This window comes from Sphingomonas sp. CROZ-RG-20F-R02-07, assembly GCF_022662335.1.
Classification (GTDB): Bacteria; Pseudomonadota; Alphaproteobacteria; order Sphingomonadales; family Sphingomonadaceae; genus Sphingomonas.
The window spans coordinates 1-115343 of the sequence record NZ_JAKNQJ010000005.1 but is presented as its reverse complement, the minus strand read 5'-3'; the positions used below and the strand labels follow the sequence as shown (position 1 = coordinate 115343).

Here is a 115343-nt window from a genome sequence, read left to right as displayed (position 1 = left end):
AAGCGAATCGCACCCGCGGCACCCCCGATCCGGCGGAGCAGCGCGCGTTCGTCGACATCGGCATCGCGGAACCGCGCGGTGCCCGTATCCGCCGCCGCCCAGCCCGCCCGGCCGTGCGCGGCGGTGGCCGGATCGCCCCAGGCGACGAAATGCCCGTCCTCGCGCAGCAGGTCGGTCGCGCCCAGCCCGGCCACCAGGGCACGCCATGCGGGTACCGCCTCCGCCATCAGCGTCTTCAGCGCATCGCGCCCCCCGGCGAAACGCGCCGGCGCGGCTGCGTGCGCCATGCGCAGCGCGAAGGGCAGCCACCACCCGATCTGCCGCGGCGGCAGCGCGAGCGCCCCGCCGCGCACGAACAGCCGGCCGGGCGCGGAGCGGATCATCGGCCAGGAGGCGAGCGGCGCGACCTGCTCGATCGCGATATGGCCCGCATTGCCCCAGGATGCCGCCGCGTCGTCGTCATGGCCCGCATCGACGATCCGGACGTTCCAGCGGTCGCGTGCCAGCGCCAGGCCGCTGCACAGCCCGACGACGCCCCCGCCGATGATGGTCACCCGTCCGGTCATGCACGATCCTCGATCGCGGCGGCTATCGTATACGATATGGACACGCAACCCTATGCGACTATTATGCTGCCAGGGAGTGTCGCGGCGCGGCGCGATACGCTAAACTGACGGGTCTACTCGGAGTATCGCCTGCCCATGAGCATCGTCGTTCGGACGCTTTCCGACCAGATCTTTACCATCGTTCGCGAGCGGATCGTATCGGGCAAATTGTTGACCGACCAGCCGATCCGACAGGATGCGCTGGCCAACGAACTGGGCGTCAGCAAGATTCCGCTGCGCGAGGCGCTGGGCCGGCTGGAGCATGAAGGGCTGCTCTTCAACCACGCCAATCGCGGCTATTTCGTCCGGCCGATGTCCGCGGAGGAAGCCGAGGAGATCTTCGCACTGCGGCTGTCGATCGAGCCCGAGGCGGTGGCGATGGCGGCGGTCGCGGCCACCGACGAGGAACGCCAGGCGGCGCGCGACGCGCTGACCGCGCTCGACATCGCCGCAGCCGACCATCTCGACCATGTCGCCGCGCGCAACCGCGATTTCCACATGGCGCTCGTCCGCCCCGGCCATCGTCTGCTCACCACGCAACTGATCGAGCGGCTGCAGGTGCTGTCCGAACGCTATGTCCAGAAGCATCTCGAGCCCGCCGGGCGCGAGCACCGCGCGCATGCGGAACATCAGGTGCTGCTCGATGCCTGGATCGCGGCGGACGGCGCGCGTGCCAAGCAGTTGGCCAGCGCACATATCCAGGCGACGCTGGAGGATCTGCGCCGCCAGCTCCGGGGCTAGCGCCCCGGAGCGAGCAGGCTGTGCCGGCGGCCATAGGCCAGATAGGCCACCAGCCCGATCGCGTTCCACAGCACGAAGCGCACCAAAGTCTTCTCGGGCAGGCTGACCAGCAGATAGAGGCAGCCGAGGATTGCGAGCGTGCCGACGACGAACGGCGCCGGGCAGCGGAACACGCGCTTCAGGTCCGGCGCTCGGCGGCGCAGGATCATCATGCAGGCGGCCACCGCGATGAACGCGATCAGCGTGCCGGCATTGGCGAGCTCGGCGATCTCGTCGAGGCGGAAGAACCCCGCGACCGCGGCGACGAACAGGCCGGTGATGCCGGTGATGAGCACCGGCGCGCCGGTCCGCGGCGACACTTTGGACAGCACGCGCGGCAGCAGCCCGTCGCGCGCCATCACGAAGAACACGCGGCTCTGCCCGTACATCATCACCAGGATGACCGAGGGCAGCGCCACCAGTGCGGCGCCCGCCACCAGATAGGAGGCGCCGGGATGACCGAGCGTGCGCAGCACCAGCGCCAGCGGCTCGGGCGATCCGCCGAGCGTGGTGTACGACATCGCGCCGATCGCGGCGACCGCGACGAGGATGTAGATGGTGGTGCAGAGCGCCATCGACCCGACGATGCCGATCGTCAGGTCGCGCCCCGGATTGCGCGCCTCCTCGGCCGAAGTCGCCACCGCATCGAAGCCGTAAAAGGCGAAGAACACGATCGCCGCCGCCGCCATCACGCCGCGCGTCTCGCCGCCGATCACATGGCTTCCGAAGCCGTAGGGCATGAACGGGTGGAGGTTGGCCGCGTGGAAGCCCGGCAGCGCGATGGCGACGAACGCGGCGAGCGCGACCAGCTTGATGACGACGAGCACGATGTTGAGCGTCGCGCTTTCGCGCGTGCCGAGCATCAGCATCCCCGCGATCGCGAGCGACACCAGCACGGCCGGCAGGTTGACGATGCCGCCGGCATGCGGGCCCGCAAGCAGCGCATGCGGCAGATCGAGCCCGGCCGATTGCAGCCAGCCGACCAGATAGCCCGACCAGCCGACCGCCACCGTCGAACAGGCGAGCGAATATTCGAGGATCAGGCTCCACCCGACCACCCAGGCGAGCGTCTCGCCGATCACGCTATAGGTATAGGTATAGGCGCTGCCCGCCGCTGGAATCGCGGTCGCGAGTTCGGCATAGGCGAGCGCCGCGCAGGCGCACACCGCGCCGGCGATGGCGAAGGCCAGGATCACCGCGGGCCCCGCGCGCTCGGCGCCTACCCCGGTCAGCGTGTAGATGCCGGTGCCGACGATCGCGCCGACGCCCAGCGCGATGAGGTGCGGCCAGCTCAGCGTCTGGCGCAACCGGTGCGCCGCATCGGGCGCCGCCGCCCCGCCGATCGGCTTGATCGGTCCCCACATCGCCATGGTCGTTCCCCCTGCAATCAGACGACGGTGAATCCCGCCCAGAAGGGATCCGCGCGATCGATCCAGATGGTGTTGAACCCCGTCGCGATCGCCGATCCCTCGATCGAGGGCACGATACCGGGAATGCCGCCCACGTCCACCGCCGCTTCGACGCGCCCGACGAAACGGCTGCCGATATAGCTTTCGTGCACGAAGGCGTCGCCCACCGCGAGCCGCCCTTGCGCCACGAGATGCGCGAGCCGCGCCGAAGTGCCCGTGCCGCACGGGCTGCGATCGATCGCGCGTTCGCCATAGAAGACCGCGTTGCGCCCGTCCGCCCCCTCGCCGCGCGGCACATCGGCCCACAGCACATGCGTAACGCCGCGGATCCGGTCGTCCAGCGGGTGGGCGGGTTCGTACGCCGCCTGCACCAGCGCGCGCACCGTGCGGCTCAACTCGACGATCCGCGAGGCGCCAAGCGTATCGAGCCCGGCATAGGCGCCCTGCGGCTCGACGATCGCGTAATAATTGCCGCCATAGGACACGTCGATCGTCAGCGGCCCGAAGCCCGGCACGTCGATCGCGATGCCGGTGGCCGCGACATAGGCGGGCACGTTGCGGATGCGCACCGCGCGCACGCGGTCGCCTTCGGTCTGGTAGGTGACGTCGATCACGCCCGCTGGCACCTCGATCCGCAGCCGGCCGGGTTCGCGCGGGGTGACGAGGCCGTTCTCCAGCGCGAAGGTCACCATGCCGATCGTGCCGTGTCCGCACATCGGCAGGCAACCGCTCGTCTCGATGAACAGGATGCCGCAATCGGCATCGTCGCGCGTCGGCGGATAGAGGAACCCGCCCGACATCATGTCATGCCCGCGCGGCTCGAAGCACAGGCCGGTGCGGATCCAGTCGAAGCGTTCGAGGAAATCCGCGCGGCGCTCGCCCATGTTCGCGCCGCGCAGCAGCGGCGCCCCGCCCGCGACGAGCCGCACCGGGTTTCCCGCGGTGTGGCCGTCGATGCAGAAGAAGCTGTGCCGCATCAGGCGTCGGCGAGCGCGCGCTTGCTGGGCTGCGTTTCGGCGCAACGCTCGACCCAGGCGATCACCTCGGCGCGGCGCGCCCCCGTCAGCGGCATGCGCGGCATGCGCACGCGCTCGGTGCCGCGGCCCATGATCGTCTCGGCCAGCTTGATCGACTGCACCAGATCATGTTCGGCATCGAGGTGGAGCAGCGGCATGAACCAGCGATAGATCGCGCGCGCCTCCTCCCATTTGCCCTCGGCCACCGCCGCCACCAGCCGCACCGACTCGACCGGAAAGGCGCTCGTCAGCCCCGAGACCCAGCCGCTGGCGCCCAGCAACAGGCCCTCGAGCGCGATATCGTCCAGCCCGGCCATCACGCTGAACCGGTCGCCATAGCGGTTTATCATGTCGGTGAAGCGGCGCGGATCGGGCGCGCTTTCCTTTACCGCGACGATGTTCGGCAGGTCGGCCAGCGCATCGAGCGTCGCATAGTCGATGTTGACGCGGTAGGCCGGCGGATTGTTGTAGAGCATGATCGGCAGCCCGGTGGCGCTGGCAATCGCGCGGAAATGCGCGGTCAGCTCCTCGGGCCGCGGCACATAGACCATCGCGGGCAGCACCATCAGCGCATCCACGCCGATCGCCTCGGCATCGCGGGCATAGGCGATCGCGCGCTCCGTCGTCATCTCGGAGACGCCCGCGACCAGCGGCACGCGGCCACCGACCGCCTCGACCGCGCCCTTCAGCACCGCGCGCTTCTCGTCGGGCTCCAGCGAGTTGTTCTCGCCGCAGGTGCCGAGCAGGATCAGCCCGGTGACACCGTCGTCGACCAAAGCGGTCTGCACGCGCTGCGTCGCGTCATGGTCGATCGCGCCGCTTTCCGCGAACTGCGTCGTCGCCGCAGGATAGACCCCGGTCCACAGCGCCGTCGTTGCCGTCATCATATCACCCCGTTATCGTTCGATTGGTATACGGTATTATACGGCGGCGAGGGATGCAAGCGCGCGGGCATCAATCGTCGGCGAGCATCGCGGCCAGCGCAGGGCTGAGATACTCGCGCGCCTCGCCGTCGTACATGGCCACGATCCGGCCCGCGATTTCGGCATTCCGCGCCAGCGCCAGCCCCGCCGCCGGACCCGCCACGCAGAGCGCGGTCGCCCAGGCGTCCGCCACCAGCGCGGAGGCGTGGACGACGCTGGCGGCGACCACGCCGTTCGCGATCGGACGCCCCGTGCGCGGATCGAGCGTGTGGGCGCCACGGACATAATCGCCCGAAGTCGCCACCGCGAGACCATGGAGCGCAATGCGCAAGGGCGCGATGTCGGTGCCCGGCGGCACCTCCAGATCGACCCACCAGGGCTGGCCGTCCGGGCGAACGCCGCGCCCCACCAGCTCGCCGCCGATCTCGACCAGCGCATCCGTCACGCCCATCGTCGCCAGCAGATCGGCCACCGCATCCACCGCATGGCCCTTGGCGATCCCCGACAGATCGAGCCCCAGCCCGCCGGGCTGGCGCAGCCATCCGTCCGCCAGCGTCAGCCGCCGCCAGCCCGACGAAGCGCGCGCCGCCGCGATCCTGTCACCGGCCGGCGGCCCAGCCACCGGCACCGGCCCGAAGCCCCAGAGATCGACCAGCTGCCCGATCGCCGGATCGAACGCGCCGTGCGTCGCCGCGGCGATCGCCAGCCCCTGCGTCATCACCCGCAGAAAGTCGGGCGGCAGCCGCGTCCAGCCGCCCGCCGCCTGCCGGTTGAACCGGCTCAGCAGCGAGCCCGGCTCCCAATGGCTCATCGCCGCGACGATCGCGTCCAGCCGTGCGACGATCGCCGCGCGTACCGCCGCCGGATCGCACCCGGCGGGCGCCACCAGCCGCACGTTCCACCGGGTGCCCATCGTCTCGCCGCCCAGCGCGGTCACCGCGGCGTCCGGATCGCACCCGACGAGCGCCGTGGGCGCGATCGTCGCGGGCAACGCGATCCTCACACGCGGCGGATCACGGCGTCATCACCTCCAGCGTCGTGGCATAGCTCATCCGCCGTTCGGTCGCGCGCGGGGCGCTGGTCTTCGCGTCATTCGCGGCGGCGTTCAGCCAGTACATGCCGGCGCCCGGCCAAATGACGCTCACCACGCCGTCGGCGCCCGTCGTCAGGTCCATCCCCCCCTCGGCATCGCGGTAGCGTTTGCCGCCGGGGATCACCGTCACCTTCAGCCCCGGCGCCGGCTTGCCGTCGATCAGGAAGCGGAACCGGGCCGGCTGACCCGCGACGAGTTCGTCGGGGTGTGTGACCGGCACGAATTCCAGCCCCTTGCCCGTCGGCGCGAACACGGTGGTGGTCGGCGCCCCAGCGGTGAGGAACACCTCGTTGCGCGCCGCCATCTCGAACAGCTTCACGTTCGTGGCGTTCGCCGGGATGTCGGCGACGGTCAGCGGCGCGGGCTGGCCCGGCCGCAGCGGACCGCCCCGGCTGCCGACGCGCTTTTCCACGCCGTCGACGGTGAAGCTGCCCATCACGCCCGTCATCTGCGTGCCGACCTTCCACGTGCCGGGCTTGTCGAGCTCCACGTCGAACACCGATCGGTAATGGCCGGTCATGGCGTTCTGCAACCTGCCCTCGGTGCCGTCGGGCTGCCACACCTTCATGGCGTCGAGGCGGAGCGGCTGGTGGTCGGCGAAGAACAGGTCGTTCGACACCGCGGCATCGATCGTCACCCAGCTATCCGTCCCCGAGAAGACGGTGGCCGATGGCAGCAGCCACATCCGGTGTGCCGACAGCATGGCGGGAACCGAGGCGAGCAGCGCGCCCAGCATCAGGCGTTTGGCGAAGGGCTTCATGGCGACGATCCTCAGCGCGCAGAGACGGTGACGGCGCCCAGCTCGGTCTTGCCCGCGCCATGCGCGGTGCCGGCGGGGACGGTGATCGGCAGCGTGACGAGCTCGCGCCCGCCCGTCTCGCGCGCGGCCTCGACGTTCAGCACATAGGCGCCGGGCTTCACATTGTCGGGCAGCTTCACGCTATATTGCCCGGGCGGGCGGGTGGCGCCGCTGATGCCGTCGGCGGGCACCGTCATCGAGCGGCCGCCCTGCCGCCACCAGGCGCGCAGCTCGGCCAGATATTTGGTGCCGGCGTCCTTGCCCGTCTTGTGAGTCTCGTACCACAAGGCGATCGTCCGCGCGGGCCCGCCGCCGGCGGGCGTCAGCCAGATCGCGACATAGGGCTTATGATATTCGGCGACGTCCAGCCGGGGCACGGTGACGGTAACGGTGCCGGCCGCGGCGGGCGCGGCGATCGCCCCGCCGATCAGCGCGAAGATGGGGGTTCGCATGGTTGGGCTCCTCAATGCATGAACAGGACGATGACGACGATCGGGATCACGAAGCCGGCCGCGACGATCGGCCAGGTCGCGCGGCGATTGCGGGCGTGGAGCTGCAGCAGCAACAGCCCAGTAAGCGTGAACAGGATGCACGCCACCGCGAAGATGTCGATGAACCAGCCCCAGCCGGGCCCGGCGTTGCGGCCCTTGTGCAGGTCGTTGAGATAGGCGATCCACCCACGCTGCGTGACTTCGGAGGTGATCCGGCCGCTCGCGCGATCGATGCTCACCCAGGCATCGCCGCCCGGCCGGGGCATCGCGACGGAGACGTCGGTGTCGGACCATTCGCCCGGCCGCCCCGCCGGATCGAGGCCCACCGCGCGTGCCACCGCCGCCGCGACGGACGCGGGCAGCGGCGCGTCCGACGCGGGTGGCTTTCCAAGCTGGCGGCGCAACGCAGGCGGCAGCGTCGCCGCGCGATCGGTGACGACCGGCGTCGCGCCGATCGTCGCGGCATGGTTGAGCGTGATCCCGGTGATCGCAAAGGCCAGCATGCCGATGAGCGAAACGCCCGCGCTCATCCAGTGCCAGGTGTGAAGCTGCTTCATCCACCAGCTCCGCCATTTGCGCCGGGCCTGGCGCGGCGGGGAGGCTGAGGGGGATCGGGCGTTCGTCACGAGTCGCCGCCTAGCCCGGCCCGCGGCGAAATTCAACATATTGCGAATGCCTCGCATAAGCGGTTGAACTCAGGGCATCGGCCCTGCCACCAGCAGCGGATCGAGCTTCGCCGCCTGCCAGCGCAGGCTCCAATGGAGATGCGGCCCCGTCACCCGGCCGGACCGGCCGACCAGCCCGACCGGCTGGCCCTGTCGGACATGGTCGCCCACCGCCACGTCGATGCGCGACAGATGGAGAAACGCGCTGTTCAGCCCCATGCCGTGATCGATCATCAACAGGTTGCCCTCCAGCGTGAAGGGATGATCCGCCGCCAGTATGACCACGCCATCGGCGGGCGCGACAACGACGGTGCCGATCTCGCGCGCGATGTCGATCCCGGAATGATAGCTGCCTGCCTCGCCATTCTGGTAGATGCGTTGCGATCCAAAGAGCGTCGAGATCCGCCCGGTCGTCGGCCAGCGTAGCGGCTGCCGCCAGCCCGCGGCATCGGTGGGGGTCGCCCGCGCCGCGGCGATCTGCGCGAGTTCGGCGGGGCGGAGCCGGTCGAACTCGGGCTCGGGCAGCGGGATCTTGGGCAAGCTGTCGAGCCGCGACACGTTCCAGGCGCGCGGGGCGATCGCGAGCGGCTGCGCCACGGTGCGGCCGTCCGCCATCGTCGCCACCAGCGTCGCGCTCGGCGGCGCGTCGCGGTCGAACCCGGCGATGAAACTTCCGTCCGACGCCAGCGGCACGGGCGTGCCGTCGAGCGCGAGCGACCGCGTTCCCACGGGCACCGTGCCGCGGATCAGCCCGCCCTGTTCGAGCGCGCCCGTCCAGCGGATCGCCTGCGCCTGCGCGACCGCGACGATCGGCCACGGCGCCGCGACCGCCACAGCGCCGAGCGCCAGCAGCCATGCCGCGCGCACGCTCACCGCGGCGGCGCCATCGCCTCGCTCGCGATCGCGGCGGTGGCATAGGGCTGCTGCCGCGCGACGCTCCAATAGCGCAGATCCTCTAGCACGATCCGCGCGCCCGACACGGCGCACACCACATGATCGCCGGTGGCCAGCACGCGGAAGCCATTGGCCATATAATGGAGGCGCGCGGGCCGATCGGTGTTCGACATCAACATGGGGTTCGCGTCCTGGCGGGGTTACAGCAGCGAGGGCTGTTCGGGCTTGGCACGACTATAGCCCTTGGCGGCCGGCTTCTCAACGCGCGCGTCGATGGCACCGTCGCGGAAGTGGAGCGTCACCGCGCCCGCCTCGCGCGTGGCTGCGGCGGTGGCGAGCGTGGCGCCGTCGCCGCGGACCGTCACCCGGGCATAGCCGCGCTCGAGCACGCGATCGGGATTGAGCGACACCGCGAGCCGCCACGCGCCGTCCAGCCGCGCGCGCGCCGCCTCCCACTGGCGGACGAGCACCGCGGGGCGCAGCGCCCCCGCCGAGCGATCGAGCCCGCCGCGCGCCGCCGCGATCCGCCGCTCCAGCGCGCGATCGAGCCGCGCCGCCGCATCGTCCGCGCGCTGCCGCTGGGGGCCGAGCAACTGGTCGCGCCGGGGCAGCAGCCGCGCGAGCGCCTCGGCCCGCTCGCGTCCGCGCGAAACGTACCGGCGCGCGCATCGCTCGGTGCGCTGCACCTGCGCCTCCAGCATCAGACGAAGGTCGGCGAGCACCGGCACCGCCATCTCGGCCGCCGCCGTGGGCGTCGGCGCGCGCAGATCGGCGGCATGGTCGCACAGTGTCGTATCCGTCTCATGGCCCACTGCCGAGATGATCGGGATCGAACAGGCCGCCACCGCGCGCACCACCTGCTCGTCGTTGAACGACCAGAGATCCTCGATCGAACCGCCGCCGCGCGCGACGATCACCAGATCGGGCCGCGGCACCGCGCCGTCCGCAGGCAGCGCGTCGAACCCGCGGATCGCGCCCGCGATCTCGGCCGCCGAGCCCTCTCCCTGCACCTTGACCGGCCAGACGAGCACATGGCTGGGGCAGCGATCCTCCAGCCGGTGGAGGATGTCGCGGATCACCGCGCCGGTCGGCGAGGTGACGACGCCGATCGTGCGCGGCAGGAACGGCAGCGGCTTCTTGCGCGCGCCGTCGAACAGCCCCTCGCCCGCCAGCGCCGCGCGCAGCTTCTCGAATAGCGCCATCAGCGCGCCCGCCCCCGCCAGCTCCATCCGCTCGATCACGATCTGGTATTTGGAACGGCCGGGATAGGTGGTTAGCCGCCCCGTCGCGATCACCTCGATCCCGTCCTGCGGCACGAAGGCGAGGCCGCTCGCCTGCCCCTTCCAGATCACGCCGTCGATCACGGCCTTGTCGTCCTTCAGCGCAAGATAGGCATGGCCCGACGCGACGCGCTTATAGCCCGATATCTCGCCACGCAGGCGGACGTGGCCGAACTCGCCCTCCACCATCCGCTTCAGCCGCCCAGCCAGATCGCTGACGGACACGGCGGCTGCGTTGTCGCCGGGCATGTCCTCGGCGATCAGGCGCGCGGGTTCGGGAAGAAGATCAGGCATATCCGTGCGATACGCGCTGCACCGGGCGGGACAAGCCCCCAGCGCCGCGCGCATGAAAAAGGGGCGAGCCTGACGGCCCACCCCTTATCGGTTGCGTCGAGACGAACGCGACTAGAACTTGAAGTTCGCACCGGCGCGGAAATAGCGACCGACGATCCCCCCCTGCGACCAGGTGGGATTGTAGTTGACCGCGGCATAATTGGCCGGATTCAGCGGCGGATGCGCGTCCAGGATGTTGAGCGCGTTGATGTAGAAGGTGAACTTCGCGTTCACCTTCACCTGTCCGACGAGATCAAGCTGGAAATAGCCCTTGGTGTGGCAGAAGCTGTTGCCGAGGCTCGGATCGTACAACTGATCGCTGCACGTCGTCGCGCCCGATCCGTTGTAATCCACCGCCACCGACTTGTAGCCGCTGGTGTAATAGCCCGTCGCGCTCAGCGAGTAAGGGCCGTATTCCGCCGTATTCTGCCAATTGGCGCGCCAACGCGGCGTGCCGGCGCCCGACGACGTCTGATACGGTGCCTGCGTTCCCACATAATTGTCGGTGGGCGAGTCATCCGAAGCCTGGAACTTATAGTCCAGGATTTCCGTGCCCTCGAAGCGGCTGGTGAAACGGAACCCGTTGTCCATGCGGAAATTGGCCTGGATCGAGGCGTCGATGCCCGACGTCTTCAGCGACGCCGCATTCTGGTAGAGCGAATTGACGATCAGCACCTTGCGGATGGCGTTGGGCGCCAGCGGATCGGCATCGTCGAGCGTCACCGTGTAACCGGCCGGCAGCGCCGTACCGGCATAATAGTTGGCGACGGCGGTCGCGGCGAGCGGACCGCCGGTAATGACCTGGGTCTTTTTGATGTTGTAGTAATCGGCCGTCATGCTGAGCCAGCTCAGCGGCTGGAGGATCACACCGCCCGTGAAGCTGCGCGACAGTTCGGGCTTCAGATTGGGATTGGATGCGGTGTTGTAGCCGAACGAATACTGGCTGACGTACGGATCGCCATTGTGTGCGGCGATGACCGAGGCCGGCGGCGTCGCGTTGACGTAGCCGATGACCGAACCACTCTGCGATTCAGCGAAGCTCGGTGCGCGGAACCCTTGCGAATAGGTGCCGCGGATCGCCAATTGCTTGAACGGCTGGAACTTGGCGCCGACCTTGGGCGAAAAGCGGCCATAGCCCTCCGAATAATGGTCGTAGCGGCCCGACCCGGTAAGCTCCAGCTGCGTGAGCACCGGCGCGTCGATTTCGAAATAGCCCGCCGTCACCGTCTGCGAGCCTCGCGCGGTTACCGCGTTCAGCCCGAGATACGCCAGATTGGCGTTCGCATTGGGGTTGTTGAGGCTTTCGTGACGGACCGCCCCGCCGATGCCGACCTGCAACGGACCACCCGGCAGCTGGAACAGCTCCTTGGTGATGTTGCCCTGGAGCATGTACAGCTCGGACGACGCCTTCGTCACGACGGGCTGCGAGATCGAATCCCGCAAGGCCTGGCTGTTCTGCGACGGATCGATGAAGTTGTAGGTGCCGTTGTTGATCGCCGCGGTCAGCCCCGCGATGTTCAGATAGCCGCGGTTGGTGCCGGTCAGATCGCTCTTGGCGTAGCTCGCATCGGCGGAATAGGACCATCCAGTGCCGAACTTCCCGCTGATCCCAGCGGCCGCGCGGTAGAGATCGTTGTCGGTCGTCGAAGACACGGGAATGTCGCCGAACGCATAGGAAATCTGCGCGCCGAGCCCTTCTGCGGCATAGGGATTCTGCGGGTTGAGCCGGCCGTTGGCGAGCAGCGCGGGCAACAGGATGTTGCTCGTCGAGATCGGATTGGTCTGCCGGATCGAGAACGGCGCTGCGGTGGAGAAGACGCTGCTGTGATAATAGGTGCCGTTGAAATACGCCTCGGCATTGTCACCGATCTTCACGGTGCCGTGCGCGGTGAAGCCATAGCGGGTCTGCTGCGGCTGGATCGTACCATAAAGCGTGGCATTCTGCTCGCAGAACGCGCCGCTCGAATCGTTCCGCGCGATCGTGCCGACCGCGCAGCCGCCGGGCGCGAGCACCTGCGTGGGCACGCCGACCACGGGCTGGCCCGAGAAGATGTTGCCGGGCACCGTCTGGATCGCGGGCTGGACGACCGCGCTGATCGAAGCCGTCCGGTTGCCGAACGCACCCAGCGCCGCGCTGTTGTTGTTGTCGCCCCCGATCGAGGTCAGATCGTTCGTGTTGTAGGGAAAGCCGCGGTCGGACACCTGGATCAGATTGTCGCGCTCATATTCGCCGTTGATATAGACGTTGAACCGCTGCTCGGTCAGGTCGCCATAACCGGCGGTCAGCGTCGCGCGGCGCTCGCCGCCGTCGCCCCGCTCCGAGATACCGCCCTCGACCGTGCCCTCGATGCCCTTGATCTCCTTGCGCGTGATGATGTTCACCACGCCGCCGATCGCGTCGGCGCCATAGGTGGAGGACGCGCCGTCCTTCAGCACCTCGATGCGGTCGATCGTGCTCTTGGGGATCGAGTTCAGATCGACGAAGGCGCGCTGGCCGTCGTCGGAGAAGGGATAGTTCGTCGTGCGCACGCCGTCGATCAGCACGAGCGTCGAGTTGACCGAGAGGCCGCGCAGCGACACCGCCGCCGAACCCGAACCAAAGCCGGCCGAAAACGCCGTCGGGATCGAGCCGCTGTTGTCGGCCGAGATCGAGCGGATCGCATCGGCCACGTTGGTGATGCCGGCGCGCTGCAGATTCTCGGTGGTCAGCACGGTGACGGGCGACGCCGTCTCGGTATCGGCGCGGCGGAACAGCGAACCGGTGACCACGATGTCGGCCGGCGTGCTGGTGCCCTGGCTGGTCGCGGTATCGGGATTGGTCTGGCTGTTGTTCAGCGTGGCCGCGCCGGTGACGGTGGAGGCCGGCGGGTTCTGCGTCGTGGCGTCCTGCGCCAGCGCGGGTGTGGCGAGCATGGCGCCGGCGCCGAACAGCGCGAGCGCGGGAAGCGCCGATCCGCCCTGGAGGATCGTGCGTGCGATACGAAACGATGTCGTCATGATGGAGCCCTTTGAACAGACCGCATCGACCGTTGCCCCCAAGCGGGCGACGCGGTGTCGTTGATCCGATCGACCCTGAATCGACCGGAGACGGCGTCTGAATGGATCGTGGCCCATCGGCTGTAAAGCGACCGGGCAGCATCGATGTCGTAATCGTAACGCGCTGTAGCAACCATGTCACATTAGGACGCCATCGGACGCATTTCCGCGCGTTGCCGCCGGCGTAGCCTCTCGCTAGGGACAGGATATTCCATCACACGAGGGTTTGCGCATGAACGTCCTGCTGCTCGGTTCGGGAGGGCGCGAGCATGCGCTGGCGTGGCGGCTGAGCCGCGCGCACGGGCTAGGCACGCTCTATGCCGCGCCGGGCAATCCGGGGATCGCCGCGCATGCCACGCTGGTGGCGCTCGACGTGCGCGATCACGCCGCCATCGTCGCGTTCGCGCGCGACCGGGCGATCGGGCTCGTGGTGATCGGACCCGAGGCGCCGCTGGTCGACGGGCTGGCCGACAGCGTGCGTGCGGCGGGCATCGCGGTGTTCGGCCCCGGCAAGGCGGCGGCCCGGCTCGAAGGGTCCAAGGGCTTCACCAAGGATCTGTGCGCGCGCGCCGGTATCCCGACCGCCGGCTATGCGCGGGTCCGCTCGCTGGCCGAGGCGCAGGCCGCGCTCGACCGGTTCGGCGCGCCCGTGGTGGTGAAGGCGGACGGGCTCGCCGCGGGCAAGGGCGTCACCGTCGCGATGACGCGGGGCGAGGCCGAGGCGGCGATCGCCGACCTGTTCGACGGCACGGCCGGCGCCGAGGCGGTGATCGAGCAATTCCTGGAGGGCGAGGAGGTCAGCCTGTTCGTGCTGACCGACGGCACCGCGCTGATGCCATTCGGATCGGCGCAGGATCACAAGCGGATCGGCGACGGCGACACCGGCCCCAACACCGGCGGGATGGGCGCCTACAGCCCCGCGCGCGTGCTCACCCCCGAACTGGAGGCGCAGGCGATCGGCGAAATCGTGATGCCGACGATCGCCACGCTGGCGCAGGAGGGAACGCCGTTCAGCGGCGTGCTCTATGCCGGGCTGATGCTCACCGCGACCGGGCCGCAGCTGATCGAATATAATGCGCGGTTCGGCGATCCCGAATGCCAGGTGCTGATGGCGCGCTTCGAAGGCGATCTGCTCGAGACAATGCTGGCGGTGGCGCAGGGGCGGCTCGCCGACTGCCCGGCCGCTGCCTTCGCCCCCGACACCGCGCTGACGGTGGTGATCGCGGCGCGCGGCTATCCGGGCACGCCCGTCGCGGGCGGCGCCATCGGCGGGATCGACGCGGCGGAAGCGACCGGCGCCATGGTGTTCCAGGCGGGCACGCGCGACGCGGGCGAGGGCCTCGTCGCGGCGGGCGGTCGCGTGATCGCGGTCACCGCGCTCGGCGCGGACACGGCGGCGGCGCAGGCGGCGGCGTATCGCGGCGTGGCGGCGATCGATTACGCCGATGCGCTCTGTCGGCGCGACATCGGCTGGCGCGACGTGGCACGCGCCGCCGGACCCTCGACTTCGCCCGGAACGAACGCGTAGGACAGGCGCTGATGCGACCACCCGCCACGGCCGCCCGGGAGACGAGACGATGATGACCACGGGTGCACAGACGTTCACGGCGATCCATCTGGTCGTCATCGCGATCCTCGCGCTCATCGTGATCGCAGGGATCGTCTGGGGTGCGCGCCTGCGCCGCGAACGCCGCACCGCGATCGATTATGTCGAAGAGCACCGCGCCGAAGCAGAGGCCATGCCCGCCCCCGTATTGCGCGAGGCGGAGCGCCCGGTCGCCACCCAGGCCCAGTGGCAGGCACAGACGCAGCGCCCGCCCGAACCGCAGAACGATCCGCTGCCCGAGACCAACCGGCTGGCGGACGAACCGATCGCCGCTTCCGCCCCGATGGAAGCGAGCCCTGCCACCGAAGCGGTGACCGCCGCTGCCGACGGGGCGCCGGCCGCTGACGATCAGCCGGTAACGATGCTGAAGGGCCTGGGCCCGAAGCTCGCCACACGCCTGGGCGAACTGGGGATCGTCACCGTCGGCGATATCGCTGCGCTGTCGCCCGCCCAGGCCGAGGCGCTCGACGCACAGCTCGGCGCCTTCACCGGCCGCATGGCGCGCGATCGCTGGATCGAACAGGCGCGCCTGCTGGCCGCCGGCGATCGCGCCGGGTTCGAGGCGGCCTTCGGGAAGTTGTGATGCGGGGCCGCAAGGGCGGGTTCGCGCTAAGACGCTAAGAAGTGGCGGCATCTGGGCCGGGACGACCGAGGTGTGATAGAGGTTCCTGACATCACCCCTCTCCGTTCGCCCGGAGCTTGTCGAAGGGCCTGCGGCCGCATGAAAACGCGCGCGTGCGCAGCGCATGCTTCGACAAGCTCAGCACGAACGAAGTGAGGAATGGGATCGCCTCACATCATCAAACGCCGGCGAAGCCCCGCAAATCCTGTACGTCGGAGCCAGGACTTCCGCTCCAAGCAGGGCATCTTCGCCTTAGCGTCGTAGCGCGAAACCAACGTCCCCACACCACCAAGGCCGAAGGTTCAGATTGCGCTGACGAGCAGCTTGTCGATCCGCCGCCCGTCGAGATCCACGATCTCGAACCGCCAGCCCTGCTCGACGAAGCTCTCGCCCTCGCCCGGCAGATGGCGGAACACCGCGAGCGCGAGGCCGGCGACGGTCGCATAGTCGCGGTCCTCGGGCAGCTCGATGCCCAGCCGCTCGGCGAGCATGTCCGCCGCCATCGTACCCGCCACCAGCAGCGAGCCGTCGTCGCGCACCACCACCGATGGCGCTTCGTCCGGATCGGTATCGGACACGAACTCGCCCGCGATCGCCGCCAGCAGGTCCGCCGGCGTCACGATCCCCTCGAAATGCCCATATTCGTCGTGGATCAGCGCCATCGGCACGTCCGCCTCGCGCAGCGCGATCAGCGCATCCATCGCGTCGATCTGGTCGATCACCACCGGCGCCTTGCGCATCAGCACGTTGAGGTCGAGCGCCTCGCCGCGGAACAGCGCACCGGCGATGTCGCGCGCCTGCACCACGCCCTTCACCGCATCGATCGATCCCTCCGCCACGGGCAGCCGGGTGTGCGGGGTGGCCAGCAGCTTGTCGCGGATCCGCGCCGCATCCCAGGTGCAGTCGAGCCAGTCGACATCGGTGCGCGGCGTCATCACCTCGCGCACCGGCCGGTCCGCCAGCCGCACCACGCCCGAGATGATCGAGCGCTCATGCTCCTCGATCACGCCCGATTTCGATGCCTCGGCCACGATCAGGTGCAGCTCCTCGGCGGTCACCTGCTCGTCCGATTCGCGCGTCAGGCCGATGATTCGAAAGATCGCGCCGCTGGTGTTGTCGAGCAGCCAGACGAGCGGTGCGGTGAGGATCGCGATCCAGCGCATCACCGGCGCCATCGTCGCCGCGATCGGCTCGGGCGCACGCAACGCGAACTGCTTGGGCACGAGTTCGCCGACGATCAGCGAGGCGAAGGTGGTGAGCCCGATCACCAGAGCGATCCCCATGCTGTGCGCGGTGGAGGGCGCGAGCCCCGCCGCCTCCAGCCGCGCCGCGGTCGGCTCGCCGAGACTCGCGCCCGAATAGGCGCCTGCGATCACGCCGATCAGCGTGATGCCGATCTGCACCGTGGAGAGGAACTTGCCCGGGTCGGAGGCGAGCAGGATCGCCGCCCGCGCGCCCTTGCGACCGGTGCGCGCCATCGCCTCCAGCCGAGCCTTGCGCGCCGAGACGATCGCGAGCTCGCTCATCGAGAACACCCCGTTCAGCGCGACGAGCGCCAGGATGATGAGGATGTCGATCCAGGGGAAGGGGGGAAGCTGAGCCATCGGCGCAGCCCCCTCTTGCCGCACATCGCCGCGCGCCACAACGATTCTGCGTCAGCGCGCGTTCAGTTTCGTTCGGGAAGACGAAACGCCGTCACTCCGGGGAGCCATCCATGATCCGTTCGAAGCCCATCGCCGCCGCCACGCTTGCCGCGTTGCTCGCCACTGGGGCCTGCACCACCGATCCCGAAACGGGCCAGCGCACTCTGTCGAAGACCGGGATCGGCGCGCTGGGCGGGGCGCTCGGCGGTGCGCTGATCGGCGACGTGGTGGGCGGTCGCCACGATCGCGGTGCCGCGCTGCTCGGCGCGGGCATCGGCGGCCTCGCCGGTGCCGGGATCGGCGCCTATATGGACAGCCAAGAGCGTGACCTGCGCGCGCGCACCGCGGGCACCGACGTGCAGGTGATCCGCCGCGGAGACGACCTGCTGCTCAACATCCCGTCGGGAATCACCTTCGCCACGGGCCGCGCCGATGTGGAGCCGCAGTTCCGCCGCACGCTCGACCAGGTGGCCGATACGCTGGCGCACTACAACCAGACCTATGTCGACGTATACGGCCACACCGATTCGGTCGGTGGCGACGCGTTCAACCAGCGCTTGTCGGAACAGCGCGCGACGGCAGTCGCGGATTATCTCGCCGGCCACGGCGTGACGCCCGCGCGGATCGGCACGCGCGGTTACGGCAAGACGATGCCGATCGCCTCCAACGACACCGAGGCGGGCCGCGCGGCGAACCGGCGCGTGGAGATCAAGATCGTGCCCGTCCAGCGCGACGATTCGCGCGGTTGAGCTTCGCCGCGCCGCCCCGTCATCGCCTTTCCCTGAAAAAGGCGCGGAGCAGGTCGGCGGCCTCGCCTTCGGCGATGCCGGCATAGATTTCGGGGCGGTGGTGGCAGGTCGGCTGCGCGAAGATCCGGCCGCCATGCTCCACCGCACCGCCCTTGGGATCGTCCGCCGCATAATAAAGCCGGGCGATCCGGGCGTGCGCGATGGCGCCTGCGCACATCGCGCAGGGCTCCAGCGTCACCCACAGGTCGCAATCCTCCAGCCGGTCGCGGCCGAGCACCGCGGCCGCGGCCCGGATCGCGCGGATCTCGGCATGCGCGGTGGGGTCGCACAGTGTACGCGGCGCGTTCGCCGCGACCGCCACGACGGCACCGCCCTGCATCACCACCGCGCCCACGGGCACCTCGCCCGCCTCGGCCGCCCCGCGTGCGGCATCGAGCGCCAGGCGCATCGCGGGGGGCACGGGGATCACCCCGCCCCCGTGCCCGCGCCGTGCCGATCGGTAAAGCCTATTGCGGCGCCTGCGTGTTGCCGGGCTTCTGCACGTTGATCGTCGGCACCGAGACCGTCTTGTTCTCCGTGCCGACCGACACGCGCGCCACGTCGGCGTGGAAGGTGGGCGCCTGGACGATGCCGGGGCGGGTCTGATCGATGTTGATGATGCCGAAATACATCAATGCGACGACGACCAGAGCGGCGATGCCGACGAGTACGAGCAAGGTGCGCATGTTTTCCCCTTTGGCGAAACCGGTTCGATCGCGTAACAACGCGGGGCCCGCAATGAGGTTGCACGTCCCCCGGGACTCGTGAATCGGTTGACGCCGGGCGCCTCCCGCGTTAGTCGCGCGGCCTTTCGGGGCTCATTCCCAAACTTTAAGGTACAAGCGATGTCGCGCATTTGCGAGCTGACCGGCAAGGGCCGGCAGGTGGGTCACAATGTTTCCCACGCCAACAACAAGACCAAGCGCACCTTCCTGCCCAACCTGCAGAACGTGACGCTGATGTCCGATTCGCTCGAGACGAGCGTCCGCCTGCGCGTGTCGACGCACGGCCTGCGTTCGGTCGAGCATAATGGCGGGCTGGACAATTGGCTGGTGAAGACCGCCGACGACAAGCTGTCGCTGAAGGCACGCCGCCTGAAGCGCGACGTCGTGAAGAAGCTGGCGACCGCCGCCGCCTGATTCGGCCGGATGGACGAACGACCGGGCCCGCCCTTCCACGGAAGGTGCGGGCCGCGGTCGTTTATGCCCCATCGGTTCGCGTGCGCAGGCTGAACCCGCGATAACGGACGCATTCAGCATCGGTTCGATGCGAATCACCCATAAGCCTCCCATCGACGGACGCACGGCATTTCGCCGGGCCCAGCCGAGACGGGAGACGAACGATGTTCAAGACGCTTTCACTCGCCGGTGCCGCCCTCCTCGTGAGCGCGACCGCGCTGGCCCCCGCCGCTGCCGACGCGCAGCGCTATGGCGGCTATGATCGTGGCTATTCTCAGGGCTACGACAATGGCTACGGCCGCGGCGGCTATTCCAATTACAACGGCTATGACGGCTATCGCGACAATGGCCGTGGCAGCTACCGGGGCGACGCGCGTGGCTATGCCCGGTGCAACAACGGCACTGGCGGCACGATTATCGGCGCGATCGCCGGCGGGCTGCTGGGCCGCACCATCGACACGCGCGGCGATCGCACGCTCGGCACGGTGCTCGGCGCCGGCGCCGGCGCGCTGGCGGGCAATGCGATCGGCCGCTCTGGAAATCCCGGATACTGCCGCCGGTGACGGCGCAGTTGCCCTCGCGTAGCGTATCGAGGGTGGAGCCGGCCTTCCCGCAAGGAAGGTCGGCTCCGTTGTTTTTGCCGATGTGCTTCAAATAACGGTGGTTAATCGCGGAACGGGTCAAATCGACCAGGTGTTGTGTGTCGCATGACCGTCATAAATCCCGTCGTCCTCATCGTGGAGGACGAGCCGTTGATCCTGATCCACTCGCGCCTTGCTCTCGAGGATGCGGGCTTCGACGTCATCGTTGCAGGCGATTCGGACGAGGCGCTGGCCGTGATCGGCCGCCGCCCAGACGTCACCACGCTGTTCACCGACGTGAACATTCCCGGTGCGCTCGACGGCCTCGCGCTGGCCGAGGCCGCGCGCCGGCACCATCCCGCCATGGCGATCTTCGTCACATCCGGCATCTACCGGCCGGAGAGCGGCGCCTTGCCTGCCGGCGCGCATTTCCTGCCAAAGCCCTATACCGGCGCGCAGGTCCTGCGCCTGATGCGTGCCGACGCTGGAACCGAAGACGGTGCGGATGGGCACGCCGTCAATACATATGCTGCCCGCCATTGATGCTGAGCGTCGATCCGGTGACGAAGCCGCCCTCCTCCGAACACAGAAACACCACGCCACGCGCGATCTCGTGCGCCTGGCCCAGCCGCCCGACCGGGATGCGCGCCACGATCTTGTCGAGCACGTCGGCCGGCACCGCCGCCACCATGTCGGTATCGATATAGCCGGGCGCGATCGCGTTCACGGTGACCCCGATCTTCGCGCCCTCCTGCGCCAGCGCCTTGGTGAAGCCGTGGATACCCGATTTCGCCGCCGCGTAGTTGACCTGGCCATATTGGCCCGCCTGCCCGTTGATCGAACCGATATTGACGATCCGCCCCCATCGGCGCGCACGCATGCCGGGGAAGGTCGCCTTGGCCATGTTGAAACAGCCGCCCAGATTGGTGTCGATCACCGCCTTCCACGCTTCGTAGCTGAGCTTCATCAGCGTGCCGTCGCGGGTGATACCGGCATTGTTGACGACGATGTCGATCGGGCCCAGCGCCGCCTCCACCTCGGCGCAGCCCTGCTGGCAGGCCGCGTGATCGGCCACGTCCCAGCAAAACGCGCGAATGCCGGTGCGTTCGGTGAAGTCGGCGGCGCGTGCCGCATTGCCGGCATAGGTGGCCGCGACGGCCACCCCCGCATCCTGCAACGCCAGGCAGATAGCCTCGCCGATTCCGCGCGTTCCGCCCGTGACGATCGCCGTGCGTGCCATATCGCTCTCCCGTATCTTGGACGGGAAGTCTAGAATCCGGCGATCCAACCTTCAAGCTCGCGTGCAAGAATGCTGCGCAGCATTTCGATGCCGACGGGGACGTCGTTGAGGCAGGGCAGATAGGCGAAATCAGTGCCGCCGGCGCCGATGAAGCTCTCGCGCCCGCGGATCGAAAGCTCCTCCAAAGTCTCGAGGCAATCCGCCGAGAAGCCGGGCGCGAGGATCGCGACGCGGGTGATGCCACGGCCGGGCAGCGCCTCCAGCGTCGTGTCGGTCGCCGGTGTCAGCCACTTGGCGCGCCCGAAACGCGACTGGAACGCGACGATCAGCTCGCGGCCGCCGAGCGTGTCGGCCAGCGCCTCGCCGAGCAGCCGCGCGGTCTTGCGGCAATGGCAATGATAGGGATCGCCCAGCTCCAGCGTACGCTGCGGCATGCCGTGGAAGCTCGCGACGATCGCCTGCGGTTCGAACGGCAGCGCCGCCAGCCCCGCCTCGACCGACGCCTTGAGCGCGCCGATATAGGCGGCATCGTCGTAATAGGGCGGCAGCGTCCGGATCGCGGGCTGCCAGCGCATCCCGGCCAGATGCGCGAACGCCTTGTCGTTCGCGGTCGCCGTCGTTGCTGCGCAATATTGCGGGTAGAGCGGTGCGAGCAGGATCCGCTCGCAACCCGCCGCCTTCATCGCGGCGAGCCGCTCCGCGATCGACGGATTGCCGTAACGCATCGCCCAATCGACCAGCACCTCCGGCCCGAATGCGCCCTGTAACGCCTGCGACTGGAGCCGGGTGATCGCGGCAAGCGGCGAACCGTCCTCGCGCCACACCAAGCCGTACGCATGCGCGGATTTCTTCGGCCGGGTGTTCAGGATGATCCCGCGCAGGATCGGCTGCCAGGCGATCGCCGGCAGCTCCACCACCCGCCGATCCGACAGGAACTCGCCCAGATAGCGTTTCACCGAACGCGCATCGGGGCCCTCGGGCGTACCCAGGTTCATGAGCAGCACGCCGATTTTCGGCGCGGGGATCGGGGGATGGCCGGCGGGGATCATGGCCCCGGCCTTAGCGGAAGCGTACGGCAGCGATAGCCCGTCGCCGAAAACAACGCGTTGGCGATCGCCGGCGCTACCGCGGGCACGCCCAACTCGCCGACGCCGCCCGGCGCCTCGTCGCTGCGGATCACCTCCACGGTGATGTCGGGCGTGTCGGCCAGCGCGGGGATTTCGATCCGATCGAAGCCGCGCGCATCGGCCAGGTTGGCGGTATAGCCCGTCGTCGCGCCCAGGGCAGCCGCCATGCCGAAGACGAGCCCGCCCTCGATCTGCTGGCGCACCAGATCGGGGTTTACCTGCCGCCCGCAATCGACCGCGGCGACGATCCGGTCGACGCTGATACGCCGGTCCGCGGCGACATGCGCCTCCACCAGCACGGCGATGAAGCTGTCGCGGAACGCATGGCACGCGATTCCCTGCCCGCTGCCGCTCACGCCGCCGTCCCAGCCGCCCAGCGCCGCGACCGTCGACAGGCACCGCGCGAGCCGCGGAGTGCCGCCCAGCATGCCGATGCGGAACGACAGCGGCTCGTTGCCGCCAGCGCGCGCGATCTCGTCGACGAAGGATTCGGTGAAGAAGGCGGTATAACCATGCGCGCCGCCGCGGACATGGCCGGTGGGCACGCCGATCGCGGCGGGGTGATGGTCCACCGCCAGATCGGGAATGCGATAGGGCGGCACCGCCCCCGCGACGGCATAGGCATCGCCGCGGTGAAGCGCGAGCGCCGCCTCGGTCGCTACCCCCGGCACCAGGCGGCGTGCCAGTTCGTGGCCGGTGGCGGGCGCCGCGATCCGCGCGCTCCAGCCGAGGATCGCGCCGTTGGCCGCGATCCGCGCGGTCATCGCCGCCCGCGCGGGCGGCCGCACCCGGTCGTGCAGCGCATCCTCGCCGCGCGACCAGACGAGGCAGACGGGCCGCCGCAGCTTGACCGCCAGCACCGCGACCTGCGCCACCGCATCATTTTCCAGGTTCGCCCCGAACGATCCGCCGATCGGCATCGGATGGACGATCACCCGGTCGACGCTCATTCCGGCGGCGGCGGCGGCCACGTCGCGTGCGCGCGCGGGCATCTGGGTCGGCAGCCAGAGTTCGAGCTGACCGTCGGCCAGTTGCGCGGTCGCGCTGCGCGTCTCGATCGCGGCATGAAGGCCGGGCGCCACGCGGTAATCCGCCTGCAGCCGCCGCGCGCCCGCGAACGCGCCTTCGGGATCGCCGGCCTTGGCGACGCGGTACCCCGGTGCCGCCAGCGCTTGCGTCAGCGCGTGGTCGATCGACGCATCGTCGATCCGCGGCGGCGGCGTTTCGAACACCGGCGCCAGTGCGTCCAGCGCCGCTTGCGCCGCCCACCAGGTCGTGGCCGCCGCGGCGATCCAGCGTGGGTTCTCGATCACCGCCACCACGCCGCGCACCCGGTTCGCCGCATCGTGGTCGGCGCTCACCAGCCGGCCGGCGCCGATCGGCGCCTGGCGGATCGCGGCGTGGACCATGTCCGCCAGCCGCACGTCGCCCGCAAAATTGGCCGATCCGTCCGCCTTGGCCGGCGCGTCGATCCGCGGCACGCTGCGCCCCATCAGCGAACCCGCGCCCTGCACGCCGATCGCGACACGCGCGGGCAGTGTGCCGCGCGCGGCGTCGGCGGCGAGCTCGGCAAAGCGGAGGCGCCGGCCGCCATGGACGACGAAGCCGGCCTGCGTCGAGCAGGCGTGCCAGTCCGCATCCCAGCGCGCCGCCGCCGCCATGCACAGCAACGTCCGCGCCGCCGCCCCCGCGCGCCGGCACGGCTCTTCGAACTGGCGCACGCTGCTGGAGCCGCCGGTGAGCATCGGCGGCGGCGCGAGCCGCGCGGGCACCGCATCGAGCATCCCCTCGAACAGCGCGCTCAGGCCCAGCGGATTGGCGTAGAGGGGATTGAGCGGCGCGGGCTCCACGCCCACCGTCCGCCAGTCCGCGCCGAGCTCGTCCGCGACGATCTGCGCGATGGCGGTATAGGCGCCCTGGCCATGCTCGGCCTGCGGCACGGCGACGCTCACATGGCCGTCGGTACCGATCTTCAGCCACGCGCCGAACCCAGTCTCGCCGGGCGCCGTGACGAGGTTCGCCGCGTAACGACGCGGCCAGAACGCCCAGGCCACCACCAGACCCACGCCTGCGCCGCCGCCGACCAGCAGCTCGCGCCTGTTCACCATCGCCGCCCGTCCGTCATGGCGACCGCCCTATCCGGCGGGCGTCGCCGCCGCCAGCGCGCGATAGGTGGCGCGGATGCTCACCTTGTCGATCTTCTCGGTGCCGAGCCGGGGCAGCGGCGCGTGCGAGATCCAGATCCGCGCGGGCACCTTGAAGGCGGCGATATGCTCGTGGAGGAACGCCTGCAGCGTGCCTGCGTCGAGCACAGCGCCGTCGCGGGGCACGACGACCGCGCCCGGCACCTCGCCGAAGCGTTCGTCGGCCAGCGCGAAGACCGCGCATTCGGCAACCTGCGGATGCCCGTAGAACGCCGCCTCCACCTCCTGGCAGCTGATGTTTTCGCCGCCGCGGATGATGATGTCCTTGCTGCGATCGACGATGAAGACATAGCCGTCCTCGTCCAGATAGCCGATATCGCCGGTGCGGAAATATCCGTCCGCGGTGATCGCCTTCGCGGTCGCCTCGGGCCGGCCCCAATATTCGCGGAAATTGCAGATCGATCGGATGCCGATCTCACCGCGCTCGCCCTGCGGCACGGGGGCGCCCGCCTCGTCCAGGATGGCGATCTCGACCAGCGGCGCGCTCGCCCGGCCGGTGGAATTGGGCTTGGCGAGATAGTTGCTCCGCCAATTGCCCGCGCCCACCGCGTTCGTCTCGGTGAGGCCGTAACCGATCAGCGGTGCGCCGCCGCCCATCTCGGCATCGATCCGGCGGACGTGATCCACCGGGCGCGGCGCGCCGCCCGCGGCGAAGTCGGTGACGCTCGACAGATCGTAATCGCCCCGCCGCGGGTGGGTGAGCATCTCGAAGCTCATCAGCGGCACGCCGACGAAATAGCTGATCGATTCGCGCTCGATCAGCCGCATCGCCGTCTCGGCATCCCATTTGGGCATGATGACGAGCTTGCGGCCCATCGCGAAGCTCTGGAGAAACACCGGCACCTCGGCGGTGACGTGGAACAGCGGCACCGTCAGCAGCGTCGAGGGCTGGCCGGCCGGCGGACGGCCGTCTTCGGTGGCGATGCCCATGATCGTCAGCGCCTGGCCGAGAAAGCTGTACACCGCCTGCAGGATCGCGCGGTGATCGGACAGCGCGCCCTTCGACTGGCCGGTCGACCCCGAAGTGAACAGGATCGTGGCGGGATCGTCGCTGTCGATCGCGGGAATCGCGCCCTCCGCCCCGCCGCGGGCCACGATCGCGGCCATCGCCTCGGCGAGCGGCAGCGTATCGTCCACCACCACCATGCCCGTCGCCGCATCGGAAATCGCGGCCAGCCGCTTGGCGCGCGGCGGATCGGCGAAGATCAGCACCGGGCCCACCTCGCGGATCGCAGCCTCCATCTCCTCGGCCTGCCACCAGCCGTTCAGCAGCGTGGCGATCCCGCCCGCCATCACGATGCCCATATAGAGCACGATCCACGACGGCGAATTGCGCATCGCGATGCCAACCCGATCGCCGCGCGCGATGCCGAACCCGCCCGCGAGCGCCCGCGCCACGCCTTGCGCCTGCGCATACACTTCGGCGAACGTCAGCCGCTCCTCGCCCGAGACGAGAAAGGTCGCCGCGGCATGTTCGGCGGCATAATGCGCGAAATATTGGGGGAGCGTCTGCGGCACCGCCGCGAACAGCGGCAGATGGTGGCCGAACCGCGCGATCTCGCCCAGCCGCAGCGGACCGCCCTCGCCCGTCAGCGCCGCGATTCCGGCATCCAGTCGCAGGTCCAGTTGGCTCGGCATCATTCTCTCCGCTTGGTCTTGTCGCCTCGTCCCCTTATGCAGGCGCGAACGCAGAGGGAAAAGCCTTGATCCTGCCACTTCTCGCCTCCGCTTCGGGGCCCATCCGGTTCGACGACCTGGGATTGCATCCCGACGTCTTCTCGATCGGCTTCTTCACGCTGCGCTGGTATTCGATCGCCTATATCGCCGGCATCGTCGTCGGCTGGTGGTATCTGCTGAAGCTGCTGGCTCAGCCGGGCGCGCCGATGGCGCGGCGTCACGCCGACGATCTGGTCTTCTACGCCACGCTCGGGATCATCCTGGGCGGGCGGATCGGCTATGTGATCTTCTACGCGCCCGAGATGATCCTGCACCCGGTGCGGATCCTGCGCCTGTGGGACGGCGGCATGTCGTTCCATGGCGGGGTGATCGGCACCTCGATTGGGATCATCCTGTTCGCGCGCAAGCACGGGCTCAACTGGCTGCGCATCCACGATTACATCGCCTGCTGCGTGCCCTTCGGCCTGGGCTTCGGGCGGATCGCGAACTTCGTGAACGGCGAACTCTGGGGCAAGCCGACCAACGCCGCCTGGGGCATCGTCTTCGATCACACCGTGCCGTTCGGCATGATCGAGCCCGCGCGGCATCCGAGCCAGCTCTACGAAGCGGGGCTGGAGGGCGTCGTGCTGTTCGCGCTGCTGTGGTTGGCCTTCTGGCGGACGAAGGCGCGCTACGATCCGGGCAAGCTCGTCGGGCTGTTCCTGATCGGTTATGGCCTCGCGCGCTTCACGGTCGAATTCTTCCGCGAGCCCGACCAGCAGCTGCGCGCCTTCGCCGAGGCGACGGGGCTCCACATGGGCCAGTGGCTGTGCGTGCCGATGCTGATCGGTGGCGCCTATCTGGTCGCCACCGCCGCCGGCCGCCGCCACCGCATCGAGCCGATCGCGGGTAGCGAGAGCGTCGCCTGACCACCTCCCCCATCGCTGGCACGACCGTGACCGACACCGCCCTTCCCGAACGCCTGGCCCGCGCGATCGCGCTCGCGGGGCCGATGTCGGTCGCGCAATATATGGCAGCGGCGAACGCGCATTATTACGCCACACGCGATCCGCTCGGCGCGGGCGGCGACTTCACCACCGCGCCGGAGATCAGCCAGATGTTCGGCGAACTGATCGGCCTGTGGTGCGCCGACCTGTGGGACCGCGCGGGCCGCCCGGATGTCGCCTGGGTCGAGCTGGGCCCCGGCCGCGGCACGCTCGCCGCCGATGCGCTGCGCGCCATGGCGAAGGCGGGGCTCGCGCCGCCGGTGCATTTCGTCGAGACGAGCCCCGTGCTGCGCGAGGCCCAGGCGATGCGCGTGCCGGAGGCGCAGTGGCATGATTCGATCGACACGCTGCCGGCCCATCGCGCGCTGATCGTCGTGGCCAACGAGTTCTTCGACGCGCTTCCTATCCGCCAGCTCGTCAAGCGGCAGGGCTGGCACGAGCGGCTGGTCGCCGCGCAAGACACGCTGTTCCTGCCGATCGCAGGCAAGCCGCTGCCCGACGCCGTGATCCCCGAGGCGCTGCGCGACGCCGCGCCGGGGTCGATCATCGAGACCTCGCCCACTTCGGTCGCGGTCATGCGCGGGCTCGCCGGGCGGATCGCACGCGGCGGCGGCGCGCTGCTCGCGATCGATTACGGCTATGAGGGGCCCGCGATCGGCGACACGCTGCAGGCGGTGCGTGGCCATGCGCATGCCAATCCGTTCGCGTCGCCGGGCGAACAGGATCTCACCGCGCATGTCGATTTCGCCACGCTCTCCGCCGCGGCGCAGGGCGCGGGCGCGGTGGCCTGGGGGCCGATCGCGCAGCGCGACCTGCTGGGTGGCCTCGGCATCGACCAGCGCACGGCCACACTCGCCCGCGGCGCGCCCGAACGGGCCGAAGCGCTGCTGGCGGACCGCGCCCGGCTGATGGAGGCGATGGGCGATCTGTTCCGCGCGCTCGCGGTCACCGCGCCTGGGTGGCCCGTGCCGGCAACCTTCGCATGATCGCCTGTCGCGACGCCGTTCCCGCCGATGCCGCGTGCCTCGCCGATCTCAGCACGCGCGCCTTCACCGAGACATTCGGGCATCTCTATAGCCCCGAGAACCTCGCCGCCTTCCTCGAGAAGCTGAGCGTAGCGCGCTGGGCCGACGAACTGGCCGACCCGGCGCTGCGCGTGCGGCTGGCGGAGGATGACGGCATCGCCGCCGGCTTCGCCAAGATCGGGCCGCCGTCGCTACCCTTCACAACGCGGGGCCCGTCGGCCGAGCTGCGCCAGCTCTACGTCCTCACGCCATGGCAGGGTGCCGGCGTGGCGTATCAGTTGATGGACTGGGCGATCGACGCCACCCGGTCGCTTGGCGCCGCCGATCTTTATCTGTCGGTCTTCGTCGACAATGCGCGCGCGCGGCGCTTCTACCAGCGCTATGGCTTCGAGCGGGTCGGCACCTATGATTTCATGGTGGGCACGCACCGCGACGAGGATGATGTGATGAGGCTCGCGTTATGACCGACCCGATCCGCGCGCGTGCACTGGGGGCTTTGCCGCACGGCTTTTTCGGCCGGCGCGGCGGCGTCTCGACGGGTGCCTATGCCAGCCTGAATGTCGGCATCGGCTCGGACGACGATCCCCAGGCGGTGGCGCAGAACCGGCTGATCGCCACCCGCGCGGTGCGGCCGGGCGCCGCTCTCGTCACGCCCTATCAGGTCCATTCGGCGGATGCGGTCACGATCCTGGTGCCGCCCGCCGATGGCCACCGCCCGCAGGGCGATGCGCTGGTGACCGATCGGTCGGGCCTCGCGCTGGGCATCCTGACCGCGGACTGCGCGCCGGTGCTGCTGGCCGATGCGCAGGCGGGCGTGGTCGCCGCCGCCCATGCCGGGTGGAAGGGCGCGATCGGCGGGATCACCGACACGACGATCCTGGCGATGGAGGCGATCGGCGCCGATCGCGGCCGGATCGTCGCCGCGATCGGCCCCTGCATCGCACGCGCCTCCTACGAGGTCGATGCCGCGTTTCTGCGCCGCTTCGCCGCGGACGATCCCGAAAACGAGCGTTTCTTCGCCGATGGCCGCCGCGCCGACCATTACCAGTTCGATCTCGAGGCCTATGTCGCGCACCGGCTGGCCGGGGCGGGGGTCGGCCGGATCGAGGCGCTGGGGATCGACACCTATGCCGATGCGGACGGCTTCTTCAGCTATCGGCGCGCCACGCACCACGGCGAAGGCGACAATGGCCGCCAGATCGCGATCATCGCGGTGGAATAGTTTCGCCCGACACCATCTCCGGGCCTATGCGTTCTGCAACCGAGGAGAATGGCGATGCCCGAATTCGACGAGACCGAAGCCGACCTGACCGGCGTTGCGCCGCGAATCGCGCCCAAGCCGACGGTCGAGCAAATCGGCGGCCGCAAGCTGAAGCCCTCCACGCTGATGATGGGCCACGGCTATGATCCGATGCTGTCGGAAGGGTCGCTGAAGCCGCCGATCTTCCTCACCTCCACCTTCGTCTTCCCCAATGCCGCGGCGGGCAAGCGCCATTTCGAGGGCGTGACCGGCAAGCGCCCGGGCGGCGCGGAGGGGCTGGTCTATTCGCGCTTCAACGGCCCGAACCAGGAAATCCTGGAGGATCGCCTGGGCGTCTGGGAAGAGGCGGAGGATGCGCTCGCCTTTTCGAGCGGCATGTCGGCGATCGCCACGCTGTTCCTGGCGATGGTGAAGCCGGGCGACACGATCGTCCATTCGGGCCCGCTCTATGCCGCCACCGAAACGCTGATCGGCCGTATCCTAGGCAAGTTCGGCGTGAAATGGCTCGATTTCCCCGCCGGCGCCACGCGCGAGGAGATCGACGCGGTGCTGGGCGAGGCGGCCAGAGGCCATGTCGCGCTGATTTATCTGGAAAGCCCGGCGAATCCCACCAACGCGCTGGTCGACGTGGAGGCGGTCGCCGCCAGCCGCGACGCGATCTTCGGTGACGAGAAGCCGCCGATCGCGATCGACAACACGTTTCTCGGGCCGCTATGGCACCAGCCGCTGAAGCACGGCGCCGATATCGTGGTCTACAGCCTGACCAAATATGCCGGCGGGCACAGCGACCTGGTGGCGGGCGGCGTGCTGGGGTCGAAGGCGCATATCGACGTGATCCGATCGATGCGCAACACGATCGGCACGATCACCGATCCCAACACCGCATGGATGCTGCTCCGCAGCCTCGAGACGCTCGAGCTGCGGATGAGCCGCGCCGGCGAGAATGCGGTGAAGGTCTGCGCCTTCCTGCGCGACCATCCCAAGGTGGAGCGCGTCGGCTATCTGGGTTTCCTGGCGGACACGCCGGGCATGGAGCGGCAGGCCGATATCTATCGGCGCCACTGCACCGGTGCCGGCTCCACCTTCTCGCTCCTCGTCAAGGGCGGCGAGACCGAAGCCTTCGCGTTTCTCGACGCACTCAAGATCGCCAAGCTCGCGGTCAGCCTGGGGGGCACCGAGACGCTGGCCAGCCACCCCGCCGCGATGACTCATCTGTCGGTGCCCGAGGCGCGCAAACAGGCGCTCGGCATCACCGACAATCTGGTGCGCATCTCGATCGGCGTCGAGGATGCCGATGATCTGATCGCGGACTTCGACCAAGCGCTGGCGGCGGTGTAGGCTCGCGCCCTTGCCTCGATGCTGCATCGCGGCGATGATGCGGGCATGACCATGCCCGACTTCATCGCCGGCCTGCCCAAGGCCGAACTTCATCTCCATATCGAGGGAAGCCTCGAGCCCGAGCTGATGTTCGCGCTGGCACGACGCAACGGCGTGGACATTCCGTTCGCCGATGTCGAGGCGGTGCGCGCCGCCTACAGCTTCTCGCGGCTGCAGGATTTTCTCGACATTTATTACAAGGGCGCGGACGTGCTGCGCGAGGAGCGCGACTTCCACGATCTCGCAATCGCCTATTTCGATCGCGCCGTGGCGGACGGCGTGGTCCATACCGAGATCATGTTCGATCCGCAGACCCACACCGCGCGCGGGATCGCGTTCGACACGGTGATCCGCGGCCTGCTCTCGGGCATGGCGGAGGCGGAGGCGCGCCACGGGCTCACCTCGGCGCTGATCCTGTGCTTCCTGCGCCATCTCGACGAGGCGGATGCGTTCGCGACGCTGGAGATGGCGAAGCCCTGGCTGGACCGCATCGCCGCAGTGGGCCTCGATTCCTCCGAGCTCGGCCATCCCCCCGCCAAGTTCGCGCGCGTCTTCGCCGCCGCCGCCGCGCTCGGCCTGCGCCGCGTGGCGCATGCCGGCGAGGAGGGACCACCGGAATATGTCCACGAAGCGCTCGACCTGCTGCACATCGATCGGCTCGACCATGGCAATCGCAGCCTGGAGGATCCCGTGCTCGTGGCCCGCCTCGCACGCGAGGGGATGACGCTGACCGTGTGCCCGCTGTCCAACCTGAAGCTCTGCGTGGTCGACACGATGGATGCGCATCCGATCGACCGGATGCTGCGCGAGGGGCTGCGCGCGACGATCAATTCGGACGATCCCGCCTATTTCGGCGGCTATATCGCCGACAATTACCGTGCGGCCGCCGACGCGCGCGGGCTCGACCGGCGCGATCTCGCGACGCTCGCGCGCAACAGCTTCCTTGGCAGCTTTCTGCCCGACGCGGCGGTGGCAAAGCACCTCGCCGCGCTCGACGCCTATGTCGCCGCCGCCTGATGCCGGTCTTCACGCACGTCCCGCAGGACGAGTTCGTCGCCAGCGTGAAGACGCTGGCCGCGGCCCTCGCCGCCGATCCGGCATGGACGCCCGATTTCCTGATCGGCGTCGGCCGCGGCGGGCTGGTGCCCGCGGTGTTCCTCAGCCATGCGAGCGGCCTGCCGATGCTGTCGGTCGATTATTCGAGCCAGGTGGAAGAATTTGCCGAAGCCCCGCTCGCTAGGCTTGCCGATCGCACCCGCGCGGGCGCGCGGCTGTTGTTCCTCGACGACATCAACGATTCGGGGCGGACCATCGCCCGGCTCCGCGCGGCGCTCGCCGCCGGGGATGCGGCGCCGGGCGCGGTGCGCTTCGCGGTGCTGATCGACAATCGCAGCTCGACCGAAGGCGTCGACTACCGCGCGCGGACGATCGACCGCGCCGTCACCAAGGACTGGTTCGTCTTTCCCTGGGAGGCGGTGGCGCCGCAGGCCGCGCTCGACGGCGATGCCGCCGCGGTGCCCGAACGCATCGCCTGACCGCCGGCAGCGCGCGTCAGCCGTCGCTGGCGCGCTCGATATCGGCGCCCACCGCGGACAGCTTCTCCTCCAGCCGTTCATAGCCGCGATCGAGGTGATAGACGCGACTGACCTGCGTCTCGCCCTCGGCCGCGAGCCCCGCCAGGATCAGGCTCATCGACGCACGCAGATCGGTCGCCATTACCGGGGCGCCGGTCAGCGTCGGCACGCCGCGCACTACCGCGGTGCGCCCGCTGACATGGATGTCGGCGCCCATCCGCGCGAGTTCGGGCACGTGCATGTAGCGGTTCTCGAAGATCGTCTCGGTCAGCACGCTGGCGCCGTCCGCCTTGCACAGCATCGCCATGAACTGCGCCTGCATGTCGGTCGCGAAGCCCGGATAGGGCGCGGTCGACAGCGTCAGGGGCCTTAGCGGCCCGTCCGCGGAGACGCGCAGGCCGTCGTTCAGCGGCTCGACCGACACGCCCGCCTCGACCAGCGCGGTGATCGTCGCGCCCATGTCCTCGGCCGCCACGCCGATCAGGTCGAGGCTGCCGCCGGTGATCGCGGCGGCACAGGCATAGCTGCCCGCCTCGATCCGGTCGGGCATCACGCGGTAGGTGGCGCCGTGCAGCCGATCCACGCCCTCGATCTCCAGCGTCTCGGTGCCGATGCCCGCGATCCGCGCGCCCATGGCGACGAGGCAGTTGCACAGATCGACGATCTCGGGCTCGCGCGCGGCATTCTCGATCCGGCTCGATCCGCGCGCCGTCACCGCCGCCATCACCACATTCTCGGTCGCGCCGACCGACACCACGGGAAAGCTGTAGCGCCCGCCCGCAAGACGCCCGCCGGGCGCGGTCGCCTTGACGTAACCCGCCGCCAGCTCGATCTGCGCGCCGATCGCCTCCAGCGCCTTCAGGTGCAGGTCGATGGGGCGATTGCCGATCGCGCAGCCGCCGGGCAGCGACACCGTCGCCTCGCCCGCGCGCGCCAGGATCGGCCCCAGCACCAGGATCGACGCGCGCATCTTGCGCACGATGTCGTAGGGCGCCTCGGTCGAGGTGAGCCGCCCGGTGCGGATCGTCATCACCCGGCCGAAATCCTCGGGCCGCGAACCCTCGATCTTGGTCGAGGCGCCGAGCTGGTTGAGCAGATGCCCGAACCCGTCGACATCGGCCAGCCGCGGCAGGTTGCGCAACGTCATCGGTTCGTCGGTAAGCAGCGCGCAGGGCATCAGCGTGAGCGCGGCGTTCTTCGCGCCGGAGATCGGCAGGCGGCCATTCAGGCGGTTGCCGCCACGGATGAGGATACGGTCCATCACCCCCGTCTATCGCGCCCTGCCGATCGTGCAAGCCGCGCCGCACCCGGCCGGCGCTTGATATATTTTAATGCGCGGGCTTCGGCGCTTTGCTTTCAGCCGGGTACATGGGGGGAACATCTGAGTGCCCGAACGTTACTTCGCCGAGCGGCTTGGCGATCTTATCGAACTCACGCCGGACGAACGCGTCGCGATCGACCAGCTGACCGAACGCGAGCGCATGGTGCGCCGCGGGCAGATTCTTCTGCGCGAACACGACCCGGTCACCGAGCTGTTCGTACTGAAAAGCGGCATGATGATGAGCTATGTGCTGCTCCACGACGGCAGCCGGCAGATCCTGCGTTTTCTGTTCCCCGGCGACCTGCTCGCGCTGTCGGCGCTCCCCTATCGCCAGTCGCCCGAGACGCTGACCGCGCTCACCGATTGCACCGTGTGCCCCTTCGAGCGCGCCGCCTTCACGCGTGTGCTCGGCGAGCATCCCCGGCTCGCCACTGCGGTGATCGTGCTGAACCAGATCGAGCGCGTCGCCCTCACCGACCGGCTGGCAGGCCTGGGGCGGACGTCGGCCAAGGCCCGCATCGCCGCGCTGCTGCTCGAGATCCGCGATCGCCTCGCCCGCACCAACCGCGCGATCGGCAAGACCTTCGTGCTGGGGCTGACTCAGGAGGAGATCGGCGACGCGACGGGGCTCACCTCGGTCCATGTCAACCGCATGCTGCGCGAACTGGAAGACGAGGGGCTGATCGCACGCGACGGCGGCCGGGTCACGCTGCTCGACGAACGAACGCTCGCGCGCGCCGCGCATTATGCCGATCGCACCACCAAGCGCGATTTCGGCTGGCTGGCCGCCGATACCTGACCGATCCGCGGGGGCGCCGCGCCGTTACGCCTTTTCCAGCGTGCATTGCAGCGGATGCTGATTCTGCCGGGCGAAATCCATCACCTGGCCCACCTTGGTCTCGGCGACTTCGTAGCTGAAGACGCCGCAGACCCCCACGCCCTTCTGGTGGACGTGGAGCATCACGCGCGTGGCGGCTTCCATGTCCATCCGGAAGAAGCGCTGGAGGCACAGCACGACGAATTCCATCGGGGTGTAATCGTCGTTGAGCATCAGGACGCGGTAGGGCGTCGGCTGCTTGGTCCGGCTGCGCGTCTTGGTCGCGATCCCGATCCCGGTGCCGTCGTCCTGATCGTCGCGGCGTTCGGCCATATGAATGATTGGGGCTTGCATGATATGCCCTGAAATATGGCACGCCCCGCCCTCAGGGCAAGGGCCGATGACGTGGAAAAGGGCGGCCGTCCGTTCCGACGACCGCCCTTTTCCGACGTCCAGGCAATCGGCGCTCAGGCGGCGATCTTCATCTTCTCGGCGGCGAGCGCGACGCGGTTCGAAATCGGCTGCGCGACCTCGCCGGCCAGCTTCAGCATCGTCTCGGTGTTCTTCGACGTCTCGGCGACCATCGAGTCGAACATCTGGCGCATGAAATCGCTCTGGAGCTTCAGGAACTCGGTCGGCGACTTCACGCTGGCCATGGTCCGCGCAGCGGCGGCGACGCCCTCGAACGACTTGCGGCCGTAATCCGCGGCGTCCTGGCCGATCGTCTCGAAACCGCGCGCCGCGATCTTCGACGATTCGACGATCGCCTCGACATTGCCCTTGCCGAAGGCGTTCAGCTCTTCGATCATCTTCGCGCCCTTTTCCATTGCGCCCTTGGCACGATCGTTCAGATCGCCGAACACGGCCTGGGCCTTGTCCTGAACGTCGGCGGTGGTGTCGGCGGCGGCGGTGAACGTGCTGCTGTCCATGATGCTATCCTCGTGCGTGGGGGCCGCGGGGATCGCGGCAGCTGTGGTTTCGGTCTGGGAAACGGGCAACGCCCTGGGCTTGGCCCGGCTCCGCTTGGGATTGGCGAAGGGCACGCCGCTGTCGACGGGGCCCGCATGCGCGATCGTCTCGACGATCGCCGCCTGGGCGGCGTCGGCATCAGCCTCGGGGGTGATCGGCGTCTCGGCGTTCACGGTCCTGCTCCAATCCTCTGCTGCAGTGCACAATAAACGTTCGGCGATTTGGTTGCAAGCCGTTTATGTTGCAGCGCACCATTTTCTCACCGCATCCGAACATAGTCGCCGGGCGCGTCGGCGAGCGGCGGATAGGCGCCCTCTCCCGGGATCCGCGCACCGTCCGCCGCGACGCTGTCCGCGCCGTGGCCGCGCAGCCAGGCGAGCCAGTGCGGCCACCAGCTCCCCTTCGTCTCGGTCGCGCCCGCCAGGAATTCACCGACCGTCCCGGTGCGATCCGGGTTGGTCCAAAATTGGTATTTGCCCGCGGCGGGCGGGTTCACGACGCCTGCGATATGGCCCGATCCCGCGAGCACGAACGTGACCGGCCCCGACAGGGCATGGGTCAGCTTGAACACGCTGGCGGCAGGCGCGATGTGATCCTCGCGCCCCGCCTGGACATAGGCGGGCGTCGTCACGCGCCGCAGATCGATCGCCACCCCGCCCACCGACAGCGCGTCCGGCTCGATCAGCCGGTTGTCGCGGTAGAGATCGGCGAGATAGCTGCGGTGCCAGGTGCCCGGCAGATTGGTGGTGTCGCCGTTCCAGTGGAGCAGGTCGAAGGCCGCATAGTCGTTGCCGAGCAGATAATTGTTGGTGACGTAGTTCCAGATCAGATCCTGGCCGCGGAGCGCGTTGAACGTCATCGCCATGAACCGCCCGTCGAGGAACCCGTCGGGCGACAATTGCTCGGTCAGCGCGATCAGCGCATCGTCCACCAGCAGTTTCAGCTCGCCGGCCTCGGAGAAATCGACTTGCGCGGTGAAGAAGGTGGCGCTCGCCACCCGGTCGGCTTCGCCGCACGCCGCCTGCACCGCGAGCGTGGCGGCAAGGGTGGTGCCCGCCACGCAATAGCCGATGGCATGGACCGCGGGCACCGCCAGCAGCGCGCGCACCGCATCGATCGCCCCGCGCTGCGCCGCGACATAATCGTCCCAGGCGACATCGGCCATGCTCGCATCCGCCGATTTCCACGAGACCATGAAGACGGAGAGCCCCTCGCCCACCGCCCAGCGGATGAAACTTTTCTCGGGCGTCAGATCGAGGATGTAGAATCGGTTGATCCAGGGCGGAAAGATCACGAGCGGGATCGCCAGCACCGAGGGCGTCGTCGGTGCGTAATGGATGAGCTCGTAGAGCGGTGTGCGCAGGATCACCTTGCCGGGCGTGGTGGCCAGGTTGCGACCCAGCTCGAACGCGCCGGGGGCGACGTGCGTCATCTGTCCGCGCGACAGGTCGCCGAGCAGATTGGCGAGCCCCTTCAGCAGATTCTCGCCGCCGGTCTCGATCGTCTTCGCGATCACTTCGGGGTTGGTCGCGGCGAAGTTGCTCGGGCTCATCGCATCGATCCAGCCGCGCACCCCAAAGCGCAGCCGATCGCGCTGCGCCGGATCGATCCCCTCCAGCGCATCGATGCTGGCGAACACCTGTTCCGCGATCAGGCCATAGCTGCGGCGGATGGTCGCGAAGAGCGGATCGTCGCGCCACGCATCCGCCTTGAAGCGCCGGTCGCGCTCGGGTGCCGCCGGTGTCGCGGATGCCGGCTCGGCGGGGAGCAGCATGCGCTGCCACAGCGTGATTCCCTCGATCCAGCCGTCGCGCAGGCGTTCCAGCGTGGCGGGATCGGTGAAGCCCGGGATCCCCGGCAGGCCGGCGGGCACCGCGAACCGCTCTTGCAGCATCCGCTGCGCATCGCCGATCACGGCGGCCCAATGGCGCGGATCGGCCGGGTTCGGCGGTTCGGGCGCATCGACCATGGGCATCCTCTCGCGTTGGATTCGCAGTCTAGCGACAAGAACGCGCGACGTCATGCGTCGGCCGCAGCGACGGCACGAGACGCCCCCTCCGCCTTTCGCGCCCGCACCGGCTGGGTTAGGAAGCCCATTCACGAAAGGCCCATCCATGTCCGACGACGAGTTCTACCGCATCAAGCGCCTGCCCCCCTATGTCATCGCCGAGGTGAACGGCATGCGGGCGGCGGCGCGCGCGGGCGGCGAGGACATCATCGATCTGGGCATGGGCAATCCCGATCTGCCGCCGCCGCCGCACGTGATCGAAAAGCTGATCGAGGTGGCGAGCAAGCCCGACGCGCACGGCTATTCGCAATCGAAGGGCATTCCGGGCCTGCGCCGCGCCCAGGCCAATTATTACGGTCGCCGCTTCGGCGTGGACATCGATCCCGAGACCGAGGTCGTCGTCACCATGGGTTCGAAGGAAGGGCTGGCGAGCCTCGCCACCGCGATCACCGCACCGGGCGACGTGGTGCTGGCGCCCAACCCCAGCTATCCCATTCACACCTTCGGCTTCATCATCGCCGGCGCCACGATCCGCGCGGTGCCGACGACGCCCGACGACGCCTATTTCGCAAGCCTGGAGCGCGCGATGGCGTTCACCGTGCCGCGCCCCAGCGTGTTGGTGGTCAACTATCCGTCCAACCCCACCGCCGAGACGGTCGATCTCGCCTTCTACGAACGGCTCGTCGCCTGGGCGCGCGAGAACCAGGTGTGGATCGTCTCCGACCTCGCCTATTCCGAACTGTATTTCGACGGCAAGCCGACCGTGTCGATCCTGCAGGTGAAGGACGCCAAGGACGTCGCGATCGAATTCACCTCGCTCAGCAAGACCTATTCGATGGCCGGCTGGCGGATGGGCTTCGCGGTCGGCAACAAGAAGCTGATCGCGGCGATGACGCGGGTGAAATCCTATCTCGATTACGGCGCGTTCACCCCGATCCAGGCAGCGGCCTGCGCCGCGCTCAACGGCCCGCAGGACATCGTCGAGAAGAACCGCCAGCTCTATCACAAGCGCCGCGACGTGCTGGTCGAGAGCTTCGCGCGCGCCGGCTGGGACATTCCCTCGCCCGCGGCGTCGATGTTCGCCTGGGCGCCGCTGCCGCCGGCGCTCGCGCACCTAGGCAGCCTTGAGTTCTCCAAACAATTACTCACCCGCGCACACGTCGCGGTCGCGCCGGGCGTCGGCTATGGCGAGAACGGCGAAGGCTTCGTAAGGATCGCGATGGTGGAGAACGAACAACGGCTGCGGCAGGCCGCGCGCAACGTGCGCCGCTATCTCGCCAGCATGGGCGTCAACACGCCTACGCAGACGCCGGGCTGAGCGTCCTGCACATCAATCCCTATTATTCGATCGCCGGCGTCGTCGTCGGGCTGCTCGTCGGGCTGACGGGCGTCGGCGGCGGATCGCTGATGACGCCGCTGCTCGTGCTGGTGTTCGGCTTCCACCCGGCGACTGCGGTCGGCACCGATCTTCTCTATGCGTCGGCCACCAAGACGGTGGGCACGACGGTGCATGGCTGGCGCGGCACGGTCGACTGGCGCGTCGTGCGGCGGCTCGCCACCGGCAGCATCCCGGCGACGCTCGTCACCTTGCTCCTGCTCGGCCATGCGGGCGAGCGGTCGGCGGCGGTCGACCACGTCATCACGGTGGTGCTCGGCACCACCCTGGTCGTCACCGCGATCGCCACCCTGTTCCGCGCGCGTCTGGTCGGATGGCTGACGCCGCGCATCGGTACGGTGGAAGGGCCGAACCGCGCCGCGCTCACCATCCTGCTCGGCGCGCTGCTGGGCGTGCTGGTGTCGCTCACCTCGGTCGGCGCGGGCGCATTGGGGATGACGGCGCTGCTCGTGCTCTATCCGCAATTGCCGATCAACCGGCTGGTGGGATCCGACATCGCCCATGCGGTGCCCCTGACGCTCGTCGCCGGGCTCGGTCATTGGGCCCTCGGCGCGGTCGATCTCGCGCTGCTCGGATCGCTGCTGACGGGATCGATCCCGGGTATCGTCGCGGGCAGCCTGCTGGCCTCGCGCGTGCCCGATCGCGTGCTCGGGCCGATCCTCGCGGCGACTCTCGCGGTGGTGGGCGCCAAGCTGCTGCTCTGAATGAAGACGGCGCTTGAGAGGGATGGCGTTATCTCGCTCCGTTCGTGCCGGGCCTGCCCAAGCACGTTTTCCGCAGGCGAGCCTTCGCAATGCGGGACAGGCTCAAACGGCGCTGTGTGACTACACCCGCACCGCGCCCGCCGCGCGGACGTCCGCGATGGTCGGATAGCCGTTCACCGCCATCAGCAGATCCGCCTCCGCCAGCAGGCAGCGCAGCACATGCGCGCAGCCCGCCGCGCCGTCGAGCGCAAGGCCATAGGCATAGGGCCGCCCCACCCCGACGGCCCGCGCGCCCATCGCCAGCGCCTTCACGATATCGGTGCCCGATCGCACGCCCGAATCGAACAGCACGGGCACGTCGCCCGCCGCCTCGACCACGGCGGGCAGCAGGTCGATCGCAGCGATCCCGCCATTTGCCTGGCGCCCGCCATGGTTGGAGCAATAGATCCCGTCCGCGCCCTCGCCCACCGCGCGGCGGGCATCGTCGCGATGGCAGATCCCCTTCAGGACGATCGGCAGCGTGGTCAGCGAGCGCAGCCACGGCATGTCAGCCCAGGTGAGCACCTTGCCGAAGGTCTGCGCCCACGCCTGGATCGCGGCGGCGGGGTCCTGCTCGGGCGGCTTGGCAAGCCGGGCGCGAAAGACCGGGTCGGTGAAATAATTGCGCAGCACCGCGCCGCGCAATTGCGGGAAGTTCGCGACGTTCAGGTCGCGTGGCCGCCAGCCCGTCACCCAGGTGTCGAGCGTCACCACGATGCCCTTGTACCCCGCCGCCTCCGCGCGCGACACGAGGCTGGCGGCGAGGTCCTTGTCCTTGGGGGTGTAGAGCTGGAACAGGCCGGGCGTGTCGCCGCATGCCGCGGCCACGTCCTCGAGCGGATCGTTGGAGAGCGTGGAGGCGATCAGCGGCACCCCCGTCTCGGCGGCGGCGCGCGCGGCGGCCAGGTCGCCATGCCCGTCCTGCGTGCAGATCCCGATCACCCCCACCGGCGCCATGAACAAGGGCGACGGCAGCGCCATGCCGAACAGATCGACCGACAGATCGCGCCGCGTCGCGTCCACCATCATCCGCGGCACCATGCCCCAATGGCCGAACGCGTCCGCGTTGCGGCGCTGCGTTTGTTCGTCGCCGCAGCCGCCCTGGACATAGGTGAGCACCTGGGGCGGCATCGCCGCGGTGGCGCGCGCCTCCAGCAGCGCGAAATCGACGGGCACGCGCGGCACGATGCCGGCAAGCCCCGCGCCGTAGATCGCGTTCTGGTAGTCACCATAATGGGGCATGATCCGGATCCTCTGCGCCCCGTCTCGCCGCGGGGTCTGCGCCAGCCTGCCCCCGCGCGCCCGCTACTGCAAGCCGTGCCGCACCAGCATCGCCGCCGGATCCGGATCGCGGCCCATGAACGCGCGGAAGCTGTCGATCGCCGGGCGGCTCGCCCCGCGCGACAGGATCTCTGCACGCAGCCGATCGCCCGTCTTGCGGTCGACCAGCCCCGCCGCCACGAACGCGCCAAACGCGTCGGCGGCGAGCAGTTCGGCCCAGAGATAGCTGTAATAGCCCGCCGCATAACCGCCCGCAAAGATATGGCTGAAGCCATGCGCGAAACGGTGCCACTCGGGCGGCCGCGTCACCGCCACCTCGTTGCGCACCGCATCGTGCACCGCGATCGGATCGTCGCCGAGCGTGCCCAGATGCAGCAGCAGGTCAAACATCGCGAATTCCACCTGGCGCAGCAGCCCCAGCCCCGCCTGGAAGCGCCGCGCGCCGAGCATCCGTTCGAACAGATCGGCCGGCAGCGGCTCGCCCGTCCGATAATGGCCCGACATCCCCGTCAGCACCTTCGGATCCCAGGCAAAGTCTTCCATCAACTGGCTCGGCAGCTCGACCGCATCCCATTCGAAGCCGGTGATACCGCCGATGATCGGCCGCTCGATCAGGCCGAACAGATGGTGGAGGCAGTGGCCGGTCTCGTGCAGCAGCGTGCCGACGTCGTTGTGGCTCAGCAGCGAGGGCGTCGTCTCGCCCGCCGGCGCGAAGTTGCAGGTGAGATAGGCGACCGGCACGCCCGATCGCTCGCCGTCCGCGATGCGCGATCGCGCCTGCGCCATCCATGCGCCGCCCCGCTTGCCGGTGCGTGCGTGGAGATCGACGTACAGCCCGGCGAATACGCTGCCATCCGCATCGCGCAGATCGTAGAAATGCGCATCGGCATGCCACAATGCCACGTCGGTGCGCTCCACCAGCGTGATCCCGAACAGGTCGGTCAGCAGCGTCTTCCACCCTGCGACGACGCGCTCGACCGGGAAATAGGCGCGCACCGCCTGCTCGTCGATCGCGTAGCGCGCCTGGCGCAGGCGATTGGAGGCGAAGCCCATGTCCCAGGGCTGGAGATCGGCGATGCCCAGATGCTCGGCGGCATAAGCGCGCACTTCGGCCAGCTCGGCCTCGGCAAACGGCCGCGCGCGCCGTGCGAGGTCGCGCAGGAAGGCGAGGATCTCGTCGGCATCCTCGGCCATCTTGGTCGATAGCGACAGGGCGACGGGATCGGCATAGCCGAGCAGCGCGGCGCTCTCGCGGCGCAGCTCGAGGATGCGCGCGATCCGCGGGCCGTTGTCGTATGCGCCGGCGTTCGGCCCCTGATCGGACGCGCGCGTGCCATAGGCACGGTAGACGCGCGCGCACAGATCGCGGTTTTCGCAGAAGCTGAGGATCGCGCTGACGCTCGGCTGCTGGAGCGTCACGAGCCAGCCCTCCAGCCCCTTGGCCCGCGCCGCCGCGGCGAACATGTCCTTGTCCGCATCCGACAGGCCGGCGAGCAGCGCGGGGTCGGTGACGTGCTCGCTCCACGCCTCGGTCGCGTCCAGCACGGCGCTCGAAAAGGCGTTGGCCAATGCCGACAGCTCGACCTGCACCGCGCCGAAGCGTTCGCGCGCCGCCGCGTCCAAACCGACGCCCAACTGTTCGAAACCGCGGATCGCGCGGATCACCGCGGCCTGGTCCACCCCCGACAGATCGGCGAAGCCCGACGAATCACGCAGCGCGGTCAGCACTTCGAACAGCTCGCGATTCTGCCCCATCCGCATGCTGGTCTCGACGAGCCGCTGCTGCCCCTCGGCATGCGCGGCGCGCAGCGCGGGCGTGTCCGCCACGCCGTGCAGGTGCGACACGGTGGACCATAGCGCGTCGAGATCGGTGTCGATCCGCTCCAGCGGCAGCCAGGCGGCGGCGAAATCCGTAGGCCGCGCGGCGACCAGGCCGTCGACCGCGGCGTCCTGCCGCGCGATCAGTGCGTCGAGCGCGGGAGCGATCAGCTCCGGCGCGAATTCGGTGAAACGGGGCAGGGAAACGGTGTCGAGCAGCGGATTCATGCGGGTTCCTCGTGGATCGCCACTATCTGGCCGCCGGCACCACGTCCCACAAGGGGTCGCTCACTGGGGGCCGCTCACCGGGGTTCGGCTGCCGGCCGGACGAAGCGCCGGTCGCGCCGCAGCCACGCGACCGCGATGGTGCCCTCGCGCGGGGTGGCGAACACCGGCCGGTAATCGCGGGCGAGCGCGGCGGCGACGATGGCGTGCGTATCGGGGTTCCACGGCGCGAGCGGCACGGCGAGCGTCACGACGACGGGCGGGCGCTTGGCCATGATCCGGCGCACCTCGGCCGCCTCGTCCACCCCGCTCGCGCCCTGTTCGGGGGCATAGGCGAGCATCGAGGGAAAGGCATAGGCGGTGGGCGTGCACGCATGGGCGAGCAGATAGGTGACCGAATCGCCAGCGAAGACATAGGGGCAGCCGCCGGCGTCGTTCGCCGCCACCACGCGGCCCAGCGCCCGCGCGCCCGCGGCGTCGTTCGGCCGCAGCACCGCCTTGGCCACCAGCACCGCCATGCCGGCGGCGATCACCGCCGCCATCACGCGCGGCCGGCGGGCGAAGGCGGGCGCCGCCAGGATCGCGAGCGGCGCCACCAGGGGCAGCGCGTAATGATCGAAGAACGCGCCGATCATGACGTAACCCACCAGCCCCGCCGCGAGCCAGCCGAGCGCGATCCGCATTTCGGGCGTGCGCACGCGCTGCGTGGTGACCGCAGCGCACAGCACCAGCGGCGCGAGCTGCGCCCAGGTGCCCGACAGCCGCCCGACGATCTTGGCGGCGGGATAACCGCGGCGAAGCTGCACCGATCCGAAATTGGAAAACCAGAACAGGTCGAACACCGCCCGGCTGCGCATCGCGAAATCGGCGACGACCAGCGCGGTGGGCAACACGCCGAGCGCGATCCACAGCAACGCCGCGGGGACGATTCCCCACCGTGCCCCGGCCCGGCGGAGATACCGGAGATGGACGATCCCGAAGAACGCGCCCTCGACGAACGGCGTGTATTTGGTCTGGATCGCCAGGCCCGCCAGCAGGCACGCCGCCGCGCCGTTCGCGACGATCGCGCGCCGGGTGGCGAGCCCCGGCAGCCGCAGCGTCAGCAGCGCGGCCCCAGTCATGAACAGATTGTAGAACACCGGCGACTGCCCGCCCCGCCCGCTCAGCAGCGGCAGCCAGACGAGATAGGCGAGCCCCGCCCCCAAAGCCGCCAGCCGGCCCGCGCCCAACATCCGCGCGCCCTTCGCCACCAGCATCGCGGTGGCGGCGGCGAAGAGCGTGGCGACGATCTGATAGGCGAGGATCCCGTCGCCCGGCAGCAGCCGCATCGCCGCATAGATCAGGAACAGACCGACGGGCTTGCGGTCCCACAGATCGACATAGGGCACCGCGCCGTGCAGCATCCGGTCGCCCACCAGCAAATAATATTGCTCGTCGACATGGATCACGGGATTGCCGAATTCCCAGCCCCTGAGCGCGAAGGCCGCGAGCAGCAGCAGCAGCGTGGCCGCGTCCGCGCGGCCCCGGTTCGATCGGACGTCCAGGGGCCCACTCCTCGCACCGCCGCGGCACCCCGCCGCATCGGCCGTGCAGTTGCCACAGATTGGGTATAAGAACCAACGGGATCTCGCTGCGGATCGGGGCGCGCGGCGTCGTCGTGATGGCGGGAGCCGAACGTGCAGGAAGCGCCCAACGTGCAGGAAGCCGTGCCATGAACCGTCCGATTCGAACCTTGCGCGGCTGGTCGATCCGCACCGCGGCGTTCGCGCACGCGATCGGCGGCGAGGGCACGCTGGTCGCGCGCTTCGGCGCACCGGCGATCGCGCTCGCGGTGCTGGCGGCGGCGGTGTTCGAGCTGCACGCGATGGACTGGCCGATGGTGCTGGCGATGGTGCCGACGCGGCCGCTGTTCTGGCTGGTGTTCGCGGTCGCCTATCTCGTGCCACCGGCGTGCGATTGGCTGATCTATCGCCGGATCTGGGCGATGCCGGCGCGCGGCCTGCTCGCTACGGTGCGCAAGATGGTCGGCAACGAATTGCTGTTCGGCTATGTCGGCGAGGCTTATCTCTATGCCTGGGCGCGGCGCGAGGGCCGGGTAAGCGCGCAGGCGTTCGGCGCGGTGAAGGACGTGTCGATCCTGTCCGCCGCGGTCGGCAACGGCGCCACCGCGCTGGTCGCGATCGCCGCGATCCCGGTCGTGCGCGCACTTCACCTCCATCTGCCCGTCTGGGCGGTGCTCGTGTCGGGCGTGATCGTGCTCGCCCCGCCCGCCGCCGCGCTGTTCCTGCGCAAGGCGCTGTTCGGCCTGGCGCCGGCGCTGCTCGCCGAGATCACCGTGATCCATGCGGTGCGCGCCACCGCGACGATCGGGCTGACCGCCTTGCTCTGGCACCTCGCGCTGCCGCAGATCGCGGTCGGCTGGTGGCTGGTGTTCTCGGCGATGAAGCTGCTGATCTACCGGCTGCCGCTCATCTCGAACAAGGAGCTGGTGTTCGCCGGCATCACCGCCGCGCTGCTCGGCCGCACCACCGACGTCGCCGCGCTGATGACGATGATGGCCTCGATCCAGGTGGCGACGCATGTGCTGGCCGGTTTGGGCCTCGCCGCCGGGGATCTGGGCGGCGAGATCGCCCGCCGCGTGCGCCGCGCGCGGGCCCCGCACCGGCCGTTCACGCCCGCGCTCTAGGTCCTGCCCGGCCATTGCCGTGATGGGGTTCGCGCCGTAGGGCGTCGCGCCATGAACGATCCCGCCACGATCCGCCGCCTCTATGGCCGCCGCCAGGGCCACAAGCTGCGCGCCGGGCAGGCCGCCCTGGTCGAGGATACGCTCGCCGGCCTCAGCGTGCCCGAAGACGGGCCGATCGACGCGCCGCTGCTGTTTGGCGATGCGCGCCCGCTGCAGCTCGAGATCGGCTTTGGCGCGGGCGAGCATCTGGCCGCGCAGGCGGAGGCCAACCCCGATACCGGCTTCATCGGCTGCGAACCGTTCCTGAACGGCGTGGTCGGCGCGCTCGCCCACGTCCGTGAGCGCGCCCTGACGAATGTGCGCCTGCACATGGGCGACGCGCTCACCGTGATCGAGCGGCTGCCCGATGCCAGCCTGTCGCGCGTTTACCTCCTCCACCCCGATCCGTGGCGCAAGGCGCGCCATGCCAAGCGGCGGATGGTCAATCACGGCCCGCTCGACCTGATCGCGGCGAAGCTCGCGCCGGGCGCCGAATTTCGGCTCGGCACCGACGATCCCACCTATTGCCGCTGGGCGATGATGGTGATGAATACACGCACCGATTTCGTCTGGCAGGCCCGCGGCCCCGCCGATTTCCTGACGCGCCCTGCCGACTGGCCCGAGACGCGCTACGAACGCAAGGCGCGCCGCCAAGGGCACGAGGTCTGGTATTTCCGGTACGTCCGGCGATGATACGCCACGTTCCGCATCCGTTCACGCCTCACTAAGAGGACACCGCTTCCCCTCTTTCCCTTGCTGTTCCCGCAGCTTCCCGCTACGGTGATTGCCAGCGAGGTTCCGATATGGCTACAGGCAAGGCCAACAAGCGGACGGTCGATGCGCTCAAGCCTAGCGCTGGCGTTGCCTTCCTGTGGGACGACGACCTGAAAAGGTTTGGGGCCAAGATCACGCCAGCCGGGGTCGTCGCCTATATCTATCAATATCGGATGGGCGGTCGCGAGGCGAAAATGCGCCGCTACACGATAGGCGCCCACGGCTCCCCATGGACGCGACCACTGCCCGAACTGAAGCCGAGCGCCTTGCAGTTCTGGTTGCGCAAGGGAGCGACCCGGCGGAGGCCGACAAGAAGCGTCGGCAGGATGCCGTAAACCTCGCCTTTAACGCTTACGCCAACTCCTTCTATGACGGCTGTAAGGGCGATGGCTGGCGCAGACTGGTCGAACGATCGCTGCGGCTACATGCCACGCCCGTGCTTGGCAGCAAGGCGCTTCCAACAATCACGCGGGCCGATGTTGTCCCGGTGTTCGATGCCTGGCCGGTCGCTCAGCAGGCGTGACGGCGTAACGTGTTCGCGATCCTGCGCCGCCTGTTCAAGTGGGCGATCTGGCGCGGGGATCTGATGCGATCCCCGATGGAAGGTATGGAAACGCCTCCACCGGTAAAGGCGCGTGATCGCGTGTTAGCTGACGACGAGCTGCGCCGGGTCTGGCTGGCGGCGTCAAAATCGCATCGCTGTTTTGGGCCAATAGTCCGCCTACTGATCGCCACGGGGGAGCGCCCGGAGGAAGTCACGCACTTGGCGTGGGCGGAACTGGATAGGGCGGCAGCGGTCTGGCGCTTGCCGGGCGAGCGTACAAAGAATGGGGAGCCCACGATAGTCCCGCTTCATGCCCTCGCAATCGCCGAATGGACAAGCTGGCAAGGCGCACCGCACGGCATCCAGCCTGCGGGTTAAAAAGGGGATCTTGGCCGCCTGATCGGCCGCACGAAAGGCGGCATGAACACCAAACTTCACGCCGTCAGCGATGCGAATGGCCGCCCTTTGAGCTTCTTCATGACCGCAGGCCAGGTAAGCGATTATACCGGCGCGGCAGCCCTGCTCGACGAGCTGCCCAAGGCACAGTGGCTGCTCGGCGACCGCGGATATGACGCCGGCAGGTTCAGGGACGCTCTCCAGGCCAAGGGCATCCAGCCCTGCATCCCTGGTCGTAAATCTCGGATTGCGCCCATCACGTATGACAAGCGCCGGTACCGCCGGCGCAGCCGCATCGAGATCATGTTCGGGCGTCTGAAGACTGGCGCCGGGTTGCTGCCCGCTACGACCGCTGCCCGACCGTGTTCCTCTCCGCCATCGCTCTCGCTGCCACCGTCATCTTCTGGCTATGACCAATGAGTCCTGAGCCTGCGTAAAACAACACGGTAACAATTTGCTGCAATGCTCGCACCTTGCTCACACGGCGCAACTTCCGCAAGACTGAAGTATCAGGCGATGCAGAGTTTTCCGTACAAAACAGAATGAGATAAGGTGGTGCCCCACAGAGGACAAAGCTGGGAACTCAGATCATTGGGAAATTGCGATCAGTCGCCGCTGACCTCGCCCTCATCGTCCGGCAGTTCCTCTCGGACGCGCCGGTTGCGAACGTCCTTCAGCACGTCCTCCATCTCGAACAGCAACGCACGACCCTCGTCCGTCTTCCCGTTGGTGTCGTCCTGGTCGGCCGCGAATAGCGCCTTGGCCAGCACGGCTAGGTCCATCAGCGACGCATAGCGCTCCTCACCCAGCTTCTTGCGGACGACCTCGAATCCGCCGGTCAGCGTGTGGAACTCGCTGTCGATGTTACGATTAGGAAAGTCGCCGAGGGGGTCCACGAACGTCGGAGCGTACAGAATCATTGATCCCAGCAGATCGTTGATCTCGCTCAGCGTTGCCGGGATGTAAGGCTTAGGATTGAAGTAGGGGTTCGGTCTGCTCATCGTTTCGTCTCCGGACGAGGAATAGCGTAGGTGTGGTCGGCTCCGAGCTGGCGCGGGCGGATGATGACCACGCGGATCGGACGGAAATCGGAGTCGAAGAATCCTCGAACCTGCGGTGTGCTCAGCGTCTTGCGGGTCAGGGTCACGTCGAACGCCACATCATCGACCCGCGCATCGGGACGGCGATAGGTGAGATCGCCGCCCGAACTGTTGTTCTCCCTCCGATTGACCCGCACCGGCTCAGCACCAGCCGAGTCGATGCCAGATTAATTATAACGCTCACGGAGACTGCGGCGAACCTGCCGATCAACAAAGTTTCCCAGCGCTTCCTGATCGGACAGCTTCGGCGTAAGCCGGCCCGCCTTGAGCAACGCAACTCCTTGATCATATGCCGTATCGGCGTTCCGCTGAACAAATCGCAGCGTCTCCACCTGAAGCGACCCATAATCGCCCCTCACGCGCGCAGTGACTGCAGCGCGCTGAAAACGCAGATCGTTCACCTTCGCTGTCAGGCCCTGTATCGTTTCGATCCGATTGCCGAGCGCGTCGGTCGGCACGATCTCGTCGTAATGCCAGGCAGGATCGATCGCCTTGATCTGAGCGGAAAGCTGCCGCGTTTGGTTTTGCAGCACCTCCGCGGTCATTGCGTCTGCGGGGCCGGTGAGATCGAAAAGGTTGTCAGCCACTGCGACCACCGCGCCGCCGGGCGAGTTGCGAAGTCCTGGGAACGACTGTTCCAGGGTCATGGGGTCCTCGAAGGCTCGAGTGTTCCCACCCCGCCCAACGACCGGTCTCTGCGGAGGCGCAGCAAGTTGCGCTTCGATATGCTGTCCGATTGCCGGCGTGTTTGGATAGGTAGATGCCCGACGGACTCCGGTCTGCCCGCCAGTTGTCATCGCGGAGTCCAGCGCGTCCGAGTTCCGGGGGCGGACATTCGCATATCGTGCCGAAATCCCGCCAGTGCCCGCCGCTCCGCCGGGGGCAAAGGTAAATTGCCCGTTGCGGGGATCGTGGTAGGGATTGAACTTGAGCTCGGTTCCGTCAGCCAGCCGAACTGTGGGAAGGCGCCCCGCCCTCAGCCAGCGCCCGAAAGCGCGCCGTTGTTCCTCCACGTCAATGTCCATGATGCCGCCCCGCTCCGTTGAGGCCGGAACATAAGAGCAACATTCTCCAACAAGTCAAGCCCAAACCGGCGCGCGCGCGTTCTCGAGCCGCCATCAGGTGCCCAGCTACGTCCTCTACGGTCTTAAATTCTAGAGTGTGGTGCCGCTTACAGGACTCGAACCTGTGACCCCCGCATTACGAATGCGATGCTCTACCAGCTGAGCTAAAGCGGCACGAGCGGCCATTGGCCGTCGAGGTCGGGCGGATAACAGGGGGCCAAGGGGTTGGCAAGGGGCGAAGCGCGCATGGGCGCGGGCGGCGGGTTTACGCGGCGTTTACCACAGGCGGTGCAGAGCCGGAGGGAACGGCGGGAAAATCCCGCCCTCGCGGGGTTTACGGCATGGACAGCGGGCATGGTTTCGGACGGGACCGGATCGACGACGACGACGGCGTGCCGCCGGCGATCGACGCCGGCGCCGATGCGCCGCGCGACGATGCCGGCGTCGACGATGCGATGTTCGATCTGGGCGGCGACGAGCGGCGGATGCACGTCCGCGCCTATAACCATTGGGTGTCGCTGCTGAAAAACCGCGCCTATCCCTCGATCGAGGATCTCGATCCCGGCAACATCGCGGATTTCGGCCCCAACAGCGTTCTGCTCGATTTCTCGCAAGGCATCGAGGATCCCAGGATCGCCTTTATCGGCCGCAGCCTGCGCGAGGAATGCGGCCTCGAATCGTCGATCGCGCGCATCGCCGACGTGCCGAGCCGATCGCTGCTGTCGCGCCTGACCGATCATTATCTCCAGATCATCGCCAATCGCGCGCCGATCGGCTTCGAGGCGGAGTTCATCGGCCAGCGGGGCAGCACGACGATGTATCGCGGCATCCTGATGCCCTTTTCCTCCGACGGGGGGTCGATCGACTTTATCTACGGCGTCATCAACTGGAAGGAGGTCGTCGATTCGGCGACCCAGGCCTCGCTCGATGCCGAGCTCGACGCCGCCGTCCGCGCCGCCGAGACGATGCCGGCCGCGCCGGTATGGGCCGACGGCCCGAGCGGCGGGTTCGAACCGCACGAGGCCGAACCGGCATCGTCTGGCTCGCTCGGCGACCGGCTCGCCATGGCGCGCGAGACCGCGGCCGCGGTGCGCGCGGCCGACACGCGCAGCCGCGCCGCGCTCTACCGCGCGCTGGGCCGGGCGCATGATTTCGCGCTGGCGACGGCCGCCGATCCCACGGGCTATGCCGCGATCCTCGCCGATGCCGCGATCACGGTGCAGGCGCGCGCGCCGATGACCGGGATCGTCAAGCTCGTCTTCGGCGCGGGGTATGACAAGACGCGCGTGACCGAATTCGCAAGCGTGCTCCAGCATGCCAGCCGCCATGCGGTGGGCGCCGGGTCGCTCGGCGCGTTTCTCGAAGGCTTTGCCGGCGGGATCAAGGCGGTGGTCGCCGCCGAGCGCCAAGCGCGCAAGCCCGCCGCCAAGCCGAGCGCCGCCCCCCCTGCCGCGCCCTTCGCCGATCGTGCGACGCTGGCGCAGGTGGCGATCGACACCGGCGCCGCACCCGGCAGCATGGTCGTGCTGCTCGCACGGGTGAGCGACAGTGGCGGCCTGGAGATCGTCGGCACGGTGACAGACAACGCGCCGCTGGCCGAACGGACTTTGCGCGCGATCGGTTGATCGTTGCGCTGCGGCGCAACATCGTTTCACGGTCCGGTGAGGGTTGAGGTCGCGCGGGCGCGGGTTCATAGCCCTCGTCATGGCTATTCCATCGCACGACTCCGCCTCCGCAACGCTGGCCGGCGCGCTCGCCGATCGGTTGACCCAGGGCGCCCTGCCCGGCGAACTCCAGGGCTTCGGGCCGGCCGAAGTGGAGGCCGCGGCAGCCTTCGTCGCGGCGACCGGCGCCGTCCGCGCGCGCGCCACGCCCGCGATCGCGCTGGAAGCCATGCCCACCGACGACGTGCGCCGCCGCATGCGGCTCGCGATCGTCAACGACGACATGCCGTTCCTGGTCGATTCGATCGCGGCGGCGATCGGCGAACAGGGCATCGCGATCGATCGCATCATCCATCCCGTGATCCGAGTCGCGCGCGACGCCGCGGGCGCGGTCGTCGGCATCGACGACGGCGCGGCCGGCCAGGAGATGGCCGCCGAATCGATGATCTATATCGAGATGGAGCGCGCCGACGCCCGCGAGCGGCGCGATCTGGGCAGCGACCTGGCGGCGGTGCTGGCCGATGTCCGCGCCGCGGTCGGCGACTGGCGCGCGTTGCAGGCGTCCATGGCGGCGGACGCGGAGGCATTGCCCGATGGCGAGGGCCGCGCGCTGCTGCAATGGTTCCTGAACGGCCGTTTCACGCTGCTGGGCCATGAGCGCTGGGATGCCGCGACGGGCATGCACGACACGCTGGGGCTGGCACGCAACCCGCACCGCGTCGCGCTGCTGGCGGACGCCTCGCGCGCGCTGGCGCTGCGCTGGTTCGAGGAGGGCGGCGACGTGCCGCTGCTGCTGAAATCGAGCCTGATCTCGACCGTGCACCGCGCGATTCCGCTCGATCTGGCCGTCGTGCCGGTCCGCCGCGGCGATCGCGTGGCCGGATTGTCGATTCATGCCGGGCTGTGGACCAGCGCCGCGCTGGCCGCGCCGCCGCGCGACGTGCCGGTGCTGCGCGCACGGCTCGCCATGCTGGAGGACAAGTTCGGCTTCGATCCGCGCGGCCATACCGGCAAGGCGCTGACTCACGCGCTGACCGCGCTGCCGCACGACCTGATCGCCGCGTTCGTGCCCGCCGATCTGGAGGAGATCGCGCTCACCGCGATGTCGCTGGCGGACCGGCCGCGGCCCGCGCTCGTGCTGATCCGCTCGGCGCTGGGGCGACATCTGTTCGCCTTCGTCTGGCTGCCGCGCGACGACGTGACGACCGGCCGGCGCGTGGCGATCGGCGAGATGCTGGCCGAGGCCGCCAATGGCGCGATCCTCAACTGGTCGATCGCGCTGGAGGACGGCGGCGTCGCGCTGCTGCGCTACACGGTCGATCTGCGCGGCGAGGGCCGGATGCCCGACGCGCACGCGCTCGACGCGCAACTGGAGCGGATGGTGCGCGGCTGGGTGCCCAATGCCGAGGCGGCGCTGGCCGAGCAGGTCGCGCCCGCCCGCGCCGCGCGCCTGGCGCTCCGCTGGGCCGCGGCCTTCCCGCAAAGCTATCGGAGCGAGAACGACAGCGCGCAGGCCGCCGCCGACATCCTGCGCATCGCCGCGCTCGACGGGCCGGGCGATCGCTCGGTCCGCATCGCCGACCGGGGCACGGGCGACCAGCGGCTGCGCATCTATCGCCTGGGCGGCGCGCTCGCGCTGTCCGACGCGGTGCCGGTGCTCGAGAATTTCGGCTTTCGCGTGATCGGCGAGCTGCCGACCGCGCTCGACGACGAATCGGGCGCACATGTCCATGATTTCGCGGTCGAGACGGACGGGGGCGCCTTTGCCTGCGATCCCGCGATCCTCGAAGGCGCGATCGCCGCCGTGCTGCGCGGATCGGCGGAGAATGACGGTTTCAACGGCCTGATCGTCACCGCCGGCATGGCACCGGCCGCGGTGATCCTGCTGCGTGCGTGGTTCCGTTATCTGCGTCAGGCCGGGCTGACGTACGGCATGGCGACCGTGGTGGAGGCGCTGCGCCGTTCGCCCGATCTGGCAGCGGCGCTCGTCGCACGCTTCGCCGCGGCGCACGATCCCGCCGCGCCCGGCGACCTGTCCGCCGCCGACGCCGCAATCGAGCGCGCGCTCGACGCCGTTTCCGCGATCGACGACGACCGGATCCTGCGCGCCTATCGCAACCTGATCGCCGCCTGCCTGCGCACCAACGCCTTCGTGCCGGCGGCGACCGAAGCGCTGGCGTTCAAGTTCGACAGCCACCTGATCCCCGGGCTGCCGGCGCCGGTGCCGTGGCGCGAGATCTGGGTCTACAGTCCGCGCGTCGAGGGCATCCACCTGCGCGCCGGCCCGGTCGCGCGCGGCGGGCTCCGCTGGTCCGACCGGCGCGACGATTTCCGCACCGAGATCCTGGGGCTGATGAAGGCGCAGCGCGTGAAGAACGCCGTGATCGTGCCCACCGGCGCCAAGGGCGGCTTCTATCCCAAGCAGCTGCCCACCGCCGCCAACCGCGATGCGTGGCTGGCCGAGGGCACCGAAAGCTACCGGATCTTCATCCGCGCGCTGCTGTCGATCACCGACAATATCGTCGAGGGCGCGGTGGTCCATCCGGCGGGCGTCACCATCCTCGACGGCGACGATCCCTATTTCGTCGTCGCCGCCGACAAGGGCACCGCGACCTTCAGCGACGTCGCCAATGCGCTCGCGCTCGAACGCAATTTCTGGCTGGGCGACGCCTTCGCCAGCGGCGGCTCGGTGGGGTACGACCACAAGGCGATGGGCATCACCGCCAAGGGCGCGTGGATCAGCGTGCAGCGTCATTTCGCCGAACGCGGCGTTGACGTGCAGACGCAGCCCATCACCGTGGTCGGCTGCGGCGACATGTCGGGCGACGTCTTCGGCAACGGCATGCTCCTGTCGCAGAGCCTGAAGCTGGTGGCGGCGTTCGACCACCGCCACATCTTCCTCGACCCCACGCCCGATCCCGCGGCCAGCTGGGCGGAGCGCGCGCGGATGTTCGCGCTGCCTCGCTCGTCCTGGGCGGATTACGACGCCGCGCTGATCTCGGCCGGCGGCGGCGTGTTCGCGCGCACCGCCAAGAGCGTGCCGCTGTCGCCCGCGGTGCAGGCCGTCCTCGGCGTGAGCGCGGACGAGATGGAGCCGGGCGCGCTGATCGCCGCAATCCTGAAGGCGCCGGCCGATCTGCTGTGGTTCGGCGGCATCGGCACCTATGTGAAGGCGGCGGCGGAGAACAACGCCGCGGTCGGTGATCCCGCCAACGATCGGCTGCGCGTCGACGCCGAGGATCTGCGCGTCGTGGCGATTGGCGAGGGCGCCAATCTGGGCACGACCCAGGCTGCACGCATCGCCTTTTCGCTGCGCAGCGGCCGGATCAACACCGACTTCATCGACAATTCGGCGGGCGTCGATTGTTCGGACAACGAGGTGAACATCAAGATCGCGCTCAACCGCGAGATGATCGAGGGGCGTCTCGGCTTCGAGGATCGCAACGCGTTCCTGGCGAGCATGACCGACGATGTCGCGGCGCTGGTGCTGGAGGACAATCGCCTGCAGACGCTCGCGCTGTCGATCGCGGAGGCGGACGGCGCCGCCGCGATTCCGGGCTATGTCCGCGTGATCGAGATCTTCGAGGCCGCGGGCCGGCTCGATCGCGCGGTCGAGGGGCTTGCCGGAAACGAGGCGCTGCTGCGCCGCGGGCAGGAAGGCCGGGGGCTGACGCGTCCCGAACTCGCCGTGCTGCTCGCCACCGCCAAACTCGCGCTCCAGGATGCGATCGAGCATAGCGATCTCGGCACCGACGAGGCCTTGAGGCCCGATCTCCACGCCGCCTTCCCGCCCGCGATGCAGGCGCGGTTCGCGCGCGCGATCGACGAACACCGGCTGCGCGGCCAGATCGTCGCGACCAAGCTGGCGAACCGGATCGTCAACCGGATGGGCGTGCTCTACCCCTTCGAACTCGCCGAGGAAGAAGGCGCGGCGATCGCGGACATCGCCGCGATGTTCGTGGTGGCGGAACGGCTGTTCGGGCTGGACGCGCTGTGGGCCGAGATCGAGACGACCGCGATGCCGGAAACGGCGCGGATCGCGTTGTTCGACGAGGTGGCGGTCGCGACGCGCTCGCAGATCGCCGATCTGCTGCGCGTGACCGCGCCCGGCACCAGCCCAGCCGCGACGCTCGCCCGGCTCGCCAAGGGGATCGGGCAACTCGAAACGCAGACGTCCGAGCTGTTGCTCGCCGAGGCGCTGGCGCAGGGCGACCGGATCGCCGCGCAGCTCGAGGCGATCGGCGCGCCCGCCGCGCTCACGCGCAAGGTCGTGCGGCTGTTCGAACTCGACGGCGCGGTGGGCCTCGCCGATCTGGGCGAGCGGCTGAAGCTGGACGAGGCGGTGCTGACGCGCGCCTTCACGCATCTGGGGCAGGCGCTCGGGCTCGACTGGGCGCAGGCGAACGCCGCGCGGCTGTCGCCCAGCGATCCGTGGGAGCGGCTGTTGATCGCGAGCCTGGCGCGCGATTTCCAGCAATTGCGGCTGGAGTTCCTCGCGCGCGCGGGTGGCGCCGATCCGCAGGCGAGCGTGATCGCGTGGCTCGGGGCCAATGCCCCGCGCGTCGCGCAGTTCAAGGCGGTGATCGATCGCGCGCGCCACGCGGCCGCGCCCAATCCGGCGATGCTGGCGCAGATCGCGGGGCAAGCGCGGGTGCTGCTGGGCCGATAGGATCCGGTGCCTTTAACGCCGTTCGCTCTGAGCTTGTCGAAGGGCCTGTTCGGAATGCGATGACGTGCGGGGAGAGCGTGCTTCGTCGGGCTCAGGGCGAGGACGTTGGGCAACTGGAGCGAACCAGCATGGTCGTGGGCTATGTGCTCGCCCAGCGGCGCAGCAGGTTGTGATACACGCCGGTCAGTTGCACGACCGCAGGATCGCCGGCCCCCTGTGCGCCCGCGACCTGCTGCACCGCCGAATCGAGGTCGAACAGGATGCGCCGCGCGCCCTCGTCGCGCACCATCGATTCCAGCCAGAAGAAACAGGCGGTGCGCACGCCCCGCGTGACCGGGGTGACGCGGTGGAGGCTGGAGGCGGGATAGAGCACCATATGCCCGGCGGGCAGCTTCACCATGCGATCGCCGAACCGGTCCTCGATCACCAGCGCGCCGCCGTCATAGCTGTCCGGATCGTCGAGGAAGAGCGTGGCGGACAGGTCCGCACGGATGCGGAAGTCGCTGCCGCGGCGCACGCGGATCCCGGCATCGACATGCGTATCGAACGCCTCGCCGCCTTCGTAGCGGCTGAACAGCGGCGGAAACACCTTGAGCGGCAGGGCAGCGGCGACGAACAGCGGCGAGGCGGCGAGCGCGTCGAGCACCAGCGCCCCGCCCTCGCGCACGGCGGGCGCATCCTCGGGCAATTGGCGGTTGCGCTTGGCCAGCGCCGACTGGTGGCCCGAGGTGGCGTTGCCATCATGCCAGTCGCCCGCATCGATCAGCGCGCGCAGCCGCGCGACGCCGCCCGCATCGAGCAGGTCCGGGATGGTCAGCAACATGGATCGTTCCTCAATGCGGCCAGTCCGCGGGTGCGGAATTCTGCCCTATCGCACGCCGCGAGCCAGTCCGCCGCCTTGGCGACGAACGCCGGCGTGCCCAGGGCACCGGCGCGGGCGAGCCAGGGCAGCGCCTCGTCGATCCGGCCGGCGGCCCCCAGCAGGCGCGCATGGTTGAAACAGCCGCGAAAATCGCCGCCCTCGGCCGCGCGGGCATAGCAATCGGCAGCGACGGCCATGTCGCGCGCGCACGCCCAGCCATCCTCGTAAAAGCTGCCGACGAAGTTGATCGCCTTGGCGTTGCCCAGCGCCGCCGCCTTTTCGAGCCACCGAAGCGCGACGGCCTTGTCCTCCGCCACGCCGTCGCCGAGCGCCAGCAGCGTGGCATAATTGTACATCGCCCAGTCGAGCCCGGCACCCGCCGCGATGCGGTAGCATTCCGCCGCGCGCGCCTTGTCGATCGCAGTGCCCCAGCCGAGATCATAGCAGCGCCCGACCATGTTCAGCGCCATCATGTGGTGCTGCGCCGCCGCTTTGACGAACCAGCCGAGCGCCGCCGCGGGATCGGCCAAGACCCCCACGCCGTCGAGCAGCATCTGGCCATAGACCGCCTGCGCCTCGGCCATCCCCGCCTCGGCCGCGGCGCGGACGAACGCCGCTCGCGCCTCGGGCGGACCGGCAAGGCGCGCGGCGATCTCGGCCGGCGTGAGCGCGATGAGTTCGGCTTGCGTCACGCGCGCACCGGCCTCAGCGGAACTTGACGCCCAGCGTGCCGAACACGGTCCGACCTGCGGCGAGCGTGCCGTAATGGCTGGCATAGGCCTGGCTGAAATAGGCTTTGTCGGTCAGGTTCTGCGCGTTGACGCTGATGCTGACGGCGGGCGTCACGTCGAAGCTCGCGCGCGCGTCGAAGCGCCAATAGCTCGGCACTTCGCGGATCAGGAATTTGGTGATCGGCGTGACGGTCACGACGCCCGCGGCGGTCTGCGTCGCGATGCGGTTGTCGGCATAGCCGCCGATCTGCGTGTCCATGTAGATCGCGCTGCCGCCGATCTGGAAACGCTTGCGGACCGTCACGTTGGTGGTCGCGGTGAAGCTGTCGCGCGCGGTCTGCGGCACCTGCTGGCCGTTGCTGCTCGACGGCACATACACGACCTGCGCGGCACGGGTGCCCACCGCCGGCGCGGTCAGGGCGACATTGCCCGCATCGAGGATCTTGGGATCGAGATGCGTGTAGCCGCCGAAGATCGTCCACCCCGGCAGGATCGTCCCGCTCGCGGTCAGCTCGATGCCGCGGATTCGGGTGCGGCCGAGAAAGGCGATGGTGTTCGCATCGACCTGCGTGCGCGCATTGGTGATGTCGGTCTGGAACGCCGCCGCCGCGAGCGCGAGCTTTTCATGGAAGACATTCGCCTTGGCACCGACTTCGTAGCTTTTGGTCTTCTGCACCTTCAACTGGTCGAGCAGCGCAAGGTTCTGCGCGCTGTTGGTCGTTGGCAGCGCATTGTCCTCGCGGCCTTCGCCGAGCAGGCTGTTGGGCGGCGTGGCCGCGGTGGCGTAGCTCGCATAGACGCTCGTCTCCCTCGTCGGCTTGAGCACGAGTCCCGCCTGCCAGTTGAACAGATTGTCCGTCCGTGTCAGCCGATAGGTCGTGCCGCCTGCAGCCACCGGCGGCGTGATCGCCGAGGTGAAGCGGTCGAAGCGCACGCCCAGGTTCAGGATGACCTGCGGCAGCAGCGTGATCGAATCGAAGCCGTAAACCGCCTTGGTATTGGCATCGTTCTGCGTCTCGGTCGCCGCGCCGCCGCGCACGATCGGCGACGCGACGGTCGACGTGTCGCTCGCATAGCTGACCCACGGATCGCTCGGGTTGGGATTGAACAGGCCGGCGCAGTAATAACGCGCGACCGAAGTGGCGCTGCAGCGCGGGGACAGCGTGGAGCCCGACGCCAGAAGCGGCGATCCGGCCGCGCTGACATAGCCGGCGGTCACATAGGTGCCGCGGCGATCCTTCTCCCATGAGAATTCGGCGCCGGCCGAAAAGCTGTGGACGATGCTCCCGGTATGCGCGGTGCCATAGAGATCGATCTGATCGACGATGCTGTCGGTTTGGCTGTAGCGCGGATTGGAGCGCCGCCAGACATAGCCGCCGTTCGTGAGGCTCGCGCCCGTGTTGGCCGCCGTGGTGCCATAGACGTTGCCCTGGCTGTCGTCGGGCAGGGTGAAGATATAGGCCTGCTCGGCATGGGTGTAGCGGGCCGTGTTCCGCAGCGTCACGCCGCCGAAATCATGCTCGGCGCGGACCGTCGCCTGAACGGTCTTGGCATTCCGGAAATCGCGATCGGTGAGGCCGTAAAAGGCGGTGCGCGGCACATAGCCCGTCCGCCCGGAGGCGAGCGTGACGTTGCCGAGCGCCGGCGTGGTGACGATCGTCCCCGTACCCGGCGCGTTGCCGATGGTGTAGAGATAGGGCAGCCCGCTGTCGGGCAGTTCGTGGCTTTCGAGATAATAGCCAGCGATCGTCAGGCGGGTCGGCGTGCCCAGCCCCAATATTGCCGAAGGTGCCACGCCCCAGCGGCGTTGGTAGAGGGCGTCGCGGCCTGCGACGTCCTGGTCGTGCCAAAGACCCTCGATCCGGAATGCGGCGGTGTCGGACAATTTCAGGTTGAGATCGGCGGTGACGCGCTTGTAGGCGGCGTTGCCGAAGCTGGCGCTCGCCGAACCGAAATCGGCCGGTTCCGGCATCTTGGAGAGAATGTTGATCGTTCCCCCCGCGCTGCCGCGACCGCCGAGCGTGGAATCCGATCCGCGCACGATCTGCACCGTATCCACCGCAAACACCTCGCGGCTCTGCGACGCCAGGTCGCGCACGCCGTCGACATAGATGCTGCCCTGGCTGTCGAAGCCGCGGATGAAGGGACGGTCGCCGATCGGGTTGCCGCCCTCCGCCGCGCCGAAGGTGATGCCGGGCACGGTGCGCAGCGCATCCTGGAGGCTGGCCGATCCGGTCTGCTCGATCACCTGCTTGTCGAGGACGACGATCGATCGCGGCGTGTTGACGAGCGGCGCGACCACCTTGGGCTCGCGGACGCGCTGGCCGTTGACGAGCACATCGTCCTGCACCGGGGGCTCGGCATCGTTCGCCGATGTCTTGGGCGTGTCGGCCGCGAAGGCGGGCATCGCCGCGAACGCACCGACGCATGACAGGGCGAGAAAGGCCGGCGTGGCGGACACGCGTGCGGATGTGGAACGAAGCATGAGCAAACCCCTTTGTTATGGGCTTCGCTATTGAGAGTCGTTCTCACTGTCAAGGTTATTGAGATTGGTTCTCACTTGCGTTTGAGAACAGCCATGTTCTCAGCGCGCTGGCGAGATTGGGCGGGTCCTCGGAAACGATGCGCAGCGCGTCGATTTCGGCCACCAGCGCGCTCAGCGGCAGCGACGATGCGAGCGCCGTCGATTCGAGCGCGGCCCAGAACAGCGGCTCGAGGCTGATCGAGGTGGGATGACCGGCGATCGTGATCGATCGCTTGACGGGGCCGTGAAAACCGCCCTCGGGCGGGGCGAGCGTCAGGCCGCGGCCCCGCACGCCATGGTCATTGGCGGCCGGCAAGATGGTCCGCCGCCGCCCGCTGCGGCGCGCGCGCCAGCGCCTGCCGGATCGCGGCGGTCAACGCGGCGATGCCATAGGGCTTGGCGAGCATCACCGCGTCCGTTTCCGACGTCGCGGCCGCCACGTCGCCGCTCGCGAAGACGACGCCGATGCCGGGACGCAGCGTCCGCGCGGTGCGCGCGAAGTCCGGTCCCGAAATCCCCGGCAGGTTCACGTCGGTGACGAGCGCGTCGATCGGCACCGTCTGGAGCGCGGTCATCGCCTCCTCCGCGCTGGCCGCGTCGATCACGACGAAGCCGTCCTCCTGCAGCATCTCGGCGGTGTTCGCACGGATCAGCGCATCGTCCTCGACCAGCAGGATCGTGCTCCGGCCGCCGGACGGCGCCACGACCGGCGGCTCCGGGCGCCGCTGCACCGCGCGCTGCGCCTGATTGGCGAGCACATGGCGGAATTTGCGCGCGAGCGCCTCGCGCGTATAGGGTTTGGAGAGGAGCTCGACGCCGGCATCGAGCTTGCCGCCATGGACGATCGAATTCTCGGTGTAGCCCGAGGTGAAAAGCACGGCTAGATTGGGCAGACGCTCGCGCGCCTTGCGGGCCAGTTCGGGGCTCTTCAGCGTGCCCGGCATCACCACGTCGGTGAAGAGCATGTCGATCGGGATGCCGCTTTCGACCACGCTCAGCGCGCTTCCGGCATCGACCGCCTTCAGCACCCGGTAGCCCAGATCGCCGAGCATCTCGACCACCGTCGCGCGCACCTCCGCATCGTCCTCGACGACCAGCACGGTTTCGGTGCCCCCGGTCACGGGACCCAGTTCGGTGGTGACCTCGACGTCCTCGGCCGCCATCGCACGCGGCAGATAGAGCCGGATCGTGGTGCCTTCATCCAATTCGGAATAGATCTTCACATGGCCGCCCGACTGTTTGACGAAGCCATAGACCATCGAGAGGCCCAGCCCCGACCCCTTGCCCTCGCTCTTGGTCGAGAAAAAGGGTTCGAAGACCTTGTCGATCACGTCGGCGGCCATGCCGCTGCCGGTGTCCGACACGGCGAGCAGCACATATTGCCCGGCCGTCACCTCGTCATGCGACGCGGCATAGGCATCGTCGAGGCTCGCATTGCCGAGTTCGATCGTCAGCCGCCCCTGCCCTTCCATCGCATCGCGCGCGTTGATCGCCAGGTTCAGCAGCGCATTCTCGAAATGCGCGGGATCGATGAAGGTGTTCCACAGCCCGCCGCCGACGATCGTCTCGATCTCGATCCCCTCTCCGATCGCGCGGCGCAGGATGTCGTCCATGTCGCGCACGAAGCGGGTGACGTTGACGACCTTCGGCTCGAGCGCCTGACGGCGGCCGAACGCCAGCAGTTGCGCCGCCAGTTTCGATCCGCGCGCCACCCCGGCCATCGCGCTGGCGACGCGGCGCTCGGCACGATCGTTGCCGGCGATATCCTTGGCGAGCAGCTGGAGATTGCCGGAGACGACCTGGAGCAGATTGTTGAAATCATGCGCGACGCCGCCGGTCAGCTTGCCGACGGTCTCCATCTTCTGGCTCTGCGCCAGTTTGGCTTCCGCCTGCCGGCGCTCGTCGATCTCGGCGATCACGCGCGCCTCCAGCGTATCGTTCAACTGGCGGAGCTGATCCTCGGCACGCTGGCGATGATGCACTTGCCGCGACAGCGTTTCCGCCTGATCGCGCAGCGCCGCCTCGGCCGCGCGCTGGTGGGTGATGTCGGTGTGGACGCCGACCCATTCCTGGATCGTCCCCTCGGAATCGAGGATCGGCAGCGCTCGGACGGCGAAGCGGCGCCACGCCCCGCAATGCCGGCGGACGCGGTGCTCGAACACGAACATCGCCCGCGCCGCCACCGCGGCCTGCCATGCCGCGATCGTGGGGGCGACATCGTCGGGATGGATCGCCGCCGTCCAGCCATAATCCCGATACGCGTCTTCGGTCTGTCCGCTCAGCGCGGTCCAGCCGGGCTGCTCGCCGCGCATCCGCCCGTCCGCCGTGTTGGTCCACAGCACGCCGTGGACGGCATCCATCGCGGTGCGGAACCGGCCGTTGCTGATGCCCAGTTCCGCCTCGCGCTGCGCCCGCTCCTCGATATCGATGCCGAGGACATAGACGCCCGGCACCGATCCGTCCGCCGCGACATGCGGAACGTAGCGGATCTCCATGTGCCGCCGCACGCCATCGCAGTGCGTGACCATCGTCTCGGCCGAAAAGGCTTCCCCGGCCAGGGCGCGGACGAGCGATTCGCGGCGATCCTCGAAAAAGGCTTCGCCGAGCGCATCGCCGACGTGGCGCCCGATCATTGCCTCGGGCGGGGTGCCCACCCAGTCGCGGTAGCGCTCGTTGGCGAAGCGATAGACGAAATCGCTGTCGACATAGGAAACGAGCATGGGCACCGCATCGGTGACGCGCCGCAGCTCGGCCTCGCTCGCCGCCAGCCGCGCCTCGAGCGCGGCCCGCTGGCTGTTGTCGACCATCGTGCACAGCACGCCTTCGACCTGCCCCATCGCGCCATAGACGGGCGTGTAGAACAGATCGAGCACCAGCGTCTCTGGCCCGTCGGGCCGGTGGAACAGGATCGGCTGGTCACGGTGCGCGACCACCTCGCCGCCCCGTGCCGCGGCAAGCACCTTGCGGTTCCAGTCCCACACTTCGGGAAAAGCGATGTGGACGGGGCGGCCGAATGCTTCGGGATGCCGATCGCCCGCTATCGCGCGATAGGCGTCGTTGTAGAGCATGACATGCTCCGGGCCCCACATCAGCACCTTGGCGACGGGCGAATTGACGACGTTCGCCAGGGTGGTGCGCAACGCGGCCGGCCACCCGGCCGGGCCGCCGAGCGACGTCGCGCTCCAGTCGCGCGCCCGGATCAGCGCGCCGCATTCGCCGCCGCCGACCAGCCAGGCCATCGTCGCACCTTCGGCCGCGTGATCGCGCAGTAGCGTTAGCGCCGCACGAACGCCCTCGCCGGCATCGGCATAATCGCCGGCGGCGATCCGCGCCGCGAGAAACGCGTCGAGTTCCGGCGTCAGCGACAGCATGCGGGGAAGACGGAGCGCCATTCCCGCGGAATGGCCCCCGCCGCACGGCGTGTCAACGCCATGACCTTGCCCGGAACTTTGCCCGGACGGTGGTGGACAGGGCTGGATTCGAACCAGCGTACGCTTGCACGGGCAGATTTACAGTCTGCTGCCTTTAACCACTCGGCCACCTGTCCATTGGGCCGCTTTTTCGAGCGAGGCGGCTCCATGCCGTGCGCCTCGCCCCCTGTCAACGCGAGAACCGCGGGTTGCGCCGCGCCCGTGCGGCTTCTAGCGGAAGCGGCCATGGCATATCTCTCCTTCTCGCCGCGCGGGGCCCGCTGATGGCACGCCGCGGCCACCGCCCGAGCCAGGCCCCCGGCGGCCGTCCCCGTTTCTGGGGGCGGCACGCCGTCACCGCTGCGCTCGCCAATCCCGAACGCGTGGTGCGCAAGCTCTGGGCGACGCACGAGGCGATGGCGGCGCTGGGTATCAGCATCCCGTCCACCATCCCCGTCACCTTCGCCGACGTCGCCGATCTCGGCCGGCTCGTGCCCTCCGATGCGCCGCACCAGGGGCTGGTGGCCGAGGTGGATCCGCTCGAGGACCTGTATCTGGGCGATTTGCTCCAGCAGGGTGCGCACGACCAGCGCCCGCTCGTGGTGCTCGATCAAGTGACCGATCCGCACAATGTCGGCGCGATCCTGCGTTCGGCGGCGGCGTTCGGCGCGCTCGGCATCGTGACGCAGGACCGGCACGCGCCGCCCGAATCGGGCACGGTCGCGCGCGCGGCGAGCGGCGCGCTGGAAACGGTGCCCTGGGTCCGCGTGGTCAATCTGGCGCGCGCGCTGGAGGAGATCGCGGCGGCCGGCTTCTGGCGGATCGGCCTCACCGGCCATGCGTCGCAGACGCTCGCGCAGGTGATGGGCACGCAGCGCATCGCCATCGTGCTCGGCGCCGAGGGCGAGGGCATGCGCCAGAACACCGAGACGCATTGCGACGAGCTGGCCAAGCTGCCGATCACCGATGCGGTCGAGAGCCTCAACGTGTCGAACGCGGCCGCGGTCGCGCTCTACGCGGTCGCGGCGCGCGGTTGAGCTATTCCTCGGCGGCGATCGTGACGATCAGGCCGCCGAGCGAATCCTCGAACGGGATCTGGCACGACAGCCGCGACGTGGCGTCGCGGTCGTCGACCGAATCGAGCAGGTCGTCCTCGTCCGGGCCCATCGCGGGCAGGCGATCGAGCCAGGCCGGATCGACATGGACGTGGCAGGTGGCGCAACTGCAATTGCCACCGCACAGCGCGAGCAGCTCGTCGATGCCACCCTCGCGGATCACCTCCATCACCGACAGGCCGGCCTCGCCGTCGAGGGTGCGTTCTTCCCCTTCGCGGGTGATGACGGTAAGCTGCGGCATGACGGTCTCCGTGAAACTCTCCCCCGGCCATGCCGCGCCGCCGGCCCAGGATCAAGCGATTGGGGATCAAGCGATTGGGGATCGGGCGATCGGGGATCGAGCGCGATGGGCCTGAACGCGCAGCAGCTTCGCGCCGGCCTCGATTCGCTCGGTGCGATCGAGCCCGCCTTCGCCGCGGCCGTCGCGCGCGTGGGCTATCCCGCGCCGCGGATCCGCGAGCGCGGCTATGCCACGCTGCTGCGCACGATCGTCGGGCAGCAGGTGAGCGTCGCCTCGGCCGACGCGGTGTGGCGTCGGCTCGACGCGGGCGTCGGCGGCGCGACTGATCCCGCCGCGATCGCGCGCGCCGACGACGAGACGCTGCGCGCCGCCGGCCTGTCGCGGCAAAAGGCGTCCTATGCGCGCAGCCTGGCCGACGAGGTGACGAGCGGACGGCTCGATCTCGCCCGGCTGCCGGACGACGACGAGGCGGCGATCGCCGCCCTGGTCGCGGTGAAGGGCATCGGGCGCTGGTCGGCGGAGGTGTATCTGCTCTTCGCCGAAGGACGCCCCGACATCTGGCCCGCGGGCGACCTGGCGGTGCAGATCGAGGTGGGCCGCATCCTCGGCCACGCGACCCGCCCGAGCGAACGGCTGACGCGCGACCTCGCCGAAGCCTGGCGCCCCCACCGCGGCGCGGCGGCGATCTTCACCTGGCACCATTACGGCGCCGGCGCGGATGCCGCGCCGGTGTGAAACCCAGGACCACCGGAGTGCGCGGCCCGGCGTCTCCTACTTCGCCGGGCTCCAGGTCTGGGCGCGGCAGAAGAAGGAGATGCAGCCCTTCACCTTCAGCGTGCCGTTCGTCTCGTGCGTGACGATCGACTTGTAGGTCCGGCCGTCCTCGGGATTGTAGATGCGGCCGCGCCAGTCGGCGCCGGCGTCGGTGAATTCGGTGAGGATCGGCACGCCGACGATCGGGCGGCCGCGCAGCGCCGGATCGGGGTTGTGCGAATCGGTCTTGGCGGCCCCCGGCGGCGATTTCACGACGCGTTCGACATGGCCGCACAGCACCCGCCCGCATGGCGCGACCGCGATCACGGCATTGCCGTCCTCGGTCAGCCAATGGCCGACGATGGGCACCGCGGCGGCGGCGGGCCCGCCGACGGCGAGCGCGGCGGCCGTGAACATGCCGGCGACGATCGGGGGCAGCGCTGGGGAACGGAAACGCATATCGATCCTTTGTCGGTGTCGGTGAACGGCCTGATGGCGGCCCCGGGCTGAACGCGGGGTGGACGGCCCGGTTGCCTTTCGGGTTCCGCGCCCTCTACCCGATCCTGTCGCCCGCGAAAGCCCGCATCGACGCCGATGTCGTTGTGGGCGCGGCCCAATCCGTGCAAGGCGCCGCGCAATGCCGCCCCTCGATCCCCCCGCCGCGACGCGTGCGCGCACCGATCCGTCCGGCGCGTCGCTGTCGGGCAGCCACCGCAGCGTCGCGGTGCCGGTGGGCGGGCCGTTCTGGCGACGGCTGCTGGCGTTTGCGGGGCCCGGCTATCTGATCGCGGTCGGCTATATGGATCCGGGCAACTGGGCGACCGACATCGCCGGCGGCTCCGCCTATGGCTATGCGCTGCTGTCGGTGGTGCTGCTGTCGAACCTGATGGCGATGCTGCTCCAGGCGCTGTCGGCGCGGCTCGGCATCGCCAGCGGCCGCGATCTGGCGCAGGCGTGCCGCGAGCATTACCCCCGCGCCGTCTCCGTCGCGCTGTGGCTGGTATGCGAAATCGCGATCGTCGCGTGCGATCTGGCCGAAGTGCTCGGCACCGCGATCGCGCTGAAGCTGCTCTTCGGGCTGCCGCTGCTGTGGGGCGTGTGCGTCACCGCGTTCGACGTGCTGCTGATCCTCGCGCTCCAGAACAAGGGATTTCGCCGGCTGGAGGCGTTCGTGGTGGCACTGCTCGTCGTGATCGCGGGCTGTTTCGCGTTCGAATTGGTGCTCGCGCGGCCCGATTGGGGCGCCGCCGCCGCGGGGTTGTGGCCCCGCGCGGCGATCGTGCGCGATCCGGCGATGCTGTATCTGGCGATCGGCATCCTCGGCGCGACCGTGATGCCGCACAATCTCTATCTCCATTCCTCGATCGTGCAGACCCGCGCCTTTGCCGAAGACGATGCCGGCAAGCGCCAGGCGATCCGCCTCGCCACGATCGACAGCACGACGGCGCTCGGCTTCGCCTTCTTCATCAACGCCGCGATCCTGGTGCTGGCCGCGGCGGCCTTTCACGGCGGCGGCCATAGCGGCGTGACCGAGATCGACGAGGCGTACCGGCTGCTCGCCCCCCTGCTCGGCGCGGGCGCGGCCAGCGTGGTCTTCGCGGTCGCGCTGCTGGCGGCGGGGCAGAATTCGACCGTCACGGGAACGCTCGCGGGGCAGATCGTGATGGAGGGGTTCCTCCATCTGCGCATTCCGCCCTGGGCGCGGCGGCTCGTCACCCGGCTGCTGGCGATCGTGCCCGCGGTGTTCGTGGTGGCGGCCAGCGGCGATGCGGGCGCGACGAAGCTGCTGGTGCTGAGCCAGGTGGTGCTGAGCCTGCAACTGCCGTTCGCGGTGATCCCCCTGGTGATCTTCACCGGCCGCAAGGCGGTGATGGGCCCGTTCGCCAACCCGCGCTGGCTGCAGGCGGTCGCCTGGGCGGTGAGCGCGCTGATCGTCGGCCTGAACGGCACCCTGTTGTGGGGGATGATCTAGGCCGGAACGGCGTGAGTTGGTTCCGTCTTTCACACCGTTCGTGCCGCGCCAAAGGGGGTCACGCGGCGGCGCGGAGGCGCGGAGATGGTTCGAGCGCGGCAGCGCTCTTATCCTTACCCACCGATGATGAAGCGCTGACATCGCGGCCGGAGCCCATCCCTCCGCGCCGCCGCGTGAACCGCCTTCTTCATCGTGACTTCGCGCGAACCGACCGCCCCGTCCACTGCCCCCGAGACACGCGCGGAATCGGATGCGAAGCGCCGGAACACGGATCGACAAGTCCGGGAACGGGACTAGGGTGGCATCTTCCGTCCACGATCCGGATGCCGCCTTGACCGCCATGCCCGCCCCCTCCGCTTCTGACGCCGCCTCTCCCGCGCGCGAGCGCCTTGCCGACACGATCCTCGACACGCTCGTCCACCGGATCGGCAAGGATGCGCAGGCGGCGCGGCCGCACGACTGGCTGGCGGCGACGATCCTGACGGTGCGCAACGACATCATCGAACGCTGGATGGCATCGACCAAGGCAGCGCATGCCGCGGGCGCCAAGCGGGTCTATTATCTGAGCCTCGAATTCCTGATCGGCCGGCTGCTGCGCGACGCGATCTCGAATCTGGGCCGCAACGCCGATGTCGCGCGCGCACTCGCCACATTGGGTGTCGATCTGGCGCAGCTCGAGGAGATCGAGCCCGACGCCGCGCTCGGCAATGGCGGGCTGGGACGGCTGGCGGCGTGCTTCATGGAAAGCCTCGCGAGCCTCGATCTGCCCGCGTACGGCTATGGCATCCGCTATGTGAACGGTATGTTCCGCCAGCGGCTGGACGATGGCTGGCAGGTCGAACTGCCCGAAACCTGGCTCGCTTACGGCAACCCCTGGGAGTTCGAACGGCGCGAGAGCGCGTATTTCATCGGCTTCGGCGGCGAGGTGGCGGCCACCAACGGCGATGCGGTGCACTGGAAGCCGGCCGAAGCGGTGGAGGCGATCGCGGTCGACACGCCCGTCGTCGGCTGGCGCGGCAAGCGCGTCAACACGCTGCGGCTGTGGACCGCGCGGGCGTTCGACCCGATCCGCCTCGACGCGTTCAACGCAGGCGACCATATCGGCGCGCTGGCCGGGCAGAACCGCGCGGAAAGCCTGGTGCGCGTGCTGTATCCCGCGGACTCCACCGCGGCGGGGCAGGAATTGCGGCTGCGGCAGGAATATTTCTTCTCGTCCGCCTCGATCCAGGACATCGTCCGCCGCCACGTCCAGTATTTCGGCGACATCCGCACGCTGCCCGACAAGGCGGCGATCCAGATGAACGACACGCATCCCGCGGTGTCGGTCGCCGAGCTGATGCGGCTGCTGATCGACCATCACGAATTCGGCTTCGACGAGGCGTGGGAGATCACGAAGCGGACCTTCGGCTACACCAACCACACGCTGCTGCCCGAGGCGCTGGAAAGCTGGCCGCTGCCGCTGTTCGAACGGCTGCTGCCGCGGCACATGCAGATCGTGTACGGCGTGAACGCCAAGCTGCTGCGCGAGGCGCGCAAGAGCGGCGCGGACGACCAGGCGATCGCCGCGATCAGCCTGATCGACGAGGGCGGCGAGCGGCGGGTGCGGATGGCGAACCTGGCCTTTGCCGGATCGCACAGCGTGAACGGCGTGGCGGCGCTCCACACCGATCTGATGAAGCGCACCGTCTTCGCCGATCTCCACCGCCTCTACCCGGACCGGATCAACAACAAGACCAACGGCATCACGCCGCGCCGCTGGCTCCAGCAGTGCAATCCGGCGCTCACCGCGCTGATCCGCGAGGCCATCGGCGATGCGTTTCTCGACGATGCGGAGCGGCTGGCCGATCTGGCGCCGTTCGCCGAGGATGCGGCGTTCCGCGAGCGGTTCGCCGAGGTGAAGCGCGCGAACAAGGTGGCGCTGTCCAACTATCTGAAAGAGACGATGGGGCTGAGGCTGAACCCCGACGCGCTGTTCGACGTGCAGGTGAAGCGGATCCACGAATATAAGCGGCAATTGCTCAACATCGTCGAGACGGTGGCGCTGTACGACCAGATCCGCAGCCATCCCGAGCGCGACTGGGTGCCGCGGGTGAAGCTGTTCGCCGGGAAAGCGGCGTCGAGCTATCATAACGCAAAACTCATCATCAAGCTGGCGGGCGACGTGGCGCGGCGCATCAACGCCGATCCGGCGGTGGGCGGCATGCTGAAGGTGGCGTTCGTGCCCAATTACAACGTCTCGCTGGCGGAGAAGATCATCCCCGCGGCCGATCTGAGCGAACAGATCTCGACCGCGGGGATGGAGGCATCAGGCACCGGCAACATGAAGTTCGCGCTGAACGGCGCACTGACGATCGGCACGCTGGACGGCGCGAATGTCGAGATCCGCGATCATGTCGGGCATGAGAACATCGTGATCTTCGGCCTGACCGCCGACGAGGTCGCGGCGAAACGCGCCGAGGGCTATGTGCCGGGCGACGCGATCGCCGCCTCGCGCGAATTGTCGCAGGCGCTGGCGGCGATCCGCTCGGGCGTGTTCTCGCCCGACGATCCGGCGCGCTATGCCGGGCTGGTCGACGGGATCCGCGATCACGACTGGTTCATGGTCGCCGCCGATTTCGATGCCTATGCCCAGGCCCAGCGCGACGTCGATGCGCGCTGGCAGGACGCCGCGGGCTGGCGCGGCGCCACCGTGCGCAACGTCGCGCGGGTCGGCTGGTTCTCCTCCGATCGCACCATCCGGGATTATGCCCATGACATCTGGAACGTGATGTGACGCCCCCCGCGGACGCCATCGCCGCGCTGATGGCGGGTCGCCATGCCGATCCCTTCGCGCTCCTGGGCGTCCATGCGGGACCCGAAGGCGCGTTCGCGCGCATCTGGATCCCGGGCGCCGAGACCGCCGAAGCGCATGATCTGGCGGGCGCGCCGCTCGGCACGCTCGATCGGGTGGACGACGAGGGCCTGTTCGAGGGGCCGATCGCGGGCGATCCGCAGCCGCTGCGCTACCGCGCGACGGGTGGCGGCAGCGACTGGTGGGTGGCCGATCCCTACAGCTTCGGCCCCGTGCTGGGCCCGATCGACGACGTGCTGATGGCCGAGGGCACGCATCTGCGGCTGCACGACAAGATGGGCGCGCACCGTGTCCATCACGAGGGCGCGGACGGCATCCATTTCGCGGTCTGGGCGCCCAATGCGCAGCGCGTCGCGGTGGTGGGCGATTTCAACGACTGGGATTCGCGCCGCCACGGCATGCGCCGGCGGGGCGACGTGGGCGTGTGGGAGATCTTCCTGCCCGATATCGGCGCCGGCCGTCGCTACAAGTTCGAGATCATCGGCCCGGACGGGACCGTCCAGCCGCTGAAGGCCGATCCCTTCGCCTTCGCCGCCGAGCTGCGCCCGGCCAACGCGTCGATCACGACCGCGCCGCCCGAACATGTGTGGCAGGATGCCGCGCACCGCGCGCATTGGGCGGGGATCGATCCGCGGCGCGTGCCGATCAGCATCTACGAGGTCCATGCCGGATCCTGGGACCGCGACGAAAACGGCTGGTTCCTGAGCTGGGACGCGCTGGCCGACCGGCTGATCCCCTATGTGATCGAGATGGGTTTCACCCATATCGAGTTCCTGCCGATCAGCGAACATCCCTATGATCCGAGCTGGGGCTATCAGGCGACCGGCCTCTATGCGCCCACCGCGCGCTTCGGCGATCACGAGGGCTTCGCGCGCTTCGTCGACGGCGCGCACAAGGTGGGGGTCGGCGTGCTGGTCGACTGGGTGCCCGCGCATTTCCCCACCGACGCGTTCGGCCTGGCGCGGTTCGACGGCACCGCGCTCTACGAGCATGAGGATCCGCGGCTCGGCTTCCATCCCGACTGGAACACCGCGATCTACAATTTCGGGCGGCGCGAGGTGTCGAGCTTTCTCGTCAACAACGCGCTGTTCTGGGCCGAACGCTATCATGTCGACGGGCTGCGCGTCGATGCGGTGGCCTCGATGCTCTACCGCGACTATTCGCGCGAGCCGGGCGAATGGATCCCCAACGACGCCGGCGGGCGCGAGAATTGGGAAGCGGTCGGCTTCCTGCGCGACATGAACACGCAGGTCTATGCGCAGCATCCCGGCGTGTTCACGGTCGCCGAGGAATCCACCGCCTGGCCCGGCGTGTCCGCGCCTGCCGATGCCGGGGGCCTGGGTTTCGGCTTCAAGTGGAACATGGGCTTCATGCACGACACGCTGCAATATATGCGGCGCGAACCCGTGCACCGGCGCCATCATCACGGCGAGATCACCTTCGGGCTGCATTACGCCTTCAGCGAGAATTTCGTCCTGCCGCTCAGCCATGACGAGGTGGTGCACGGCAAGGGATCGCTGCTGACCAAGATGGCGGGCGACGACTGGCAGCAATTCGCCAATCTGCGCTGCCTCTATGCGCTGATGTGGGGCTATCCCGGCAAGAAGCTGCTGTTCATGGGCCAGGAATTCGCGCAGCGCCGCGAATGGGACGAAAGCCGCGCGCTCGACTGGGATCTGCGCCAGGCCCGCGCGCACGAGGGCGTGCGCAAGCTCGTGCGTGATCTGAACCACCTCTATGTCAGCCACCCCGCACTCCACGCGCGCGACTGCGAGGCGGAGGGATTCGAATGGCTGATCGCGGACGACTCGGCGAATTCGGTGTTCGCCTGGGTGCGTCGCGCGCCGGGCGCGAAACCGGTGGTGGTGATCGCCAACATGACCCCGATCGCGCGCGCGCCCTACCGGGTGCCGATGCCCGCGGACGGACACTGGCGCGAGATCCTGAACAGCGACGCGCTCGATTACTCGGGCAGCGGGCTCGGCAATCTGGGCGCGGTGGATGCGCGTGGCGGGGTGGCGTGGATCACGCTGCCGCCGCTCGCCACGATCATGCTGGAACTGGACGAGCAAGTGCGGAATGATGCCGCATAGACAAGCCGGGAGCGGTGGCGATGGATGGGACGAGGATGGATCACCGCAGGGGGCAACCGCTTGCCCGCGACGCCATGGCCTATGTGCTGGCGGGCGGGCGCGGCAGCCGGCTGTTCGAGATGACCGACACGCGCGCGAAGCCCGCGGTCTATTTCGGCGGCAAGAGCCGGATCATCGATTTCGCGCTCAGCAACGCGATCAATTCGGGCATCCGCCGGATCGGGGTGGCGACGCAGTACAAGGCGCATTCGCTCATCCGTCACCTGCAACGCGGCTGGAACTTTCTTCGCGAAGAGCGCAACGAAAGCTTCGACATTCTGCCCGCTTCGCAGCGGATCAGCGAGTTCCAATGGTATGAGGGCACCGCCGATGCGGTGTACCAGAATATCGACATCATCGAGAGCCACGCGCCCGAATATATGGTGATCCTGGCAGGCGATCACATCTACAAGATGGATTACGAGCTGATGCTGCGCCAGCACTGCGATGCGGGCGCCGACGTCACGGTCGCCTGTATGGAGGTGCCCCGCGCCGAGGCGAGCGGCTTCGGCGTGATGGCGGTGGACGGCGACGACCGGATCACCGCGTTCGTGGAAAAGCCCGCCGATCCGCCGCCGATGCCCGGCAAGCCCGATGTCAGCCTCGCCTCGATGGGCATCTACGTGTTCAACACGCGCTTCCTGTTCGACCAGTTGCGCCGCGATGCCGAAACGCCGGGATCGACGCGCGATTTCGGCAAGGACATCATCCCCTATCTGGTCGAACACGGCAAGGCGATGGCGCACCGCTTTGCCGACAGCTGCGTGCGCACCGAGGGCGAGCCCGCCGCCTATTGGCGCGACGTCGGCACGATCGACGCCTATTGGGAGGCGAACATCGACCTGACCGACGTGGTGCCGCAGCTCGACCTCTACGACCGGAGCTGGCCGCTCTGGACCTATTCGGAGGTGACGCCCCCCGCCAAATTCGTCCACGACGTGCACGGGCGGCGCGGCGAGGCGGTGTCGAGCCTCGTTTCGGGCGACTGCATCATCTCGGGCGCGGCGATCCACCGCAGCCTGATCTTCACCGGCACGCGCGCGCACAGCTTCTCGCAGCTCGACCAGGCGGTGATCCTGCCGCGCTGCGTGATCGGCCGCGGCGCACGGCTATCCAAGGTGGTGGTGGATCGCGGCGTGGAGATCCCCGAAGGGCTGGTGGTGGGCGAGGACCCGATCCTCGACGCGCAGCGCTTTCGCCGGACGGACAATGGCGTGTGCCTAATTACCGGATCGATGGTGGCGCGGTTGTGAGTGACAGATGCCGCGACCGTTCCCCGGCGAAGGCCGGGGTCCAGTGGGGAAGGCCCATTTTGGCGCGCGCTTCGCTCCATCACCTGAGTCCCCCAACTGGGCCCCGGCCTTCGCCGGGGAACATAGGATGACGCTTTCCGTCCTCTCGGTCGCCTCCGAGGCATACCCGCTCGCCAAGACGGGCGGGCTCGCCGATGTCGTGGGCGCGCTGCCCGGTGCGCTGGCGGCGCACGGCGTTGCGGTCACGACGCTGATCCCGGGCTATCCGGCGGTAGGCCAGGCGATCGGCCGCGCCAGGGTGGTGCGGCGCTGGACGGATCTGCTCGGCACCCCCGCGCGGCTGCTGAAGGGCGAGATCGCCGGGCATCCGCTGCTGGTGCTCGATGCGCCCGCGCTCTTCGCGCGCGGCGGCGGGCTTTATGGCGATGCGAGCGGCGACTATCCCGACAATTGGCGCCGCTTCGCCGCGCTCGGCCGCGCCGCCGCCGACATCGCGGGCGATTACGACATCCTCCACGCGCATGACTGGCAGGCGGCGATGGCGGCGGCCTATCTGCGCTATGCCCCGGCGCGCACCACGCGCACGATCGTGACGATCCACAATATCGCGTTCCAGGGCGCCTTTCCTGCGGAGATCTTTCCCGAACTCGATCTGCCGCCAGAAGCGTTCGCGCTCGACGGCGTCGAATATTATGGCGGCGTCGGCTTCCTGAAGGCGGGGCTGGAGGCGGCGGACGCGATCACCACCGTCAGCCCGACCTATGCCACCGAGATCCACCGCGCCCAGTTCGGCATGGGCCTCGAAGGGCTGATCGCCGCGCGCAGCGCATCGGTGCACGGCATCGTCAACGGCATCGATTCGGCGGTGTGGAACCCGGAGGCCGATGCCGCGCTCGCCCAGCCCTTCACCGCGCGCACCCTGGCCAAGCGCCGCGTCAATGCGCGCGCCGTCGCCCGCGAATATGGGCTCGGCGAAGGCGGCCCGCTGTTCACCGTCGTCAGCCGGTTGACCGGGCAGAAGGGGATGGACGTGCTCGCCGGCCTCACCGACGCGCTGGTGCAGATGGGCGGCCGCCTCGCGCTGCTGGGCTCGGGCGAACCCGCGCTCGAGGCCGCGTTCCTGGCGGCGGCGGCGCGCCATCCCGGCCGGATCGGCGTGCGGATCGGCTATGACGAGGCGCTGTCGCACCGGTTGCAGGGCGGCGCCGACGCGATCCTGATCCCGTCGCGCTTCGAACCCTGCGGCCTGACCCAGTTATACGGCCTGGCCTATGGCTGCGTGCCCGTCGTCGCACGCACCGGCGGGCTCGCCGATACGGTAATCGACGCGAACGAGGCCGCGCTGGCGGCGGGTGTGGCGACGGGCATCGTCCATGACGGCGTCGACCCCGACACGCTGCTGCGCGCGCTCGCCCGCACGATCGCGCTCCACGCGCAGCCGACCGTCTGGAGCACGCTCCAGCGCAACGGCATGCGCGCCGATTTCTCCTGGGCACGCAGCGGACTGCGCTATGCCCGACTCTACCGCAATCTCACGGAAACCGCATGATCCGCATCGTCGCCACCACGCCCTTTCCCGATCAGAAGCCCGGCACCTCGGGCCTGCGCAAGACCGTGCCGGTCTTCGCGCAACCCCATTATGCCGAAAATTTCATCCAGTCGGTGTTCGACGTGGTGGACGACAAGGCGGGCGCCACGCTGGTGATCGGCGGCGACGGGCGTTTCCTCAACCGCACCGTGATCCAGACCGCGATCCGGATGGCGGCGGCGGCGACGTTCGGCCGCGTGATCATCGGACAGGGCGGCATCCTGTCCACCCCCGCCGCCAGCCACCTGATCCGCAAGCGCGGCGCGATCGGCGGCCTGATCCTCAGCGCCAGCCACAATCCCGGCGGCCCCGACGGCGATTTCGGCATCAAATACAATATCGCCAATGGCGGCCCCGCGCCCGAGGGCGTGACCGACGCGATCTTCGCGCGGACGAAGACGATCGACCGCTGGCTGGCGGAAGACACGCCCGATATCGACCTCGACACGGTTGGCGAGATCGCGGTGGGCGGCATGCCCGTCGAGATCGTCGATCCGGTCGCCGATTATGCCGCGCTGATGGAGAACCTGTTCGATTTCACCGCGATCCGCGCCGCGGGGCTGACGATGGCATTCGACGCGATGCACGCGGTGACGGGGCCTTATGCGACCGAGATCCTCGAACGCCGGCTGGGCTTCGCGCCCGGCACCGTGCGGAACGGCATGCCGCTGGAGGATTTCGGCGGACACCATCCCGATCCCAACCTCGTCCACGCGCACGAACTCCACACCACGATGATGGCCCCCGATGCGCCCGATTTCGGCGCGGCGTCGGACGGCGACGGCGACCGCAACCTCATCATCGGCCGGGGCATCTTCATCACGCCCTCCGACAGCCTGGCGATGCTGGCGGCCAACGCGCATCTGGCGCCGGGCTATGCCGCCGGGCTGAAGGGCATCGCGCGATCGATGCCGACGAGCGCGGCGGCGGACCGGGTGGCGACGGCGATGGGCATCCCCGCCTATGAGACGCCCACTGGCTGGAAATTCTTCGGCAACCTGCTCGATGCGGGGCGCGCGACCTTGTGCGGCGAGGAGAGTGCGGGCACCGGCTCCGACCATGTCCGCGAGAAGGACGGGCTGTGGGCGGTGCTGCTGTGGCTCAACATCCTCGCGGTCCGCGGCGAGAGCGCCGCGCAAATCGCGCGCGATCACTGGGCGCGGTTCGGGCGCAATTATTACGCGCGCCATGATTATGAGGGCGTGGCGAGCGCGGGCGCGGACGCGCTGATGGCGGCGCTCCGCGCGCGGCTGGAGACGCTGCCGGGCACGCGGTTCGGCGACCTGGTCGTCGCGGCGGCGGACGATTTCGCCTATGCCGATCCGGTCGACGGATCGACCAGCCTGCGCCAGGGCGTGCGCGTGCTGTTCGAAGGCGGCAGCCGCGTGGTGTTCCGCCTGTCGGGCACGGGCACGCAGGGCGCGACGCTGCGCGTGTATCTCGAACGTTACGAAGCCGCGGCGATCGACGGCGATACGACCGCGATGCTCGCCGATATCGTCGCGGCGGCGGAGGCGATCGCCGGCATCGCCGCGCATACCGGCCGCACCGCGCCGGACGTGGTGACGTGAGCGAACCGGTCTCCTCCGGCGCGGGAGGAGATTGGGGGGTGCGGGTCGGCGGCGGCGTCACCCGGTTCGCGGTGCGCGCGCCGGACGCCGCCTGGGTCGCGCTCTGCCTGTTCGACGGCGATCGCGAGACGCGCATCGCCATGGCGCGCCGCGGCGACGCCTGGGTGGCCGAGACGGCGGAGGCGCCGCCCGGCACGCGCTATGGCTACCGCGCGGATGGCGCGGCGCCGGGCTTCGATCCCGCCAAATTGCTGGTCGATCCGCATGCGACCGAACTCGACCGCCGCTTCGCCTATGACCCGCGGCTCGGCGCGCGCGGCGTCGACACGGCGGCGCTGGTGCCCAAGGCCATCGTGCCCGCCCCCCCGCCCGCCACCGATCCGCCGCCGCCGATCTTCGCGGCCGGCGGGCTGATCTACGAACTGAACGTGCGCGGCTATACGATGCGCCATCCCGACGTGCCGCCCGAGCAACGCGGCACGCTCGCCGCGCTCGCGCATCCGGGCGTGATCGCGCATCTGCAACGCCTGAAGGTGGCCGCGGTCGAGCTGATGCCGATCGTCGCCTGGATCGACGAGCGGCATCTGCCGCCGCTGGGGCTCGTCAACGCCTGGGGTTACAACCCCGTCGTGCCGATGGCGCTCGATCCCGGCCTGGTGCCAGGCGGCGTGGCCGAACTGCGCGCCACCATCGCGGCACTGCGCGCCGCCGGGATCGGCACGATCCTCGATCTGGTGTTCAACCATAGCGGCGAAAGCGACGAAGGCGGCCCCACCCTCTCCTTCCGCGGGCTCGACGACTGGGTCTATCGGCGCGGTGCGGACGGCGCGCTGGTGAACGACAGCGGCACGGGCAACACGCTCGATTTCGCCTATCCGCCGGTGCGCGCGCTGACGCTCGCGGCGCTGCGCCATTTCGCGCGCGCGGGCGTGGACGGTTTCCGCTTCGATCTCGCCCCCATCCTCGCGCGCGGGCCAGGCTTCGACGCGCACGCGCCGCTCTTCGCCGCGATCGCCGCCGATCCGCTTCTCGCCAGCCGCGTCATGATCGCCGAGCCCTGGGATATCGGCCCCGGCGGCTACCGGCTCGGTGCCTTTCCCGAGACCTGGCTCGAATGGAACGATCGCTACCGCGACGATGTCCGCCGCTTCTGGCGCGGCGACGGCGGCGCAGGCGCGTTCGCCACGCGGATCGCGGGGTCGGCGGACATCTTCCGCGGGGCCGCCACCCGCAGCGTGAACTTCATCGCCGCGCATGACGGCTTCACGCTCGCCGATCTGGTGGCGCACGAACGCCGTCACAACGCGGCCAATGGCGAGGACGGCCGCGATGGCCATGGCGAGAACTGGTCGTGGAACGGCGGGGCCGAAGGCGCGAGCGACGATCCCGCCATCCTCGCCAGGCGCGATGCCGACCGGCGCGCGCTGCTCGCCACGCTGTTCGCGTCCAAGGGCACGATCATGCTGAGCGCGGGCGACGAATTCGGCCGCACCCAGGGCGGCAACAACAATGCCTATGCGCAGGACAATGCCACCGGCTGGGTGGATTGGGCGGGGCGCGACACCGCGCTTGAGGCTTTCGTCGCCGCGCTCGCCGCGTTTCGCGCGGGCACCCCGCTCGCCGACCCCGCGGCGCTGGAACATGGCGACTGGCGCGATCTCGCCGGCCGGCCGATGACGGCCGAGGCATGGGACGCCGCCCAAGGCTTCGAACTGCGGCTGCCCGATGGCGACGACACGCTGATCCTGCGCTTCGATCGCCCCGCGCGTCGCGTGACGCTCGCCCGCGCGCGCATCCTCGACAGCCGCGCGGTTCCCGGCCAGAACGCGGCATGATCCCGCCGACCCCCGCGCCCGACGCCGCGCCCGCCCGCCCGCTACCGATCTGGCGGCATCTGTACGTTCAGGTGCTCGCAGCCATCGTGATCGGTGCGCTGATCGGGCATCTCTGGCCGGATACGGGCAAGGCGCTGAAACCGCTGGGCGACGGCTTCATCAAGCTGGTGAAGATGGTGATCGCACCGGTGATCTTCCTGACGCTGGCGGGCGGGATCGCCGGGATGCGCGAACTGGGGCAGGTGGGGCGCGTGGCGGCCAAGGCGCTCGGCTATTTCCTCGTCGTCTCCACCTTCGCACTCTTCGTCGGGCTCGCCATCGGCAATCTGCTCCAGCCGGGCGCCGGGCTGCACGTCGATCCCGCCACGCTCGATGCCGGCGCGGTCGCGGGCTATGCCGCGGCCGCGCACGAGACGAGCCTCACCGGTTTCGCGATGGCGATCATCCCCGACACGATGGTCTCCGCACTCACCGAGGGATCGATCCTCCAGACGCTGTTCGTCGCGATTCTGTTCGGCGTCGCGCTGTCGCTCGTCGGCGAGCCCGCGCGGCCGGTGCTCGACCTGATCGAGCGGCTGACGCTGATCGTGTTCCGCATCGTCGGCATGCTGATGCGCCTCGCCCCCATCGGCGCGTTCGGCGCGATCGCCTTCACCGTGGGGGCCTATGGCGCGGGCAGCCTGGTGCAGCTCGGCGCGCTGGTCGCCACCTTCTATCTCACCGCGATCCTGTTCGTCGTCGTGGTGCTCGGCGCGATCGGCTGGGCGCACGGCTTTTCGGTGCTGCGCCTCGTCGCCTATCTGAAGGACGAACTGCTGCTGGTGCTCGGCACCTCGTCGTCGGAAGCCGCGCTGCCGAACCTGATGACCAAGCTGGAGGCGGCGGGCTGCGACCGGGCGATCGTCGGGCTGGTCGTGCCGACGGGCTATTCGTTCAACCTCGACGGCACCAACATCTATATGACGCTCGCCGCCTTGTTCATTGCGCAGGCATGCGGCGTGCACCTGGCGTTCGGCGAGCAGCTGCTGCTGATGGGGGTCGCGATGCTGTCGTCCAAGGGGGCGGCGGGCGTGACGGGCGCGGGCTTCATCACGCTGGCGGCGACGCTGTCGATCGTGCCGTCGGTGCCGGTGGCGGGGATGGCGCTGATCCTGGGCGTCGACCGGTTCATGAGCGAATGCCGCAGCCTCACCAACTTCATCGGCAATGCAGTGGCGACGATCGTCGTCGCGCGCTGGGAAGGCGGGCTCGACCGCGCGCGGCTGACGGCGGCGCTCGGCGGCTGACGGGCTTTACCGCACGCGCCGGGCGGCATAGCATCCATGCACGCGAGACGCTCCTGACGGCGCCGCGATCGGGAGAGGCGCATGGGCCAGGATTACGTCATCGTCGGCGGCGGTTCGGCGGGGTGCACGCTCGCCGCGCGGCTGAGCGAGGATCCGGGCGTGTCGGTGCTGCTGCTGGAAGCGGGCGGGCGCAACACGAGCATGCTGGTGCGGATGCCGGCGGGCGTCTCGCAGATCATGAAGGATCGCAACGCCCATAATTGGGGCTTCCTGACCGAGCCCGAGCCGCATCTGGACGGCCGCCGCCTGTTCTGGCCGCGCGGCCGCGGGCTCGGCGGCAGTTCGGCGATCAACGGCATGATCTATATGCGCGGCCACCCGCAGGATTATGACGAATGGCGGCAGATGGGCCTGCCCGGCTGGTCGTTCGCCGACGTGCTGCCCTATTTCCGCAAGCTGGAACGCCACCATCGCGGCGGCGAGCTGCATGGCAGCGACGGCCCGCTCCACGTCTCGGCGGGCGAGAGCGACAGCCCGTTCAACGGCGCGCTGATCGCGGCGGGGGCGCAGGCCGGCTATCCGACCACCGAGGATTTCAACGGCGAGCGGTTCGAAGGCTTCGGCCCCTATGACCTCACCATCTCCAATGGCCGGCGGTGGAGCGCGGCGGAGGCGTATCTGCGGCCGGTGCTGGCGCGGCCGAACCTCACCGTCGTCACCGGCGCGCGCACCACGCGGATCGTCGTCGAACGCGGCCGGGCGGTGGCGGTGGAGTATGTCGCCGGGCGGCGGAAACAGGTGGTGCGCGCCGACGCCGCGCGCGAGGTGCTGCTATGTGCGGGCGCGGTGCAATCGCCGCAGATCCTCCAGACGTCGGGCATCGGCGATCCCGGGCGGCTGCGCGCGGCGGGCGTCGATGTGGTGCACGATCTGCCGGGCGTGGGCGAGAATCTGCAGGACCATCTCGACGTGATCCTCAACTGGCGCAGCAAGGGGCTGACGACCGTGTTCGCCGCGACCAAGGGGTGGCGGCAACTGGCGGTGGGCGTCGAATATCTCTTGCGCGGCACCGGGCTGGGGCGGCAGAATTTCCTCGAATCGGGCGCGTTCCTGCCGTCGCGGCCGGGACTGTCGCGCCCCGATATCCAGATCCATGCGGTGCTGGCGATCATGCGCGAACATGGCAAGCACAAGCCCGTGGAGGACGGCTTCTCGCTGCATCTCTGCCAGCTCCGCCCCGAAAGCCGCGGCCGGATCGGCATCGCGTCGGCCGATCCCTTCGCCGATCCGATGATTCACGCCAATTATCTCGCCAGCACCGAGGATCGCCGGGTGATGCGCGAGGCGGTGAAGATCGGCCGCGACGTGGCGTCGCAGGCCGCGCTCGATCCCTATCGCGACGCCGAACTGGCGCCCGGCCCGGCGGTGCGCAGCGATGCCGAGATCGACGCCTGGGTGCGCGCCACCGCCGAGACGATCTACCACCCGGTCGGCACCTGCCGGATGGGCGCGGCGGACGATGCACAGGCGGTGGTCGATCCCGAACTGCGCGTACGCGGCCTCACCGGGCTGCGCGTGGTGGACGCCTCGGTGATGCCCAATCTGGTCAGCTCGAACACCAATGCGCCGACGATCATGATCGCGGAAAAAGCGGCGGACATGATCCGGGCGAGCTGATCGGCTGGAGCGGGATGATCTTAGGGTGCGGTGACCTTACCTCGGCCCCGTTCGCCCTGAGCCCGTCGAAGGGCCTGTACCGAATGCGAAGGCACGAGCGCGGAGAGCGTTGGACGCGCCTCCGATCAATCTGGTCAGCGCTGCATCCCGCGCATCATGTCGGCGGGCATCAGATTGTGGTTCAGATGCGCCATGATCCACACCGATCCGATCAGCACCAGCGCGCAGATCAGCACGCCGAACGCCAGCGCCAGCGTGTTGTTCGTGTTGTCGGGCCCGGTCGTGATGTGCAGGAAGAAGACGAGGTGCACGCCCATCTGCCCGATCGCCAGCGCGATCAGCGCGACGGGGACGCCGGGGCCCCAGATCAGCCCATGCGTGCCGACGAGGACGAACGACGCCGCCGTCAGCAGTGCCGCAAGGCCGAGGCCGATCGCATAGCCGCGCACGCCGCCCGCGATCGTGTCATGATCCTGCCCCTCGCCCGGCGCCGAATCCGCCTCGCCGTGCGCCTGCTCGCGCCGTTCCTCGCTCATGCGCGCATCCCCAGCAGATAGACGACGGTGAACAACGCCACCCAGATGATGTCGAGCGCGTGCCAGAACAGCATGAAGCATTGCACCCGCCGCTCGATATCCGCGCGGAAGCCCTTCGCCCCGACCTGCGCCATCATCGTCGTCAGCCAGACGAGGCCGAGGGTGACGTGAAGCCCGTGACAGCCGACGAGCGCAAAGAAGCTGGAGAGGAACGCGCTGCGCGACGGCCCCGCGCCTTCCCCGATCAGATGCGTGAATTCATGGAGCTCGCACGCCAGGAAGCCCGCGCCGAGCAGCGCGGTGGCCGCCATCGCCACCTGGAACCAGCGCGTGCTCTTCGCCTGCATCGCGATGCCGCCCATGCCGCAGGCGAAGCTGGACAGCAGCAACAGCACCGTCTCCACCCCGACCAGCGGCAGCTCGAACAGGTCCTTGCCGCCGGGGCCGCCCGCGGTTTCCCCGGACAGCACCGCATAGGCCGCGAAGAAGCCCGAGAACATGATGAAGTCGGAAAGCAGGAAGATCCAGAAGCCGTAGGAGACGACGATCCGCTTGGGCGCGGGGCCGCGCTCGCTCAGCGGCGTGTCGCCGCGGCCGAACCGGTGCGGATCGCCCTGGGTCGATGCCGCGCTCATGCGACCGCGTCCGGCGACAAGCCGAGCATCGCGGCCTTCGCACGCCGCCGCTCGTCGTCGAGGCGCTTGGCCTCCTCGGCGGAGATCTCATATTCGGTCTCGTTGCGCCAGGCGAAGACCACGAAAGTGGCCCAGGCGCCCAGGAACCCAAGCCCCACCAGCCACCAGATGTGCCAGATCATCGCAAAGCCCAGCGCGGTCGCGAAGAAGGCGGTGACGAAGCCGGTCGGCGAATTCTGCGGCATCTCGAACGCGGCATAGTCGGGCCGCTCGCTCAATCGCTGCGTGTCGCGCGCCTTGGACTTGATGCTCCAATAGGCCTCCTCGCCGCGCACGTCGGGCAGCACCGCGAAGTTGAACGCCGGCGGCGGCGAGGTCGTGATCCATTCCAGGCTGCGGCCGTCCCACGGATCGCCCGTCGTGTCGGCCAGCGCCTCGCGGTTGCGGATCGAGACGTAGAGCTGGATGGCGAGGCAGGCGATGCCGCACGCGATCAGCGCGGCACCCAGCGCCGCGACCTGAAGCCAGGGCTGCCATTCGGGCACGTCGTAATGCTGCAGCCGCCGCGTCATGCCCATCAGGCCCAGCACATAGAGCGGCATGAAGGCGACGTAGAAGCCGATGATCCAGAACCAGAACGCCGCCTTGCCCCAGCCCTCGTGCAGGCGGAAGCCGAACGCCTTGGGAAACCAGTAGGTATAGCCCGCGAACGCGCCGAACAGCACGCCGCCGATGATGACGTTGTGGAAATGCGCGACGAGGAACACCGAATTGTGCAGCACGAAATCGGCGGGCGGCACCGCGAGCAGCACGCCCGTCATGCCGCCGATCACGAACGTCACCATGAAGCCGATCGACCACAGCATCGGCACCGAGAAGCGGATGCGGCCGCCATACATGGTGAACAGCCAGTTGAAGATCTTCACCCCCGTGGGCACCGCGATAATCATCGTCGTCACGCCGAAGAAGCCGTTCACGTCGGCGCCCGCGCCCATGGTGAAGAAATGGTGCAGCCACACCATCCAGGCGAGCAGGCAGATCGCCATGGTGGCGATAATCATCGAGCGATAGCCGAACAGCGGCTTGCCGGAAAAGGTGGAGACGACCTCGCTGAAGATGCCGAAGGCGGGCAGGATCAGGATATAGACTTCCGGATGGCCCCAGGCCCAGATGAGGTTGACGAACATCATCTGGTTGCCGCCGGCATCGCCGGTGAAGAAGTGGAAGCCGAGATAGCGATCGAGGATCAGCATCGCGAGCGTGGCGGTGAGGATCGGGAAGGCCGCGACGATCAGCAGATTGGTGGCAAGACTGGTCCAGCAGAACATCGGCATGCGCGTATAGCCCATGCCGGGCGCGCGCAGCTTGAGGATGGTGGTGACGAGATTGACCCCCGACAGCAGCGTGCCCACGCCCGAGATCTGCAGCGCCCAGAGATAATAATCGACGCCGACGCCCGGCGAGAAGCGGAGCTCGGACAGCGGCGGATAGACCACCCAGCCCGTCTTCGCGAACTCGCCGACGATCAGGCTCATGTTGATGAGCAGCGCGCCGCTCGCGGTCAGCCAGAACGACACCGAATTGAGCGTCGGGAACGCCACGTCGCGCACGCCGAGCTGGAGCGGCAGCGCGAAGTTCATGAGACCGATCATGAACGGCATCGCCACGAAGAAGATCATGATCGTGCCGTGCGCGGAAAAGATCTGGTCGTAATGGTCGGGTGGCAGATAGCCCGGCGCGTTCATCGCCACCGCCTGCTGCGCGCGCATCATCGCCGCATCGACGAAGCCGCGCACCAGCATGACGAGCGCGAACAGGCAGTACATCACGCCGATCCGCTTGTGATCGACGCTCGTGATCCATTCGCGCCACAGATAGGGGATATGCCCTGCACGCCAGACCCAGAGCAGCACGCCGAGCAGCACCGTACCGACGAGCCCCGCCGCGACCAGCGGGATCGGCTGGTCGAACGGGATCGCGTCCCATCCGAGCTTACCGAATAGGGTCATCGATCCTCCCGTCCGTCCTGCGCGGTCTTGGCGGTGGCGGTGCCGGCCTGGCGGATCGCCGCTTCGAAGAGATGCGGCTGGACCTGCCCGAAGGTGACGGGCGCCGCGCTGGCATGCACCCGCGCCAGTTGCAGATAGGCGCGCGCATCGAGCGTGCGCCCGGCCGCCCGCGTGCCCGCGACCCAGTTCGCGAACTGCGCCGGCGGCATCGCGTCCACCGCGAACGTCATGTCGGCAAAGCCCTTGCCGCTATAATGCGCGGAAATTCCGTGGAAGCGCCCGATCCGGTCCGCGCGCAGGTTGAGCTGCGCCTCCATGCCCGACATCGCATAGATCTGGCTGCCGAGCTGCGGCACGAAGAAGCTGTTCATGACGGTCGCCGAGGTGATCCGGAAATGCACCGGCGTGCCGACCGGGATCGCCAGCCGGTTGATGCTGGCGATGCCCTGGTCGGGATAGATGAACAGCCATTTCCAGTCGAGCGCCACGACCTCCACCTCGATCGGCCGGGTGCGGCCGGGGATCGGCCGGGCGGGATCGAGGTCGTGGCTGGCGATCCAGGCGAGGCCGCCGAGGAAGATGATGACGAGCGCCGGGATCGACCAGACGAGCAGCTCCAGCCGGCCCGAATAGGACCAATCGGGCAAGTGCCGGGCGCGGGTGTTGCCGGCGCGGAACCACCAGGCGAAGGCAAGCGTCAGTACGATCACCGGCACGACGATCGCGAGCATGATGGCCAGCGAGTTGAAGAGCAGCAGCCGCTCTCCCGCCGCGACCGGGCCCGCCGGATCCAGCACGCCCTGCCCGCAACCCGTCAGGAGAGAACATGCCGCGGGCGCGACCCACCTGAGCGCGCCACGACTTGACACAGCGCACCGAAGAAGGAAAAAACGGCGTTGCACCGCAGTATGATAGCCGTACATGCCGGCGGACGCCACCCGTCGTCATGCCAACATGGGTTGCGTAACGCGCAAGTCTTGCCGCATCGGTTCATCGGATTAAGAACGTCCGGATGCCATCCCCCCTTCGCAGCGCGCTCTACATGCCCGCCTCCAACGCCCGCGCGATCGCCAAGGCGCGCAGCCTCGCCTGCGACGCGGTGATCCTCGACCTGGAAGACGCGGTGGCGCCCGAGGAGAAGGCCCGCGCCCGCGACCAGGCGGTGGCAGCGGTGCGCGAGGGCGGGTTCGGGCACCGCCGGCTGGTGGTGCGCGTGAACGGCGCGGACACGCCGTGGCATGCCGAGGATCTGGCGGCGCTCGCGAGCGTCGCGCCGGATGCGGTGCTGTTCCCCAAAGTGGCGGATGCGGCGGGACTGCACGCGGCGCGCGCGGCGCTCGGCGATCGCGGCCCCGCGGTGTGGGCGATGATCGAGACCTGTGCCGCGATCCTCGATCTGGGCGCGCTCGCGCGTGCGGCGGCGCCCACCGGCACGAGCGCGCTGGTGTTCGGCGGCAACGACCTCGCCAAGGAGATGCGCTGCACGCCCGGCGCCGCCCGCACGCCGCTGCTGCCCGCGCTGACGCTCACCATATGCGCGGCGCGCGCCGGCAACATGATCGCGCTGGACGGCGTGTCCAACGCGATCGACGATGCCGAGGCGCTGGCGGTCGAATGCGCGCAAGGAGCGGCGATGGGGTTCGACGGCAAGACGCTGATCCACCCGGCACAGATCGCCGCCGCCAACGCGGCCTTCGCGCCCGACGCCGCGACGCTCGAATGGGCCCGCGCGGTGATCGCCGCCTTTGCCGATCCCGCCGCCGACGGGCGCGGCGCGATCCGGCTGGGCAGCGCGATGGTGGAGCGGCTGCACCTGGCCGAGGCCGAACGCCTCGTCGCGATCGCCGGATCGTCTGCCCCTGTCCGGAGTTTGGGAACGGGACTGCCCTTCGCTACGCGCCCTGCCAGCCACGATCCGGAATGACGATGACCGAAGCGCCTCTCGCCACCATGCCCGATGCGGATTCCTATCGGGCGATGTTCATGACGATCGACACCGGCGTCTGCATCGTCGAAGTCCTGTTCGCGGACGATCGCGCGACCGATTACCGGTTCATCGACGTCAACCCCGCCTTCGAACGCGCGACCGGGCTCGTGGACGCGGTGGGCCGCACGGCGAGCGAACTCGTTCCCGATCTCGAACGGCGCTGGTTCGACGTCTATGGATCCGTCGCGCGGACGGGCAAGCCCGCCCGGTTCGAGGATCGGGTGGCGGCACTCGACCGATGGTTCGACGTGCAGGCGTTTCGCGTGGGCGAGCCGGGGCAGAACCGGATCGCGATCGTGTTCGACGACATCTCCGAACGCCGCCGCAGCGAGCAGGCGCTGCGCGACAGCCAGGAGCAGCTGAACCAGGCGCTGTCGGCCGGAAACGGGGTCGGCACTTGGATCTGGTATGTGGCGAGCGACCGGGTGACGTCGGACGCACGCTTCGCCGCGCTCTACGGCGTCGATCCCGAACGTGCCGCCGCGGGCGCGCCGATCAGCGAATTCTTCGCCGGCATCCATCCGGGCGACCGGCCCCGCGTCCAGGCGTCAGTCGATCGCGCGCTGACGACGGGCGCGCTCTTCCGCGAGGAATACCGGCTCGTTCAGGCGGATGGCTCGATCCGCTGGGCCGCCGCCGAGGGGCGGTGCTCGTTCAACCCGGACGGCAGCCCGCTGCATTTCCCCGGCGTCAGCTTCGACATCACGCACCGCAAGGCCGCCGATGCGCGCCAAGCGACCTTGCTCGACCTCAGCGACCGCATCCGCGACCTGACCGATCCGACCGAGATCGCCTATGTCTCGTGCGAAGTGCTGGGCCGCACGCTCGACGTGAGCCGCACCGGTTATGGCGTGATCGACAAGGTGGCGGAGACGATCACGATCGATCGCGACTGGAACGCGCCGGGCGTGAGCACGATCGCCGGCGTGCTGCATTTCCGCGATTACGGCACCTATATCGACGATCTGAAGGGCGGAACGACCGTCGTGGTGCCCGATGCCGAACAGGATCCGCGCACACGCGACACCGCCGCCGCGCTGAAGCGGATCGCCGCGCAATCCTTCGTCAACATGCCGCTTCTCGAACAGGGCCGCTTCGTGGCGCTGATCTACGCCAACCATGCCTCCCCACGCGTCTGGACCGAGGACGATCTGCTGCTGATCCGCGAAGTGGCCGAGCGCGTGCGCGTCGCCACCGAACGCGTCCGTTCGGAGGCGGGGCTGCGCGAGAGCGAAGAGCAGTTCCGCGTGTTCGCGCAAGCCGTGCCCAACCAGATCTGGGCGGCGCATGCCGATGGCCATCTCTATTGGTTCAACGAGCAGGTCTATGCCTATGGCGGCTGGGAACCGGGTTCGCTCGACGGGCCCGAGGCATGGCCCGCGGTGATCCATCCCGACGATCTCGCCCGCGCCGCGCAGGCATGGACCCGGTCGCTCGACACCGGCGCCATCTACGAAGCCGAATTCCGGATCCGCAGCGTCGCCGGCGAATATCGCTGGTTCCTAGTCCGCGCCGAGCCGGTGCGCGGCGCCGATGGCGCGATCACCCGCTGGGTGGGCACCAACACCGATATCGACGACGCCAAGCGCCAGGCCGCGCGGCTGGCCGAGCTGAACGACACGCTGGAAGAGCAAGTCGCGGCGCGCACGCACGACCTGATGAAGGCGGAAGAGGCGCTGCGCCAGAGCCAGAAGATGGAGGCCGTCGGCCAGCTGACCGGTGGCCTGGCGCATGATTTCAACAATCTGCTCACCGGCATCTCGGGCAGCCTCGAGATGATGAGCGTGCGGATGGCGCAAGGGCGGCTGAGCGACGTCGAGCGCTATTCGCTCGCCGCGCAGGGCGCCGCCAAGCGCGCCGCCGCGCTCACCCACCGGCTGCTCGCCTTTTCGCGGCGGCAGACGCTCGACCCGCGCCCGACCGACGTGAACCGCCTCGTGGCGGGCCTGGAGGAGCTGGTGCGCCGGACGGTCGGCCCGTCGGTCGAGCTTGAGGTGGTGGCCGCGGGCGGCCTGTGGCCGACTTTGGTCGATCCCAACCAGCTCGAGAACGCGCTACTCAATCTGTGCATCAACGCGCGCGACGCAATGCCCGATGGCGGCCGGCTGACGATCGAGACGGGCAATCGCTGGCTGGACGAGCGCGCGGCGCGCGAACGCGATCTGCCGCCGGGCCAATATGTGTCGCTGTGCGTCTCGGACACCGGCACCGGGATGACGCCCGACGTCATTGGCAAGGCGTTCGATCCGTTCTTCACGACCAAGCCGATCGGCGTCGGCACCGGGCTCGGCCTGTCGATGATCTACGGCTTCGCGCGCCAGTCGGGCGGGCAGGTGCGGATCTATTCCGAGGTGGGCGACGGTGCGCTGATCTGCATCTACCTGCCGCGCCACCTGGGCCCTGCCGAGGAACCCGAAGATCCCGCCGAACTCGCCGATGCCCCGCGCGCCGTCGCGGGGCAGACGGTGCTGGTGGTGGACGACGAACCAACGGTGCGGATGCTGGTGGTCGAGGTGCTCGAGGAGCTGGGCTATGCCGCGATCGAGGCGGGCGACGGCGCCGCTGGCCTCAAGATCCTGGAATCAGACGTGCGGATCGATCTGCTCGTCACCGATGTCGGCCTGCCCGGCGGCATGAACGGCCGCCAGATGGCCGATGCCGCGCGCGTCCATCGCCCCCGGCTGAAGATCCTGTTCATCACCGGCTATGCCGAGAATGCGGTGGTCGGCAACGGGCATCTCGATGCGGGGATGCACGTGATGACCAAGCCGTTCGCGATGGAAGCGCTGGCGGCGCGGATCAAGGCGCTGATCGACGCGGGCGGGTAGCGGACCGCGTCAGAGGCGCCGCGCCAGCCAGATCCGGTGGCGCGCGCCCCTTGCGCCGCGCGCGCGGACGTCGTGCTCGTCGACCGTAAATCCCGCATCGCCCAGCCGCGCCGTGAAGCGCCGATCGGGCGCCGCGGACCAGATCGCGAGCGCACCGCCCGGCCGCAGCGCCGTGCGCGCGCGTGCGAGCGCGGCGGCGCCATAAAGGCGATCATTGCCGGGGCGGCTCAGCCCATCCGGGCCATTGTCGACGTCCAGCAGGATCGCGTCCCACCCGCCCTGCCCGATCGCGTCGCCGACATCGCCTTCGAACACGTCGACGCGCGGATCGTCGAGGCTGCCCGCGAAGATCCCGGCCATGGGCCCGCGCGCCCATGCGATGACGGCGGGCACCAGCTCGGCCACCGTGACGGCGGCATCGGGGGCGAGCATCGCCAGCGCCGCCCGCAGCGTGAAGCCCATGCCAAGGCCGCCGATCAGCACCCGCGCGTCCGGGCCGAGCGCGGCGCAGCCTAGCGTCGCGAGTGCCTCTTCGGACCCGCTCAACCGGCTGTTCATCAATTCGTTGCCGCCGAGCATGATCGAATATTCGTCGCCGCGGCGATAGAGCCGCAGCTCGCCGCCGCCCGGCACCGCCGCGCTGTCGAGCAGGACGCGCGGGATCATCGCCGCGTCGCCGTCACGTCCGCCGCGCTCCAGCCCCCGCCCAGCGCCTGATAGAGCGCCACATAGGCGTCGAGACGGTCGGCGGTCGCCTGCACCAGCGCGAGCTGGGCCGAGAGCAGGCCGCGCTGCGCGTCGAGCTGGTCGATATAGCCCGAATAGCCGGCGCGGTAGCGGTTGGAGGCGTTGCGCAGCGCCGCCGCAAGCGCATCGCGCTGGCCGGTCAGGGCGACTGCCTGCTGGCCCGACCGCTGCACGCCCGCGAGCGCATCGTCCACGTCGCGAAAGGCCGCAATCGCGGCGCGGCGATAGGCGAACGCCGCCTGGTCGCGCGCGGCCGCGCTCGCATCCGCCTGCGCGCGGCGGCGACCGCCGTCGAAGACGGGCGCGAGCACGCTGCCGCCCAGCGAGAACACGCCGATCGGATTGGCGAGGATCGTCGAGAACAGCACGCCGACCGATCCGGTCAGCGACACGTCCGGCAGCAGCGCGGCGCGCGCGGCATCCAGGCTGCGATCGGCGGCGACCAGATTCTGCTCCGCCTGATAGAGATCGGGGCGGCGGCGCAGCAGATCGGCGGGCAGGCCGTCCGGCACCGGCGGGGGTTGCAGCCGGTCGAGCGGCAACCCCCGCGGGATCGGGCCGGGAACGCTGCCGATCAGCAGGTTCAGCGAATCCTCCGCGCGCGTGATCGCGAGCTGCGCCTGCGGCACGAGCTGCTCGGTGGCGTGATATTCGCCCTCCGCCTGCCGCAGCTCGAGATTGGAGGTATAGCCCGTCTCCGCGCGGCGGCGCGCGATCCGCAGCGCTTCGCCCCGCGCCGCCAGCGTCTGCCGGGCGACCTCCAGCCGCAGGTCGAGCGCGCGCAGCCCGATATAGCCAGTCGCCACCGCACTCGCGACCGCCAGCCGCACCGCGTCGCGCGCGCCGACGCTGGCGAGCGCCTGCGCGCGGGCCGCAGCACTCGACGCGCGGAGGCGGCCGAAGAGATCGAGATCGTACGACACGCTCACTTCGGGCGAGACGCCGAACGCGGTATAGGGGTTGGCGAAGGCGTCGAGCGTCCGCGCCTCCGATGTCGGCACGCCGAGGCTCGTCTCTGGCGTGCGCTGGGCGCGAGCGACGCGGGCGGTGGCGCGCGCCTGTTCTATGCGCGCGACGGCGATCGCCAGATCGTCGTTGTCGGCAAGCGCGCGGTCGACGAGCCCGGTCAGCACGGGATCGCCGAACGCCTGCCACCAATCGGCGCGGATCGGCTGGCCGGGCCCGAGCGCGGTGCGCCAGGCGGGCGGCGGCACGACGGCGGCGGCGCCCGGCGGCGACGTCCGCGGCCCGGCACAGGCGGCGAGCGTCGCGGCGAGCGCCAGCAGGCCCGTCGCCCGCATAGCGGATCGTTGGCGGAACGGAGCCGCGATCGTCACCGCACCCGCGGCCCGTCCGTCGTATCGACATCGGCCTGCACCGACATGCCCGGCCGCAGCCGGGCACGCAGCGGCTGACCCGGATCGACGCGGATCCGCACCGCGATGCGTTGCGGCACCTTGGTGAAATTGCCGGTCGCGTTGTCGGCCTTCAGCACCGCGAATTCGGAACCCGCGGCGGGCGAGATGCGCTCGATCCGGCCGGTCAGCCGCGCATTGGCGAGCGCGTCGACGGTGAAGGATACGGGCTGGCCGATCGTCATCCGCGCGGTCTGCGCCTCCTTGAAGTTCGCGATCACCCAGGTGTCGGGCGGGACCAGGAACATGAGCTGCGATCCCGCGGTGACATATTGGCCGACGCGCACCCCCACCTCGCTCAGCCGGCCGCCTTCGGGCGCGCGGATCACGGTATTGGCCAGATCGATCCGCGCGAGCTGGCGCGCCGCCTCCGCGCCCGACACGCCCGCCTGCTGCCCGCCGCGCCCCACGATCACGGTGCGGATATCGGCGCGCGCGATGTCGCGCGCGGCTTTCGCCTGCTGCACCTGCGCCTGCGCCTGGCGGAGCGCGGCGAGCGTCTGGTCGCGTTCGCGCAAGGATACGGAGCCGTCGGTGACGAGATCGTTCACCCGGTTCATATCGGCCTGCGCGCGCAGCAATTGCGCGCCGGCATTGGCGACCGCGGCATTCTGGACGGCGAGGCTGGCGGCGCGCGAGGCCGCAGACTGGCGGCTGTTCGCCAAGGTCGCCGCCTGCGCATCGACCTGTGCCTGCGCCTGATCGACGCGCTGGCGATAGATCCGGTCGTCGATCGTGACGAGCGGCTGGCCGGCGGCGACGGTGTCGAAATCATGCACCAGCACGCGCGTCACATAGCCGCTCACCTGCGGGCTGATGACGGTGGTGCGCCCGCGGACATAGGCGTTGTCGGTCGATTGCCGCGCGCCCGAAAAGGGCGGCAGCCGCCACGCCGCGAGCACCGCGCCGACCCCGACGATGGCGATCAGCAGGATGACGAGCAGCGACACGCGCCCCGGCCGCGGCGGCGTCCATCCCGTGCCGGCACTGGCGGCCGCGGGCGCGCTCCGTTCGGCGGCGCGTTCCTCGGTGACGGGGGCGCGGGGATCGGTCATGCCGCCACCAGCGCGCGCCGCGCGCGGCGACCCCGTCGCCACAGGATGAACATCAGATAGGCGGTCGTCACCCCCGACAGCGCCGCGACCAGGCGAAACACGTCGTCATAGGCGAGCACATTGGCCTCGCGCGTGACCGTCTGCGACAGGAGCGCGGTGCCCTCCGCGCGCTGCAGCACCGGATCGCCCACCACCCGGCCGACCGCCGCGCCGCCGGCCGCGAGACGCTGGGTCACGATCGGATCGGTCGGGTCGATCGTCTGGACGAGCGCGGCGCTGTTCGCCTTCTCGCGGATCGTCTGATAGGTGCCGAGCGCCGCCGATCCCGCCAGCGTGCCGATGCTGTTCAGGATGCCGAACAGCACGAAGAAGGTGATGACGTGGCCCGCCCCTTCCTTCAGCGCGCGGGTCATTCCGAACAGCAGGGCGGGCCCGATGAAGAAGGTGGCGGAAAAGGCGATCAACCCCTGAGTCACGTACATCTCGGGCGCGCGCGTCAGGCTGGTGGCGTGCGAATCGGCGAAGGCGGCGACCGCGACGAGCCCGATCGCCAGCATGATCGGATGCGTCAGCCGCTCCGGATCGATCGTCACCGCACTCGCCACCACGCCGAGCACCGACGCGACCGAGATGATGGCGAAGAGCACGCCCATCTGGTCGTTGTTCTGGCCCAGCACGTTGAGCAGGCCCACGGCCCCATAGGTCTGTTCGGAGAGCACGATACGCGCCATGAGGGTGACGACCGTGAAGCGCAAGATGTCGGCGCTTCCCAGCCACCGCGTGTTGAGCAGCGGATTGGCGCGACGATGCTCGATCGCGATCGCGGCGAGGAACAGCGGGATCGCCGCCGCCAGCGCCCAACCGATCCATGCCGCCTGCGTCCACCAGACGTAACGCCCCTCGCCCAGCACCGCCGCGACCAGCGCCATCGCCCCCGTGAACAGCGCGAAGGTGACGAAGTCGAGCGGCTCGAACGCGCGGCGCCGCTCGGTGGGCGGCAGGCGCAGCAGGCTGACACCCGCAAGGCACAACAGCGCGAGCCCCAGCTCGAACAGGTACAGCGTGCGCCACTGCGACATGGCGAGCAGGTCGGGCGAGAACAGCCGCGCGATCGGCGTGGCGCATTGCGGGATGCCGATCCCGATCACGATCGCCTTCAGCCGCCACCGCGCGGGCAGCGCCTGCATCATGTAATAGAGCGCTAGGCTGCTGAGCGCCGCCCCCGCCATCCCGCTGGCCGCGCGCACCGCGATCGCGGACGCGAAGCCATGCACCAGCAGATGCGCCGCGGTGAACAGCACGTAGAAGCCGAGGAAGATCATCGCGAACGGCCTGAGGCCATATTGCTGGCGGAATTTGATGAGCAGCAGGTTCATCGACGCGTTGGTCATCACATAGGCGGTCGGCAGCCAGGCGATCTCGGCGGGATCGAGGCCCAGCCCGCCCTGCAGCGTCGGCAGGTTGACCGAGATGAGCGCGGTGCCGAACCCGCCCGTCAGCCCGAGCAGCACGCCCATCGCGCCATAAGCGAGGCGCACCGCCGGCCGGTGCACGGGGTTGGCGGGCGATCCCGGAATGGCGGGCCGCTCGTGCTCGGCGAACTGCCAGTCCTGTTCGCGCAGGATGTTGCGGATCGGCGAGAACATGGCGGTCGTCATAACCGGATCGGCCCGCAAAGCCATGCCTGGTGCTCAGGCGGCGATCGTGTCGTCCGCCACGAGCCAGTCGGTCGCGACCTCGCCATAGCGGTCGACGAAGCCCGTCATCCCCACCAGCGCCGCCTCGTCCACCAGCCGCAGCCGCCGGCCGCTGCGCACGATCATGCCGAGCCGCTCCATCTCGCGCAGCGTGCGGTTGACGTGCACCTTGGTGGTGCCGATCGCATCGCCGATATCGGTCTGGGTGAGCGGCAGGTCGATCGAGTCGACCACGCCGCCTGCGGTCGCGCGAAGCCGGGCGAAGATGTCGAGCAGCAGCATCACCATGCGCTCGAGCGCGGGGCGGCGGCCGACGGCGGTCAGCCGGTCGCCCATCGCGACATTCTCGGCCGACGCCACCGCATAGAGCAACCCGGCGAGCCGCGGGTGCGTGCGGAACAGCAGGCCCAGTTCCGACTTCGGCACCTCGGACACGATGCAGTCGCTGATCGCGGTGATCGTGGCCGAGGCCTGCGCCCAGGCGATGCTCGACGTGCCGATCAGATCGCCGGCATAATGGAAGCGGGTGATCTGGCGCGCGCCCGAGACGAGGCGCAGCGACGAATGGAGCCAGCCCTGCTGCACCACGAAGAGCGAGGTGCTGAGCCCGCCCTCGTGCAGCAGCACATGGCCGGGCGCCAGACGCCGTTCGCCCTTTTCGAACAGCGCGAGCGCCTCGCGTTCGTCGGCGGTGAGCGGCAGATAATGCGACAGCCGCTGGACGATGGCGTTCGGCCGGAGGCGGGACATAGGGTCGATCATGGCCCGACGATGCCACGCACGCCCGCTCGCCGCAACGGGGCCGCCGACGTTGGCGAAGGATCGCGCCGCTAAAGTTCGATGACGTTACTTTGATCCGTTCGCCCTGAGCTTGTCGAAGGGCCGGTCTCAATTGCAAAGGCATGCCTGCGGAGCGCGTGCTTCGACAAGCTCAGCACGAACGGATCTCGTGATCGATCACGCGGATGTCATCCCGGTCTAGCCCTCCATCGCCTCGAGCAGATCGAGGATGCGTTCGGCGCGGGCGTCGGGGGCGTCGATGCGCTCGGCGAGCACCCAGCGATCGCCCTTCGCCACCCAGCCCCCGAGCGCATCGCCCTTGTGCCGCGGGGTGAGCGCGATCGCCGCCGGCCCGGCATCGATCCGGTAGATGCCCGCCGCCCGCGCCGCCACGCGGATCCGCGCGAGCAGCACCAGCCGGGCGGCATCGTCGGGGATCGCGCCGAACCGGTCCTCCAGCTCGGCCTCGAACGCATCGACCGCCGCCCCGTCCATCAGCCGCGCGAGCCGGCCATAGAGGGCGAGCCGCACCTCGATCTCGGGGATCCACGCCTCCGACAGCCGCCCGGCGAGCCCCAGATGCAGTTCGGGCGTCCATTCGTCGACCGTCTCGCCGCGCGCGCTGCGCAACGCCTGGCCGAGCAGATGCTGGTACAGGTCGATCCCGATCAGCTTCATGTGCCCGGCCTGCGCCTCGCCCATCAGGTCGCCCGCGCCGCGCAGATCGAGGTCGCGCGCGCTGATGGCGAATCCGGCGCCCAGCCGGTCGAACGCCTGGAGCGTGCGCAGCCGCTTCAGCGTGGCCTCGGCGACCTTCGTGTCGGCATCGGTGGTGAGCAGAACCTGCCCGCGCCGGCCGCTGCGCCCGACGCGCCCGCGCAACTGGTGGAGCTGCGACAGGCCGAAGCGATCGGCATGGTGGACGATCATCGTGTTCGCGCGCGGCACGTCCAGCCCGGCCTCGATGATGTTCGTCGCCAGCAGCACGTCGCCGCCGCTGTCCCCCGTGCCGTTCGCGAAGCCGACCATCGCCTCGTCGATCTCGGCCACGGGCATCTTGCCATGCGCCTGGACGAGCCGGATCTCGGGCACCAGCGCGGCGATCCGCGCGGCTAGCGGCGCCATGTCCGCGATCCGCGGCACCACGACGAAGCTCTGCCCGCCGCGGCCATGTTCGCGCAGCAGCGCGGTGCGGATCGTCTCGGGCACGAAGGGCTGCACCGCGGTGCGGATCGGCTGGCGCCGCGCGGGCGGGGTCGCGATCACCGACATCGCCTGAAGCCCGACCATCGCCGATTGCAGCGTGCGCGGGATCGGCGTGGCGCTGAGCGTCAGCAGATGCCCGGCGCCGAGCGCATGGAGCTTCGCCTTGTCCGCCGCGCCGAAACGCTGTTCCTCGTCGATCACGACGAGCGCCAGGTCGCGATACGCCACGCCCTTGCCCGCCACCGCGCCGGTGCCGATCACGACGCCGATCGATCCGTCCGCCAGGCCGGCCTTCACCCGCGCCTTCTCGGCGGCGCTCGACAGGCGCGACAGGCCGGCGACGCCGATCCCGCTGCCCTCGAAGCGCCGCGCGAAGGTTTCCAGATGCTGGCGCACCAGCACCGTCGTCGGCGCGGCGATCGCGACCTGCCGCCCGGCCAGCGCCACCAGTGCGGCGGCACGTAACGCCACCTCGGTCTTGCCATAGCCGACATCGCCGATCACCAGCCGGTCCATCGGCTTGCCGCTCGCCAGATCGGCGCGGACGGCGGCAATGGCGCGCGCCTGATCGGGCGTCTCGGTGAAGGCGAAGCCCGCCGCGAACCGCTCATAGGCCGAGGGATCGGGCACGATCGGATCCGTGGTGCGCGCGTCGCGCTCGGCCGCCATCGCCGCCAGCCCCTTGGCGCTTTCGGCGATGGCGGCGTCGATCGCGCCGCGCCGCTTGATCCAGGTATGGCCGTCGAGCGCGTCGAGCGTCACCGCATCGGCATCCGCGCCATAGCGCCAGATCCGGTCCGCTTCCGCGACCGGCACGAGCCGTTTGCCGTCCTTGGCATAGCCCAAGACGATCGCGTCGCCCTCGGCTTCGGTGAATTCCAGCCCCTCTACGGTGCCGATGCCGAACGTTTCGTGGACGATTACGTCGCCGACATGGAGTTCGGCGGCGGCGGCGAAGACCGCGGCGCCGGCGGCGGGCGCCATCTCGTCGCCCCGCGCGCGGCCGCCGAGCAGGTCGCCGCCCGCGACGACGGTGAGCCCCGCGATCGCGAAGCCGCGATCGACCGGCGCGACCAACGTCATCGCGGTGCCCGCCGGTGCGGCCTGCGCCTCCCGAAGGCTGGCGACGGGCGTGAAACCGCCGGCCGCCTTCAGCCGCGAGCCCAGGAAGCGGAGGTCGCGCGGCGATCCCGCCAGCAGCAACCGGCCGTCCGCCAGCGCCTCCTTGGCGAAGCGCGCGAACGCCCGCAGCGGATCGCGGCGCTCGACGAAGCGCGGCACCGCGTCCGCCGCCACTGGCTCGATCCGCGCGCGCCCGCCCAGCGCCGCGCGCCACGCCAACTCGTCCACCAGCCCGGACGCCGCACCCGCGATCCGCAGGAACCGCGCGCGGCGCGCATCGCCGTCCGCATCGATGCCGAACGCGGCGCCGGGCAGATGATCCAGCAGCGCCACCCCGGCCTCGACCGCGGGCTCGCTCGCGCGGCCGATCTCCACCGCGTCGCGCGGCGCCTCGCTGCGCTGGGTGACGGGATCATAATCGCGGATCGCGGTCACGCGTCCGTCGGCCACCTCGATCCGAACCGGCATCGGGTGATCGGCGGGAAAGATGTCGACCACCTCGCCGCGCACCACGACCTCGCCCGGATCGTCCACCCGGTCGTCGGCCACATAGCCGAGGCCGGATGCGAGTTCGGCGAACTGGTCGAGATCGAGCGCGTCGCCCACCGCGAAACGCGGCGGCGCGGTGTCGAACGCGGCCGGCACGGCATAGCGGATCGCGGTCGCCTCGGCGGTGGTGACGAGCGCCGCGGGCGCGCGGTCCGCCACCGCCAGCTCGGTGCGCAACCGACGGAGCGCCGCAACGCGACGCCCGACATTGGCGGGCGAGGGCGGCGCGGCATCGCCCGGCAGCGCGTCGCTCGAGGGCACATGAACAACCGTGCGTTCGGGCGCGAAGGCCGCGAGCGCGGCGGCGATGGCTTCGGCGCGCTGCTCGTCGGCGGCGGCGAACATGATGTCGCCGGCTTCGCCCGCCAGGCGCGCCGCGATCACCGCCACGGGCACCATCTCCACCGTTCCGCCGTCGCCCGCTGCCGCCATCGTCATCTCCCCACACCGGCCTCATCCCGGAAAGTCAGGGAATTGGAGGGGCATAACGTGGCGTGCTTCACGCGCGTTCCCGGCCGGAGGCGAATAGGCGATGCCGGACCGTGCCGTCATCGATCGGCAGCGGTCGCGCTCGGTACGGGCCGTTACGCGCCTGAAAAGACCGCGCCGGGATCGGAACCGTCCTGGGTCCGTAACGGTTTGATCGGACGGTGTGAGCAACGAGGCATGGGATTATGGGCAAGGGATGTCTGCTGTGGTTGTTGGGCGTGCCGATCCCGGTCATCATCGTCCTGTGGCTGATATTCCGCTAAGGTCCGACGCACGCGCCGTCGCAAGACAAGGGGCAATCGCGTGCCCCAGTTGCGGCGAGATCCAGACCGTCCCCATCCTTCGCCCCGGCGAGGATGCGCGCTGCCGGCGATGCCGCAGCGTGCTGGAGCGGACGCGGGGCACGAACATCGGCGCCGGCGCGGCCTGCGCGCTCGCCACCTTCGTGTTCCTCATCCCCGCCAACCTGATGCCGCTCTACCGCGTGGAACTGCTGACCGGTTCGCGCGCGAGCCATGTCGTCTCGGGCGTACGGCTGTTCTGGGAGGAGCATTGGCCGCTGCCCGCGATCGCGATGCTCGTCTTCGTCTGCATCCTGCCGCTACTTCGCTTCGGGCTGCTCGCCTTCGTGCTCGGCATGGTGCGCGCCGGGCGCGGCTCGCCCCGGCTGGGCGCGGCGTTTCGCGTCGCGCAGACGCTGGGCGTGTGGGCGATGCCCGAGGTCATGCTGCTCGGCATCTATGTCGCCTATGGCCGCTTGGGGGCGCTGTTCGATCTCAAGACGGGCGGCGGCGCGATCTTCATGGCGGCGGCGACGGTGACCGCGCTGCTGACGCGCGCCTTTCTCGACGAACGCGCGGTGTGGCGCGCGATCCTGCCCGAGGCGCCCGCGCCCGATGGCCCCGCGCTGTCATGCGAGGCGTGCGCGCGCGTGCTGCCGCGATCGGCCGAGGGCCAGGATTGCCCGCGCTGCGGCGCCAGCCTCGAAACGCGCAAGACGAACAGCGTGGTGCTCACGACGGCGCTCGTCGCGGCCGGCCTGATCTTCTACCTGCCCGCCAACCTGATGCCGATGGCGATGACGATCCAGTTGACCGATCCGTCGCCCTATACGGTGTTCGGCGGCATCGTCGATCTGGCGGAGGCGGGGCTCTGGGGTCTCGCCGCCCTGGTGTTCGTGGCGAGCTTCGCCATCCCGCTGCTGAAGCTCGTCGGCATGTGCTGGCTGCTCTGGTCGGTCCATACGGGATCGACCCGCCACCGGCGGCTCAAGACGCGGCTTCACCATATCATCCACGAGATCGGCCGCTGGTCGATGGTCGACGTGCTGGCGATCGCCACCTTCGTGCCGCTGATGCAGTTCGACCAGATCGCGCATGCGCAGGCGATGCCGGGCATGGCCGCCTTCCTCGTGGTGGTCGTCACGACGATGTTTTCGACGCATAGCTTCGACACGCGCCTGTTGTGGGATGCGCGTGCCCCCCAAACCCTTTCCCCGAGGCCGCAGACCGCATGACCGACACCGCCGACGCCGGCCCGCGCACCGAAGCCGAGGTCCATCGCGGCCGCTGGCCCGGGCTCGTCTGGGCGATCCCGATCGCGGCCCTGATGATCGCCGCCTGGCTGGGCCTGCGCGCGCTCACGAACCGCGGCGTGTCGATCGAGCTGATCGTGCCCTCCGCAACAGGCGTGCGCACCGGCGACACGCATGTCGATTACAACGGGCTGGAAATCGGCAGCGTCTCCGACATCCGCCTGGCCGACGATCACCGCAACATCGCGCTGACGCTGCGGATCGATTCGGCGCAGAAAAGCCTCTTCCGCACGGGCACGCGGCTCTGGGTGGTGGGCGCGAACCCCAGCTTCACCAACATCGCATCGCTGCGCGCGGCGGTGGCGGGGCCCAGCATCGGCGTCGCACCCGGGCCCGGCGAGCCCGAACGGCATTTCGTCGCGGTGCGCGATGCACCCGTCATCGTGGCAGGAACGCCCGGGCGCCATTTCGTGCTGACCGCGCCCGATCTTGTCTCGATCACGCCCGGCACCTCGATCTACACGCACGGCGTGCCGGTCGGCACCATCGCCGGCATCCGGCCAGTGGGGCTGACGGGCTTCAAGGTCGATGCATTCGTGCGCGAGCCCTATGTCCAGCTCGTCACGCGCTCGTCGCATTTCTGGGATGCCAACGCCTTCCAGATCACGCGCACCGCGGGCGGGCTGCAGGCGCGGCTCACCTCGCCCTCGATCGCGGCGCTGGGCGGCGTCAGCTTCGAGACCCCGGCCGATGCCGCGGACAAGAGCCCGGCGCCCCCGCATGCGCGCTTCCAGCTCTATCCCGATGCAGGCTCCGCCGCCGCCGCGCCGATCGGCCCCGAAACCCTGTACCAGGTGGCGCTGGGCGGCGATGTCGGCGGGCTGTTCGCGGGCGCGCCGGTGATGCTGCGCGGCTATACCGTCGGGCGTGTCGTCGCGACGCAGGCGATCTTCGAGCCCGAGACGGGACTGATCCGCACGCCGGTCACGATCGCGATCGACGGCACGCGGCTGCACGTCGCCCCTACGCGCGACGCGGTGGACGCCATCGTCGCGCGGATGGTGGCGCGCGGACTGCGCGCGAAGCTCACCCAGTCGCCACCGTTCATCGGCGCCTATACGGTGACGCTCGATCCCAAGGCGGGCGGCGCCGGGCGGCTGCGGCCCGGATCGCCCTGGCCCTGGCTACCGGCGGCGGGCGACGACGACATGTTCGCCAAGGTGAACGGCATTCTGACCAAGGTCGACCAGCTGCCGATCGCGGCGATCGGCGCGAACCTGCGCGGCGTCACCGCGAACCTGCGCACGCTGACCGGATCGCCCGAACTGCGCGACAGCCTGACGCATCTCGACGGCGCGCTAGGCACGCTCGATTCGACGCTGAAGCAGGCAAGCCCCAAGATCGGGCCGCTGCTTCAGTCGCTCCAGCAGACCGCGACCGAGGCGCAGGGCGCCGCCGCCGCGGCGAACCGGACGCTGGGCGGCGGCGGCGGCGCGCAGGATGCCGACCTGCCCGCGGCGATCCGCCAGTTGACCGAGGCGGCACGGTCGATCCGCTCGCTGACCGACTATCTCTCGCGCCACCCCGAAGCGCTGTTGCGCGGCAAGAAGGAACCGAAGTGAGACGCTGGCCCCTCCTCCTCCTGCCCGCGCTCGCCGCGTGCAGCAGCAGCCCGACGCGCTACTGGACGATCGAGCCGCTCGCCGGCCTGCCGGCACCCGCGGCCCCCCGCGGCACGGCTCCCGTGCAGATCGCCGCGGTGCACGTGCCGCTCGCGATCGACCGGCTCGAGGTGGTGCGCCACGACGAGGCGGACCGGATCGTGGTGCTCGATTTCGATCGCTGGAGCGCGCCGCCCGGCAGCCTGCTCCGCACCGCGCTGACGCAGGATCTGGTCGCGCGGATGCCGGCCGGCAGCGTCGTCTTCCCCGACGCCCCCGCCCCCGCCGGGCTGCGCCGGATCACCGTGGACGTGCTCGACCTGCGCCGGATCGGCGACCGTTTCGTGATGCAGGCGAGCTGGTCGCTTGCGGGCCCCGCCGCCCGGCCGCACGCGCTGCGGCTGGATGCGCCCGCGGGCGAAGGCGACGTCGCCGCACAGACCGCCGCGCTGGCGACGATGACGGGCGCGCTTGCGGATTCGATCGCGGCGGCGCTGGCCCGGGGCCAGGGCGGGGTGACGCCGGGTTGATCCGATTATCCGATCCGTTCGTGCCGATCCTGTCGAAACACGCTTCCCGCAGGCGGGAACCGCTCTGCGGTTACAGGGCCTTCGACAGGCTCAGGGCGAACGAAGGAAGATAATGGCATCACCTCCAAGGACGCCTCAGGCGGCATTGGCCAGCGCGTAACGCCGGCAATGCTCCAGATATCCAGCCTCGTGGCTGCCCGACAGATCGACCACCGCGTCCCATAGCCAGGACGGTGCGTCGAGCGACGTGCCGCGGTGATCGAGCAGCGCATGCCGCCAGGCGCCGCGCTGCGCCTCGTCCATCTGTCGCGCATGCGCCTTGCCGACCACGCGCGCGAGATAGCGCGCCGCCTTCACCGCCTGGCCTTGCGAGAATTGCTCGACCTCCAGCTTCAAATCCTGCGGCGCCAGTTCGCGGATGAACACCGATCGGTCGAGCAGCCGCCCGGCGATCATCCGCTCGCCGAGATAGGGCGACAGCGCGCGCGCACCCGCCACCACGCGCTCGGCGGGATCGCGCGGCATCGCCGCGCCGGGGGCGGCGGGCGCGATGGGGGCGATCGCCTCCTTGATGTCGACCAGCGCATAGTCGCCGCGGCCCTTGGCGCCCTTGATCGCGATCAGCGCGGCATAGCGGAGCAGCCCGAGCGAGCTGCAGCCCTTCATCCAATAGGCCGCATCGATCAGCCGCACGTCGCGGTCCGCGCTGTCGGGCTGGAGCGACAGGATCTGCCGCTTCACGCCGGCATCCTCGAACAGCGCGGTCAGCCCCGTGCGCTCGGCATCCTCCAGCGCCCAGAACTTGTGCCCGAGCGGAATCCTGGGCTCGGCCGCGCCCATCCGTTCGCGCGCGAGATGCCGCCAGCGCCGGCCGAGCGCACGGCGCTTCACCGATCGCACCACATCGGGTTCGGGTGCATCCTCGTCCGACCGGCGGAGCGCGCCGGCATAGCCCTCGACCATTTCCTCGACCATCCGCGCGGTGGTGACGCCGGGCAGGTCCGAGCCGCGCGCCGCGGTGGCGAGCGAGAGGCCCAGGCGGATCAGGTCGTGCGCCGGATTGCCGATCACGGTCTGGTCGAGATCCCGGATCTGCACCGCCACATGCCCCTCCCCGTCCGACAGCGGCCCGAGATTGCCGAGATGGCAATCGCCGCAGATCCAGATCGCCGGGCCCATCGGCACCCGCCCAGCGACCGGCGAGGCGGCCAGCCATTCGTAGAATTTGACGGTGTTCCCGCGCACATAGGCATGGGCGGATCGCGCCATCTTCAGCGTGCGGGCGGATTCCAGCGTGGCGATACGGTCCTGGGCGGTGATGGGGTCGAGCATGCGGTCTTCGATCATGCCGCGACGAACCGCCGGGCGGCGCATCGGTTCAGGCGAAATCGCGCGCGGCTAACCTGCGTCATAGCGATAGAGCACATCATTTCTCCTTCATCACCCACACGCCGTCCCATTCGCCCGCCGGCGGGCTGGCCTGAAGGATGCGGCAGCGATCGATATAGGTCTGCGACAGCCGGTCGCCGGGGTTGAGCGCGAGGCAGCGTTCGAAACGCTCGATCGCCTTGTCCCACTGCGTCGCGCGATATTGCACGATGCCGTCGTTGAACTGGTTCACCACGTCGGTCAGGTTCGGGAAGCTCTGCGCGTCGTGATAGTCGAGCACCTCGAAGACGCGCACCGGCTCGGTCTTCCCTTTCACCACCACCAGATCGATGTCGCGCGTCCGATACGTGCCGCGCAGCTTCTTCACGGTGGATTCGCTGGCGAGGATGCGCGCGGAATAGGCCTTGCAGGCGCTTTCGAGGCGGCTGGCGAGGTTCACGCCGTCGCCGATCACCGTATAATCCATCCGCTTGGGGCTGCCAATATTGCCCGAGACGACGGTGTCGGTGTTGAGCCCCAGCCCCATGTCCACCGTCTTCAGCCCCTTGGCGCGGCGCTGGCCGTTCCACGTCCAGAGATCGGCGATCATCGCTATGCCGGCGCGCAGCGCCCGGTCGGGATCGTCGTCATGCGCCACCGGCAGGCCGAAACACGCCATGATCGCATCGCCGATGAACTTGTCGAGCATCCCCCCTTCGCGGGTGATGCAGTCGACCATCAGGCTGAAATATTCGTTGAGGAACGACACCGTCCCCTGCGCGCCATATTCCTCGGTGATGGTGGTGAATCCGCGCACGTCGGAGAACATGATCGTCGCCTCCGCGCTCACCCCGCCGAGCAGATCGAGCGCGCCGTCGCCGTCCAGCATCTGCGCGGCGATCACCGGATCCATGTAGCGTGACATGGTCGACTTCATGCGCTTTTCCGAGCTGATGTCCTCGAACATCAGCATCGATCCCAGCTCCTTGTCGCTGTCCTCCGACACGAGCGGGCTGATCGTCAGGTTCACCGATTTGGCGACGCCGCCCAGCGTCACCGCGGCATCGGGCAGCAGGTCGCTTGCGTGCGCCGCCTGGACGCTGGCGATCTTGTCGATCACCCACAGGCTGTCCTCGCCCAGCAGATCCTTGAGGCTGGCACCGACGAGCGGCGGGGCGCCCTCCCAGATGCGGTTCGCCGCCGCGTTGCTCGTCACGATCTTGAGCGCCGGATCGAGCGTGACGACGCCGTTCGACATGCTCGACAGCATCGAGTCATTGTAGTTCTTCACGCGGCGCACATCGTCGAACAGCTTCGAGTTTTCGAGCGCGATCGCGACCTGCGCGGTGAACGCCTTCAGCCGCTGCTCGTCCTCGTCGGTGAAGACGCCGCCCTTCTTGTTCAGCACCTGAGTCACGCCGATGACGCGGTTTTCCTTGTTGAGGATCGGCACGCACAGGATGGAGCGCGTGAAGAACCCCGTCTGCCGGTCGAATCCCGGGTTGAAGCGCAGATCGGCATAGGCATAGGGGATGTTCATGCTCTCGGCGGAGGTGAACACCGATCCGGCGATCCCCGCCGTGCTCGGCAGACGAATCTCGGCGATCTCGCCGCCGCTCGCCACCCGGCTGAACAGCGTGCCGGTGGCGGGATCGTGGAGAAAGATCGTGGCGCGTTCGGAGCCGAGCATCTTGCACGTCTCGGCCACCACACGCTGGAGCAGGGCCGAAAGGTCGAATTCCGAATTGATGTCGGAGACGAGCTCGAGGAACTGCATCTCCTTCAGCCGGATCTGCTCGATCTGCTCGATATATTGCAGGCTCTGCAGCGCGACCGCGGCCTGGCGCGTCATTTCCTGGAGGAGCGTCAGATCCTCCTCGGTGAAACCCGCCTCGTCGCGCTTGTTGAGGCTCTGCATCACACCGATCACCTCGTCGGACATGGTGCAGACGGGAACGCAGATCACGCTCTTGGTGCGGTAGCCGGTACGTTCGTCGACCGAGGAGTTGAAACGCGGGTCGGCATAGGCGTCGGCGATCACCAGCGCCTCGCCCGACTGGAACACCGCGCCGGCGATGCCGGTGGAATTGAGAATGCGGATCTCGCGCGACAGCCCCCCTTGCGCGACGCGGCTGAACAGCTCGCCGCTCGACGGATCGTTCAGGAACAGCGTGCCGCGATCGCAATCCAGCTCGCGCGAGGTCAGCTCGACCAGCACCTGGAGGATGCCGTCGAGGCTGGAGGTCTGCGCGCAACGCCGCGCCACTTCGAGCAGGACGTTGGCGCGGCGCAGCGCGACCGTGTTCGACGGCTTCGCGCGCGCCGGCGCACGGCGGGGGGCGATGGTCGTCATGCACGCTTCTCCAATTCGAGGCGCAGCGCCTGTACCTGGTGCTGGAGCGTCTGGCGCTCGCGCTCATATTCGGCGTGCCGGTCGTCCAGCGCGCGTTCGCCGCTCGCCTTCTGCGCTTCCAGCTCGCGGCGAAGCTGGTCGATCGTCGCCTGCAACTGCCGCGTCTCCGCGCTGCCGCCCGCGCGCACCGCCTGGATCGCGCTGGCATGCTCGGCCGCCTGCGCATCCGCGCGGTCGCGCATCGCCTGCACCGCGGCCTTCAGCTGCGAGACCTCGTCCGCCATCACCGCCTGCGCGCGCACGACGCGGTCGTCGGCATCGTGGCGGACCTGCTCCATCTGCACGCGCAGCGCATCGATCGTCGCCTGCAATTGCTGGTTCACCGCGCGCAGGTCGGTGAGCTGGCCCATCCGCTCGGCGGACGTCGCATCGTCCATCGCTCAGTGCGGCCGTTCGTGCGCGAGATGGCGCACCAGCGGCTGCATCCGCTCGGTATAGCTGGCGAGCACGTCGTGGCTCTCCACGGTGTCGAACAGCGTGACGAGGCCGTGCTTCGTCCAGCGGTGCCAGGCAAGCCCCGGCGGCCCGTCGATCACCATCGAGCGGCCGTCGGGCCGTTCGGGATCGATCTCGTCGAGCACCAGCGTCAGTTCGGCGGAGCTGGAGGGGCAGATCGTCACCGTCTTGCCCCTCCACGGCGCCACGATGGCGCGGTGGATATGGCCGCACCAGATCGCGAAGACCTGATCGTGGCCCGCGAGCGCATCGGCGAAGCGCTTCACCCAGGGTTCGTCGGGATGCGTGTTCATCCAGGCGATCCCGGCCTCGAACGGCGGATGGTGCATCACGATCACGGTGGGCGTGGTGCGATCCTCCGCCAGCCGCTCGGCCAGCCACGCCGCGCGCGTTTCGCAAAAGCCGCCGCCGTGGCGGCCGGGCTCGAGCGTGTCGAGCACCACCAGGCGCAGCCCGTCGCGCTCGAGCACATATTGCGCAAAGCCGTCCGGCATCGGGGTCTCGGGAAACGCCGCGGCGAAGTTGGTGCGATCGTCGTGGTTGCCGAGCGTGTAATGCACCGGGAAGGGCAGCGCGCCCAGCGCCGCCTTCACCCGCGCATAGCTTTCGGGCGCGCCGCGATCGACCAGGTCGCCGGTCGCCAGCAACAGGTCCGGGCGGTTCGGCCCGTCGCGCAGCCGCGCGACCACCGCCTCCAGGCGGCGCTGGTTGTCCTCGTCGGGATTGCCTGGATCGAAGCCCAGATGCAGGTCGGTGATCTGCGCGATCAGCATGGGCGTCTTTCCCGGCTCAATGAAACAGCGTCAGCGTGACGAGCACGCGCGGATCGGGGCGTTCGTCCGCGCCGGGAAACCGGCGGAACGCCTTGGCGCCCTGAAGGTCGATCGTGCCGAACCGCTCGTAGAGCCGCACCCCGATCCCGCCCGAGCGCAGCGACTGCACGGTCTCGGGCACGCCCTGCGACGCCAGGCTGGTCGCCTGCGCGCCGTCGAGAAAGGCATAGGGCTGCGCGCTCGCCAGCCATGGCTTGCCGACGGGCAGGTCGTAGCGGATCTCGCCCAGCCCGCCGAAGCCGCGGTCGCCGGTGATCGTCGAGGGATCGTAGCCGCGCCCGATCGCCGGGCCGCCGAACGCGACGAGTTCGCCCGTCAGCAGCTTCGAATTGGCATATTGGCCCTGCACCGCGATCAGCGCGCTGAACCGGTGCGGCAGCCGCTGGAGCCGCTGCACTGCATAGGTGAGCCGCGCGAAATCGGGGTTGAAGTCCTTCACCGACGGCAGCGGCGTATCGGCGGGCGAGGCGCCGAAGATCGGCAGCCCGTGATAGAGATCGAGCGTGACCGAGGTCGATCCGTTCAGCCAGCCATTCTGCTGGTAGAGCAGCGCGATGTCGCCATCGGTGGTGTGGTCGTTGACGAGCTGCTGGCCGAGGATATCGGTGGTGGACCGGTTCACCGACAGCCCGGCTTCGAGGAACAGCGACTGCGCGCGGCTGCGGATCAGCGGATAGCGCATCCTTGCGCTTACCGAGAGCAGGTCGTTGCGGATGTCGAGCGGCGCGAGCGAGGCGCCGGGCTCGGCGCGCGCGACGATCACGCCGACGCTCGCGATGAGCCCGCGATTGCCGAGCTTCACCGAATAGCGCGCGCTGCCGCTCTGCGAGAGCGCGAAGCCCGGGCCGCTCGCGCTGACGCCCAGGCTTAGCGCGCCGGGTATGCCGATCGGCCGGTTGAGATTGGCGTTGAGCGCATAGACCCACGGGCCCAGCAGCCGCGAATTGGTGTTGCTGACGCTCGCCTGATAGCCGTTGCGCGGGCGCACGAGCGTGACGACGAGCGTGGACGCGCCGAACGTGCCGCCCGGCTTCAGCACGCCGCTCGCGCTGATCCCCGGCAGGTCGTTCAGGATGAGCAGCCGCCGCTCGACCGCCGGCAGGTCGAGCGGGGTCTTGCCGATCAGCGGCGCGAGGATCGCATGGACCGCGCGGCGGCTGCCCGCATCCATTCCCTCGACCTGCACCGCGTCGAGATAGCCCTCCACGACGCGCACGGTGAGCGTGCCGTCCACCACGCGCTGCGGCGGCACGAACACGCGCGTCAGGAAATAGCCCTCGGCATGATAATGCGCCTCGAGCGCGGCGGCGGCATTGCGCACCGCCTCGAGATCGGTCGGCGCGCCGACAAGCTTGGCGAAATATGCCTCCGCCTCGCCATGCGGATAGGCGGTCGCGCCCTCCACGACGATGCGGCTGAGGTGGAAATCGATCGAATCCACCGCTTTCGGCACCGCCGATTTCTCCGGCGCCTGGATGCGAAGGTCGAAGCCCGGCGTCTCGGGCGGCGGCAGGCCGACACGCGCGCGCGAGATGTCGCTCTGGCTCGGCAGCGCGGGCGGCGTCTGCGGCGGCGGGGCCGCCTGCTGCGCCGCCAGCGTTCCCGGCACGCCCCATATCACCGCCGCACCGAACGCGGCCTTCCCCCCGAACCGCATTATTTGTCCTCGAGCACGATCAGCGAGGACGTCGTGCCCTTGGCGAAGCGCGCGCGGTGATAGGCGACGATCGGATCGCCGGGCCAGGTGGCGTCGAGCGAATCGAACGCTGCCACCGCATCGGGCGCGCCCGCCGACAGCTTGGCCAGCGCGGCGTCATAGGCCGGCACCAGCCCGGAGGCCGCCTCGGCCGCCGAAACCGGCTGGAACAGGCCGACGGGCTTGGTCTTGCCCTTCAGCACCACGTCGCCGATCCGGCGGAAGGCCAGGTTGGGGCATTGCGCCACCGTCTCCTCGGTCACGCAGATCCGCGTGCCGAAATATTTGTTCACGCCCTCCGTCCGCGCGGCGGTGTTCACCGTGTCGCCGAGCGCGGTGAAGTCCATCCGCGACGAGGAACCGAAATTGCCGACCGTCGCATGGCCGGTGTGGATCCCGATCCGCGTCACCCCGATCGGCACGCCGACCGCATTCTGCGCCTTGCGGAAGCTTTCCGCATAGGCGTCCAGCTCCAGCGCGCATTTCACCGCACGCTCGGCATGATCGGGCTGCGCGATCGGCGCGTTGAAGATCGACATGATCGCATCGCCGATGAACTTGTCGATCGTGCCCTCGTATTTGAGGATGATCGCGCACGCGCCGTCGAGATAGTCGTTCAGCACCTCGGACAGTTTCTCGGACGTGAGCCCCTCGGACAGGGTGGTGAAGCCCGCGATGTCGGTGAAGATGAACGTCACCTCGCGCTTCGTGCCCGAGATGCTGAGCGATTCGGGATCGGCGGCGAGCTGGCTCACCACCGCCGGCGAGACGTAGCGCGAGAAGGCGCCCTGGATGAACTGGCGCTGCTTGCGCTCGGCGCGGCCGATCACGACGTCGGTCAGCCACAGCGCCACCGCGAACGCCAGCGTGGGCGCAACGAGCGGCACCAGCGGCACGCCCTTGGCATAGCCCAGGATCGCGCCCAGCCAGTAGAGCACGACCACCACGCTGCCGATCCCGAACTTGATCGCGGGACCACGCTTCAGGAGCCCGAGCCCCACGCCAATCAGTGCGAAGATCAGGGTGACGGCAGCCACGGCCGGAATACCGAGCCGGCTCGCGGTGCGGCCTTCCAGATATTGGGAGATGCCGTGCGCCTGGACGATGATTCCGGGCATGTTACCGCGATCGCCCTCGTCCACGATCGCGAGCGGCGTACGGTGGCGGTCGGTGATAGACTGAACCGCACCGATCAGCACGATCTTGCCCTTGATCCAGTCGTCCGGAAGGAAGCCAACGGTCTGCGCGGGAAATTGCGGGAAAGCGGGCGTTTCCGCATCCTGGTTCGGCCGCCACGCGATCTCGACCTGGTCGCGCGGCGTCTTGATCCCCAGCACTGCCAGCGCCTTCCTCACAAAGCCCATCGGCATGCCGGGATTGGTTTCGCCGGGGAAGATCCAGCGGACGCTGTCATCGAACGGATCGGTCGCCAAGTTCGCGCCCGCGCGCAGGTTCTTCGGCACGAAGGCGTTCAGATATTTGAGCTGGTCCTCGTCCACGATGTTGCCCGAATTGGTGTAGCTGACGAACAGCGGCACCTTGGCTTCGCGCAGCGTGCGCGCCAGTTCGGCGTCCTTGGCAGGCTCGGTCGGCTGGTCGAACAGCACGTCGATGCCGACCTCGCGCGCGCCCTTCGCCTCGAGCTGCTTGACGAGCGTGGCGAGAAAGGCGCGATCGACCGGCGAGCGATAGGGGAATTGCGCGACCGTGCTCTCGTCGATCGCGGCGATCACGATGTCCTTCGATTGCGGCATCGGCTTGGAATAGCCCGCGATGCGCACGTCGCGCGCGATGTTCTCGAGGCTACCGAGAAAGGTCAGATAGTGGACCGCGAGCACCGCGAAGAGCGTCGCGATCGCGGCGACGCCGCCGAGCGTCAGGAGCGTGCGGATTTGCTTGGTCATCGGCGCACCTGATTCTGGTCGGGAATGGCGGGCGCGGCGGTCGTCGCCTGCGCCTGCTGGAGCTGGCGGAGCAGCGCGTCGGCCTGTTGCGTGCAGCCCTTTTCGAGCATCCACGATGCGAGCACGACGTCGCTATCGATGCCCGCGGGGATCACGTTCACGTCGATCACCCGGTCCTGCTGATCGGCACGCAGCACGAACATCGTCTGCCCCTCGATCTTGCCGAGCGACGGCATGCCCATCCGGTCCTGCCCCGGCTTCCACGCGAAATCGGCGCGCCAAGACCGGTCGATCGGGAAGAGGGTAAATTCCGCCGCGCTCGTCTTCACGGGGCGCCACCAGACCAGCTTGTCACCCGCCTTCAGGCAACGCTCGCCCGAGCGCGAGGCGTCGATCAGCCAGGGATCGGGCAAGGGCGCGGCGTCGCTGCCGCCGCGCACCACACCGACCGAGCTCGTCCGCGCGCTGCGCGTCGAGATCAGCGCGGCCAAGGCCGAGCGCGGATCGGCGGCGGGGCCGGCATGCGCGAGCGGCGGCCCGGCGAACTTGCCCTTCAGCGTGATCGCCTTGCCGTCGGGGCCGATCACGGTGACCCGCTCGCCTTCCTTCAGCACGATCGGCTTCGCGCTGTCGATCTTCTGACCCGGCTTCAGCCCGCCGCCGCGCGCGTCGATCACGATCAGCGTCGTCGCCCCGGCGGGCGTCGCCACCCCCATCATCGTCGCCACCGTCGCCAGCGCCAGCCCCCCGGCCAGCGCCCTGCGCATCATGCCCCCCATGTCTGTCCCCCCATCAGCGTGCCGCCACCGTCGCGGCGGTCGCGGGCCGCCCCATCCCGTCGCCCATCGCCACAAACGCCGCCCAGAAGAACGGGTGCGCGGTCTTGGCATCGCCGATCAGCGCAAGCTGCGCCTGGCGCAGCGCGTCGCCCACGTCCGCGCCGCCCTTGCTCCACCCGGTGAACATCCGTGCCATCAGCGCGGTCGTCGCGGCCGACGGCACCTGCCAGTGGCTGACCACCATGTTGCGCGCGCCCGCGTGGAAGAACGCCTCGGCCAGCCCCGACAGCGCCTCGCCACCACCAAAGCGGTTGTCGCCCGCCGCAGTGTTGCAGGCCGACAGCACGACGAGATCGGCGTTGAGCCGCAGGCTGGCGATCTCGCTCGATTCGAGCAGCCCGTCATTGGCCTTGCTGGTCGGGGTGGCCGGCGGGGTGAGGACGAGGCCCGGCTCCGCCTGGCATTTCAGCTCGCCCGGCAGCAGCCCGTGCGTGGCGAAATACAGCACGCGGTATTCGTCCAGCCGCTGCTGGCGCAGCTTCGCCTCGGTGGCGTTCGCGCCCAGGAACAGTGCGTCGCCCGGCGCGCCGAGCGTCCGCCCCACGGTCGCGAGTTCGGTGGCGGTGTCAGGCAGCGGCGCCAGCGCCAGCAGCAGCGCGGGCGGCATCGGCCCGCCCTGCCGGCAGGTGCCCGCGATCAGCGCCATCGCGCCCGCCTCCGCCTTCGCGCCCACATGGCCGTCGAGCGACGGCGCGCCGAAGCCGAGCATCGGCCGGGTCGGCGCCTGTTTGCGCGCTGCGGTGCGCAATTGCCCGAAGGCCTGAAGCGAGGGCGTATAGGCAAGCGTCCGACGCCGCACGAGCCAGGCCGCGCCGGCATAATCGCCCGCTGTCACGGGCTTTTCCACCAGCAGGCCGAACGGCAGGTTCGACAGCGGGCCGGCCGACACCACCACCAGATGGTCGAGCCCGGTCATCGCCGGTGCCAGCCCGCCGAGCAGCGTGTCGTGAAGCTGGTTCGCCGCGGCGAGATCGAATTCGCCGATCGCCCCGCCCTGGATCTCCAGCGGGCGGCGCAGCGCCGTCACCGTCTCGCGCAGCGCCGCCACACCGCTCGGCACCGCGGCGATCGTCACGCCGTCGCGCGTCACCAGTTCGGCGAAGGACTGATCGCGCCCGATCAGGAACGCCACCAGCCCCTCGCCCGCGCGCAGCGTGCCGCGCAGCCGGTCGAGCGACAGCGACGCGGGCGCAGCGAGCCGCTCGTAATTGGGAAATTCGGTGGCAAGCGTCTTGCGGTCCGCCGCCACCGCCGCCATCGCCGCGGCGATCTGCGCCTTCAGCGCCTCCTCGGCCACGCTGCCGCGCTCGTTGTCGGGCAAAGATTGCTGGTATGCGAGCTTCACATGCGCCTGGTCCGCCTCGCGCTGGCGATCCTGTAGGTCGCCGATCAGCGCGCCGATCCGGGGATCGTCGGTCGACAGCCGCGCCGCGGCCTGCGCGATGGTCTGGTCCACCAGCGGCGACTGGACGAGCTGGAACGCGTCGAACGCCTCGGCATAGAGGCCGCGCCTGGCCTTGGCGTCTGGCAGCGTCGCCGCGGTCGCGACGACGGCGGTGGCGAAGGGCACCAGCATGTCGGCGGTGAATACGCCTGCGGTGGAAGGCAGTTTGGCAGCGAGCGCAAAGACCTGGCGATAGGTGACGATCGCCGAGCTGTTCATGCCCTCCTGCTGGTAGGCGCGGCCGAGGCTCGCCATTACCTGAAGCGTGGGCGCGCCGTCGCCGAACACCTGGCGGCGGATCGCGATTGCGGCGTTGAAATAGGCTTCGGCGGCAGACAGGCGGTTCTGCGCCACGCTCACCTCGCCGAGCGCCACGAGCGCATCCGCCTTCCACCAGCGCGGCGCGGCAGTCAGCGTGTTGAGGATCAGCAGCGACTGGCTGGCGGCCGCGTAGGCGGGCAGGACGTTGCCCGCGCGCAGCTCCAGCCGCGCCTGCAGGTTGAGGATGTTGGCGAATTCGCCGCGATCCGCCTCGCCGCTGCCGCCCCCGGTCGTCAGCCCCGCCCCGTCCGCGGTCACGCCCTGCGAATCATGCGCGGCGACGAGCGCGCCCCATTGCTCGGCGGCGCGGCGCGCAAAGGCGAGCCCGGCCGCGTAATCGCCGCGATTGGCGCCGTCGATCGCCTGATAGGTGGCGAGCCGCGCGCGCAGCCGCGAACTGGCGGAGGCCTGGAGCAGCGGCTCGGCGCGGCGGAACAGCGCCGCCGCCTCCTCGCCGCGCGACTGGTTGCTGACGTTCAGTGCCAGATCGAGCAGGGTCGCGCCCACCGCCTCGTCCCCGGCCTTCGCCGCGCCGGTCTGGAGCTCCAGCGCCTCGCGGAACGCGGCCTCGGCATCGGCATATTTGCCGAGCGCGTTGGCGGTCCGCCCCGCGCGCAGCGCCGCAGCGAGCCGCGCGGCCGGGGTCTGCGTGGCGGCGGCTGGGGGCGGCGCAGGCGCGGGCGCGGTTTGGGGCACCGGCGCGGCCGCGGCGAACGCGCCCGCGAGCAGGATCGACACCAGCCCCATCAGAACGACGCGCCGCCGCCCGAGAACGCCTCGTCCACACCCGGCACCGTGCTGCCGCGCGACGGCAGCGTGCGCTGCTCGGCGAGCAGGCCGCCCGCGATCGGCGTGGTCACCGTCTTCTGGGGCGTGCCGTGGCTCGCGGGCTTCTCGCCCGAGGGCTGCTCGACGCTCGCCAGGATCGGATCGCCCGCATCCGCCGTATCGACGGGCGTCGGGGGCTTCTGCGCGGCGACCGGCGAAGGCGGCGACCGGTCGAGCCCGGCGGCGATCGGCAGCGCGGCGACCGTGGCCACCGCCGCGGCGGGTGCCGCCGCCGGGGCCGGCGCGGGTGCGGGTGCCGCTTCGGCCGGCGCGGGCGTGGTCGGTACCGGCACCGAGGTGACCGACAGCACGGGCTGCGCCGCGATCGTCACGATGATCTGCGGGTTGATCGTGCCGACCGTGCCGGACAGCGCGCCGAGCGGCAGCACATAATTCGCCAGCGCCGTGCCCCCGTTCGCCGCGAAATCGCCCTCGGCGAGCGTCGTCGACACCATGATCGCCGTGCCCGCGCCCGGCGAGGCATAGACGCCCGCCGTCTGCGTCACGCTCGCCCCCTCGCCCGGCACGAACCCGGCGAGCACGAAATTGTCGGCCGACAGCGTCGCCGCCGTGCCCCCATTCGCGGTGCGCGTGACGATGCCGGTGAGCGACGCCGTCAGCGCCTTCGCCGCGATGCTGCCGATCGCCGCGCTCGCGTCTGCGTTGACGGTGTAGTTGGCCGCGTCGCTCCCGGTCAGCGCCAGGTTGCCGACGCTCACGGTTTTCGCGGTGCCGACATTCTTGGTGTCGTAGCTGCCGCTGATGGGATTGTTCAGGGCGACGGCGTCGCCGGTCACCGCACCGGCGAGCGTGTAGTTGCCACCCGCCAGCGTCGCCGCCGTCGTGCCGTCATAAATCTTCGCCACGCCACCCGTCAGCGAGGCCGTCAGCGCCTTCGCCGCGATGCTGCCGATCGCCGCGCTCGCGCTGGTA

Annotated in this window: 94 protein-coding genes, 2 tRNA genes and 1 pseudogene (1 of these 97 running past the window's edge); 40 read left to right on the top strand and 57 right to left on the bottom strand. The window is 69.4% G+C overall.

Annotated features, from left to right (window positions below; translation table 11 throughout):
- Positions 1-566, bottom strand: the beginning of a protein-coding gene (locus L8H00_RS10000; RefSeq protein ID WP_242097160.1) for an FAD-dependent oxidoreductase. Its footprint begins 679 nt before the window's first position; 566 of the gene's 1245 nt are visible here — the first part of the coding sequence; it begins with the start codon at positions 564-566; its stop codon lies off the left edge, out of view.
- A 135-nt stretch (positions 567-701) separates the two neighbouring features.
- Between L8H00_RS10000 and L8H00_RS09995 the strand changes: the two genes are divergently transcribed.
- On the top strand, positions 702-1346 hold the full coding sequence (locus tag L8H00_RS09995; RefSeq protein WP_242097159.1) for a GntR family transcriptional regulator: 645 nt from the start codon (positions 702-704) through the stop codon (positions 1344-1346).
- On the opposite strand, the gene L8H00_RS09990 is transcribed toward L8H00_RS09995, so the two are convergent.
- The 11 genes from L8H00_RS09990 to L8H00_RS09940 all read right to left on the bottom strand — a co-directional run bounded on the left by L8H00_RS09990 (position 1343) and on the right by L8H00_RS09940 (position 13285).
- Positions 1343-2755 (bottom strand): amino acid permease, encoded by a 1413-nt coding sequence (locus tag L8H00_RS09990; protein WP_242097158.1) that lies wholly within the window; start codon positions 2753-2755, stop codon positions 1343-1345. The two genes, L8H00_RS09995 and L8H00_RS09990, sit on opposite strands and share 4 nt — an antisense overlap.
- 17 nt (positions 2756-2772) lie before the next feature.
- Positions 2773-3771: a 4-hydroxyproline epimerase gene (locus L8H00_RS09985; protein WP_242097157.1), complete on the bottom strand. Its 999-nt coding sequence runs from the start codon at positions 3769-3771 to the stop codon at positions 2773-2775.
- Positions 3771-4694 carry a dihydrodipicolinate synthase family protein gene (locus tag L8H00_RS09980; protein ID WP_242097156.1) on the bottom strand — a complete coding sequence of 308 codons (924 nt, stop codon included), beginning with the start codon at positions 4692-4694 and terminating at the stop codon, positions 3771-3773. Before L8H00_RS09980 ends, L8H00_RS09985 begins: the two co-directional genes overlap by 1 nt.
- A 70-nt stretch (positions 4695-4764) precedes the next feature.
- Entirely contained in the window at positions 4765-5724 is a 960-nt protein-coding gene (locus tag L8H00_RS09975; protein ID WP_242097155.1) for an FAD:protein FMN transferase, read from the bottom strand.
- Between the two features lie 22 nt (positions 5725-5746).
- On the bottom strand, positions 5747-6586 hold the full coding sequence (locus tag L8H00_RS09970) for a DUF4198 domain-containing protein (RefSeq protein ID WP_242097154.1): 840 nt from the start codon (positions 6584-6586) through the stop codon (positions 5747-5749).
- 11 nt (positions 6587-6597) lie between these two features.
- Complete coding sequence (locus L8H00_RS09965) at positions 6598-7077, bottom strand: DUF2271 domain-containing protein (RefSeq protein ID WP_242097153.1); 480 nt, start codon at positions 7075-7077, stop codon at positions 6598-6600.
- A gap of 11 nt (positions 7078-7088) precedes the next feature.
- Positions 7089-7673, bottom strand: a complete 585-nt coding sequence (locus tag L8H00_RS09960) for a PepSY-associated TM helix domain-containing protein (protein ID WP_242097152.1) — start codon at positions 7671-7673, stop codon at positions 7089-7091.
- A 138-nt stretch (positions 7674-7811) separates the two neighbouring features.
- On the bottom strand, positions 7812-8591 hold the full coding sequence (locus L8H00_RS09955) for a M23 family metallopeptidase (RefSeq protein WP_242097268.1): 780 nt from the start codon (positions 8589-8591) through the stop codon (positions 7812-7814).
- Between the two features lie 59 nt (positions 8592-8650).
- Positions 8651-8854 (bottom strand): DUF2093 domain-containing protein, encoded by a 204-nt coding sequence (locus tag L8H00_RS09950; protein WP_242097151.1) that lies wholly within the window; start codon positions 8852-8854, stop codon positions 8651-8653.
- Between the two features lie 21 nt (positions 8855-8875).
- Positions 8876-10249 (bottom strand): exodeoxyribonuclease VII large subunit, encoded by a 1374-nt coding sequence (xseA, locus tag L8H00_RS09945; RefSeq protein WP_242097150.1) that lies wholly within the window; start codon positions 10247-10249, stop codon positions 8876-8878.
- A gap of 111 nt (positions 10250-10360) precedes the next feature.
- Positions 10361-13285 (bottom strand): TonB-dependent receptor, encoded by a 2925-nt coding sequence (locus tag L8H00_RS09940; protein ID WP_242097149.1) that lies wholly within the window; start codon positions 13283-13285, stop codon positions 10361-10363.
- Positions 13286-13556: 271 nt separating this feature from the next.
- On the opposite strand from L8H00_RS09940, the gene purD reads away from it, so the two are divergent.
- Both purD and L8H00_RS09930 read left to right on the top strand, forming a co-directional pair.
- Entirely contained in the window at positions 13557-14852 is a 1296-nt protein-coding gene (gene purD, locus L8H00_RS09935; protein WP_242097148.1) for a phosphoribosylamine--glycine ligase, read from the top strand.
- Positions 14853-14904: 52 nt separating this feature from the next.
- Positions 14905-15513: a hypothetical protein gene (locus L8H00_RS09930; protein WP_242097147.1), complete on the top strand. Its 609-nt coding sequence runs from the start codon at positions 14905-14907 to the stop codon at positions 15511-15513.
- 341 nt (positions 15514-15854) lie between these two features.
- On the opposite strand, the gene L8H00_RS09925 is transcribed toward L8H00_RS09930, so the two are convergent.
- Positions 15855-17156, bottom strand: a complete 1302-nt coding sequence (locus L8H00_RS09925) for a hemolysin family protein (protein ID WP_242097146.1) — start codon at positions 17154-17156, stop codon at positions 15855-15857.
- A gap of 110 nt (positions 17157-17266) precedes the next feature.
- Here L8H00_RS09925 and L8H00_RS09920 point away from each other — a divergent pair, with 110 nt between their 5' ends.
- Positions 17267-17944, top strand: a complete 678-nt coding sequence (locus L8H00_RS09920) for an OmpA family protein (RefSeq protein ID WP_242097145.1) — start codon at positions 17267-17269, stop codon at positions 17942-17944.
- Positions 17945-17963: 19 nt separating this feature from the next.
- Here L8H00_RS09920 and L8H00_RS09915 read toward each other — a convergent pair whose 3' ends face one another.
- The gene (locus L8H00_RS09915) at positions 17964-18392 is read right to left on the bottom strand and encodes a nucleoside deaminase (RefSeq protein WP_242097267.1); all 429 of its coding nucleotides are present in this window, start codon (positions 18390-18392) and stop codon (positions 17964-17966) included.
- A 58-nt stretch (positions 18393-18450) separates the two neighbouring features.
- Positions 18451-18669 carry a hypothetical protein gene (locus L8H00_RS09910; protein WP_242097144.1) on the bottom strand — a complete coding sequence of 73 codons (219 nt, stop codon included), beginning with the start codon at positions 18667-18669 and terminating at the stop codon, positions 18451-18453.
- A gap of 159 nt (positions 18670-18828) precedes the next feature.
- Between L8H00_RS09910 and rpmB the strand changes: the two genes are divergently transcribed.
- The 3 genes from rpmB (at position 18829) to L8H00_RS09895 (ending at position 20285) form a co-directional block, all read left to right on the top strand.
- Positions 18829-19122 carry a 50S ribosomal protein L28 gene (gene rpmB, locus L8H00_RS09905; RefSeq protein WP_242097143.1) on the top strand — a complete coding sequence of 98 codons (294 nt, stop codon included), beginning with the start codon at positions 18829-18831 and terminating at the stop codon, positions 19120-19122.
- Between the two features lie 203 nt (positions 19123-19325).
- Positions 19326-19724: a glycine zipper 2TM domain-containing protein gene (locus tag L8H00_RS09900; RefSeq protein WP_242097142.1), complete on the top strand. Its 399-nt coding sequence runs from the start codon at positions 19326-19328 to the stop codon at positions 19722-19724.
- A 144-nt stretch (positions 19725-19868) separates the two neighbouring features.
- The gene (locus tag L8H00_RS09895) at positions 19869-20285 is read left to right on the top strand and encodes a response regulator (RefSeq protein WP_242097141.1); all 417 of its coding nucleotides are present in this window, start codon (positions 19869-19871) and stop codon (positions 20283-20285) included.
- Here L8H00_RS09895 and phbB read toward each other — a convergent pair.
- The 4 genes from phbB to L8H00_RS09875 are packed head-to-tail and all read right to left on the bottom strand — an operon-like array spanning position 20260 to position 25951.
- A complete protein-coding gene (gene phbB / locus L8H00_RS09890; RefSeq protein ID WP_242097140.1) occupies positions 20260-20982 on the bottom strand; it encodes an acetoacetyl-CoA reductase in 723 nt (240 codons plus the stop codon). The two genes, L8H00_RS09895 and phbB, sit on opposite strands and share 26 nt — an antisense overlap.
- A gap of 29 nt (positions 20983-21011) precedes the next feature.
- Positions 21012-22031 carry a ferrochelatase gene (gene hemH / locus L8H00_RS09885; protein WP_242097139.1) on the bottom strand — a complete coding sequence of 340 codons (1020 nt, stop codon included), beginning with the start codon at positions 22029-22031 and terminating at the stop codon, positions 21012-21014.
- On the bottom strand, positions 22028-24217 hold the full coding sequence (locus tag L8H00_RS09880; RefSeq protein ID WP_242097138.1) for a molybdopterin cofactor-binding domain-containing protein: 2190 nt from the start codon (positions 24215-24217) through the stop codon (positions 22028-22030). The genes hemH and L8H00_RS09880 overlap by 4 nt, the downstream gene beginning before the upstream one ends.
- A 27-nt stretch (positions 24218-24244) precedes the next feature.
- Positions 24245-25951, bottom strand: coding sequence for a class I adenylate-forming enzyme family protein (locus L8H00_RS09875; protein ID WP_242097137.1), 1707 nt, complete (start codon positions 25949-25951; stop codon positions 24245-24247).
- A 65-nt stretch (positions 25952-26016) separates the two neighbouring features.
- Between L8H00_RS09875 and lgt the strand changes: the two genes are divergently transcribed.
- The 7 genes from lgt (at position 26017) to L8H00_RS09840 (ending at position 32174) form a co-directional block, all read left to right on the top strand.
- Positions 26017-26898 carry a prolipoprotein diacylglyceryl transferase gene (gene lgt / locus L8H00_RS09870; protein WP_242097136.1) on the top strand — a complete coding sequence of 294 codons (882 nt, stop codon included), beginning with the start codon at positions 26017-26019 and terminating at the stop codon, positions 26896-26898.
- An 83-nt stretch (positions 26899-26981) separates the two neighbouring features.
- Positions 26982-27962 carry an SAM-dependent methyltransferase gene (locus L8H00_RS09865; RefSeq protein ID WP_242097266.1) on the top strand — a complete coding sequence of 327 codons (981 nt, stop codon included), beginning with the start codon at positions 26982-26984 and terminating at the stop codon, positions 27960-27962.
- Entirely contained in the window at positions 27959-28465 is a 507-nt protein-coding gene (locus L8H00_RS09860) for a GNAT family N-acetyltransferase (protein ID WP_242097135.1), read from the top strand. Before L8H00_RS09865 ends, L8H00_RS09860 begins: the two co-directional genes overlap by 4 nt.
- Positions 28462-29223, top strand: coding sequence for a peptidoglycan editing factor PgeF (gene pgeF / locus L8H00_RS09855; RefSeq protein ID WP_242097134.1), 762 nt, complete (start codon positions 28462-28464; stop codon positions 29221-29223). The genes L8H00_RS09860 and pgeF overlap by 4 nt, the downstream gene beginning before the upstream one ends.
- Positions 29224-29277: 54 nt before the next feature.
- Entirely contained in the window at positions 29278-30600 is a 1323-nt protein-coding gene (locus L8H00_RS09850; protein ID WP_242097133.1) for a cystathionine gamma-synthase family protein, read from the top strand.
- A 45-nt stretch (positions 30601-30645) separates the two neighbouring features.
- Positions 30646-31656, top strand: coding sequence for an adenosine deaminase (locus L8H00_RS09845; RefSeq protein ID WP_242097132.1), 1011 nt, complete (start codon positions 30646-30648; stop codon positions 31654-31656).
- On the top strand, positions 31656-32174 hold the full coding sequence (locus L8H00_RS09840) for a phosphoribosyltransferase family protein (protein WP_242097131.1): 519 nt from the start codon (positions 31656-31658) through the stop codon (positions 32172-32174). The genes L8H00_RS09845 and L8H00_RS09840 overlap by 1 nt, the downstream gene beginning before the upstream one ends.
- Positions 32175-32190: 16 nt before the next feature.
- Here the strand turns inward: L8H00_RS09840 and murA are convergent, their stop codons facing one another.
- Positions 32191-33474, bottom strand: a complete 1284-nt coding sequence (murA, locus tag L8H00_RS09835; protein ID WP_242097130.1) for a UDP-N-acetylglucosamine 1-carboxyvinyltransferase — start codon at positions 33472-33474, stop codon at positions 32191-32193.
- 124 nt (positions 33475-33598) lie between these two features.
- Between murA and L8H00_RS09830 the strand changes: the two genes are divergently transcribed.
- Positions 33599-34333 (top strand): Crp/Fnr family transcriptional regulator, encoded by a 735-nt coding sequence (locus tag L8H00_RS09830; RefSeq protein ID WP_242097129.1) that lies wholly within the window; start codon positions 33599-33601, stop codon positions 34331-34333.
- 24 nt (positions 34334-34357) lie between these two features.
- Here the strand turns inward: L8H00_RS09830 and clpS are convergent, their stop codons facing one another.
- The 3 genes from clpS to L8H00_RS09815 all read right to left on the bottom strand — a co-directional run bounded on the left by clpS (position 34358) and on the right by L8H00_RS09815 (position 37289).
- Positions 34358-34684, bottom strand: a complete 327-nt coding sequence (clpS, locus tag L8H00_RS09825) for an ATP-dependent Clp protease adapter ClpS (RefSeq protein WP_242097265.1) — start codon at positions 34682-34684, stop codon at positions 34358-34360.
- Positions 34685-34818: 134 nt separating this feature from the next.
- Positions 34819-35493 (bottom strand): phasin family protein, encoded by a 675-nt coding sequence (locus tag L8H00_RS18975; protein ID WP_242097128.1) that lies wholly within the window; start codon positions 35491-35493, stop codon positions 34819-34821.
- 86 nt (positions 35494-35579) lie between these two features.
- Complete coding sequence (locus L8H00_RS09815) at positions 35580-37289, bottom strand: alpha/beta fold hydrolase (RefSeq protein WP_242097264.1); 1710 nt, start codon at positions 37287-37289, stop codon at positions 35580-35582.
- Positions 37290-37434: 145 nt separating this feature from the next.
- On the opposite strand from L8H00_RS09815, the gene L8H00_RS09810 reads away from it, so the two are divergent.
- Together L8H00_RS09810 and L8H00_RS09805 are read left to right on the top strand one after the other, a co-directional pair.
- Positions 37435-38646 (top strand): LL-diaminopimelate aminotransferase, encoded by a 1212-nt coding sequence (locus tag L8H00_RS09810; RefSeq protein WP_242097127.1) that lies wholly within the window; start codon positions 37435-37437, stop codon positions 38644-38646.
- Positions 38647-38651: 5 nt separating this feature from the next.
- Positions 38652-39428: a sulfite exporter TauE/SafE family protein gene (locus L8H00_RS09805; protein WP_242097263.1), complete on the top strand. Its 777-nt coding sequence runs from the start codon at positions 38652-38654 to the stop codon at positions 39426-39428.
- Positions 39429-39548: 120 nt separating this feature from the next.
- Here the strand turns inward: L8H00_RS09805 and L8H00_RS09800 are convergent, their stop codons facing one another.
- From L8H00_RS09800 to L8H00_RS09790, 3 genes are all read right to left on the bottom strand, one after another.
- The gene (locus L8H00_RS09800; RefSeq protein WP_242097126.1) at positions 39549-40709 is read right to left on the bottom strand and encodes an alpha-hydroxy-acid oxidizing protein; all 1161 of its coding nucleotides are present in this window, start codon (positions 40707-40709) and stop codon (positions 39549-39551) included.
- 63 nt (positions 40710-40772) lie between these two features.
- The gene (locus L8H00_RS09795) at positions 40773-42794 is read right to left on the bottom strand and encodes a M3 family metallopeptidase (RefSeq protein WP_242097125.1); all 2022 of its coding nucleotides are present in this window, start codon (positions 42792-42794) and stop codon (positions 40773-40775) included.
- A gap of 74 nt (positions 42795-42868) precedes the next feature.
- The gene (locus tag L8H00_RS09790; protein WP_242097124.1) at positions 42869-44239 is read right to left on the bottom strand and encodes a hypothetical protein; all 1371 of its coding nucleotides are present in this window, start codon (positions 44237-44239) and stop codon (positions 42869-42871) included.
- A 263-nt stretch (positions 44240-44502) separates the two neighbouring features.
- On the opposite strand from L8H00_RS09790, the gene L8H00_RS09785 reads away from it, so the two are divergent.
- From L8H00_RS09785 to L8H00_RS09765, 5 genes and pseudogenes are all read left to right on the top strand, one after another.
- Entirely contained in the window at positions 44503-45477 is a 975-nt protein-coding gene (locus L8H00_RS09785) for a hypothetical protein (RefSeq protein ID WP_242097123.1), read from the top strand.
- 51 nt (positions 45478-45528) lie between these two features.
- Complete coding sequence (locus L8H00_RS09780; protein WP_242097122.1) at positions 45529-46209, top strand: tRNA (guanine(46)-N(7))-methyltransferase TrmB; 681 nt, start codon at positions 45529-45531, stop codon at positions 46207-46209.
- Between the two features lie 310 nt (positions 46210-46519).
- Positions 46520-46813, top strand: coding sequence for a hypothetical protein (locus L8H00_RS09775; RefSeq protein WP_242097121.1), 294 nt, complete (start codon positions 46520-46522; stop codon positions 46811-46813).
- A gap of 9 nt (positions 46814-46822) precedes the next feature.
- Positions 46823-47212: a hypothetical protein gene (locus tag L8H00_RS09770; protein ID WP_347340724.1), complete on the top strand. Its 390-nt coding sequence runs from the start codon at positions 46823-46825 to the stop codon at positions 47210-47212.
- Positions 47178-47643, top strand: a pseudogene (locus L8H00_RS09765) (IS5 family transposase); the annotation flags it as partial. The gene L8H00_RS09770 and the pseudogene L8H00_RS09765, both read left to right, overlap by 35 nt.
- A gap of 192 nt (positions 47644-47835) precedes the next feature.
- Here L8H00_RS09765 and L8H00_RS09760 read toward each other — a convergent pair.
- From L8H00_RS09760 to L8H00_RS09745, 4 genes are all read right to left on the bottom strand, one after another.
- Positions 47836-48231 (bottom strand): hypothetical protein, encoded by a 396-nt coding sequence (locus tag L8H00_RS09760; RefSeq protein ID WP_242097120.1) that lies wholly within the window; start codon positions 48229-48231, stop codon positions 47836-47838.
- Positions 48228-48467, bottom strand: coding sequence for a hypothetical protein (locus L8H00_RS09755; RefSeq protein ID WP_242097119.1), 240 nt, complete (start codon positions 48465-48467; stop codon positions 48228-48230). The genes L8H00_RS09760 and L8H00_RS09755 overlap by 4 nt, the downstream gene beginning before the upstream one ends.
- Positions 48468-48497: 30 nt before the next feature.
- Positions 48498-48977, bottom strand: coding sequence for a hypothetical protein (locus tag L8H00_RS09750; RefSeq protein ID WP_242097118.1), 480 nt, complete (start codon positions 48975-48977; stop codon positions 48498-48500).
- 515 nt (positions 48978-49492) lie between these two features.
- Positions 49493-49568 (bottom strand) — tRNA-Thr (locus L8H00_RS09745).
- Between the two features lie 167 nt (positions 49569-49735).
- Between L8H00_RS09745 and L8H00_RS09740 the strand changes: the two genes are divergently transcribed.
- Both L8H00_RS09740 and L8H00_RS09735 read left to right on the top strand, forming a co-directional pair.
- Positions 49736-51019 (top strand): hypothetical protein, encoded by a 1284-nt coding sequence (locus L8H00_RS09740; RefSeq protein WP_242097117.1) that lies wholly within the window; start codon positions 49736-49738, stop codon positions 51017-51019.
- A gap of 79 nt (positions 51020-51098) precedes the next feature.
- Positions 51099-55727, top strand: coding sequence for an NAD-glutamate dehydrogenase domain-containing protein (locus L8H00_RS09735; RefSeq protein WP_242097116.1), 4629 nt, complete (start codon positions 51099-51101; stop codon positions 55725-55727).
- Between the two features lie 139 nt (positions 55728-55866).
- Here L8H00_RS09735 and L8H00_RS09730 read toward each other — a convergent pair whose 3' ends face one another.
- From L8H00_RS09730 to L8H00_RS09705, 6 genes are all read right to left on the bottom strand, one after another.
- Positions 55867-56550: a Fe2+-dependent dioxygenase gene (locus tag L8H00_RS09730; protein WP_242097115.1), complete on the bottom strand. Its 684-nt coding sequence runs from the start codon at positions 56548-56550 to the stop codon at positions 55867-55869.
- Complete coding sequence (locus L8H00_RS09725) at positions 56541-57281, bottom strand: tetratricopeptide repeat protein (RefSeq protein WP_242097114.1); 741 nt, start codon at positions 57279-57281, stop codon at positions 56541-56543. Before L8H00_RS09725 ends, L8H00_RS09730 begins: the two co-directional genes overlap by 10 nt.
- Positions 57282-57294: 13 nt before the next feature.
- Positions 57295-59805 carry a TonB-dependent receptor gene (locus tag L8H00_RS09720; protein WP_242097113.1) on the bottom strand — a complete coding sequence of 837 codons (2511 nt, stop codon included), beginning with the start codon at positions 59803-59805 and terminating at the stop codon, positions 57295-57297.
- 55 nt (positions 59806-59860) lie between these two features.
- A complete protein-coding gene (locus L8H00_RS09715) occupies positions 59861-60136 on the bottom strand; it encodes a ribbon-helix-helix domain-containing protein (protein ID WP_242097112.1) in 276 nt (91 codons plus the stop codon).
- A 7-nt stretch (positions 60137-60143) separates the two neighbouring features.
- Positions 60144-63236, bottom strand: coding sequence for a PAS domain-containing protein (locus L8H00_RS09710; RefSeq protein WP_242097111.1), 3093 nt, complete (start codon positions 63234-63236; stop codon positions 60144-60146).
- Positions 63237-63305: 69 nt separating this feature from the next.
- A tRNA-Tyr gene (locus L8H00_RS09705) sits at positions 63306-63391 on the bottom strand.
- A gap of 147 nt (positions 63392-63538) precedes the next feature.
- Between L8H00_RS09705 and rlmB the strand changes: the two genes are divergently transcribed.
- Positions 63539-64291, top strand: coding sequence for a 23S rRNA (guanosine(2251)-2'-O)-methyltransferase RlmB (gene rlmB, locus L8H00_RS09700; protein ID WP_242097110.1), 753 nt, complete (start codon positions 63539-63541; stop codon positions 64289-64291).
- A gap of 1 nt (position 64292) precedes the next feature.
- Here the strand turns inward: rlmB and L8H00_RS09695 are convergent, their stop codons facing one another.
- A complete protein-coding gene (locus L8H00_RS09695; protein WP_242097109.1) occupies positions 64293-64610 on the bottom strand; it encodes a 2Fe-2S iron-sulfur cluster-binding protein in 318 nt (105 codons plus the stop codon).
- Between the two features lie 105 nt (positions 64611-64715).
- Between L8H00_RS09695 and L8H00_RS09690 the strand changes: the two genes are divergently transcribed.
- A complete protein-coding gene (locus L8H00_RS09690) occupies positions 64716-65345 on the top strand; it encodes a DNA-3-methyladenine glycosylase 2 family protein (protein WP_242097108.1) in 630 nt (209 codons plus the stop codon).
- Positions 65346-65381: 36 nt separating this feature from the next.
- Here the strand turns inward: L8H00_RS09690 and L8H00_RS09685 are convergent, their stop codons facing one another.
- A complete protein-coding gene (locus L8H00_RS09685; protein ID WP_242097107.1) occupies positions 65382-65822 on the bottom strand; it encodes a DUF2147 domain-containing protein in 441 nt (146 codons plus the stop codon).
- Positions 65823-66000: 178 nt separating this feature from the next.
- Here L8H00_RS09685 and L8H00_RS09680 point away from each other — a divergent pair, with 178 nt between their 5' ends.
- From L8H00_RS09680 to L8H00_RS09640, 9 genes are all read left to right on the top strand, one after another.
- A complete protein-coding gene (locus L8H00_RS09680) occupies positions 66001-67335 on the top strand; it encodes an Nramp family divalent metal transporter (RefSeq protein ID WP_242097106.1) in 1335 nt (444 codons plus the stop codon).
- A 340-nt stretch (positions 67336-67675) separates the two neighbouring features.
- Positions 67676-70108 carry a glycogen/starch/alpha-glucan phosphorylase gene (locus tag L8H00_RS09675; protein WP_242097261.1) on the top strand — a complete coding sequence of 811 codons (2433 nt, stop codon included), beginning with the start codon at positions 67676-67678 and terminating at the stop codon, positions 70106-70108.
- Positions 70105-72279 carry a 1,4-alpha-glucan branching protein GlgB gene (gene glgB / locus L8H00_RS09670; protein ID WP_242097105.1) on the top strand — a complete coding sequence of 725 codons (2175 nt, stop codon included), beginning with the start codon at positions 70105-70107 and terminating at the stop codon, positions 72277-72279. The genes L8H00_RS09675 and glgB overlap by 4 nt, the downstream gene beginning before the upstream one ends.
- A gap of 35 nt (positions 72280-72314) precedes the next feature.
- Positions 72315-73571, top strand: coding sequence for a glucose-1-phosphate adenylyltransferase (glgC, locus tag L8H00_RS09665; protein ID WP_242097104.1), 1257 nt, complete (start codon positions 72315-72317; stop codon positions 73569-73571).
- A 127-nt stretch (positions 73572-73698) separates the two neighbouring features.
- Positions 73699-75120 carry a glycogen synthase GlgA gene (gene glgA / locus L8H00_RS09660; RefSeq protein WP_242097103.1) on the top strand — a complete coding sequence of 474 codons (1422 nt, stop codon included), beginning with the start codon at positions 73699-73701 and terminating at the stop codon, positions 75118-75120.
- A complete protein-coding gene (locus tag L8H00_RS09655; protein ID WP_242097102.1) occupies positions 75117-76730 on the top strand; it encodes an alpha-D-glucose phosphate-specific phosphoglucomutase in 1614 nt (537 codons plus the stop codon). Before glgA ends, L8H00_RS09655 begins: the two co-directional genes overlap by 4 nt.
- The gene (locus L8H00_RS09650) at positions 76727-78565 is read left to right on the top strand and encodes a glycogen debranching enzyme (RefSeq protein WP_242097101.1); all 1839 of its coding nucleotides are present in this window, start codon (positions 76727-76729) and stop codon (positions 78563-78565) included. Before L8H00_RS09655 ends, L8H00_RS09650 begins: the two co-directional genes overlap by 4 nt.
- A complete protein-coding gene (locus tag L8H00_RS09645) occupies positions 78562-79851 on the top strand; it encodes a dicarboxylate/amino acid:cation symporter (RefSeq protein WP_242097100.1) in 1290 nt (429 codons plus the stop codon). The genes L8H00_RS09650 and L8H00_RS09645 overlap by 4 nt, the downstream gene beginning before the upstream one ends.
- Positions 79852-79932: 81 nt before the next feature.
- Positions 79933-81528, top strand: coding sequence for a choline dehydrogenase (locus L8H00_RS09640; RefSeq protein ID WP_242097099.1), 1596 nt, complete (start codon positions 79933-79935; stop codon positions 81526-81528).
- A 134-nt stretch (positions 81529-81662) separates the two neighbouring features.
- On the opposite strand, the gene cyoD is transcribed toward L8H00_RS09640, so the two are convergent.
- From cyoD to cyoA, 4 genes are read right to left on the bottom strand one after another with little or no spacing between them, the layout of a single operon-like run.
- Entirely contained in the window at positions 81663-82064 is a 402-nt protein-coding gene (cyoD, locus tag L8H00_RS09635; RefSeq protein ID WP_242097098.1) for a cytochrome o ubiquinol oxidase subunit IV, read from the bottom strand.
- Complete coding sequence (gene cyoC, locus L8H00_RS09630) at positions 82061-82699, bottom strand: cytochrome o ubiquinol oxidase subunit III (protein WP_242097097.1); 639 nt, start codon at positions 82697-82699, stop codon at positions 82061-82063. The genes cyoD and cyoC overlap by 4 nt, the downstream gene beginning before the upstream one ends.
- A complete protein-coding gene (cyoB, locus tag L8H00_RS09625; RefSeq protein WP_242097096.1) occupies positions 82696-84708 on the bottom strand; it encodes a cytochrome o ubiquinol oxidase subunit I in 2013 nt (670 codons plus the stop codon). The genes cyoC and cyoB overlap by 4 nt, the downstream gene beginning before the upstream one ends.
- Positions 84705-85577 (bottom strand): ubiquinol oxidase subunit II, encoded by an 873-nt coding sequence (gene cyoA / locus L8H00_RS09620; protein ID WP_347340722.1) that lies wholly within the window; start codon positions 85575-85577, stop codon positions 84705-84707. Before cyoA ends, cyoB begins: the two co-directional genes overlap by 4 nt.
- Positions 85578-85720: 143 nt before the next feature.
- Here cyoA and L8H00_RS09615 point away from each other — a divergent pair, with 143 nt between their 5' ends.
- A complete protein-coding gene (locus L8H00_RS09615) occupies positions 85721-86632 on the top strand; it encodes a CoA ester lyase (RefSeq protein ID WP_242097094.1) in 912 nt (303 codons plus the stop codon).
- 2 nt (positions 86633-86634) lie between these two features.
- Positions 86635-89523, top strand: coding sequence for a PAS domain-containing protein (locus L8H00_RS09610; RefSeq protein WP_242097093.1), 2889 nt, complete (start codon positions 86635-86637; stop codon positions 89521-89523).
- A gap of 9 nt (positions 89524-89532) precedes the next feature.
- On the opposite strand, the gene L8H00_RS09605 is transcribed toward L8H00_RS09610, so the two are convergent.
- From L8H00_RS09605 to L8H00_RS09580, 6 genes are all read right to left on the bottom strand, one after another.
- Complete coding sequence (locus tag L8H00_RS09605) at positions 89533-90189, bottom strand: hypothetical protein (protein ID WP_242097092.1); 657 nt, start codon at positions 90187-90189, stop codon at positions 89533-89535.
- Positions 90186-91571: an efflux transporter outer membrane subunit gene (locus tag L8H00_RS09600; protein ID WP_242097091.1), complete on the bottom strand. Its 1386-nt coding sequence runs from the start codon at positions 91569-91571 to the stop codon at positions 90186-90188. Before L8H00_RS09600 ends, L8H00_RS09605 begins: the two co-directional genes overlap by 4 nt.
- Positions 91572-91603: 32 nt before the next feature.
- Complete coding sequence (locus tag L8H00_RS09595) at positions 91604-92740, bottom strand: HlyD family secretion protein (protein WP_242097090.1); 1137 nt, start codon at positions 92738-92740, stop codon at positions 91604-91606.
- Positions 92737-94398: an MFS transporter gene (locus tag L8H00_RS09590; RefSeq protein ID WP_242097089.1), complete on the bottom strand. Its 1662-nt coding sequence runs from the start codon at positions 94396-94398 to the stop codon at positions 92737-92739. Before L8H00_RS09590 ends, L8H00_RS09595 begins: the two co-directional genes overlap by 4 nt.
- A 33-nt stretch (positions 94399-94431) precedes the next feature.
- On the bottom strand, positions 94432-95187 hold the full coding sequence (locus L8H00_RS09585) for a Crp/Fnr family transcriptional regulator (protein WP_242097088.1): 756 nt from the start codon (positions 95185-95187) through the stop codon (positions 94432-94434).
- 228 nt (positions 95188-95415) lie between these two features.
- Complete coding sequence (locus L8H00_RS09580; RefSeq protein ID WP_242097087.1) at positions 95416-98526, bottom strand: TRCF domain-containing protein; 3111 nt, start codon at positions 98524-98526, stop codon at positions 95416-95418.
- Between the two features lie 439 nt (positions 98527-98965).
- On the opposite strand from L8H00_RS09580, the gene L8H00_RS09575 reads away from it, so the two are divergent.
- Genes L8H00_RS09575 through L8H00_RS09565 form a run of 3 tightly spaced genes read left to right on the top strand, consistent with a single transcriptional unit; the run spans position 98966 to position 102308 of the window.
- A complete protein-coding gene (locus L8H00_RS09575; protein ID WP_242097086.1) occupies positions 98966-100099 on the top strand; it encodes a paraquat-inducible protein A in 1134 nt (377 codons plus the stop codon).
- Positions 100096-101739, top strand: a complete 1644-nt coding sequence (locus tag L8H00_RS09570) for an MlaD family protein (RefSeq protein ID WP_242097085.1) — start codon at positions 100096-100098, stop codon at positions 101737-101739. The genes L8H00_RS09575 and L8H00_RS09570 overlap by 4 nt, the downstream gene beginning before the upstream one ends.
- Complete coding sequence (locus tag L8H00_RS09565; protein ID WP_242097084.1) at positions 101736-102308, top strand: ABC-type transport auxiliary lipoprotein family protein; 573 nt, start codon at positions 101736-101738, stop codon at positions 102306-102308. The genes L8H00_RS09570 and L8H00_RS09565 overlap by 4 nt, the downstream gene beginning before the upstream one ends.
- A gap of 135 nt (positions 102309-102443) precedes the next feature.
- Here L8H00_RS09565 and L8H00_RS09560 read toward each other — a convergent pair whose 3' ends face one another.
- The 9 genes from L8H00_RS09560 to L8H00_RS09520 all read right to left on the bottom strand — a co-directional run.
- Positions 102444-103640, bottom strand: coding sequence for a DUF2252 family protein (locus tag L8H00_RS09560; RefSeq protein ID WP_277924362.1), 1197 nt, complete (start codon positions 103638-103640; stop codon positions 102444-102446).
- Between the two features lie 94 nt (positions 103641-103734).
- Complete coding sequence (locus L8H00_RS09555) at positions 103735-106029, bottom strand: adenylate/guanylate cyclase domain-containing protein (protein WP_242097083.1); 2295 nt, start codon at positions 106027-106029, stop codon at positions 103735-103737.
- Positions 106026-106466: a hypothetical protein gene (locus tag L8H00_RS09550; RefSeq protein WP_242097082.1), complete on the bottom strand. Its 441-nt coding sequence runs from the start codon at positions 106464-106466 to the stop codon at positions 106026-106028. The genes L8H00_RS09555 and L8H00_RS09550 overlap by 4 nt, the downstream gene beginning before the upstream one ends.
- Positions 106467-106469: 3 nt before the next feature.
- Positions 106470-107318, bottom strand: a complete 849-nt coding sequence (locus L8H00_RS09545; protein WP_242097081.1) for a phosphodiesterase — start codon at positions 107316-107318, stop codon at positions 106470-106472.
- Positions 107319-107334: 16 nt separating this feature from the next.
- Positions 107335-109035 (bottom strand): POTRA domain-containing protein, encoded by a 1701-nt coding sequence (locus tag L8H00_RS09540; protein WP_242097080.1) that lies wholly within the window; start codon positions 109033-109035, stop codon positions 107335-107337.
- Positions 109035-110978, bottom strand: coding sequence for a CHASE2 domain-containing protein (locus L8H00_RS09535; protein WP_242097079.1), 1944 nt, complete (start codon positions 110976-110978; stop codon positions 109035-109037). The genes L8H00_RS09540 and L8H00_RS09535 overlap by 1 nt, the downstream gene beginning before the upstream one ends.
- Positions 110975-111745, bottom strand: a complete 771-nt coding sequence (locus tag L8H00_RS09530; RefSeq protein WP_242097078.1) for a hypothetical protein — start codon at positions 111743-111745, stop codon at positions 110975-110977. Before L8H00_RS09530 ends, L8H00_RS09535 begins: the two co-directional genes overlap by 4 nt.
- A gap of 25 nt (positions 111746-111770) precedes the next feature.
- Positions 111771-114320: a CHAT domain-containing tetratricopeptide repeat protein gene (locus L8H00_RS09525; RefSeq protein WP_242097077.1), complete on the bottom strand. Its 2550-nt coding sequence runs from the start codon at positions 114318-114320 to the stop codon at positions 111771-111773.
- Between the two features lie 8 nt (positions 114321-114328).
- On the bottom strand, positions 114329-115343 hold a 1015-nt coding region (locus tag L8H00_RS09520), incomplete at its 5' end, for a YDG domain-containing protein (RefSeq protein WP_242097076.1).

What these genes read in the sequence shown, in the direction of transcription:
- L8H00_RS09995 (WP_242097159.1), top strand. Translation starts at nt 702, where the DNA reads ATGAGCATCGTCGTTCGGACGCTTTCCGACCAGATCTTTACCATCGTT.
- L8H00_RS09990 (WP_242097158.1), bottom strand. Translation starts at nt 2,755, where the DNA reads ATGGCGATGTGGGGACCGATCAAGCCGATCGGCGGGGCGGCGGCGCCC.
- L8H00_RS09985 (WP_242097157.1), bottom strand. Translation starts at nt 3,771, where the DNA reads ATGCGGCACAGCTTCTTCTGCATCGACGGCCACACCGCGGGAAACCCG.
- L8H00_RS09980 (WP_242097156.1), bottom strand. Translation starts at nt 4,694, where the DNA reads ATGACGGCAACGACGGCGCTGTGGACCGGGGTCTATCCTGCGGCGACG.
- L8H00_RS09970 (WP_242097154.1), bottom strand. Translation starts at nt 6,586, where the DNA reads ATGAAGCCCTTCGCCAAACGCCTGATGCTGGGCGCGCTGCTCGCCTCG.
- L8H00_RS09965 (WP_242097153.1), bottom strand. Translation starts at nt 7,077, where the DNA reads ATGCGAACCCCCATCTTCGCGCTGATCGGCGGGGCGATCGCCGCGCCC.
- L8H00_RS09960 (WP_242097152.1), bottom strand. Translation starts at nt 7,673, where the DNA reads ATGAAGCAGCTTCACACCTGGCACTGGATGAGCGCGGGCGTTTCGCTC.
- L8H00_RS09950 (WP_242097151.1), bottom strand. Translation starts at nt 8,854, where the DNA reads ATGTTGATGTCGAACACCGATCGGCCCGCGCGCCTCCATTATATGGCC.
- xseA (WP_242097150.1), bottom strand. Translation starts at nt 10,249, where the DNA reads ATGCCTGATCTTCTTCCCGAACCCGCGCGCCTGATCGCCGAGGACATG.
- L8H00_RS09940 (WP_242097149.1), bottom strand. Translation starts at nt 13,285, where the DNA reads ATGACGACATCGTTTCGTATCGCACGCACGATCCTCCAGGGCGGATCG.
- purD (WP_242097148.1), top strand. Translation starts at nt 13,557, where the DNA reads ATGAACGTCCTGCTGCTCGGTTCGGGAGGGCGCGAGCATGCGCTGGCG.
- L8H00_RS09930 (WP_242097147.1), top strand. Translation starts at nt 14,905, where the DNA reads ATGACCACGGGTGCACAGACGTTCACGGCGATCCATCTGGTCGTCATC.
- L8H00_RS09925 (WP_242097146.1), bottom strand. Translation starts at nt 17,156, where the DNA reads ATGGCTCAGCTTCCCCCCTTCCCCTGGATCGACATCCTCATCATCCTG.
- L8H00_RS09920 (WP_242097145.1), top strand. Translation starts at nt 17,267, where the DNA reads ATGATCCGTTCGAAGCCCATCGCCGCCGCCACGCTTGCCGCGTTGCTC.
- L8H00_RS09915 (WP_242097267.1), bottom strand. Translation starts at nt 18,392, where the DNA reads ATGCGCCTGGCGCTCGATGCCGCACGCGGGGCGGCCGAGGCGGGCGAG.
- L8H00_RS09910 (WP_242097144.1), bottom strand. Translation starts at nt 18,669, where the DNA reads ATGCGCACCTTGCTCGTACTCGTCGGCATCGCCGCTCTGGTCGTCGTC.
- rpmB (WP_242097143.1), top strand. Translation starts at nt 18,829, where the DNA reads ATGTCGCGCATTTGCGAGCTGACCGGCAAGGGCCGGCAGGTGGGTCAC.
- L8H00_RS09900 (WP_242097142.1), top strand. Translation starts at nt 19,326, where the DNA reads ATGTTCAAGACGCTTTCACTCGCCGGTGCCGCCCTCCTCGTGAGCGCG.
- L8H00_RS09895 (WP_242097141.1), top strand. Translation starts at nt 19,869, where the DNA reads ATGACCGTCATAAATCCCGTCGTCCTCATCGTGGAGGACGAGCCGTTG.
- phbB (WP_242097140.1), bottom strand. Translation starts at nt 20,982, where the DNA reads ATGGCACGCACGGCGATCGTCACGGGCGGAACGCGCGGAATCGGCGAG.
- hemH (WP_242097139.1), bottom strand. Translation starts at nt 22,031, where the DNA reads ATGATCCCCGCCGGCCATCCCCCGATCCCCGCGCCGAAAATCGGCGTG.
- L8H00_RS09880 (WP_242097138.1), bottom strand. Translation starts at nt 24,217, where the DNA reads ATGGTGAACAGGCGCGAGCTGCTGGTCGGCGGCGGCGCAGGCGTGGGT.
- L8H00_RS09875 (WP_242097137.1), bottom strand. Translation starts at nt 25,951, where the DNA reads ATGCCGAGCCAACTGGACCTGCGACTGGATGCCGGAATCGCGGCGCTG.
- L8H00_RS09865 (WP_242097266.1), top strand. Translation starts at nt 26,982, where the DNA reads ATGTCGGTCGCGCAATATATGGCAGCGGCGAACGCGCATTATTACGCC.
- L8H00_RS09860 (WP_242097135.1), top strand. Translation starts at nt 27,959, where the DNA reads ATGATCGCCTGTCGCGACGCCGTTCCCGCCGATGCCGCGTGCCTCGCC.
- pgeF (WP_242097134.1), top strand. Translation starts at nt 28,462, where the DNA reads ATGACCGACCCGATCCGCGCGCGTGCACTGGGGGCTTTGCCGCACGGC.
- L8H00_RS09850 (WP_242097133.1), top strand. Translation starts at nt 29,278, where the DNA reads ATGCCCGAATTCGACGAGACCGAAGCCGACCTGACCGGCGTTGCGCCG.
- L8H00_RS09845 (WP_242097132.1), top strand. Translation starts at nt 30,646, where the DNA reads ATGACCATGCCCGACTTCATCGCCGGCCTGCCCAAGGCCGAACTTCAT.
- L8H00_RS09840 (WP_242097131.1), top strand. Translation starts at nt 31,656, where the DNA reads ATGCCGGTCTTCACGCACGTCCCGCAGGACGAGTTCGTCGCCAGCGTG.
- murA (WP_242097130.1), bottom strand. Translation starts at nt 33,474, where the DNA reads ATGGACCGTATCCTCATCCGTGGCGGCAACCGCCTGAATGGCCGCCTG.
- clpS (WP_242097265.1), bottom strand. Translation starts at nt 34,684, where the DNA reads ATGGCCGAACGCCGCGACGATCAGGACGACGGCACCGGGATCGGGATC.
- L8H00_RS09815 (WP_242097264.1), bottom strand. Translation starts at nt 37,289, where the DNA reads ATGGTCGATGCGCCCGAACCGCCGAACCCGGCCGATCCGCGCCATTGG.
- L8H00_RS09810 (WP_242097127.1), top strand. Translation starts at nt 37,435, where the DNA reads ATGTCCGACGACGAGTTCTACCGCATCAAGCGCCTGCCCCCCTATGTC.
- L8H00_RS09800 (WP_242097126.1), bottom strand. Translation starts at nt 40,709, where the DNA reads ATGCCCCATTATGGTGACTACCAGAACGCGATCTACGGCGCGGGGCTT.
- L8H00_RS09795 (WP_242097125.1), bottom strand. Translation starts at nt 42,794, where the DNA reads ATGAATCCGCTGCTCGACACCGTTTCCCTGCCCCGTTTCACCGAATTC.
- L8H00_RS09785 (WP_242097123.1), top strand. Translation starts at nt 44,503, where the DNA reads ATGAACCGTCCGATTCGAACCTTGCGCGGCTGGTCGATCCGCACCGCG.
- L8H00_RS09780 (WP_242097122.1), top strand. Translation starts at nt 45,529, where the DNA reads ATGAACGATCCCGCCACGATCCGCCGCCTCTATGGCCGCCGCCAGGGC.
- L8H00_RS09775 (WP_242097121.1), top strand. Translation starts at nt 46,520, where the DNA reads ATGGACGCGACCACTGCCCGAACTGAAGCCGAGCGCCTTGCAGTTCTG.
- L8H00_RS09760 (WP_242097120.1), bottom strand. Translation starts at nt 48,231, where the DNA reads ATGAGCAGACCGAACCCCTACTTCAATCCTAAGCCTTACATCCCGGCA.
- L8H00_RS09750 (WP_242097118.1), bottom strand. Translation starts at nt 48,977, where the DNA reads ATGACCCTGGAACAGTCGTTCCCAGGACTTCGCAACTCGCCCGGCGGC.
- L8H00_RS09740 (WP_242097117.1), top strand. Translation starts at nt 49,736, where the DNA reads ATGGACAGCGGGCATGGTTTCGGACGGGACCGGATCGACGACGACGAC.
- L8H00_RS09735 (WP_242097116.1), top strand. Translation starts at nt 51,099, where the DNA reads ATGGCTATTCCATCGCACGACTCCGCCTCCGCAACGCTGGCCGGCGCG.
- L8H00_RS09730 (WP_242097115.1), bottom strand. Translation starts at nt 56,550, where the DNA reads ATGTTGCTGACCATCCCGGACCTGCTCGATGCGGGCGGCGTCGCGCGG.
- L8H00_RS09720 (WP_242097113.1), bottom strand. Translation starts at nt 59,805, where the DNA reads ATGCTTCGTTCCACATCCGCACGCGTGTCCGCCACGCCGGCCTTTCTC.
- L8H00_RS09710 (WP_242097111.1), bottom strand. Translation starts at nt 63,236, where the DNA reads ATGGCGCTCCGTCTTCCCCGCATGCTGTCGCTGACGCCGGAACTCGAC.
- rlmB (WP_242097110.1), top strand. Translation starts at nt 63,539, where the DNA reads ATGGCACGCCGCGGCCACCGCCCGAGCCAGGCCCCCGGCGGCCGTCCC.
- L8H00_RS09695 (WP_242097109.1), bottom strand. Translation starts at nt 64,610, where the DNA reads ATGCCGCAGCTTACCGTCATCACCCGCGAAGGGGAAGAACGCACCCTC.
- L8H00_RS09690 (WP_242097108.1), top strand. Translation starts at nt 64,716, where the DNA reads ATGGGCCTGAACGCGCAGCAGCTTCGCGCCGGCCTCGATTCGCTCGGT.
- L8H00_RS09685 (WP_242097107.1), bottom strand. Translation starts at nt 65,822, where the DNA reads ATGCGTTTCCGTTCCCCAGCGCTGCCCCCGATCGTCGCCGGCATGTTC.
- L8H00_RS09680 (WP_242097106.1), top strand. Translation starts at nt 66,001, where the DNA reads ATGCCGCCCCTCGATCCCCCCGCCGCGACGCGTGCGCGCACCGATCCG.
- L8H00_RS09675 (WP_242097261.1), top strand. Translation starts at nt 67,676, where the DNA reads ATGCCCGCCCCCTCCGCTTCTGACGCCGCCTCTCCCGCGCGCGAGCGC.
- glgC (WP_242097104.1), top strand. Translation starts at nt 72,315, where the DNA reads ATGGATCACCGCAGGGGGCAACCGCTTGCCCGCGACGCCATGGCCTAT.
- glgA (WP_242097103.1), top strand. Translation starts at nt 73,699, where the DNA reads ATGACGCTTTCCGTCCTCTCGGTCGCCTCCGAGGCATACCCGCTCGCC.
- L8H00_RS09655 (WP_242097102.1), top strand. Translation starts at nt 75,117, where the DNA reads ATGATCCGCATCGTCGCCACCACGCCCTTTCCCGATCAGAAGCCCGGC.
- L8H00_RS09645 (WP_242097100.1), top strand. Translation starts at nt 78,562, where the DNA reads ATGATCCCGCCGACCCCCGCGCCCGACGCCGCGCCCGCCCGCCCGCTA.
- L8H00_RS09640 (WP_242097099.1), top strand. Translation starts at nt 79,933, where the DNA reads ATGGGCCAGGATTACGTCATCGTCGGCGGCGGTTCGGCGGGGTGCACG.
- cyoD (WP_242097098.1), bottom strand. Translation starts at nt 82,064, where the DNA reads ATGAGCGAGGAACGGCGCGAGCAGGCGCACGGCGAGGCGGATTCGGCG.
- cyoC (WP_242097097.1), bottom strand. Translation starts at nt 82,699, where the DNA reads ATGAGCGCGGCATCGACCCAGGGCGATCCGCACCGGTTCGGCCGCGGC.
- cyoB (WP_242097096.1), bottom strand. Translation starts at nt 84,708, where the DNA reads ATGACCCTATTCGGTAAGCTCGGATGGGACGCGATCCCGTTCGACCAG.
- L8H00_RS09615 (WP_242097094.1), top strand. Translation starts at nt 85,721, where the DNA reads ATGCCATCCCCCCTTCGCAGCGCGCTCTACATGCCCGCCTCCAACGCC.
- L8H00_RS09610 (WP_242097093.1), top strand. Translation starts at nt 86,635, where the DNA reads ATGACCGAAGCGCCTCTCGCCACCATGCCCGATGCGGATTCCTATCGG.
- L8H00_RS09605 (WP_242097092.1), bottom strand. Translation starts at nt 90,189, where the DNA reads ATGATCCCGCGCGTCCTGCTCGACAGCGCGGCGGTGCCGGGCGGCGGC.
- L8H00_RS09600 (WP_242097091.1), bottom strand. Translation starts at nt 91,571, where the DNA reads ATGCGGGCGACGGGCCTGCTGGCGCTCGCCGCGACGCTCGCCGCCTGT.
- L8H00_RS09595 (WP_242097090.1), bottom strand. Translation starts at nt 92,740, where the DNA reads ATGACCGATCCCCGCGCCCCCGTCACCGAGGAACGCGCCGCCGAACGG.
- L8H00_RS09590 (WP_242097089.1), bottom strand. Translation starts at nt 94,398, where the DNA reads ATGACGACCGCCATGTTCTCGCCGATCCGCAACATCCTGCGCGAACAG.
- L8H00_RS09585 (WP_242097088.1), bottom strand. Translation starts at nt 95,187, where the DNA reads ATGTCCCGCCTCCGGCCGAACGCCATCGTCCAGCGGCTGTCGCATTAT.
- L8H00_RS09580 (WP_242097087.1), bottom strand. Translation starts at nt 98,526, where the DNA reads ATGGCGGCAGCGGGCGACGGCGGAACGGTGGAGATGGTGCCCGTGGCG.
- L8H00_RS09570 (WP_242097085.1), top strand. Translation starts at nt 100,096, where the DNA reads ATGACCGACACCGCCGACGCCGGCCCGCGCACCGAAGCCGAGGTCCAT.
- L8H00_RS09560 (WP_277924362.1), bottom strand. Translation starts at nt 103,640, where the DNA reads ATGCTCGACCCCATCACCGCCCAGGACCGTATCGCCACGCTGGAATCC.
- L8H00_RS09555 (WP_242097083.1), bottom strand. Translation starts at nt 106,029, where the DNA reads ATGACGACCATCGCCCCCCGCCGTGCGCCGGCGCGCGCGAAGCCGTCG.
- L8H00_RS09550 (WP_242097082.1), bottom strand. Translation starts at nt 106,466, where the DNA reads ATGGACGATGCGACGTCCGCCGAGCGGATGGGCCAGCTCACCGACCTG.
- L8H00_RS09545 (WP_242097081.1), bottom strand. Translation starts at nt 107,318, where the DNA reads ATGCTGATCGCGCAGATCACCGACCTGCATCTGGGCTTCGATCCAGGC.
- L8H00_RS09540 (WP_242097080.1), bottom strand. Translation starts at nt 109,035, where the DNA reads ATGCGGTTCGGGGGGAAGGCCGCGTTCGGTGCGGCGGTGATATGGGGC.
- L8H00_RS09535 (WP_242097079.1), bottom strand. Translation starts at nt 110,978, where the DNA reads ATGACCAAGCAAATCCGCACGCTCCTGACGCTCGGCGGCGTCGCCGCG.
- L8H00_RS09530 (WP_242097078.1), bottom strand. Translation starts at nt 111,745, where the DNA reads ATGCGCAGGGCGCTGGCCGGGGGGCTGGCGCTGGCGACGGTGGCGACG.